103 protein-coding genes, 7 tRNA genes and 2 pseudogenes (2 of these 112 only partly in view) are annotated in these 112,123 nt (G+C 71.7%); 31 read left to right on the top strand and 81 right to left on the bottom strand.

Annotated elements, in window-relative coordinates; all coding sequences use genetic code 11:
- The 4 genes from ACIQ6Y_RS28895 to ACIQ6Y_RS28880 form a co-directional block, all read right to left on the bottom strand.
- On the bottom strand, positions 1-168 hold the start of the coding sequence (locus tag ACIQ6Y_RS28895) for a replication-associated recombination protein A (RefSeq protein ID WP_404043115.1). Its footprint begins 1,188 nt before the window's first position; the window shows 168 of its 1,356 coding nt (coding positions 1-168); it begins with the start codon at positions 166-168; its stop codon lies off the left edge, out of view.
- Positions 169-229: 61 nt separating this feature from the next.
- Positions 230-886 carry a vitamin K epoxide reductase family protein gene (locus ACIQ6Y_RS28890; RefSeq protein WP_404043113.1) on the bottom strand — a complete coding sequence of 219 codons (657 nt, stop codon included), beginning with the start codon at positions 884-886 and terminating at the stop codon, positions 230-232.
- A 197-nt stretch (positions 887-1,083) separates the two neighbouring features.
- Positions 1,084-2,346, bottom strand: coding sequence for a histidine--tRNA ligase (gene hisS / locus ACIQ6Y_RS28885; RefSeq protein ID WP_404043111.1), 1,263 nt, complete (start codon positions 2,344-2,346; stop codon positions 1,084-1,086).
- Between the two features lie 13 nt (positions 2,347-2,359).
- The gene (locus ACIQ6Y_RS28880; protein WP_404043109.1) at positions 2,360-3,070 is read right to left on the bottom strand and encodes an MBL fold metallo-hydrolase; all 711 of its coding nucleotides are present in this window, start codon (positions 3,068-3,070) and stop codon (positions 2,360-2,362) included.
- 142 nt (positions 3,071-3,212) lie between these two features.
- On the opposite strand from ACIQ6Y_RS28880, the gene ACIQ6Y_RS28875 reads away from it, so the two are divergent.
- A complete protein-coding gene (locus tag ACIQ6Y_RS28875) occupies positions 3,213-4,028 on the top strand; it encodes a peptidylprolyl isomerase (RefSeq protein WP_404043107.1) in 816 nt (271 codons plus the stop codon).
- Between the two features lie 146 nt (positions 4,029-4,174).
- Positions 4,175-5,404: a DUF349 domain-containing protein gene (locus tag ACIQ6Y_RS28870; protein WP_404043105.1), complete on the top strand. Its 1,230-nt coding sequence runs from the start codon at positions 4,175-4,177 to the stop codon at positions 5,402-5,404.
- A gap of 65 nt (positions 5,405-5,469) precedes the next feature.
- On the opposite strand, the gene ACIQ6Y_RS28865 is transcribed toward ACIQ6Y_RS28870, so the two are convergent.
- From ACIQ6Y_RS28865 to pgsA, 15 genes are all read right to left on the bottom strand, one after another.
- A complete protein-coding gene (locus tag ACIQ6Y_RS28865) occupies positions 5,470-8,019 on the bottom strand; it encodes a RelA/SpoT family protein (protein WP_404043103.1) in 2,550 nt (849 codons plus the stop codon).
- A 194-nt stretch (positions 8,020-8,213) separates the two neighbouring features.
- Positions 8,214-8,753 (bottom strand): adenine phosphoribosyltransferase, encoded by a 540-nt coding sequence (locus tag ACIQ6Y_RS28860; protein WP_404043101.1) that lies wholly within the window; start codon positions 8,751-8,753, stop codon positions 8,214-8,216.
- Positions 8,750-9,859 (bottom strand): protein translocase subunit SecF, encoded by a 1,110-nt coding sequence (gene secF, locus ACIQ6Y_RS28855; protein ID WP_404043099.1) that lies wholly within the window; start codon positions 9,857-9,859, stop codon positions 8,750-8,752. The genes ACIQ6Y_RS28860 and secF overlap by 4 nt, the downstream gene beginning before the upstream one ends.
- A gap of 1 nt (position 9,860) precedes the next feature.
- Positions 9,861-11,639 carry a protein translocase subunit SecD gene (secD, locus tag ACIQ6Y_RS28850; RefSeq protein WP_404043097.1) on the bottom strand — a complete coding sequence of 593 codons (1,779 nt, stop codon included), beginning with the start codon at positions 11,637-11,639 and terminating at the stop codon, positions 9,861-9,863.
- Between the two features lie 134 nt (positions 11,640-11,773).
- Complete coding sequence (gene yajC, locus ACIQ6Y_RS28845) at positions 11,774-12,277, bottom strand: preprotein translocase subunit YajC (protein WP_404043095.1); 504 nt, start codon at positions 12,275-12,277, stop codon at positions 11,774-11,776.
- A gap of 207 nt (positions 12,278-12,484) precedes the next feature.
- Positions 12,485-13,558, bottom strand: a complete 1,074-nt coding sequence (gene ruvB / locus ACIQ6Y_RS28840) for a Holliday junction branch migration DNA helicase RuvB (protein WP_404043093.1) — start codon at positions 13,556-13,558, stop codon at positions 12,485-12,487.
- Positions 13,559-13,585: 27 nt separating this feature from the next.
- A complete protein-coding gene (ruvA, locus tag ACIQ6Y_RS28835; protein WP_404043091.1) occupies positions 13,586-14,191 on the bottom strand; it encodes a Holliday junction branch migration protein RuvA in 606 nt (201 codons plus the stop codon).
- Complete coding sequence (gene ruvC / locus ACIQ6Y_RS28830; RefSeq protein WP_404043089.1) at positions 14,188-14,739, bottom strand: crossover junction endodeoxyribonuclease RuvC; 552 nt, start codon at positions 14,737-14,739, stop codon at positions 14,188-14,190. Before ruvC ends, ruvA begins: the two co-directional genes overlap by 4 nt.
- A 209-nt stretch (positions 14,740-14,948) precedes the next feature.
- The gene (locus ACIQ6Y_RS28825; RefSeq protein WP_404043087.1) at positions 14,949-15,701 is read right to left on the bottom strand and encodes a YebC/PmpR family DNA-binding transcriptional regulator; all 753 of its coding nucleotides are present in this window, start codon (positions 15,699-15,701) and stop codon (positions 14,949-14,951) included.
- A gap of 48 nt (positions 15,702-15,749) precedes the next feature.
- Complete coding sequence (pdxT, locus tag ACIQ6Y_RS28820; RefSeq protein ID WP_404043085.1) at positions 15,750-16,355, bottom strand: pyridoxal 5'-phosphate synthase glutaminase subunit PdxT; 606 nt, start codon at positions 16,353-16,355, stop codon at positions 15,750-15,752.
- Positions 16,356-16,374: 19 nt separating this feature from the next.
- Positions 16,375-17,280: a pyridoxal 5'-phosphate synthase lyase subunit PdxS gene (pdxS, locus tag ACIQ6Y_RS28815; protein WP_404043083.1), complete on the bottom strand. Its 906-nt coding sequence runs from the start codon at positions 17,278-17,280 to the stop codon at positions 16,375-16,377.
- A gap of 189 nt (positions 17,281-17,469) precedes the next feature.
- The gene (locus ACIQ6Y_RS28810; RefSeq protein ID WP_404043081.1) at positions 17,470-18,012 is read right to left on the bottom strand and encodes a hypothetical protein; all 543 of its coding nucleotides are present in this window, start codon (positions 18,010-18,012) and stop codon (positions 17,470-17,472) included.
- A 170-nt stretch (positions 18,013-18,182) separates the two neighbouring features.
- Positions 18,183-19,355 (bottom strand): glycosyltransferase family 4 protein, encoded by a 1,173-nt coding sequence (locus ACIQ6Y_RS28805; protein ID WP_404043079.1) that lies wholly within the window; start codon positions 19,353-19,355, stop codon positions 18,183-18,185.
- Positions 19,352-20,263 carry a phosphatidylinositol mannoside acyltransferase gene (locus ACIQ6Y_RS28800; protein ID WP_404043077.1) on the bottom strand — a complete coding sequence of 304 codons (912 nt, stop codon included), beginning with the start codon at positions 20,261-20,263 and terminating at the stop codon, positions 19,352-19,354. Before ACIQ6Y_RS28800 ends, ACIQ6Y_RS28805 begins: the two co-directional genes overlap by 4 nt.
- Entirely contained in the window at positions 20,260-20,988 is a 729-nt protein-coding gene (pgsA, locus tag ACIQ6Y_RS28795; RefSeq protein WP_404043075.1) for a phosphatidylinositol phosphate synthase, read from the bottom strand. Before pgsA ends, ACIQ6Y_RS28800 begins: the two co-directional genes overlap by 4 nt.
- A gap of 279 nt (positions 20,989-21,267) precedes the next feature.
- Between pgsA and ACIQ6Y_RS28790 the strand changes: the two genes are divergently transcribed.
- Both ACIQ6Y_RS28790 and ACIQ6Y_RS28785 read left to right on the top strand, forming a co-directional pair.
- Positions 21,268-23,466, top strand: coding sequence for an elongation factor G-like protein EF-G2 (locus ACIQ6Y_RS28790; RefSeq protein ID WP_404043073.1), 2,199 nt, complete (start codon positions 21,268-21,270; stop codon positions 23,464-23,466).
- Between the two features lie 185 nt (positions 23,467-23,651).
- Positions 23,652-25,313, top strand: coding sequence for a hypothetical protein (locus tag ACIQ6Y_RS28785; RefSeq protein WP_404043072.1), 1,662 nt, complete (start codon positions 23,652-23,654; stop codon positions 25,311-25,313).
- A 22-nt stretch (positions 25,314-25,335) separates the two neighbouring features.
- Here the strand turns inward: ACIQ6Y_RS28785 and ACIQ6Y_RS28780 are convergent, their stop codons facing one another.
- Positions 25,336-25,893 (bottom strand): HIT family protein, encoded by a 558-nt coding sequence (locus tag ACIQ6Y_RS28780; protein WP_404043070.1) that lies wholly within the window; start codon positions 25,891-25,893, stop codon positions 25,336-25,338.
- A gap of 16 nt (positions 25,894-25,909) precedes the next feature.
- Here ACIQ6Y_RS28780 and ACIQ6Y_RS28775 point away from each other — a divergent pair, with 16 nt between their 5' ends.
- Positions 25,910-26,617, top strand: a complete 708-nt coding sequence (locus ACIQ6Y_RS28775) for a potassium channel family protein (protein ID WP_404043068.1) — start codon at positions 25,910-25,912, stop codon at positions 26,615-26,617.
- 25 nt (positions 26,618-26,642) lie between these two features.
- Here ACIQ6Y_RS28775 and thrS read toward each other — a convergent pair whose 3' ends face one another.
- The 3 genes from thrS to ACIQ6Y_RS28760 form a co-directional block, all read right to left on the bottom strand.
- Positions 26,643-28,619, bottom strand: coding sequence for a threonine--tRNA ligase (gene thrS / locus ACIQ6Y_RS28770; RefSeq protein ID WP_404043066.1), 1,977 nt, complete (start codon positions 28,617-28,619; stop codon positions 26,643-26,645).
- A 92-nt stretch (positions 28,620-28,711) separates the two neighbouring features.
- On the bottom strand, positions 28,712-29,878 hold the full coding sequence (locus tag ACIQ6Y_RS28765; RefSeq protein WP_404043064.1) for a hypothetical protein: 1,167 nt from the start codon (positions 29,876-29,878) through the stop codon (positions 28,712-28,714).
- Entirely contained in the window at positions 29,875-30,441 is a 567-nt protein-coding gene (locus tag ACIQ6Y_RS28760) for a DUF4365 domain-containing protein (RefSeq protein ID WP_404043062.1), read from the bottom strand. Before ACIQ6Y_RS28760 ends, ACIQ6Y_RS28765 begins: the two co-directional genes overlap by 4 nt.
- 168 nt (positions 30,442-30,609) lie before the next feature.
- On the opposite strand from ACIQ6Y_RS28760, the gene ACIQ6Y_RS28755 reads away from it, so the two are divergent.
- The gene (locus ACIQ6Y_RS28755; protein ID WP_404043060.1) at positions 30,610-31,335 is read left to right on the top strand and encodes a 3'-5' exonuclease; all 726 of its coding nucleotides are present in this window, start codon (positions 30,610-30,612) and stop codon (positions 31,333-31,335) included.
- Between the two features lie 39 nt (positions 31,336-31,374).
- On the opposite strand, the gene ACIQ6Y_RS28750 is transcribed toward ACIQ6Y_RS28755, so the two are convergent.
- Positions 31,375-31,446: transfer RNA gene (locus ACIQ6Y_RS28750), tRNA-Val, on the bottom strand.
- A 39-nt stretch (positions 31,447-31,485) separates the two neighbouring features.
- Positions 31,486-31,932 carry an SRPBCC family protein gene (locus tag ACIQ6Y_RS28745; protein ID WP_404043058.1) on the bottom strand — a complete coding sequence of 149 codons (447 nt, stop codon included), beginning with the start codon at positions 31,930-31,932 and terminating at the stop codon, positions 31,486-31,488.
- A gap of 84 nt (positions 31,933-32,016) precedes the next feature.
- Between ACIQ6Y_RS28745 and ACIQ6Y_RS28740 the strand changes: the two genes are divergently transcribed.
- Entirely contained in the window at positions 32,017-34,410 is a 2,394-nt protein-coding gene (locus ACIQ6Y_RS28740) for an SCO7613 C-terminal domain-containing membrane protein (protein ID WP_404043056.1), read from the top strand.
- A gap of 75 nt (positions 34,411-34,485) precedes the next feature.
- On the opposite strand, the gene ACIQ6Y_RS28735 is transcribed toward ACIQ6Y_RS28740, so the two are convergent.
- From ACIQ6Y_RS28735 to ACIQ6Y_RS28705, 7 genes are all read right to left on the bottom strand, one after another.
- Entirely contained in the window at positions 34,486-37,224 is a 2,739-nt protein-coding gene (locus tag ACIQ6Y_RS28735) for a Tat pathway signal sequence domain protein (RefSeq protein ID WP_404043054.1), read from the bottom strand.
- 95 nt (positions 37,225-37,319) lie between these two features.
- Positions 37,320-37,913 (bottom strand): hypothetical protein, encoded by a 594-nt coding sequence (locus tag ACIQ6Y_RS28730; protein ID WP_404043052.1) that lies wholly within the window; start codon positions 37,911-37,913, stop codon positions 37,320-37,322.
- A gap of 10 nt (positions 37,914-37,923) precedes the next feature.
- Positions 37,924-38,799, bottom strand: coding sequence for a carbohydrate ABC transporter permease (locus ACIQ6Y_RS28725; RefSeq protein WP_404043051.1), 876 nt, complete (start codon positions 38,797-38,799; stop codon positions 37,924-37,926).
- Positions 38,796-39,752: a carbohydrate ABC transporter permease gene (locus tag ACIQ6Y_RS28720; RefSeq protein WP_404043049.1), complete on the bottom strand. Its 957-nt coding sequence runs from the start codon at positions 39,750-39,752 to the stop codon at positions 38,796-38,798. Before ACIQ6Y_RS28720 ends, ACIQ6Y_RS28725 begins: the two co-directional genes overlap by 4 nt.
- Before the next feature lie 14 nt (positions 39,753-39,766).
- Positions 39,767-41,053 carry an ABC transporter substrate-binding protein gene (locus ACIQ6Y_RS28715; protein WP_404043047.1) on the bottom strand — a complete coding sequence of 429 codons (1,287 nt, stop codon included), beginning with the start codon at positions 41,051-41,053 and terminating at the stop codon, positions 39,767-39,769.
- A gap of 1,962 nt (positions 41,054-43,015) precedes the next feature.
- Positions 43,016-43,087 (bottom strand) — tRNA-Val (locus ACIQ6Y_RS28710).
- Between the two features lie 76 nt (positions 43,088-43,163).
- Positions 43,164-43,634 (bottom strand): TIGR02611 family protein, encoded by a 471-nt coding sequence (locus ACIQ6Y_RS28705; protein ID WP_404043045.1) that lies wholly within the window; start codon positions 43,632-43,634, stop codon positions 43,164-43,166.
- Positions 43,635-43,824: 190 nt separating this feature from the next.
- On the opposite strand from ACIQ6Y_RS28705, the gene ACIQ6Y_RS28700 reads away from it, so the two are divergent.
- Both ACIQ6Y_RS28700 and ACIQ6Y_RS28695 read left to right on the top strand, forming a co-directional pair.
- Positions 43,825-44,238 carry an SsgA family sporulation/cell division regulator gene (locus ACIQ6Y_RS28700; protein ID WP_004002642.1) on the top strand — a complete coding sequence of 138 codons (414 nt, stop codon included), beginning with the start codon at positions 43,825-43,827 and terminating at the stop codon, positions 44,236-44,238.
- 321 nt (positions 44,239-44,559) lie between these two features.
- Positions 44,560-45,117, top strand: coding sequence for a CGNR zinc finger domain-containing protein (locus tag ACIQ6Y_RS28695; RefSeq protein WP_404043043.1), 558 nt, complete (start codon positions 44,560-44,562; stop codon positions 45,115-45,117).
- A 73-nt stretch (positions 45,118-45,190) separates the two neighbouring features.
- Here the strand turns inward: ACIQ6Y_RS28695 and ACIQ6Y_RS28690 are convergent, their stop codons facing one another.
- Positions 45,191-45,343 (bottom strand): hypothetical protein, encoded by a 153-nt coding sequence (locus tag ACIQ6Y_RS28690; protein ID WP_356689695.1) that lies wholly within the window; start codon positions 45,341-45,343, stop codon positions 45,191-45,193.
- 235 nt (positions 45,344-45,578) lie between these two features.
- Positions 45,579-46,019, bottom strand: a complete 441-nt coding sequence (locus ACIQ6Y_RS28685) for a hypothetical protein (protein ID WP_404043041.1) — start codon at positions 46,017-46,019, stop codon at positions 45,579-45,581.
- 345 nt (positions 46,020-46,364) lie between these two features.
- On the opposite strand from ACIQ6Y_RS28685, the gene ACIQ6Y_RS28680 reads away from it, so the two are divergent.
- A complete protein-coding gene (locus tag ACIQ6Y_RS28680; RefSeq protein WP_404043039.1) occupies positions 46,365-46,895 on the top strand; it encodes a DsbA family protein in 531 nt (176 codons plus the stop codon).
- Between the two features lie 108 nt (positions 46,896-47,003).
- Here the strand turns inward: ACIQ6Y_RS28680 and ACIQ6Y_RS28675 are convergent, their stop codons facing one another.
- The 3 genes from ACIQ6Y_RS28675 to ACIQ6Y_RS28665 are packed head-to-tail and all read right to left on the bottom strand — an operon-like array spanning position 47,004 to position 49,748.
- Complete coding sequence (locus ACIQ6Y_RS28675; RefSeq protein ID WP_404043037.1) at positions 47,004-47,828, bottom strand: GNAT family N-acetyltransferase; 825 nt, start codon at positions 47,826-47,828, stop codon at positions 47,004-47,006.
- Between the two features lie 54 nt (positions 47,829-47,882).
- Positions 47,883-48,704 (bottom strand): aminotransferase class IV, encoded by an 822-nt coding sequence (locus ACIQ6Y_RS28670; RefSeq protein WP_404043035.1) that lies wholly within the window; start codon positions 48,702-48,704, stop codon positions 47,883-47,885.
- 3 nt (positions 48,705-48,707) lie between these two features.
- Positions 48,708-49,748, bottom strand: coding sequence for a chorismate-binding protein (locus ACIQ6Y_RS28665; RefSeq protein WP_404043033.1), 1,041 nt, complete (start codon positions 49,746-49,748; stop codon positions 48,708-48,710).
- Positions 49,749-49,926: 178 nt separating this feature from the next.
- Here ACIQ6Y_RS28665 and ACIQ6Y_RS28660 point away from each other — a divergent pair.
- The 5 genes from ACIQ6Y_RS28660 to ACIQ6Y_RS28640 all read left to right on the top strand — a co-directional run bounded on the left by ACIQ6Y_RS28660 (position 49,927) and on the right by ACIQ6Y_RS28640 (position 50,408).
- Positions 49,927-49,999 (top strand) — tRNA-Gly (locus ACIQ6Y_RS28660).
- 38 nt (positions 50,000-50,037) lie between these two features.
- A tRNA-Cys gene (locus ACIQ6Y_RS28655) sits at positions 50,038-50,111 on the top strand.
- 1 nt (position 50,112) lies between these two features.
- Positions 50,113-50,184 (top strand) — tRNA-Val (locus ACIQ6Y_RS28650).
- 45 nt (positions 50,185-50,229) lie between these two features.
- Positions 50,230-50,301: transfer RNA gene (locus ACIQ6Y_RS28645), tRNA-Val, on the top strand.
- 35 nt (positions 50,302-50,336) lie between these two features.
- Positions 50,337-50,408 (top strand) — tRNA-Val (locus ACIQ6Y_RS28640).
- 53 nt (positions 50,409-50,461) lie between these two features.
- Here the strand turns inward: ACIQ6Y_RS28640 and ACIQ6Y_RS28635 are convergent.
- From ACIQ6Y_RS28635 to ACIQ6Y_RS28625, 3 genes are all read right to left on the bottom strand, one after another.
- The gene (locus tag ACIQ6Y_RS28635; protein WP_404043031.1) at positions 50,462-50,758 is read right to left on the bottom strand and encodes a zf-TFIIB domain-containing protein; all 297 of its coding nucleotides are present in this window, start codon (positions 50,756-50,758) and stop codon (positions 50,462-50,464) included.
- 98 nt (positions 50,759-50,856) lie between these two features.
- A complete protein-coding gene (locus tag ACIQ6Y_RS28630) occupies positions 50,857-51,795 on the bottom strand; it encodes a phosphotransferase family protein (protein WP_404043029.1) in 939 nt (312 codons plus the stop codon).
- Positions 51,796-52,153: 358 nt separating this feature from the next.
- A complete protein-coding gene (locus ACIQ6Y_RS28625; RefSeq protein WP_404043027.1) occupies positions 52,154-52,360 on the bottom strand; it encodes a hypothetical protein in 207 nt (68 codons plus the stop codon).
- Positions 52,361-52,944: 584 nt separating this feature from the next.
- Here ACIQ6Y_RS28625 and ACIQ6Y_RS28620 point away from each other — a divergent pair.
- Positions 52,945-54,375 carry a protein kinase gene (locus tag ACIQ6Y_RS28620; protein ID WP_404043382.1) on the top strand — a complete coding sequence of 477 codons (1,431 nt, stop codon included), beginning with the start codon at positions 52,945-52,947 and terminating at the stop codon, positions 54,373-54,375.
- 3 nt (positions 54,376-54,378) lie between these two features.
- Here ACIQ6Y_RS28620 and ACIQ6Y_RS28615 read toward each other — a convergent pair whose 3' ends face one another.
- The 9 genes from ACIQ6Y_RS28615 to ACIQ6Y_RS28575 all read right to left on the bottom strand — a co-directional run bounded on the left by ACIQ6Y_RS28615 (position 54,379) and on the right by ACIQ6Y_RS28575 (position 67,015).
- Positions 54,379-55,197: a TrmH family RNA methyltransferase gene (locus tag ACIQ6Y_RS28615; RefSeq protein WP_404043025.1), complete on the bottom strand. Its 819-nt coding sequence runs from the start codon at positions 55,195-55,197 to the stop codon at positions 54,379-54,381.
- A 54-nt stretch (positions 55,198-55,251) separates the two neighbouring features.
- A complete protein-coding gene (gene cobA, locus ACIQ6Y_RS28610; RefSeq protein ID WP_404043023.1) occupies positions 55,252-56,484 on the bottom strand; it encodes a uroporphyrinogen-III C-methyltransferase in 1,233 nt (410 codons plus the stop codon).
- Positions 56,485-56,633: 149 nt separating this feature from the next.
- Complete coding sequence (gene cobT / locus ACIQ6Y_RS28605; RefSeq protein WP_404043021.1) at positions 56,634-60,866, bottom strand: nicotinate-nucleotide--dimethylbenzimidazole phosphoribosyltransferase; 4,233 nt, start codon at positions 60,864-60,866, stop codon at positions 56,634-56,636.
- A gap of 346 nt (positions 60,867-61,212) precedes the next feature.
- Positions 61,213-62,430: a precorrin-6y C5,15-methyltransferase (decarboxylating) subunit CbiE gene (cbiE, locus tag ACIQ6Y_RS28600; protein WP_404043019.1), complete on the bottom strand. Its 1,218-nt coding sequence runs from the start codon at positions 62,428-62,430 to the stop codon at positions 61,213-61,215.
- A gap of 114 nt (positions 62,431-62,544) precedes the next feature.
- Complete coding sequence (locus tag ACIQ6Y_RS28595) at positions 62,545-63,183, bottom strand: GNAT family N-acetyltransferase (protein WP_404043017.1); 639 nt, start codon at positions 63,181-63,183, stop codon at positions 62,545-62,547.
- Between the two features lie 171 nt (positions 63,184-63,354).
- A complete protein-coding gene (locus ACIQ6Y_RS28590) occupies positions 63,355-64,182 on the bottom strand; it encodes a MetQ/NlpA family ABC transporter substrate-binding protein (RefSeq protein ID WP_404043015.1) in 828 nt (275 codons plus the stop codon).
- Between the two features lie 85 nt (positions 64,183-64,267).
- Positions 64,268-65,005, bottom strand: coding sequence for a methionine ABC transporter permease (locus tag ACIQ6Y_RS28585; RefSeq protein WP_404043013.1), 738 nt, complete (start codon positions 65,003-65,005; stop codon positions 64,268-64,270).
- Entirely contained in the window at positions 65,002-66,036 is a 1,035-nt protein-coding gene (locus ACIQ6Y_RS28580; protein WP_404043011.1) for a methionine ABC transporter ATP-binding protein, read from the bottom strand. Before ACIQ6Y_RS28580 ends, ACIQ6Y_RS28585 begins: the two co-directional genes overlap by 4 nt.
- A 331-nt stretch (positions 66,037-66,367) precedes the next feature.
- Positions 66,368-67,015 carry an HAD family hydrolase gene (locus ACIQ6Y_RS28575; RefSeq protein WP_404043009.1) on the bottom strand — a complete coding sequence of 216 codons (648 nt, stop codon included), beginning with the start codon at positions 67,013-67,015 and terminating at the stop codon, positions 66,368-66,370.
- 54 nt (positions 67,016-67,069) lie between these two features.
- Between ACIQ6Y_RS28575 and ACIQ6Y_RS28570 the strand changes: the two genes are divergently transcribed.
- Positions 67,070-67,429, top strand: a complete 360-nt coding sequence (locus tag ACIQ6Y_RS28570) for a hypothetical protein (RefSeq protein WP_404043007.1) — start codon at positions 67,070-67,072, stop codon at positions 67,427-67,429.
- A 1-nt stretch (position 67,430) separates the two neighbouring features.
- Complete coding sequence (locus tag ACIQ6Y_RS28565; protein WP_404043380.1) at positions 67,431-67,850, top strand: hypothetical protein; 420 nt, start codon at positions 67,431-67,433, stop codon at positions 67,848-67,850.
- A gap of 67 nt (positions 67,851-67,917) precedes the next feature.
- Here the strand turns inward: ACIQ6Y_RS28565 and ACIQ6Y_RS28560 are convergent, their stop codons facing one another.
- From ACIQ6Y_RS28560 to ACIQ6Y_RS28550, 3 genes are all read right to left on the bottom strand, one after another.
- Complete coding sequence (locus ACIQ6Y_RS28560; protein ID WP_404043005.1) at positions 67,918-68,415, bottom strand: GNAT family N-acetyltransferase; 498 nt, start codon at positions 68,413-68,415, stop codon at positions 67,918-67,920.
- Positions 68,416-68,459: 44 nt separating this feature from the next.
- A complete protein-coding gene (locus ACIQ6Y_RS28555) occupies positions 68,460-68,966 on the bottom strand; it encodes a sigma-70 family RNA polymerase sigma factor (RefSeq protein ID WP_404043003.1) in 507 nt (168 codons plus the stop codon).
- A gap of 74 nt (positions 68,967-69,040) precedes the next feature.
- Positions 69,041-70,198 carry a glycerophosphodiester phosphodiesterase gene (locus ACIQ6Y_RS28550; protein ID WP_404043001.1) on the bottom strand — a complete coding sequence of 386 codons (1,158 nt, stop codon included), beginning with the start codon at positions 70,196-70,198 and terminating at the stop codon, positions 69,041-69,043.
- 353 nt (positions 70,199-70,551) lie between these two features.
- Between ACIQ6Y_RS28550 and ACIQ6Y_RS28545 the strand changes: the two genes are divergently transcribed.
- Complete coding sequence (locus tag ACIQ6Y_RS28545; protein WP_404042999.1) at positions 70,552-71,223, top strand: lysophospholipid acyltransferase family protein; 672 nt, start codon at positions 70,552-70,554, stop codon at positions 71,221-71,223.
- 96 nt (positions 71,224-71,319) lie between these two features.
- Here ACIQ6Y_RS28545 and ACIQ6Y_RS28540 read toward each other — a convergent pair whose 3' ends face one another.
- From ACIQ6Y_RS28540 to argH, 5 genes are all read right to left on the bottom strand, one after another.
- The gene (locus tag ACIQ6Y_RS28540) at positions 71,320-72,843 is read right to left on the bottom strand and encodes an MFS transporter (protein WP_404042997.1); all 1,524 of its coding nucleotides are present in this window, start codon (positions 72,841-72,843) and stop codon (positions 71,320-71,322) included.
- The gene (locus tag ACIQ6Y_RS28535) at positions 72,840-73,391 is read right to left on the bottom strand and encodes a TetR/AcrR family transcriptional regulator (protein ID WP_404042995.1); all 552 of its coding nucleotides are present in this window, start codon (positions 73,389-73,391) and stop codon (positions 72,840-72,842) included. Before ACIQ6Y_RS28535 ends, ACIQ6Y_RS28540 begins: the two co-directional genes overlap by 4 nt.
- Positions 73,392-73,471: 80 nt before the next feature.
- Positions 73,472-74,443, bottom strand: a complete 972-nt coding sequence (locus ACIQ6Y_RS28530; RefSeq protein WP_404042993.1) for an aldo/keto reductase — start codon at positions 74,441-74,443, stop codon at positions 73,472-73,474.
- Between the two features lie 77 nt (positions 74,444-74,520).
- Complete coding sequence (locus ACIQ6Y_RS28525) at positions 74,521-75,351, bottom strand: alpha/beta fold hydrolase (RefSeq protein WP_404042991.1); 831 nt, start codon at positions 75,349-75,351, stop codon at positions 74,521-74,523.
- 245 nt (positions 75,352-75,596) lie between these two features.
- Positions 75,597-77,027: an argininosuccinate lyase gene (argH, locus tag ACIQ6Y_RS28520; RefSeq protein ID WP_404042989.1), complete on the bottom strand. Its 1,431-nt coding sequence runs from the start codon at positions 77,025-77,027 to the stop codon at positions 75,597-75,599.
- A 106-nt stretch (positions 77,028-77,133) separates the two neighbouring features.
- Here argH and ACIQ6Y_RS28515 point away from each other — a divergent pair, with 106 nt between their 5' ends.
- From ACIQ6Y_RS28515 to ACIQ6Y_RS28500, 4 genes are all read left to right on the top strand, one after another.
- Positions 77,134-77,718 (top strand): pyridoxamine 5'-phosphate oxidase family protein, encoded by a 585-nt coding sequence (locus tag ACIQ6Y_RS28515; RefSeq protein ID WP_404042987.1) that lies wholly within the window; start codon positions 77,134-77,136, stop codon positions 77,716-77,718.
- 149 nt (positions 77,719-77,867) lie between these two features.
- Positions 77,868-79,250 carry a ferric reductase-like transmembrane domain-containing protein gene (locus tag ACIQ6Y_RS28510; protein WP_404042985.1) on the top strand — a complete coding sequence of 461 codons (1,383 nt, stop codon included), beginning with the start codon at positions 77,868-77,870 and terminating at the stop codon, positions 79,248-79,250.
- 20 nt (positions 79,251-79,270) lie between these two features.
- Positions 79,271-79,699 (top strand): FMN-binding protein, encoded by a 429-nt coding sequence (locus tag ACIQ6Y_RS28505; RefSeq protein WP_404042983.1) that lies wholly within the window; start codon positions 79,271-79,273, stop codon positions 79,697-79,699.
- 28 nt (positions 79,700-79,727) lie between these two features.
- Positions 79,728-80,432 carry an FAD:protein FMN transferase gene (locus tag ACIQ6Y_RS28500; protein WP_404043378.1) on the top strand — a complete coding sequence of 235 codons (705 nt, stop codon included), beginning with the start codon at positions 79,728-79,730 and terminating at the stop codon, positions 80,430-80,432.
- 74 nt (positions 80,433-80,506) lie between these two features.
- Here the strand turns inward: ACIQ6Y_RS28500 and ACIQ6Y_RS28495 are convergent, their stop codons facing one another.
- The 5 genes from ACIQ6Y_RS28495 to argC are packed head-to-tail and all read right to left on the bottom strand — an operon-like array spanning position 80,507 to position 85,343.
- Positions 80,507-81,046 carry an arginine repressor gene (locus ACIQ6Y_RS28495; RefSeq protein ID WP_399648552.1) on the bottom strand — a complete coding sequence of 180 codons (540 nt, stop codon included), beginning with the start codon at positions 81,044-81,046 and terminating at the stop codon, positions 80,507-80,509.
- Positions 81,047-81,053: 7 nt separating this feature from the next.
- Complete coding sequence (locus ACIQ6Y_RS28490) at positions 81,054-82,250, bottom strand: acetylornithine transaminase (protein ID WP_404042981.1); 1,197 nt, start codon at positions 82,248-82,250, stop codon at positions 81,054-81,056.
- Positions 82,247-83,170, bottom strand: a complete 924-nt coding sequence (gene argB / locus ACIQ6Y_RS28485) for an acetylglutamate kinase (protein WP_404042979.1) — start codon at positions 83,168-83,170, stop codon at positions 82,247-82,249. Before argB ends, ACIQ6Y_RS28490 begins: the two co-directional genes overlap by 4 nt.
- Positions 83,167-84,318 (bottom strand): bifunctional glutamate N-acetyltransferase/amino-acid acetyltransferase ArgJ, encoded by a 1,152-nt coding sequence (gene argJ, locus ACIQ6Y_RS28480; protein WP_404042977.1) that lies wholly within the window; start codon positions 84,316-84,318, stop codon positions 83,167-83,169. Before argJ ends, argB begins: the two co-directional genes overlap by 4 nt.
- Positions 84,315-85,343 (bottom strand): N-acetyl-gamma-glutamyl-phosphate reductase, encoded by a 1,029-nt coding sequence (gene argC, locus ACIQ6Y_RS28475; protein WP_404042976.1) that lies wholly within the window; start codon positions 85,341-85,343, stop codon positions 84,315-84,317. The genes argJ and argC overlap by 4 nt, the downstream gene beginning before the upstream one ends.
- Positions 85,344-85,457: 114 nt before the next feature.
- Here argC and ACIQ6Y_RS28470 point away from each other — a divergent pair, with 114 nt between their 5' ends.
- Together ACIQ6Y_RS28470 and ACIQ6Y_RS28465 are read left to right on the top strand one after the other, a co-directional pair.
- Positions 85,458-85,940, top strand: a complete 483-nt coding sequence (locus ACIQ6Y_RS28470) for a hypothetical protein (protein WP_404042974.1) — start codon at positions 85,458-85,460, stop codon at positions 85,938-85,940.
- Between the two features lie 33 nt (positions 85,941-85,973).
- Positions 85,974-87,167 carry a hypothetical protein gene (locus tag ACIQ6Y_RS28465; RefSeq protein WP_404042972.1) on the top strand — a complete coding sequence of 398 codons (1,194 nt, stop codon included), beginning with the start codon at positions 85,974-85,976 and terminating at the stop codon, positions 87,165-87,167.
- A 45-nt stretch (positions 87,168-87,212) separates the two neighbouring features.
- Here ACIQ6Y_RS28465 and ACIQ6Y_RS28460 read toward each other — a convergent pair whose 3' ends face one another.
- A complete protein-coding gene (locus ACIQ6Y_RS28460; protein WP_404042970.1) occupies positions 87,213-89,708 on the bottom strand; it encodes an alpha-L-arabinofuranosidase C-terminal domain-containing protein in 2,496 nt (831 codons plus the stop codon).
- A 148-nt stretch (positions 89,709-89,856) separates the two neighbouring features.
- On the opposite strand from ACIQ6Y_RS28460, the gene ACIQ6Y_RS28455 reads away from it, so the two are divergent.
- Positions 89,857-90,303, top strand: a complete 447-nt coding sequence (locus ACIQ6Y_RS28455; protein WP_404042968.1) for a DUF6314 family protein — start codon at positions 89,857-89,859, stop codon at positions 90,301-90,303.
- Between the two features lie 53 nt (positions 90,304-90,356).
- On the opposite strand, the gene ACIQ6Y_RS28450 is transcribed toward ACIQ6Y_RS28455, so the two are convergent.
- The 3 genes from ACIQ6Y_RS28450 to ACIQ6Y_RS28440 form a co-directional block, all read right to left on the bottom strand.
- Entirely contained in the window at positions 90,357-90,938 is a 582-nt protein-coding gene (locus tag ACIQ6Y_RS28450) for a histidine phosphatase family protein (protein ID WP_404042966.1), read from the bottom strand.
- Positions 90,939-91,011: 73 nt separating this feature from the next.
- Complete coding sequence (locus ACIQ6Y_RS28445; RefSeq protein ID WP_404042964.1) at positions 91,012-91,452, bottom strand: GNAT family N-acetyltransferase; 441 nt, start codon at positions 91,450-91,452, stop codon at positions 91,012-91,014.
- Positions 91,453-91,495: 43 nt separating this feature from the next.
- On the bottom strand, positions 91,496-92,935 hold the full coding sequence (locus ACIQ6Y_RS28440; RefSeq protein WP_404042962.1) for a PLP-dependent aminotransferase family protein: 1,440 nt from the start codon (positions 92,933-92,935) through the stop codon (positions 91,496-91,498).
- Here ACIQ6Y_RS28440 and ACIQ6Y_RS28435 point away from each other — a divergent pair.
- Positions 92,934-93,854 (top strand): DMT family transporter, encoded by a 921-nt coding sequence (locus tag ACIQ6Y_RS28435; RefSeq protein ID WP_404042960.1) that lies wholly within the window; start codon positions 92,934-92,936, stop codon positions 93,852-93,854. The two genes, ACIQ6Y_RS28440 and ACIQ6Y_RS28435, sit on opposite strands and share 2 nt — an antisense overlap.
- 19 nt (positions 93,855-93,873) lie before the next feature.
- Positions 93,874-94,065: pseudogene (locus ACIQ6Y_RS28430) on the top strand (DUF1918 domain-containing protein); the annotation flags it as partial.
- Positions 94,066-94,221: 156 nt separating this feature from the next.
- Here ACIQ6Y_RS28430 and ACIQ6Y_RS28425 read toward each other — a convergent pair.
- Positions 94,222-95,451, bottom strand: coding sequence for a glycoside hydrolase family 10 protein (locus ACIQ6Y_RS28425; RefSeq protein ID WP_404043376.1), 1,230 nt, complete (start codon positions 95,449-95,451; stop codon positions 94,222-94,224).
- A 179-nt stretch (positions 95,452-95,630) separates the two neighbouring features.
- Here ACIQ6Y_RS28425 and ACIQ6Y_RS28420 point away from each other — a divergent pair, with 179 nt between their 5' ends.
- A complete protein-coding gene (locus ACIQ6Y_RS28420; RefSeq protein ID WP_404042958.1) occupies positions 95,631-96,491 on the top strand; it encodes a 3-hydroxybutyryl-CoA dehydrogenase in 861 nt (286 codons plus the stop codon).
- Positions 96,492-96,674: 183 nt separating this feature from the next.
- Positions 96,675-96,932, top strand: coding sequence for a hypothetical protein (locus ACIQ6Y_RS28415; RefSeq protein WP_404042956.1), 258 nt, complete (start codon positions 96,675-96,677; stop codon positions 96,930-96,932).
- Here the strand turns inward: ACIQ6Y_RS28415 and ACIQ6Y_RS28410 are convergent.
- From ACIQ6Y_RS28410 to infC, 10 genes and pseudogenes are all read right to left on the bottom strand, one after another.
- Positions 96,929-97,474 (bottom strand): NUDIX hydrolase, encoded by a 546-nt coding sequence (locus ACIQ6Y_RS28410; RefSeq protein WP_404042954.1) that lies wholly within the window; start codon positions 97,472-97,474, stop codon positions 96,929-96,931. The two genes, ACIQ6Y_RS28415 and ACIQ6Y_RS28410, sit on opposite strands and share 4 nt — an antisense overlap.
- 118 nt (positions 97,475-97,592) lie before the next feature.
- A complete protein-coding gene (locus ACIQ6Y_RS28405) occupies positions 97,593-98,933 on the bottom strand; it encodes a transcriptional regulator (RefSeq protein WP_404042952.1) in 1,341 nt (446 codons plus the stop codon).
- A 255-nt stretch (positions 98,934-99,188) separates the two neighbouring features.
- Positions 99,189-100,253 (bottom strand): PP2C family protein-serine/threonine phosphatase, encoded by a 1,065-nt coding sequence (locus ACIQ6Y_RS28400; RefSeq protein ID WP_404042950.1) that lies wholly within the window; start codon positions 100,251-100,253, stop codon positions 99,189-99,191.
- Positions 100,254-100,463: 210 nt separating this feature from the next.
- A complete protein-coding gene (gene pheT, locus ACIQ6Y_RS28395) occupies positions 100,464-102,977 on the bottom strand; it encodes a phenylalanine--tRNA ligase subunit beta (RefSeq protein WP_404042948.1) in 2,514 nt (837 codons plus the stop codon).
- Positions 102,977-104,098: a phenylalanine--tRNA ligase subunit alpha gene (pheS, locus tag ACIQ6Y_RS28390; protein WP_404042946.1), complete on the bottom strand. Its 1,122-nt coding sequence runs from the start codon at positions 104,096-104,098 to the stop codon at positions 102,977-102,979. Before pheS ends, pheT begins: the two co-directional genes overlap by 1 nt.
- A 138-nt stretch (positions 104,099-104,236) precedes the next feature.
- Positions 104,237-105,385, bottom strand: a complete 1,149-nt coding sequence (locus ACIQ6Y_RS28385; RefSeq protein WP_404042944.1) for an ATP-binding protein — start codon at positions 105,383-105,385, stop codon at positions 104,237-104,239.
- Positions 105,386-105,481: 96 nt separating this feature from the next.
- Entirely contained in the window at positions 105,482-106,330 is an 849-nt protein-coding gene (locus tag ACIQ6Y_RS28380; protein ID WP_404042942.1) for a TrmH family RNA methyltransferase, read from the bottom strand.
- 93 nt (positions 106,331-106,423) lie between these two features.
- Positions 106,424-106,807 (bottom strand): 50S ribosomal protein L20, encoded by a 384-nt coding sequence (gene rplT / locus ACIQ6Y_RS28375; protein ID WP_004002577.1) that lies wholly within the window; start codon positions 106,805-106,807, stop codon positions 106,424-106,426.
- Between the two features lie 97 nt (positions 106,808-106,904).
- Positions 106,905-107,099: a 50S ribosomal protein L35 gene (rpmI, locus tag ACIQ6Y_RS28370; protein WP_003977225.1), complete on the bottom strand. Its 195-nt coding sequence runs from the start codon at positions 107,097-107,099 to the stop codon at positions 106,905-106,907.
- 111 nt (positions 107,100-107,210) lie between these two features.
- A pseudogene (infC, locus tag ACIQ6Y_RS28365) lies at positions 107,211-107,913 on the bottom strand (translation initiation factor IF-3).
- Between the two features lie 336 nt (positions 107,914-108,249).
- Between infC and ACIQ6Y_RS28360 the strand changes: the two are divergent.
- Positions 108,250-108,606: a DUF1844 domain-containing protein gene (locus ACIQ6Y_RS28360; protein ID WP_404042940.1), complete on the top strand. Its 357-nt coding sequence runs from the start codon at positions 108,250-108,252 to the stop codon at positions 108,604-108,606.
- Position 108,607: 1 nt separating this feature from the next.
- On the opposite strand, the gene ACIQ6Y_RS28355 is transcribed toward ACIQ6Y_RS28360, so the two are convergent.
- The 4 genes in view from ACIQ6Y_RS28355 to ACIQ6Y_RS28340 are tightly spaced (at most 52 nt apart) and all read right to left on the bottom strand, a layout consistent with a single transcriptional unit that may run on beyond the window.
- On the bottom strand, positions 108,608-109,336 hold the full coding sequence (locus ACIQ6Y_RS28355; protein WP_404042938.1) for an SseB family protein: 729 nt from the start codon (positions 109,334-109,336) through the stop codon (positions 108,608-108,610).
- Positions 109,333-109,737, bottom strand: a complete 405-nt coding sequence (locus ACIQ6Y_RS28350; RefSeq protein ID WP_404042936.1) for a hypothetical protein — start codon at positions 109,735-109,737, stop codon at positions 109,333-109,335. The genes ACIQ6Y_RS28355 and ACIQ6Y_RS28350 overlap by 4 nt, the downstream gene beginning before the upstream one ends.
- A gap of 52 nt (positions 109,738-109,789) precedes the next feature.
- Positions 109,790-110,959, bottom strand: coding sequence for a type VII secretion-associated serine protease mycosin (gene mycP / locus ACIQ6Y_RS28345; RefSeq protein WP_404042934.1), 1,170 nt, complete (start codon positions 110,957-110,959; stop codon positions 109,790-109,792).
- Positions 110,956-112,123, bottom strand: the 3' portion of a protein-coding gene (locus ACIQ6Y_RS28340; protein ID WP_404042932.1) for a hypothetical protein. Its footprint extends 212 nt past the window's final position; the window shows 1,168 of its 1,380 coding nt (coding positions 213-1,380); the start codon falls outside the window, past its right edge; the stop codon is at positions 110,956-110,958. The genes mycP and ACIQ6Y_RS28340 overlap by 4 nt, the downstream gene beginning before the upstream one ends.

Here is a 112,123-nt window from a genome sequence, read left to right as displayed (position 1 = left end):
GGCGCCCTCGCCGACGAGTCTGCGCAAGGGAGAGCCCGGCTTGAGCAGGTGCTGCTGGCCCACGACCTCGTCGAGGGTGCGCGGGCGCATGCGGACCGCCAGGGGACTGCTCGTCGGGTCCTTCTCCTGGCGCTCTTCGGCTGCGGCGGTGAACAGATCGGGCTCCACGTCAGAAACCCTAAATCACCCCACTGACAATCCCCTCAGAGCTGTCAGCTCGGGGGGACGGTCAGCTCGTCCAGAAGTCCCACCAGCGGGTCAGGATCAGCATGCCGATGATCCCGATGTGCAGCACGGGCATGACCCAGGTGAACTCGCCGAAGAAGCTTTTGAGCCAGCGCGGGGCGGGCAGGTGGTCGTTGCGGACGTTGAACGAGGTCACGTACCAGAACATGACGATCGTGGCGACCCAGGCCAGGCAGCACCACAGGCACAGCGCGTTGATCCGGTACAGCGACTGGAACATCAGCCAGGCGCAGAAGCTCACGCCGAACAGCGTCCCGGCGTTGAAGACGAGCCAGTACCAGCGCGGGAAGCGGGCCCGCGCGAGCAGGCTCACGCCGACGCAGATCACGATGCCGTACGCGACGAGGCCGAGCATCGGGTTGGGGAAGCCGAAGACGGACGCCTGGTCGCTCTCCATCACGCTGCCGCAGGAGACGACCGGGTTGAGGCTGCAGCCGGGCGTGAAGGTCTTGCCCTCGACCTTCGCCTCCAGCAGCTTGAACTTGTCGATCGTGATGACCCAGGCGGCCAGCAGTCCGGCCGCGCCCGTGATCACGAGCAGCAGCGCGAAGGCCCGGCTGCCGCCGACCGCGCGTGGCACCGCGGCGTCCGGCCGGGGCTCGGGCTCGGTGGAGACGTCCTGCACTGTCGTCTTGCTCATCACGCCGATTCCGTCACTTGAGACTTGGAACATCTTCGGGCAGGGGCCATTGTGCCGCACCCGCGCGTAAGCGCACCGTTCGCTCACCACAAGGATGTACGTCGGTTCAGCCGGGAGCGTTCGGTCTCGGACAGGTGTCCCCACGGCATGCGAAAGGGCGTCCGGAAACCCGGACGCCCCTCCACACGCGTGTGCGCTCAGCCGAGCCGCGCCTCCAGCTCGGCCACGATCTCGTTCACACCGACCGCCGACTGCTCGCCGGACTCCATGTCCTTGAGCTGGACGACGCCCTCGGCGAGGTCGCGCTCGCCGGCGACCAGGGCGTAGCGGGCGCCGGAGCGGTTGGCCGCCTTCATCGCCGCCTTCAGGCCCTTGCCGCCGTAACTGAAGTCCGCCGCGACACCGACCTTGCGCAGCTCGGTGACCTTCGCGAACAGCACGCGGCGGGCCTCCTCGCCGAGGGGCACGGCGAAGACGCTGGTGGACGCCGGGAGGGCGAGCTCGACGCCCTCGGCCTCCAGGGCGAGGACCGTGCGGTCGACGCCGAGGGCCCAGCCGACGGACGGCAGGGCGGGGCCGCCGATCATCTCGGACAGGCCGTCGTAGCGGCCGCCGCCGCCCACCGCGGACTGGGAGCCCAGACCGTCGTGGACGAACTCGAACGTCGTACGCGTGTAGTAGTCCAGGCCGCGGACCAGCTTGGGGTCGTCCTCGAAGGCGACACCGGCGGCCGTGATCAGCTCGCGGACCTCCTCGTGGTACGCCTTGCAGGAGTCGCACAGGTAGTCGCGCAGCAGCGGGGCGTCGCCGAGCTGCTTCTGGACCGACTCGCGCTTGTCGTCCAGGACGCGCAGCGGGTTGATCTCCGCGCGGCGTAGGGTGTCCTCGTCGAGGTCCAGGCCGCGCAGGAAGTCCTGGAGGGCGGCCCGGTAGACGGGGCGGCACTCCTTGTCGCCGAGGCTGTTGAGCAGGATGCGGAAGTTCCGCAGGCCGAGGGAGCGGTAGGCCTGGTCGGCCAGGATGATCAGCTCGGCGTCCAGGGCCGGGTCCTCGGCACCGATCGCCTCGGCGCCGACCTGCGAGAAGTGCCTGTAGCGGCCCTTCTGCGGGCGCTCGTAGCGGTAGTACGAGCCGGAGTACCAGAGCTTGACCGGGAGGTTGCCCGCCTTGTGCAGGTTGGCCTCCAGGGCGGCGCGCAGCACGGACGCGGTGCCCTCGGGACGCAGGGCGAGCCGGTCGCCGCCCTTGGTCTCGAAGGCGTACATCTCCTTGGTGACGATGTCGGTGGACTCGCCGACCCCGCGCGCGAACAGCTCGACGTTCTCGAAGCCGGGCGTCTCGATGTAGCCGTAGCCGGAGTTGCGCAGCGGGGCGGCGATGGCCTCGCGGACGGCCAGGAACTTGGCGCTGTCCGGCGGGATGAGGTCGTAGGTGCCCTTGGGGGCCTTGAAGGTGCTCACGGAAAGTCTCTCGTCACATTCCTCGTCGGGGAGCGTCGACGTCAGCTCCCAGGCCGGTGGCCACCTTCCGCAGATACGGGTTGGTGGCGCGCTCCTGGCCGATGGTCGTCTGGGGACCGTGGCCCGACAGCACCACGGTCGAGTCCTCGAGCGGCAGGCACACACGGGCCAGCGAGTCGAGCATCTCGGCCATGTCACCGCCGGGCAGGTCGGTGCGTCCGATGGAGCCGGCGAACAGCAGGTCGCCCGAGAACAGGATCGGCGGGATGTCCGCCGCCTCGGGCAGGCCGAAGGTCACCGACCCCTTGGTATGGCCGGGCGCATGGGCGACCGTCAGTTCCAGTCCGGCCAGCTCCAGCTTCGCGCCGTCGGTGAGCTCCTTGACGTCGTCCGGCTCCCCCACGGTCAGCTCGCCGAGCAGCGGCATGCCGATGGACCGGCCGAGCGCCTTCTCGGGGTCGCTCATCATGTACCGGTCCTCGGGGTGGATCCAGGCCGGTACGTCGTGCGCTCCGCAGACCGGGACGACCGAGGCCACATGGTCGATGTGGCCATGGGTGAGGACGACGGCGACGGGCTTGAGCCGATGCTTCTTCAGTGCTTCCTCGACTCCGGGGGCCGCCTGATGGCCCGGGTCGATGATCACGCACTCCTCACCGGCGGCGGGGGCGACGAGATAACAGTTCGTCCCCCAGGCCCCGGCGGGGAACCCGGCAATGAGCACGATCGTCCTTCGTTGTGTCGGTTCGGGGTGGCTTGCGCATGGGCTACGCCTGAGGTCAGAGCCTACCGGCGCTGCCGATTCCTCAGCGAACCCATATACGGTACGGGGCACACACCAGACGGACGTACGAGGAGACAACCCGGTGGTCACCCAGGAACAGCGGCGGCGTCAGCTCGCCCGGGAGAAGTTCTTGCGGCAGCAGCAGCGGCGCACCGAGGCGCGACAGAAGGCGAAGGTGCGCAACTCGGTGATCGCGTCGGTGCTCGGCGTGGTCCTGGTGGGCAGCCTCGCGCTGTACACGACCGGGGTCATGAAGGACGACAAGGACGACAAGGCGAACGCGACCGCCACCACGGACCCGACGCCCAGCGCGGCGAAGGACCCCTGCGACAAGCCCGCCGCGGGCAAGGTCGGGACGCAGACGTGGAAGAAGGAGCCGGCGGTCACGATCGACAAGTCGGCCAAGTACACGATGAAGCTGGCCACGACCTGCGGTGACATCGACATCGCGCTGAACGCGTCGGCGGCCCCGCACACGGTGAACTCGTTCCACTACCTGGCCGGCAAGGGCTACTTCGACCACACCAAGTGCCACCGCCTCACCACGAACAACATCTACGTGCTGCAGTGCGGCGACCCGACGGGCAGCGGTAGCGGCGGGCCGGGCTACACCCTCCCGGACGAGAATCTGAAGGACAAGAGCCTCAAGGGCGGCGTGTACCCGGCGGGCACGGTCGCGATGGCGAACACCGGTCAGCCGCACACCGGCGGCAGCCAGTTCTTCCTCGTCTACCAGGACAGTCAGCTGCCCCCCAGCTACACACCGTTCGGTACCGTTTCCGCATCGGGCATGACGGTCCTGAAGAAGATCGCCGAGGCCGGCGAGAACACCGGCGCCGGTGACGGCGCGCCGAACGCGACCGTTGTGATCGACAAGGCGACGGTCGCGAAATCCTGACCCCATCCCGACCGCCATCTGCGGAATTTCGGTCGCGCGGGATGCGGACAGGCAACCCGCCGGTCGCCTATGTTGGCCGTGACGAAACTGTGGACGATGCCCGGGGGAGCTGAGGCCCCCCGCAGGCATCATGTGGAGGAGGCGCTGTGAGCAGCGACCCGTGGGGCCGCGTCGACGAGACGGGGACCGTGTACGTGCGTACGGCCGACGGCGAGCAGGTCGTCGGTTCCTGGCAGGCAGGCTCCCCCGAGGAGGCGCTGGCCTACTTCGAGCGCAAGTACGAGGGCCTGGTTGTCGAGATCGGCCTCCTCGAGAAGCGAGTGAAGACCACCGACCTGTCGGCGAAGGACGCCCAGACCGCGATCGGCCATCTGCGCGAGCAGGTGGACGCGCACCACGCGGTCGGCGATCTGGACGCGCTGCGGGCCCGGCTGGACAAGCTCGCGGGGCTGGTCGAGACGCGCCGCGAGGAGCGCAAGGCACAGCGGGCCAAGCAGACCGACGAGGCCCGTCACGCCAAGGAGTCGCTGGTCGTCGAGGCCGAGGAGCTGGCACAGTCGGACCAGTGGCGGGCGGCCGGTGAGCGGCTGCGCGCGCTGGTGGACACCTGGAAGGGGCTGCCCCGGCTCGACCGCAAGTCGGACGACGAGCTGTGGCACCGCTTCTCGCACGCGCGTTCGGCGTTCTCCAAGCGTCGCAAGGCCCACTTCGCGCAGCTGGACGCGCAGCGCGAGGAGGCCCGCAGGACCAAGGAGCGGCTGGTCGCGGAGGCCGAGGCGCTGTCCGGCTCGACGGACTGGGGTCCCACGGCCGCGCGCTACCGCGAGCTGATGACCGAGTGGAAGGCCGCCGGGCGCGCCCAGCGCGAGCACGAGGACGACCTGTGGAACCGCTTCCGCGGCGCCCAGGACGTGTTCTTCGCGGCCCGTGGCTCGGTGTTCGCCGAGCGGGACGCCGAGCAGGCGGAGAACCTCAAGCTCAAGGAGGAGCTGGCCGAGGAGGCCGAGAAGATCCTCCCGGTCACCGACCTGAAGGCCGCGCGGGCCGCGTTCCGCTCGGTCAACGAGCGCTGGGAGGCGATCGGTCATGTGCCGCGCGACGCCCGGCCGAAGGTCGAGGGCCGCATGCACGCCGTGGAGCGCGCCATCCAGGAGGCCGAGGAGGCCGAGTGGCGCCGCACCAACCCGGAGGCACGCGCGCGTGCCGAGGGGCTGACCGGTCAGCTGCAGGCCGCGGTGGACAAGCTCAAGGGCCAGATCGAGCAGGCGCGCGCGCAGGGCAACAACGCCCGTGCCGACAAGCTCGAGAAGGAGCTGGAGGGCCGCCAGGCGCTGCTGGACCAGGCCCTGAAGGGTCTGCAGGAGTTCGGCGGCTGACGCCGCACCGCGCATGAGGAAGGGGCTCCCCTCGGGGAGCCCCTTCTTCGTGTCCGTACGGCCGTTTACGACCGGCTGCGGGCCGACGTCACGCGGTAGACGTCGTAGACGCCCTCGACGCCGCGTACGGCCTTCAGGACGTGGCCCAGGTGCTTGGGGTCGCCCATCTCGAAGGTGAAGCGGGACGTGGCCACGCGGTCGCGGGAGGTCTGGACGGCCGCGGAGAGGATGTTGACGTGCTGGTCGGACAGGACGCGGGTGACGTCGGAGAGGAGCCGGGAGCGGTCCAGGGCCTCGACCTGGATGGCGACCAGGAAGACCGAGGACTGGGTGGGCGCCCACTCGACGTCGAGGATGCGCTCGGGCTCGCGGGACAGTGACTCCACGTTGACGCAGTCGCTGCGGTGAACCGATACGCCACTACCACGGGTGACGAAGCCGATGATCGGGTCGCCTGGGACGGGCGTACAGCAGCGGGCCAGTTTCACCCACACGTCGTCGACGCCCTTGACGACGACGCCCGGGTCGGCGCTGGAGCGGCGCTTGCGGCTGCGTCCGCGCGCGGGCGGCACGCTCTCGTCGATCTCCTCGGTGGCCGCCTCCTCGCCGCCGAAGGCCTGGACGAGCTTCTGCACGACGCTCTGCGCGGAGACATGGCCCTCGCCGATCGCCGCGTACAGGGCGGAGATGTCGGGGTAGCGCATCTCGTGCGCGAGGGTGACGAGCGAGTCGCCGGTGAGGATGCGCTGAATCGGCAGGTTCTGCTTGCGCATGGCGCGGACGATGGCGTCCTTGCCCTGCTCGATGGCCTCGTCGCGGCGCTCCTTGGAGAACCAGGCGCGGATCTTGTTGCGGGCCCGGGGCGACTTGACGAAGCTCAGCCAGTCGCGGGAGGGGCCGGCGCCCGCCGCCTTGGAGGTGAAGACCTCCACCAGGTCGCCGTTGTCCAGGGTGGACTCCAGCGGCACCAGGCGGCCGTTGACACGGGCTCCTATGGTGCGGTGGCCGACCTCGGTGTGGACGGCGTAGGCGAAGTCGACCGGGGTGGCGCCCGCGGGCAGCGCTATGACGTCGCCCTTGGGCGTGAAGACGAAGACCTCGTTGCGGGAGAGGTCGAAGCGCAGCGACTCGAGGAACTCGCCCGGGTCCTCGGTCTCCTTCTGCCAGTCCAGCAGCTGGCGCAGCCACGCCATGTCGTTGACGGCGTCCTTGTCCTTGCCCGACGTGCGGGGCACGTCCGTGCGGACCTTGGAGGCACCGGCGACGGCGTCCTGCTTGTACTTCCAGTGCGCGGCGATGCCGTACTCGGCGCGGCGGTGCATGTCGAACGTACGGATCTGCAGCTCGACCGGCTTGCCGTTGGGGCCGATGACCGTCGTGTGCAGCGACTGGTACATGTTGAACTTCGGCATCGCGATGTAGTCCTTGAACCGGCCGGGGACCGGGTTCCAGCGCGCGTGCACGGTGCCGAGGGCCGCGTAGCAGTCGCGGACGGTGTCCACGAGGACGCGGATGCCGACCAGGTCGTAGATCTCCGCGAAGTCACGGCCGCGGACGATCATCTTCTGGTAGACGCTGTAGTAGTGCTTCGGGCGGCCGGTGACGGTGGCCTTGATACGGGCCGCGCGCAGGTCCTGCTGGACCTCGTCGGTCACTATGGCCAGGTACTCGTCACGCTTCGGTGCCCTTTCGGCCACCAGCCGGACGATCTCGTCGTACATCTTGGGGTAGAGGATCGCGAAGGCGAGGTCCTCCAGCTCCCACTTGATGGTGTTCATGCCCAGGCGGTGGGCGAGCGGCGCGTAGATCTCGAGGGTCTCGCGCGCCTTCTTCTCCTGCTTCTCGCGCTTGAGATAACGCATGGTGCGCATGTTGTGCAGGCGGTCGGCGAGCTTGATGACCAGCACGCGCGGGTCCTTGGCCATCGCCACGACCATCTTGCGTACGGTCTCGGCCTGGGCGGCCTCGCCGAACTTGACCTTGTCCAGCTTGGTGACGCCGTCGACGAGCAGGGCGACGACGTCGCCGAAGTCGCGGCGCAGGTCCTCCAGGCCGTACTCGGTGTCCTCGACGGTGTCGTGCAGCAGGCCCGCCATGAGGGTGGCCGGGTCCATGCCGAGCTCGGCGAGGATGGTGGTCACCGCGAGGGGGTGGGTGATGTACGGGTCGCCGCTCTTGCGCTTCTGGCCGCGGTGCCAGCGCTCGGCGACCTGGTAGGCCTTCTCGATCTGGCGCAGGGTCGCGGTCTCGATCTTGGGGTCGTTGCTGCGCACTATCCGCAGCAGCGGTTCCAGGACCGGGTTGTACGGGTTGGCGCGCTGCACGCCGAGGCGGGCGAGCCGGGCGCGGACGCGGTTGGAGGAGCCGGAGCGGGCGGACGGCTGGGGCGCTGCCGGACGGATCGGGGGCGTCGGAGCAGGCGAGGGAGCGCTGCGCGCGGGAGAAGCGGGAGCCGGCTTGGGGCGGGCGGCCTCGGCGGGCCGGTCGACGGGCTCGGACTGGGCGTGCTCGGCCGTCCCGCGGGTGTCGTTCTTCGCGTCGGGCGCGGGCGTGGCCGGCTGCTCCGAGGCGGGCTCGGGCTTGGCGGCGGTCAGGTGCTGGGCCTCGTCTGGCAAGAGGGCTCCTCGTGCGCGTTCCGGGTCCCCCGGTCAGGCTCCGGAGAACCCATGGTAGCGAGCCTGGGCTCCAGGATCGCCTTCAGGCCGAAGTGCGGACTGTTCACGCACCAACACCGAAGGCGGGCTCCGGATTCCTCCGGGCCCGCCTCAGGGTGCCGCGACCTGCATTTTCGGGCCCTCGCCCGGCGCGGTCAGACGGTGAGCAGCGCCTCCAGCGGCGCTCCGTCCAGGGCCGCCGTCAGGCGGGTACGGCCGTCGAGGAAGCTGAGCTCCATCAGTACGGCGACCCCCGCGACCTGGGCACCTGCGCGCCGGATCAGCTGCAGCGAGGCCTCGGCGGTGCCCCCGGTGGCGAGGACGTCGTCGACGACCAGAACCCGGTCGTCGGCCGTGAGGTCCTCGGCGTGCACCTCGATCTCGGCCGAGCCGTACTCCAGGTCGTAACGCTGGCTGAGGGTCGCTCCGGGGAGCTTGCCCGCCTTGCGTACGGGAATGAAGCCGAGGCCCGCGCGGACGGCGACCGGGGCGCCGAGGATGAAGCCGCGGGCCTCCAGACCGACGACCTTGGTGGCGCCGGTGCGCACGGCGATCTCCGCGAACGCGTCGGTCAGCGCGGTGAACGCGGCCGGGTCCGCTAGCAGCGGGGTGATGTCCTTGAACATCACGCCCGGCTCGGGGTAGTCGGCGACCTCGCGGATGCGGCTGAGCAGCAGCTGCCTGAGCTCGGTCATCGGCGCTTCCCGGACGGACGGCCACGGCCTCGGCTGCGGGCGGCGGACGTCTCGCGCGGGCCGACGACCGCCGGAGCGGCGTCCTCGGGACCGTCGTACGCCTCACCGGCGACGCCGGCCGACGGCTCGGCCTGGTCGCCGCCCTGGGCGCGCTTGGCGAGGACGCGCTTCTTCAGCGCCTTCAGCTGCGGCTCGCGCTCCTTGAGGTCGGCGACGAGCGGCGTGGCGATGAAGATCGAGGAGTACGCACCGGCCGCGAGGCCGACGAACAGCGACAGCGAGATGTCGTTGAGCGTGCCCGCGCCGAGGAAGCCGCCGCCGATGAACAGCAGGCCCGCCACCGGCAGCAGTGCGACGACCGTGGTGTTGATCGAGCGCACCAGGGTGCCGTTGATGGAGCGGTTGGCGATCTCGCTGTAGGTGAAGCGGGTCTGCTTGGTGATGTCCTTCGTCTGCTCCTTGAGGCTGTCGAAGACGACGACCGTGTCGTAGAGCGAGTAACCGAGGATCGTCAGCAGACCGATCACCGTGCCGGGCGTGACCTCGAAGCCCACCAGGGCGTAGATGCCGACCGTGATGGTGATGTCGTGGATCAGCGCGACGAGCGCGGCGATGGCCATGCGCCACTCGAACGCGATCGCCAGATAGATCACGACGAGGACCATGAAGATCGCCAGACCCTGCCAGGCCTTGTTGGCGATCTGGTCGCCCCAGCTCGGACCGACCAGGTCGGCGGCGATCCGCTCCGGGTCGACCTTGAAGTCCTTGGCCAGCTCGGTCTTGATCTGGTCGGACTGCTGGGTGTCCATGCCGGCGATCTGGATGCGCAGCGTGCCGTTGCCGAGCTTCTGCACGACCGCGTCGTGGCCGGAGGCGTCCGCCGCGTACTCCTCGGCCTGGGAGACCGAGACGCTGGTCTTCGGGGTGGTGAAGACGGCGCCGCCCTGGAAGTCGATGCCCATGTTCAGGCCGCGCACCGCCAGGCCCAGGATGGCCGTGATGGTGATCAGGACCGAGATGCCGTACCAGAGCTTGCGGTGGCCGATGAAGTCGTAGCTGACCTCACCGCGGTGCAGTCTGGCTCCGAGGTTGCCGAGCTTCGACATCTCAGGCCTCCTTCGGGTCGACGGGGCCCGCGACAGGGCCGGCGGGACGGCGGGTGCGGCGCAGCGGCGGCTTGGCGCCCAGGCCCTTCGGGTCGAGGCCGGACCACTTGTGGCCGCCTCCGAAGAACTTCGTGCGGGCGAGGATCGTCATCAGCGGCTTGGTGAAGAAGAAGACGACGACCACGTCCAGCAGGGTGGTCAGACCCAGCGTGAACGCGAAGCCCTGGACCTTGCCGACCGTGACGATGAACAGCACCGCGGCGGCCAGGAACGACACGAAGTCGGAGACCAGGATGGTGCGCCGGGCGCGCGGCCAGGCCCGCTCCACGGCGGGGCGCAGCGAGCGGCCCTCGCGGATCTCGTCCCGGATGCGTTCGAAGTACACGATGAAGGAGTCGGCTGTGATGCCGATCGCGACGATGGCACCGCAGACGGCCGGCAGGTTCAGCGCGAAGCCGATGGCCGGGCCGAGCAGCGACATGATCACGTAGGTGAGCGCGGCGGACACCAGCAGCGAGGCGCACGCGACGAGCGACAGGCCGCGGTAGTACACGACGAGGTAGAGCACGACCAGGGCGAGGCCGATGGCGCCGGCCAGCAGACCCGCGTGCAGCTGCTCGCTGCCGAGCGCGGCCGTGACGGTGGTGACGCTGGACTCCTTGAAGGTCAGCGGGAGCGCACCGTAGGACAGCATGTTGGACAGGCTCTGCGCCTCGGTCTGGGTGAAGTTGCCGGAGATCTCCGCGTTGCCGCCGCTGATGGCCGTACGGACGTACGGGTGCGAGATGACCGCGTCGTCCAGGACGATGGCGAACTCGTTCTGCGGGGAGGCCTTGGTGGCCAGGTCACCGGTGATCTTGGCGAACTTCTTGCCGCCGCTGCCGCTGAAGTCCATCGTGACCTTCCAGCCGGCACCGCTCTGGGTGTCGAGGACGGCCTGGGCCTTGTCAACATCGGTGCCGTCGACGGCGACCGGGCCGAGCACGAACTTCGTCCACGCGTCGCCGTCCTGACCGCAGGCGACGGTCGTGTCCTCCGGCTTGGCCGCCTTGCCGGCCTGGGCGCGCTGCTTGGGGTCGGCGCAGTTCAGAGCGGCGAACTGGGCCTGGAGGTCGCTGTCGGCGGCACCGGTGTCCGCGGACGGCGTGGCGCTCGGAGTGGCGGAGCCGGAGGGCGAGGCGCTTGCCGAGGGGGTGGGGTCCGCCTTCAGCGCTTCGGTGACCGCGCGGCCCTGCGTGGTGGCACTGGCCGACGGGGTGGCCTCGTCGCCGCTGCTCGCGGAGGTGGAGGCGCTCGGCGAGGGGCTGCCGGTCGGGGAGGCGCTGCCGCTGGGGCTGCCGGTCGGGCTGGTGCTGGGGACGGCGGCGCCACCGGAGGGCGCGCTCTGCAGCACGGGGCGGAAGTACAGCTTGGCGGTGGTGCCTACCTGATCCCGGGCCTGCTGGGAGTTCGTGCCCTTGGGGATGTTGACGATGATGTTGTCGGCGCCCTGGGTCTGGACCTCCGCCTCGGACACACCAAGACCGTTGACACGGCTGTTCATGATCTCGACAGCGGTGTCCATGTTGGTCTTGTTGATCGCGTTGGGCTGGCCAGGCTCATTGACCGCCGTCAGCGTGATGCTCGTACCGCCGGCCAGGTCGATACCGAGACGCGGGGTCGTGTGGCCGGCCGCGAACATACCGCCGGTGAGCGCCACGATGGCGATCAGGATCAGGGCCAGCGAGCGCCCCGGCTTGCTCTGGGCGCTCGCGGTCCGGCCCTTTTTAGGTGCTGCCACCTTCTCGTACTCCCTCTCGGGCCGCCTCGCGCCGGGTCGGCGGGCGGGCGGCCATGACATGGTGTGGGATCCCCTGACGAGAGACACGTGTCCCGGCGCGTGCGGAGGAGGCCCCCGTGCGCACCGGGCCGGTACTACTTCGTGTCGGAGTCGCCGTCGGTCTTCTTCGGCTCTTCCGCCTTCGCCTCGGCGGCGTCCTTCGCCTCGGCGGCGTCCTCGGAGGACTCCTCGCCCGCGTCCTTCTTGCCGAGGTCGACGGACGTCTCGTCGGAGGCGGCGGCAGAGCCGGCGGACTCGTCGGACTCGGTGAGGGAGGAGGCGTCGTCCGGGACGACGCCGGACTTCAGGTCGTGCTCGATGCCGTGGACGATGCGGTTGTACTCGTCGTCGGAGAGCACGGCGCCGATGGCGTTCTTGGCGAACAGGAGCTCTACGCCCGGACCGGCGTCGAGGAGGACGGTGTCCTCACTGACCTCCTTGACCGTCGCGTACATGCCCCCGATCGTGCGGACGCCGGAACCGGGCTGCATCTGGTTCCGCATGTCGGCCGCCTGCTGCTGCTTCTTCTTCGCCGACCGCGTCATCAGGATCATGGCCCCGATGAGCACGATGAACGGGAGGAGGGTCACGAGACTCACGGGTCGAACTTCCTTCACACGACCGCGGTGGTGTGCGGCCTATTCGATGGGGGTATGCATGCCGTCCGGCACGGGCGGCATCGGCGGAGTCTAAGCGAGTCCGCGCGCAGGGAACAACGCTCAGCATGGCACCTGGGTTCCTGACGTCGCCAATCCCGCGCCGAACCCGGGCTCATCCCGCGGCGAACCCCCGTCGTTCCCGTGCCGTCACGTCCCGAACAGGTCCTGTTGTCCGTTTCCGGAGCCTGCCGCGCGGGGCGGCGTGAGGCCGAGATGCGCCCATGCGGCCGGGGTCGCGACCCTGCCGCGGGGGGTGCGCGCCAGCAGTCCCTCCCGTACGAGGAAGGGTTCGGCGACCTCCTCGACGGTCTCCCGCTCCTCCCCCACCGCGACGGCGAGGGTGGACAGGCCGACCGGGCCGCCGCCGAACAGCTTCAGCAGGGCCTCCAGCACGGCGCGGTCGAGCCGGTCGAGGCCCCGCGCGTCGACCTCGTACACCTTCAGGGCCGCCGCGGCGATGTCGCGCGTGATGACGCCGTCGGCCTTGACCTGGGCGTAGTCGCGCACGCGGCGCAGCAGGCGGTTGGCGATGCGCGGGGTGCCGCGGGAGCGGCCGGCGATCTCGGCGGCGCCGTCGGTGTCGATCTCGACGTCGAGGAGGCTGGCCGAGCGGTGGACGACGCGCTGCAGCTCGGCCGGTTCGTAGAACTCCATGTGCGCGGTGAAGCCGAAGCGGTCGCGCAGCGGGGGCGGCAGCAGGCCCGCGCGGGTGGTGGCGCCGACCAGGGTGAAGGGCGGCAGTTCGAGCGGGATGGCGGTGGCGCCGGGGCCCTTGCCGACGATGACGTCGACGCGGAAGTCCTCCATCGCCATGTACAGCATCTCCTCGGCGGGCCGGGACATGCGGTGGATCTCGTCGAGGAAGAGGACCTCGCCCTCCTGGAGGGAGGACAGGATCGCCGCGAGATCACCGGCGTGCTGGATGGCGGGGCCCGAGGTGATGCGGATCGGGGCGCCCATCTCGGCCGCGATGATCATCGACAGGGTGGTCTTGCCGAGGCCGGGGGCGCCGGACAGCAGGACGTGGTCGGCGGTGGCACCTCGCGCGCGGGCGGCGCGCAGGACGAGGTCGAGCTGCTCGCGGACCTTCTCCTGACCGATGAACTCGCCCAGGTCCTTGGGGCGCAGGGCGGCCTCGACGGCCTGGTCCTCGCGGTCGGCGGACGCGCCGACGAGCCGCTCGTCGGTGGCGGCGGTGTCGGTCGGTTCGTCCCAGTTCATGTGTGTGCCTTACGACGGATCGTGGGGTCAGCGGGCGCGGTTCAGGGTCTGCAGGGCGGCCTTGAGCAACTGGCCCACCTGGGGCGTGCCTTCGGCGGCCTCGGCCTGCGGGGCGACGGCGGTGACGGCCTCGTCGGCCTCGCGGGTGGCGTAGCCGAGGCCGATGAGCGCGGCGTGCAGCTGGTCGCGCCAGCCCTGGGTGACCGGGGCACCGACCGCGGGGGCGCCGACGGGGGCGCCGAGGCGGTCCTTCAGTTCGAGGAGCAGCTTCTGGGCGCCCTTCTTGCCGATGCCGGGCACGGCGGTGAGCGCCTTCTCGTCGCCGGTGGCGACGGCCCGGCGCAGGGCGTCCGGGCTGTGCACGGCGAGCATCGCCTGGGCGAGTCTCGGGCCGACACCGCTCGCGGTCTGCAGCAGCTCGAAGACCTGGCGCTCGTCGTCGTCGGCGAAGCCGTACAGCGTGAGGGAGTCCTCGCGGACGACCAGGGAGGTGTGCAGCTTGGCGGGCTTGCCGAGGCGCAGGGTGGACAGCGTGTTCGGCGTGCACTGGACGGCCATGCCGACACCGCCGACCTCCACGACCGCGGCGTCCGGGGCGAGTGCGGCGACCGTGCCGCTGACGAAGGCGATCATGCGGGGCGGCCCTTCAGAGTTCTGGTCGGTGCTTTCGCTGCCTGCAGGGCGACGGCCTGCTGCAGCCGGTTCTGGGCGGGGGCCCGCCAGATGTGGCAGATGGCGAGCGCGAGGGCGTCGGCGGCGTCGGCCGGCTTCGGCGGGGCGTCCAGCCGGAGCAGCCGGGTGACCATGGCGCCGACCTGCGCCTTGTCGGCGCGGCCGCTGCCGGTGACGGCGGCCTTGACCTCGCTGGGGGTGTGCAGGGCGACGGGGATGCCGCGGTGGGCGGCGCACAGCATGGCGACGGCGCTGGCCTGGGCGGTACCCATCACGGTACGGACGTTGTGCTGGCTGAAGACGCGCTCCACGGCCACGAACTCGGGCCGGTGCTCGTCCAGCCAGGCCTCGATGCCCTGCTCGACGGCGACGAGGCGGTGGCCGAGGTCGGCGTCCGCCGGGGTGCGGACGACACCGACGCCGAGCATCGTCAGCGGGCGCCCGGCGACACCTTCGACGACCCCGACCCCGCACCGGGTCAGTCCGGGGTCCACCCCGAGTACGCGCACCTGCGCCCCCTCCGCTCTTTTGCGGCCAAGCCGCCGCCGCTCTCGCGGACCTGGCTGAGCACCGTCGTGGTTCCTCAATTGATGGTTGCGGTCCGTGGACGGAGATCCTTTTGACTCCCGCCAGGCTATCCGCTGCCACTGACAACGGCGGCGGGCCGGGGGACATGTGTCCCACCGGCCCGTCGTGATCCGCGAAGCTCGCGGCAGCGTTACGCGTCGACCTTCGCCATGACCTCGTCGCTGACGTCGAAGTTGGCGAAGACGTTCTGCACGTCGTCGCTGTCCTCGAGCGCGTCGATCAGCTTGAAGATCTTCTTGGCGCCCTCTTCGTCCAGCTCGACCTGGACGGACGGCACGAAGCTGGAGTCGGCGGAGTCGTAGTCGATCCCGGCCTCCTGGAGGGCGGTGCGGACCGCGACCAGGTCGGTGGCCTCGCTGATGACCTCGAAGTTCTCGCCGAGGTCGTTGACCTCTTCGGCACCGGCGTCCAGGACCGCGCCCAGGACGTCGTCCTCGGTCAGCTCGCCCTTGGGGACGATGATGACGCCCTTGCGGCTGAACATGTACGACACCGAGCCGGGGTCGGCCATGTTGCCGCCGTTGCGGGTCATGGCGACGCGCACGTCGGAGGCGGCGCGGTTGCGGTTGTCGGTGAGGCACTCGATGAGCACCGCGACGCCGTTGGGGCCGTAGCCCTCGTACATGATCGTCTCGTAGTCGGCGCCGCCGGCCTCGAGACCACCGCCGCGCTTGATCGCGGAGTCGATGTTCTTGTTGGGAACCGACTGCTTCTTGGCCTTCTGAACGGCGTCGTAGAGCGTCGGGTTGCCCTCGAGGTCCACGCCGCCCATGCGCGCCGCGACCTCGATGTTCTTGATCAGCTTCGCGAAGAGCTTGCCGCGCTTGGCGTCGATGACGGCCTTCTTGTGCTTCGTCGTGGCCCATTTAGAGTGGCCGGACATCTGCCTGTCTCCTTCGCGTAACCCATCTCTGTAACGACGCCAGAGATCCTACAAGGACTCCGCCGCCCGGTCTGCGCGCACCATGTCGACGAAGAGCGCGTGCATGCGGTGGTCGCCGGTCAGTTCCGGGTGGAACGACGTGGCCAGCGCGTTGCCCTGACGGACCGCGACGATGTGGCCGTCGTGCTCGGCGAGCACCTCGGCCCGGGCACCGACGGACTCCACCCACGGGGCGCGGATGAAGACGCCTTCCACAGGATCGCCCGGGACGCCCTTGACGTCGACCGAGGCCTCGAAGGACTCGTTCTGCCGTCCGAAGGCGTTGCGGCGCACGATCATGTCGATGCCGCCGATGGTCTCCTGGCCCGAGCGCGGGTCGAGGATCTTGTCGGCGAGCATGATCAGGCCGGCGCAGGTGCCGTAGACGGGCATGCCCGCCTGTACGCGCGCGCGGAGGGGTTCCATCAGGCCGAAGAGGACGGCCAGCTTGGAGATGGTGGTGGACTCGCCGCCGGGGATGACGAGGGCGTCCACCTCGGCGAGCTCTTCGGGGCGCCTGACCGGCCTGGCCACGGCGTCTGCCGCGGCCAGGGCGATGAGGTGCTCCCGTACGTCGCCCTGGAGGGCCAGGACGCCTATGACAGGAGTGTTCATGAGGTCAGTACCTGAGTGATTACCAGCCGCGGTTGGCGTAGCGCTCGGACTCGGGGAGGGTGTCGCAGTTGATGCCGACCATGGCCTCGCCGAGGTTGCGGGACGCGTCGGCGATGATCTTCGGGTCGTCGTAGAAGGTGGTGGCCTTCACGATGGCGGCGGCGCGCTTGGCCGGGTCGCCGGACTTGAAGATGCCGGAGCCGACGAAGACGCCCTCGGCGCCGAGCTGGCGCATCAGCGCGGCGTCGGCCGGGGTGGCCACGCCACCGGCGGAGAACAGCACGACCGGGAGCTTGCCGAGCTCGGAGACTTCCTTGACGAGCTCGTACGGGGCGCGCAGCTCCTTGGCGGCGGCGTACAGCTCGTTGTTGTCGAAGCCGCGCAGCTTGGCGATCTCGTTCTTGATCTGGCGCAGGTGGCGGACGGCCTCGACGACGTTGCCGGTGCCGGCCTCGCCCTTGGAGCGGATCATGGCCGCGCCCTCGGCGATGCGGCGCAGGGCCTCACCGAGGTTGGTGGCGCCACAGACGAAGGGGGTGGTGAAGGCCCACTTGTCGGAGTGGTTGACCTCGTCGGCCGGGGTGAGGACCTCGGACTCGTCGATGTAGTCGACGCCGAGGGACTGCAGGACCTGGGCCTCGACGAAGTGGCCGATGCGGGACTTGGCCATCACCGGGATGGAGACCGCGTCGATGATGCCCTCGATCATGTCCGGGTCGGACATACGGGCCACGCCGCCGTCCTTGCGGATGTCGGCCGGGACGCGCTCCAGGGCCATGACGGCGACGGCGCCCGCGTCCTCGGCGATCTTCGCCTGCTCCGGCGTGACGACGTCCATGATGACGCCGCCCTTGAGCTGCTCGGCCATGCCGCGCTTCACGCGGGCGGTGCCGGTGGCGGGAGCCTGGTTCTCGATGATGGACACGGGTTGACCTCACAGAAGTGTGAAAAGAGGGTTTCTGCATCACCGAGGAAACGTGAACGGGCCAGGCCACAGCAAGGGCCAATGGAAAGCCGGTGGATCGTTTTTGCGCCACCCGGCCGTCGACGGACCCCGCCACTTTCGGCCAGCCACCGAGAAACCCCTGGTCAGACCGCCCAGGAGGGCGGGCGGTCAGGTGGCCCGGTCCGCCAGTGCCGCCGGGGGCTCGTCGTCCATCTCGAACGCCATCGGGAACGGGGCGTGGCCGGCCAGCCGGAACCAGCGGACCTTACGGTGCTCACGCAGGCGACGGGCCGCGCCGACGGCGTCGTTGTGGAAGCGGCGGGCCATCGGCACGCGCCGTACGGCCTCGGTGAGCTCACGGGCGGCCTCCTCTCCCCCGGGCGCCTCCCGCACCGCCTCGACCTGCGCCGCCTCCGCGAACACGGCCCGCAGCGCCTGGGTCAGCTCGCTCTCGGCGACCTCCCGTTGCTCCTCCTCGGCCTGCCGGGCGGCGTGCGCCGCCTCGTACAGGACGATCGACGCGGCCGGGTCGAGCACCCCCGACGTGGCCACCTCCTGCGTCACGGAGGCCCTGCGCAGCAACTGCGCGTCCAGCGCGGCACGAGCGGCGTCGATCCGGGCGTGCAGCCGGTCCAGCCGGCCCGCCGTCCAGCTCAGGTACAGGCCGACGGCCACGAGGGCGACGAGGATCCAGATGAGGGTTGCGGTCACGGCCGCACAGCCTACGCGTCACTGATCGTCGGCCGACCCCGGCACCGACTCCGTCTTCCCCGCCGTCTCGCCGCTGCGCGGCCTTCTCGCACCCAGGCACCGCCCGTGACAGCCGACGAAGAGGCTGGGCTCTTCTACGGTTGCTCGCCGTCGGCGGCTTTCCCGGTCCCTCAGTCCCTCGCCAACCCCAGACGGGCCCGCAGTCCCGTCCCGGGCTCGCGGTCGTCCGCTGCGGCGACCGCCGCCGCGCCCGCGGTGACCGTCTCGTAGACGGAGAGGATGTCCGCGCCGACGGTCGACCAGTCGAAGCGGCGGACGTGGGTGCTGCCGCGTTCGCGGAGCTCGGCGCGGCGGTCGGGGTCGCCGAGGAGGCGGATGGCGGCGGCGGCGAGGGCGTCGGCGTCCTCGTTGGTGAACAGCTCGCCCGCCGCGCCCTGGTCGAGGACCTGGGCGAAGGCGTCGAGGTCGGAAGCCAGGACCGGGGCGCCCGCGGACATCGCCTCGACGAGGATGATGCCGAAGCTCTCGCCGCCGGTGTTGGGCGCGAGGTAGACGTCGACGCTGCGCAGCAGCCGCGCCTTGTCGGCGTCGCTGATCATGCCGAGGAACTCCACGCGCGAGCGCAGCTCCCGCGGCAGGTCGGCGACCGCCGCCTCCTCGTCACCGCGGCCGGCCACCAGCAGCCGCGCCTTGGGGTACGCGGCGAAGATCTTCGGCAGGGCCCGCATCACCACGGGCAGTCCCTTGCGGGGCTCGTCGATGCGGCCGATGAAGCCGATGGTCTCGCCCTGCCACTCCGGGTTGGGGTCGGCCTTGGCGAAGAAGTCGACGTCGACGCCGTTGGGGATCACCACCGCGTCCCCGCCGAGGTGCTCGACCAGGGTGCGGCGGGCGTACTCGCTCACCGCGATGCGGGCGCTGATCTTCTCCAGCGCCGCCTGCAGGATCGAGTACGCGGCGATCATCGCCTTGGAGCGCGGGTTGGACGTGTGGAACGTGGCCACCATGGGCCCCTGCGCGGCCCAGCAGGTCAGCAGACCCAGGGACGGCGAGGTCGGCTCGTGGATGTGGACCACGTCGAACGCCCCGTCGTGCAGCCAGCGGCGCACCCGCGCGGCCGACAGGAAACCGAAGTTCAGGCGGGCCACCGAGCCGTTGTACGGCACCGGGACCGCGCGGCCGGCGGAGACGACGTACGGCGGCAGCGGCGTGTCCTCGTCGGCCGGGGCGAGGACGGACACCTCGTGGCCGAGGCGGATGAAGTACTCGGCGAGATCGCGGATGTGGAACTGGACGCCGCCCGGCACGTCCCAGGAGTACGGGCAGACGATGCCGATCCTCACGCGGTCCGCCCCTTCGCGGGGTCGAGGTCGGTGAGCCAGAGCCGTTGCAGCATGTGCCAGTCCTCCGGGTGCTCCGAGATGCCCGTGGCGAACGCGTCGGCCAGGGCCTGTGTCATGACAGACGTCTTCTCGGCGCGCGTACCTGACTCGGGCACCTCGATCGGCGGATGGACCCGGCCCCGCATGACGGGCGAGTCGTCGTACCAGAGCGTCACCGGCAGCAGCAGGGCGCCGGTCTGCTGGGCGAGCAGCGCGGGCCCTGCGGGCATCCGGGCCGTCTCGCCGAAGAACTCCACCTCCACCCCGGAGGCCGACAGGTCCCGGTCGGCCACCAGACAGACGAGGCCGCCGTCGCGCAGCCTGCGGGCCAGCGTGCCGAAGGCGGAGCCGCCGCTGTGCGGCAGGACCTCCATGCCGAGGCCCTCGCGGTAGGCGACGAAACGGTCGTACAGCGTCTCGGGCTTGAGGCGCTCGGCGACCGTGGTGAACGGCGTCTCCAGCTTGGTGGTGACCCAGGCGCCGGCCAGGTCCCAGTTCCCCAGGTGCGGCAGCGCGAGGACGACGCCCTTGCCGGAGGCGAGGCCGTCGGTCAGGTGGTGCAGGTCCTTGGGGTCGAAGCCGTTCGTGACCCGCTCGGCACTCCATGCCGGCAGCCGGAAGGACTCCATCCAGTAGCGCAGGTAGGAGCGCATGCCCGCGCGGGACAGTTCGGCCAGCCGCTCGGGGCTTGCGTCGGGCACCACGCGCGCGTAGTTGCTCTCCAGGCGCTGCACGCCCTTGCCGCGCTTTTTCCAGGCGAGGTCCGCGATGGTGCGGCCCAGGCGCACGGCGACCGGCTCGGGGAGCTTCTTGACCGTGCTCCAGCCGGCCCCGTACAGCGCGTCCGTCAGACGCTCCTGAAGCCTCACTTCGCCGCCTCACTGCTCTGCGAGTGGCCCGGGGAGCTGTCCTGCGGGCCGCCCTGGCCGCCTTGCGGAGCCTGCGCGGCGTCTGCGGCGTCTGCGGCTTCCGCCTCCGCGGACTCCCGGCGCACCGTGACCACCCGCTGGATCAGCGTGACCATGCTGCCCACGGCCACCACCCACAGCGCGATCGGCAGCAGGACGTCGATGCCCGGCACGCCGAACGTGTGCAGGCCCGCGAGTCCCGCCGCAACCAGCGAGATCACCAGCCGCTCGGCCCGCTCGACCAGGCCGTTGACCGCCACCGGCAGACCGATCGACTCGCCGCGCGCCTTGGTGTACGACACCACTTGGCCGCTGGCCAGGCAGAAGATCGACACCGCGCACAGCACGTTGTCGTCACCGGTGCCCGCGTACCAGAGGGCGAAACCGCCGAAGACCGCGCTGTCCGCGACCCGGTCCAGCGTGGAGTCCAGGAACGCGCCCCAGCGGCTGGAGCGGCCCAGCTGGCGGGCCATGTTGCCGTCGACGAGGTCGGAGAACACGAACAGTGTGATGACGATCGTGCCCCAGAAGAACTCGCCCCGGGGGAAGAAGGCCAGCGCGCCCGCGACCACACCGGCGGTGCCGATCAGCGTGACCGTGTCGGGGCTGACGCCCCTGCGGATCAGAAACGCGGCGAACGGCGTGAGGACACGCGTGAAGAATGCACGCGCGTACTTGTTCAGCATGGCCTTCCCGAGGGTCGGTGTCGCCGTGGCCCCTGCTGGCCACCGGCTGGCCCATCGTAGCCACGCGCGCGTGTCGGCGACCGCCGGGCACCCGCAGCCGCCCGCGCGATCCGGCGAACGGCCCGCGACCGACGGCAGGAGGCCGGTTCCCGTCGTTCGTATGGACGCACCGTGACGGGGGTGCAAAGCTCGAAGAACCGCGGGCGTCACCGGAGCCGCCCACCGCGGTTCCACATGCCCGCGCCCACAGTGACCTCACCGTGCACGGGAGGCAAGGCCATGGGCGACAAGGCGAACGCACACCCCGGGGCCGCCGGCAGGGCAGTGGCGGCCGACCAACCCGCGTCCGTACGGAATGTGGTGCTGGTCGGCCACTCCGGAGCGGGCAAGACGACATTGGTGGAGGCCCTCGCACTGACCGCGGGGGCGGTGAACCGGGCGGGCCGCGTGGAGGACGGCGGCACCGTCTCGGACTACGACGACATCGAGCACCGCCAGCAGCGCTCGGTGCAGCTCTCCCTGATGCCGGTCGAATGGGACGGCATCAAGATCAACATCCTGGACACCCCCGGATACGCCGACTTCGTCGGAGAACTGCGGGCCGGTCTGCGCGCGGCGGACGCGGCCCTCTTCGTCGTCTCGGCGTCGGACGGCGTGGACGGCTCCACCCGCATGGTGTGGGAGGAGTGCGCGGCCGTCGGCATGCCACGGGCCATCGTCGTCACGCACCTGGAGGCCGCGCGGGCCGACTTCGAGGAGATGACCCGGATCTGCGCCGAAGCCTTCGGCGGGGACGACCCGGACGCCGTGCTGCCGCTGTACCTGCCGCTGCACGGCCCGCAGGCACCGGACGGGCACGCGCCCGTGACCGGCCTGATCGGACTGCTGTCGCAGACGCTGTTCGACTACTCCACCGGCAAGCGGGAGGAGTCCCAGCCCGGCGAGGACGAGCTGCCGCTGATCGAGGAGGCCCGCAACCGGCTGATCGAGGGCATCATCGCCGAGAGCGAGGACGAGACCCTCATGGACCGGTACGTCGGCGGCGAGCCGATCGACGTCAAGACGCTCATCCAGGACCTGGAGCGGGCCGTCGCACGCGGCACCTTCCACCCCGTCCTGGCCGCGGCCCCCGCCGCCGAGGGCGCCCGCCAGGGCCTCGGCACCATCGAACTCCTGGAGCTGATCACCCGCGGCTTCCCGACCCCGCTGGAGCGGGAGGCACCCGCCGTCACCACGCCCGACGGCAAACCCCGCGACCTCGCCGTCTGCGACCCCTCCGGGCCGCTGGTCGCCGAGGTCGTCAAGACCGCCTCCGACCCGTACGTCGGCCGTGTCTCGCTGGTCCGCGTATTCTCCGGCACCCTGCGCCCCGACGAGACGGTCCATGTCTCCGGGCACGGCCTCGCCGACCGCGGCCACGAGGACCACGACGTCGACGAGCGCATCGGCGCCCTGTCCACGCCGTTCGGCAAACAGCAGCGCCCCGTCACCCACGCCGTCGCCGGGGACCTGGTCTGCGTGGCGAAACTGAACCGCGCGGAGACCGGCGACACCCTCTCCGCCAAGGACGACCCGCTGCTGATGGAGCCCTGGCGGATGCCCGACCCGCTGCTGCCGCTCGCCATCCAGGCCCACAGCAAGGCCGACGAGGACAAGCTCTCCCAGGGCCTGTCACGGCTCGCCGCCGAGGACCCCACCATGCGCCTGGAGCAGAACCAGCACACCCACCAGGTCGTCCTGTGGTGCCTGGGCGAGGCGCACGCCGACGTCGCGCTGGAACGGCTGCGCAGCCGCTACGGCGTCCAGGTCGACGTCGTCCCCCACAAGGTGTCCCTGCGGGAGACCTTCGCGGCGAGGTCGGCCGGGCGCGGACGGCATGTGAAGCAGTCCGGCGGACACGGCCAGTACGCCATCTGCGAGATCGAGGTGGAGCCCCTGCCCGGCGGCTCCGGCATCGAGTTCGTCGACAAGGTCGTCGGCGGAGCGGTGCCCCGGCAGTTCATCCCCTCCGTCGAGAAGGGCGTACGCGCCCAGGCCGCCAAGGGCGTCGCCGCCGGGCATCCGCTCGTCGACGTACGCATCACCCTGCTCGACGGCAAGGCGCACTCGGTGGACTCCTCCGACGCCGCCTTCCAGACAGCGGGCGCGCTCGCGCTCAGGGAAGCCGCGGCCGACGCGAAGATCCATCTGCTGGAGCCGGTCGCCGAGGTCAGCGTGCTCGTCGGCGACGAGTACGTGGGCGCCGTGATGAGCGACCTGTCCGGCCGGCGCGGCCGGGTCCTCGGCACCGAGCAGACCAGCGGCGGCCGCACCCTCATCAAGGCCGAGGTGCCGGAGATCGAGATCGGCCGGTACGCGGTCGACCTGCGCTCCCTCTCCCACGGCACCGCCCGCTTCGACCGCTCCTACGCCCGGCACGAACCCATGCCGCAGCAGGTCGCCGAGCGGCTTCGCCAACAGGAGGCGAAAGCCTCCTAGTTGAGGCGGTCCGGCGCCAAATGGCGCTACGCGGACCGCTCTCCCCCGGGTCGGCGGACGGCTTTCGGTCGTCCGCCGACGCGATGTCGGTGGCTGCGGATACGCTGATGACCTGATCAACAGGTGTGCGGGGCAGGGAAGTCGGGAAGGCCGCAGAGGCGAACCACAGCGGCGAGGGGGCGGGAATGACCGTTGACAGCGGTTACGCGGACATCTTCGGACCACAGGTGCCGCGCACAGGCGACGAGGGCCAGACGGCGACCTTCGCGCTGGCCTCCGCGGCCTACCGGGACAGCCCGATGGAGGACATAAAGAAAGCCGACAACGACTGGCACCAGACAACCGTCAACGACGGCCGCTCCTGGGCGGCGATCTTCCGGCCCAACCTGGGCGAGGCGTTCTCCCGCGCGGTCGTCGACCGCATGCTGGGCAGCGGCCGCAAGCCGCTCATCCAGTCCTTCGGCACCGAACCCCAGGTGATCGTCGAGCACTGCCTGGCCGCCAACCGCATCCGCCGCGAGCGCGACAACAAACTCACCGCGATCAGCGTGGTGTGCGGACTGCTCTTCCTGCCCGGCTTCCTGGTGTGGCTGCTCGTCTTCCAACTGCGCGCCACCATCGACCGGCGCGACGACAAGCGCGCCTCCGCGCTCGCCACCACCCTGCTCGTCGCCGTCGGCGCCCTCGCCGTGGTCTTCCTGCTCCGGATGCCGTTCGCCGGGTTCTGGGGCTGGTACGCGCGCGCGGCCGTCCTGCTGCCCGTGATCGGCTGGTTCGGCGCCCGCCGGATCTGCGAGTCGACCGCGCGGGACCTGCGCGAGCGCTGGTCGAGCCTGCTGTCGGGCAGCAGCGTCGGCGCCAAGGTCCCCGAGGCCGTCCCCAGCAGCCCCGGCGAGACCGCCGCCGAACAGCTCCGCCAGTCCCTGGCCCGCCTCAGCGCCGAGCAGCAGTCCAACTCCGTCTTCTACGCCGGGCCCAAGGGCATCCTCGGCATGGGCACCCGCTGGGGCGCCTGGCAGCTCGCCGAGGAACTGGTGCCCGCCGACGCCGACCGGGAGATCCACCCCTTCCGCAGCTGGGACGTGGTCCGCGCGATCCACGACCAGCTGCGCATGCTGGAACGCGGCCCGCTGAACACGGGAGGCTTCCCCACCCCGTCGATACGGCACTGGGTCGTCACCCCCGTCGGGGAGAACGCCAAGGCCGTCTCCCGGCCCGAGGGCACCGACGTGGAGGCCTACCAGGTCAAGCCGCACGCCATCCAGGAGATCTGCAACCGCCAGCAGTTCGGCGCCGGCGACCGCCACTACCTGGGCGTGCAGTGGACCCTGTGGGACGGCCAGTTGATCATCACCATGCTGATCACCGTCACCGTGCTGCACGCCACCCTGCGCATCGAGGTCACCGGCCACGCCCTGGGCCCGGTCAACCCGCTGTTCATGGCCAAGCCGGAGGCCCCGACCAAGCAGGTCACCAAGCAGTTCAAGCCGTGGGAGAGCCGCACGGTCAAGCTGCCGCTGGTCACCACCAACGAGGTCGTACGGCTCGCCGTCCGCGCCCCGCTGACCTGGTACCCGCCGCTGCTGAACTGGCTCGGCGGCTCCATAGCCCTGCCCGAGCCCTTCGGCCTGCGGCACGCCTGGGCCGACCAGCCCTGGCGCCACCGCTTCATGGCCGACGACGCCCTGCGCGCGGCGACCCCGGTGCTGCGGGTCGTGCACTCGGCCGCGATCAGGGTGCTGGAGGAGAACGGCGTGGACACCGACAAGTTCGGCGCCCGCTCGGCCTTCCTCAGCGGCAACGTCCAGGACCCGACGCCCAGGAAGGCCGACCTCTACGACGCGTGAGGCCTCGACGGCGCGCAGGGGCTCACACCGGCCAGGCGTCCGCCAGCATCTTCCGGGTGTCGGCCAGCAACTGCGGCAGCACCTTGGTGTGACCGACGACCGGCATGAAGTTGGTGTCGCCGCCCCAGCGCGGGACGATGTGCTGGTGCAGGTGGGCGGCGATACCGGCGCCCGCCACCGTGCCCTGGTTCATGCCGATGTTGAAGCCGTGCGCGCCGGACGCGGTGCGCAGGGCCGTCATCGCCTGCTTCGTCAGCTCGGCCAGCTCGGCCGTCTCCGCCTCGGTGAGATCGGTGTAGTCGGCGACATGACGGTAGGGCACGGTCATCAGATGGCCGCCGTTGTACGGGTACAGGTTCAGCACCGCGTACACCTGCGCACCCCGCTTGACGATCAGCCCGTCCTCGTCCGACTTGGCCGGGATCGAGCAGAAGGGACAGCCGTCGTCGGCCCCGGGGCCGGTCGGCTTGTTCTCACCCTGGATGTACGCCATCCGATGGGGCGTCCACAGGCGCTGGAACGCGTCCTGCGTCCCCACTCCGATCTGCTGTTCCGGCTCACTCGTCATGCAGTGCAGCATATGGCTTCGCCCGTTCGTGGCGTGTCGCCGGGGCGAGGGAGGGCCCGCCCCGAGCCAAGCTGAGCCGGTGGACACCGACAGCCGGGACAACCGCCGGGCCCGCTGGGAGCAGCGCACCGAGACACCGCTCGCCGCGGCCTCCTTCGCCTTCTTCATCGCCTACGCGGCCCACGTCCTGGCCCCCGGCGGTGACCTGCCCCTCGCCGTGATGTGCGCCGCGTGGGCGCTGTTCGCCCTGGACTACGGGGTGCGCTGGCGGCTCAGCGGCCAGGGCGCCGGCTTCGTACGGCGGAACTGGCTGGACACCGTCGTGGTGCTTCTGCCGCTGCTGCGCCCGCTGCGGATCGTCCGGCTGTACGAGGCGGTCCTGCGGCGGCGCGAACGGCCCCGGCTGCCGCTGCACGCGCGCGTGATCACGTACGCCGGGATCTCCACCGCGCTGCTCGGCTTCGGCGGGGCCCTCGCCGTCTACCAGCAGGAACGCGGGGCGCCCGGAGCGAGCATGCGCACCTTCGGGGACGCCGTCTGGTGGACCTGCTCGACACTCGCCACCGTCGGCTACGGCGACATCGCCCCGGTCACGCCGCTCGGCCGGCTGATCGCCACCGGCCTGATGGCCTGCGGCCTGGCCCTGCTGGGCGCGGTGACGGGCTCGTTCTCGTCCTGGCTGATCCAGGTGTTCTCACGCGAGGACGACGAGAACGGCGAAAGGCCCCCGGGGTGAACCCCGGGGGCCTTCGGCGACAGGGTCAGACCTGCGTCCGCTCCTCGACGACCTTGAGGATCTTCTCGATCGCCTCGTCGAAGGGGATGCCGTTCTCCTGCGAGCCGTCGCGGTAGCGGAAGGACACCGAGCCGGCCGACATGTCCTCGTCGCCCGCGATGACCATGAAGGGCACCTTCTGCTTCTGGGCGTTGCGGATCTTCTTCTGCATGCGGTCCGAGGAAGAGTCCACCTCGACCCGCAGGCCCTTCTTCTTCGCGGCCGCGGCGAACTTCTCCAGGTACTCCACGTGCGCGTCACCGATCGGGATGCCGACCGCCTGCACAGGGGCGAGCCACGCCGGGAAGGCGCCCGCGTAGTGCTCCAGGAGCACCGCGAAGAAGCGCTCGATGGAGCCGAACAGCGCGCGGTGGATCATGACGGGGCGCTGCTTGGCGCCGTCCGCGCCGGTGTACTCCAGGTCGAAGCGCTCGGGCAGGTTGAAGTCGAGCTGGATCGTCGACATCTGCCAGGTGCGGCCGATGGCGTCCTTGGCCTGGACGGAGATCTTCGGGCCGTAGAACGCGGCGCCGCCCGGGTCCGGGACCAGGGGCAGGCCCTGCTTCTCGGCGACCTGGCGCAGCGTCTCGGTGGCCTCTTCCCAGGCCTCGTCCGTCCCGACGTACTTCTCCGGGTCCTTGGTGGACAGCTCCAGGTAGAAGTCGGTCAGGCCGTAGTCGCGCAGCAGGCCGAGGACGAAGGTGAGCGTCTTGTCGAGCTCCTCCGACATCTGCTCGCGGGTGCAGTAGATGTGGGCGTCGTCCTGCGTGAAGCCGCGCGCACGGGTCAGGCCGTGCACGACACCCGACTTCTCGTACCGGTACACGGTCCCGAACTCGAAGAGGCGCAGCGGCAGTTCACGGTACGAGCGGCCACGCGCGTCGAAGATCAGGTTGTGCATCGGGCAGTTCATGGGCTTGAGGTAGTAGTCCACGCCCTCGTCGAGCTGCATGGGCGGGTACATGCCGTCGGCGTACCAGTCCAGGTGCCCGGACGTCTCGAAGAGCTTCCCCTTCGTGGCGTGCGGGGTGTAGACGAACTCGTAGCCCTCTTCCTCGTGGCGGCGCCGCGAGTAGTCCTCCATGACCCGTCGGATGATGCCGCCCTTGGGGTGGAAGACGGCGAGGCCGGAGCCGATCTGCTCCGGGATGGAGAACAGGTCGAGCTCGTTGCCCAGCTTGCGGTGGTCGCGCTTCTCGGCCTCGGCGAGGAAGTCGAGGTGGGCCTTCAGCTCGTCCTTGGAGGGCCAGGCGGTGCCGTAGATGCGCTGGAGCATGGGGTTCTTCTCGCTGCCGCGCCAGTAGGCGGCCGCGTTGCGCATCAGCTTGAACGCCGGGATGAGGCGGGTGGAGGGCAGGTGCGGACCTCGGCAGAGGTCCTTCCAGCACAGCTCGCCGGTCTTGGGGTCCAGGTTGTCGTAGATCGTCAGCTCGCCGGCGCCGACCTCGACGTCCGCGCCGTCGTCGCTGGAGGCGGCGCCCTTGAGGCCGATCAGCTCCAGCTTGTACGGCTCGTTCGCCAGCTCCTCGCGGGCGGCCTCGTCGGTGACCACGCGGCGGGCGAACTTCTGCCCGCGCTTCTGGATCTCCTGCATCTTCTTCTCGATGGCCTTGAGGTCATCGGGATGGAACGGCTTCTCGACGTCGAAGTCGTAGTAGAAGCCGTCCTTGACGGGCGGGCCGATGCCCAGCTTGGCCTCGGGGAACAGCTCCTGCACGGCCTGGGCCATCACATGCGCGGTGGAGTGGCGCAGGATGTTCAGGCCGTCCTCGGAGGAGATCTCGACGCCCTCGACGGTCTCCCCGTCCTTGAGGACGTAGGCGAGGTCCTTCAGCTCGCCGCCCACGCGCGCGGCGACGATCGAGCGCTCGCCGGCGAAGAGGTCGGCGGCCGTAGTGCCCGTCGTCACCACGCGCTCTTCCCGCTCGGAATCGCGTTGGATGATCACACGGACGTCTGACACCGGTCTCTCCTGACTGAAGGTGGGGTGCGGCGCGATACCGGAGCGCACGCATTGACTGCGATCGTACCGACCCGGCGCCCCTGACCGCGAAATCATTCCCCGCCGCAGGCCTCCTCCAGGAAGTCCAGGTTCTCCTGCATGGACTTCAGCAGCCGGTCCCGCTCCTCCTCGTCGACCTGCACGGGCACGACCCCCGAGGCGCCGGTCAGCCGTCGGAAGCCGCCCCTGCTCTCCAGGCGTCCCTGCAGTCGAACCGGGAGCCCGACGAGGTGGGCGTGCCCGGCGATGCGGTAGTCCTCCTCGTCGAGGACGACCCGGACGTGCGGGATCTCGGCGCCCGCGAGCACCCGCAGCCGCACACTGCCCTCGCCGCGCGGCTGCGAGCGGCGCATGCGGACGACGGCGCCGGTGATCCGCACGGACACGGAGGGCTCGGCGCGCAGATAACGCGCGCCGGCCTCGCGCAGCGCGGGCAGGTCGCCGGGCGAGAACTCGACGCCTTCGCCGGCGCAGCCGTCGGGGACGCCGGCGGCGGGCGCCCAGGCGACGGCGATCCGGGCGCCCTCGCTGCCGCGGACCAGGGCGATCAGCGCCTCGGTGAGTTCGCGGCTGACCCCGGCCTCGATCGCGCCGTCGAAGGCGTCCATGCCGCCGGTGGCGCGCTGGTAGTCGACGGCTTCGCGGGCGGCGTACAGCGCCTGGTGGAGGCGTACGGCGAGGGGCCGGCCGCCGGTGACGGGCACGAACGCGGTGAGCCGGTCCCCGCCCCCGGCGCCGACGAGGACGCTGTCCAGCAGCGCGGCGGCGGGGCGCCGGTGCCGGGCGCCGTGGTAGCCGGCCCGGGCGCGGGTGGCGAGGGCTGCGGCGAGCAGCATCTGGCGGGCGGCGGCGCGCAGTTGTTCCTCCACCGCCCAGGAGGCCGGCCCGCCGGGGGTGTCCCGCCACCAGCGGATCTCGTCGCTGGGCACGCTCAGCCCGAGGAGCACCTCGCGGGCGGAGGGCGTGGCGCTGCGGGCGAGGGCGTCGAGGGCCTCGCCGAGCAGGTCGTCGCTGTCGGGGAAGGCGCGGCTCTCCGGCACGAGGAGGCTGGTGCCGGCGCCGGCCGGGCCGGGCGGGGTCCAGCGGCCGTAGCGTCCGGCGGCTCCGCCGCGGCGCTGCCAGCCGTGCCGGTGCAGCAGGGCGGCGAGGACGGCGGGGTCGACGGCCCCGGGCTCGGCGGGACGGTGCCACTGCGCGTCCTCGAACGGGCGGTGGGTCATGGTCTGCCTCCCGTCCCGACGCGCGTCATGATCTCGCACAGCGCCCGGTCGTCGAAGATCCGCGCGGTGGGGACGCGCACGGTGGTGCGGTGCCGGCCGGTGATCGGGTGGCCGGCGAGGTTGACCCAGTAGCAGCAGTGTCGGAGGTCGAGCCGGTCGTGGCTGGCGCGCAGCCAGTCGTCCTGGGACCGGGGCACGAGCATCACCACCAGGATCTTGTGCACGGAGACCGGGGTCCGGGCGAGCTTGCGCAGATGGTCGTTGTCGAGGGTGAAGGAGAAGGAGCGGCCCGCCGGGTTCGGCGCGATCTGGTACGTCGCCTTGAGCTGGACCTTGATGGTGACCTCGTCGTCGACCGTGTGCCCGGGGGCGCTGTGGCTGACGTGCCAGTCGATGCCGTTGTCGGGGAACGGCTGGGACAGCGAGCAGCCGGCGGCCGCCGCGACGGCGTGCAGATAGCCCACCTGCAGTGTCTCCATGCAGGCGGTGGTGGCGAGTGTGCCGCGAGCCGGTCCCGTGCGCTCGGGCAGCAGCCCGCCCCGCTCGGGCTGCGCTATCGCCATGACCGACAGCCTTCCAGGCAAGGTGATTTCCCCGTGCGGGCCGCTGAACTGCAAAGACCCGTACTCCTGTTGTCTCCTTCCGGCGTAGTGCGCAAACAGCCCGGGTATCACCAAACGGGCAGAAGACGGTGCGTCAGCTGCCCTGGGTGACCGAGGAGTTGTGACGCGATGAAGATCTGGTACGAGGGGCCGCTGGCGGCATTCGACACGGAGACTACGGGTGTGGACGTCGAGACCGACCGGATCGTGTCGGCCGCCCTCGTCGTCCAGGACGCGCCGGGCACCCGGCCGCGCGTGACCCGCTGGCTGGTGAACCCGGGTGTGCCGGTGCCCGAGGAGGCGACGGCGGTCCACGGACTGACGGAGGATCATCTCCAGCGCAACGGCCGCTGGCCGGCGCCGGTGATGCACGAGATAGCCGCCGGCCTGCGCGAACAGGCCGGGGTGGGACGGCCGCTGGTGGTGATGAACGCGCCATTCGACCTGACCCTGCTGGACCGGGAGCTGCGCCGGCACCGCGCCTCGTCGCTGGGCCGCTGGTTCGAGTCGACGCCGCTGCTGGTGCTGGACCCGCGGGTGCTGGACAAGCATCTGGACCGCTACCGCAAGGGCCGGCGCACGCTGACCGACCTGTGCGCGCACTACGGCGTCCCGCTGGACGACGCGCACGACGCGGCCGCGGACGCGGTGGCCGCGCTGGAGGTCGTACGGGCGGTGGGGCGCAGGTTCGCCTCGCGGCTGGAGCGGCTGTCCCCCGCCGAACTGCACACGCTGCAGGCGGTGTGGCATGCGGCACAGGCACGTGGGCTGCAGACGTGGTTCGCGCGCAACGGCAGCGAGGAGGAGGTCGACCCGGCGTGGCCGCTGCGTCCGGAGCTGCCGGCCGCGGCATGAAGAAGGCCGGTCCGCGCTGGGCGGACCGGCCTTTCCCGGTGGGCGATACTGGGTTCGAACCAGTGACCTCTTCGGTGTGAACGAAGCGCTCTCCCACTGAGCTAATCGCCCGGGAACGCACTGAACAATACAGGTCCCCGCGGGGTTCGTTCAAACCGTTCGCAGGTACGCGAGGAGTCCGCGGTGCCCGGCGCGCATCATCAGCCGGTGATTGGCGCGGAAGACGGCCCGTCCCGGCAGGGCGAGCCGTCTGAGCAGCGGCTTGTTGACGTCGACGACCTGCTCGTAGCGGGCGAGGCTGCCGCTGCCGTGCGCGCGGACGGTCCAGCGGGCCCAGCCGTCGATGTCGCCGCTCATGGCGATCTCCAGCACTCCGGCGGCTGGGTCGCGGCGCACCTCACGGGCCGTGAAGGTCATGTCGTACGGCAGGACGGAGCGGATGCGGATCACGCCGGTGGTGTCGTCGAGGCGTGTGACCTCGCGGACCTGGGGCCACCAGCGCGGATAGTCCTCGGGGCGTTCGAGGACGGCGTAGACGGCGACCGGGGGCGCGGGCACGGCCCACAGGCTGCGAAAGCGGTAGTGGTGCCACTCCATGGTTCCAGTCTGCCCGGTTCTGAGTACGTCCTCTGAGTACGCGTGCTCATGCCGTACGCGGTGACGCGGGACACACTCCGAGGCATGACGCACATTCCGCCCCCGGCCGAGGAGTTGCGGCTCCTCGACGCCGAGCTGTTCCGGCTGGACGCCCGCCGGTCCCAGCTGCTGGCCCGCCGTGCCTGGCTGGTGTCCCAGCTGAGCCCGGTGCGGCCGATGCCCGCTTCCCCGCAGCCCCGCCAGGAGACGTCCGCGCCGAGTGTGCAGAACATCCTGCTGGTCCTCGGCGGGGTGCTGCTGACCATCGCGGCGACGGCGTTCACCGTGGTGAGCTGGGGTCATCTGGGCATCGCCGGGCGTGCGCTGGTGCTCGCCGTGGTGACCGCGGCCTCGCTCGCGGCGCCGCTGCCGCTGCTGCGGCGCGGTCTGCGGTCGACGGCGGAGTCGGTGGCGGGCCTCGGGCTGGCGCTGACGGTGCTGGACGCGTACGCGCTGCACCGGGTGGCGCTCGCGGACACGGACGGCGTCGGCTACGCGGCCGTCGCGTCGGCGGTCCTGGCGGTGCTCTGGGCGGCGTACGGATTCGGTGTCGCCCGCTGGTCGGACCCGGCCCTGCGGCTGCCGGTGCCCGCGGCCCTCGCGGTGGGCCAACTGCCGCTGCTGCTGTGGGCGGTGGCCGCGGACGCGGACCCGTATGTGATCACCGCGGCCCTGCTGGTGACGGCGGCCTGTGACACGGTCCTGGCGCTGCGCACGGCCGCGGGGACCGTGCGCGTAATGGCGCTGACGGGCGCGTTCGGCATGGGCGGCTGGGGTGTCCTGGCGGCCGGCTGGCTGGCGGCCACGGCCTCCACCCCGGCCATGGCCGCCCGTGCGGCCGCCCTGCTGGTGTTCGCCGCGGCGATCGCGCTGGGCGCGGCCTGGCGGTCCCCGAGGCAGGGCCTCGCGCTCGGTACGGCGGTGACGGCGGGCCTGCTGCTGGTGGCGGCGCTGGGCGCGGTGCCGCGCGTGGTGCTCCCGGCGCTGTGGACGGTCCCGGTCCATCTGGCCCTCGGCGTCGCGCTGTTGGCGGTCGTACGGGTCTCCCGGACGCCCGTGCCGGTGCGGCAGGGGGCAGTCTGGGCGTCGGGGGCCGTGCAGGCGCTGGCCGTGGTGTGGACGATGCCGGTGGTGGCGGTGACCCTGCTGGGTCCGGTGGGCCGGCTCGCCCGCGTGTGGTCGGGGGCGCCCGCGGACGCCCGGGCGGCAGTGACGGCCGATGCGCCGTGGCCCCCGGAGACGGCCCTGGTGCCACTGGTGCTGGGCGCGGTCGCCGCGGTGCTGGCACTGGCGGTGCGGGAGCCCGGCCTCGGTGCGCGGCTCTTCCGGCAGGCCGGCTTCGGGGAAGGTCTGCCGGACGGGGACGCCGTATGGCGCCCGCGGGTTCTGGACACCGCCCTGGGGCTGGTGTGGGCGGCGCTGCTCGTGCTGCCGGCGACGCTGGAGCTGCCGTACCTCGCGGGGCTGGCGCTGCCGGGCGCGCTGACGATCGCGCTGCTGCTGCGGGGCCGTCTCGTCCCGACCGTCCTGGCTCTGGTCACCTCGGCGGTCCTGGCGCTGCTGTCGCTGGCCACGGAGGCGGCCACGCTGACCGTGCTCGCGACGCTGACCGTCCTGTGCGCGGCTCTGGCCCGCCGGACCCTGCCGGCCGTGGCCGCGACGGTGTACGCGACCGCGCTGACCTGCGCGACGGGGGCGTCTCTGGGGTGGGAGCCGCGGTACATCGCCCTGCTGGTGCTGGCCGTCCCGGCCGCGGCGGCCCTGTACGCGCCGCGCGCCGAGGGTGCGACCCGGCTCGCGGTGGAGGTGGCGGGTGCGGTGTCCGGTCTGGTGGCGGTGGGCCTCGCGGTGACCCACCCGCCGATGCTGTCGCTGGTCCTGGCCCTGCTCGGAGTGATCGCCGCGGGCACGGCCGTACGTCCCGACCGGCGTTACGCCGGCTATGCGGCGGCGGGCCTGTTCGTGCTGGCCTCCTGGGTGCGGCTCGCGGCCTGGGAGGTCACCGACCCGGAGGCCTACACGCTGCCGGTCACGGTCGCCACCCTGCTCGTCGGCCGTCTCCGCCGGCGCCGTGACCCGCAGGTCTCGTCCTGGACGGCGTACGGCCCCGGCCTGGCCGTCACCCTGGTGCCCAGCCTGGTGGCGGCCTGGGCCGACCCGCACTGGCAGCGCCCCCTGCTGCTGGGCCTGGCCGCCCTCGCGGTGACGCTGCTGGGCGCGGGCAACAACCTCCAGGCACCCCTGGTCCTGGGCGGCTCGGTCCTCACCCTGGACGCCCTGCACGAACTGGCCCCCTACCTCGTCCAGGTCGCCGACGCCCTCCCCCGCTGGGTCCCGCCGGCCCTGGCAGGCCTGCTGCTGCTCGCGCTGGGGGCGACGTACGAACAGCGGCTGAGGGACGTACGCAGGATGCGGGACATGTTGCAGGGCATGCGCTGAGGTGGTCGGGGGCGCGGGGAACTGCGCGACCAGCCACACACGGGCGCGCAGTCCCCCACCGGCCGAAGCGACCGACTACGACGGCATCTTGTGCCCGAGAAGCGCGAGATTCTCGATGGCGGCGAGACCGTACAGCGCGGTGTCATTGCTCGACACCCACGCGGCCTCGCTGCCCGCCACCAGGGCGAGAGGCCCGGTGATCGGCTCGGTCTTCCAGGGCGAGGACTCCTTGTAGCCGTCGGAGTTGTAGAACTTGCTCCACGCGCGCGTGGCGAGCTTCTCGTCCCCGGTCTGCACAGCGGCGTATGCATCCAGGCGCGAGTGGCCCTGGAACAGGATCAGCGACCCGAAGTTGGAACCGTACCGCGCGGCCTGTTCCGTCTTGCTGGCGTTGAAGTAGCGGCAGTAGTCGAGGTACGCCTCCTTGAACTTCGGCATGTCGACGAGGTCGATGAGCTCGGCGCACAGTTCGTTGAGGCCGAACACGGCCGACAGGTGCGAGACGCCGACGACCGGCTGCTCGGCGACGGCGAACCGGCCCGTGTCGAGGTCGTAGAGGCCGGTGCCCTGCACGAAGCCGTTCGGCTGGGCGGCGATGGTCTCCATGGTGGACAGCACCCGCGCCTTGGCCTTCTCCCACTTCGGCCCCTTGCGCTCCCACTCGGTGAGCCACGCCGAGACCAGGCCGCTCCAGTCGGTGCCGAAGCCGATGGACAGCGCGTGCCGGTCGGGCGTGTAGGGCTCGGTGCGGATCTTGCGGATGGGGTCGAGGACGAGGAAGGTCTCGTCGGAGTCGACGTTGGCGTGCATGAGGTCGCCGACGCGCTCGTCCGCGGTGAGGAAGTAGTAGTAGCGGCGGTACGTGGTGTTGGCGATGCGCTGCTGCTTGGCGCTGTCGGCGTAGTGCTGGACGCCGTGCCGGGTGCCGAGGCCGGCCCATTTGCCGAGGTGGTAGACGTCGACCTCGCCGGTGTGGCGGGTCATGGCCTCGGCGAAGCGGAAGATGTCCGCGCGGCCGGAGCGCAGGTAGGCGAACCAGAGCCACAGGTCCGGCGAGAGCTCGGAGTTGTCCCAGGCGTAGCCGCCCACGTCGTAACGCCACTGGTGCCGGGCGTTGTCGTAGGTGTGCATGATGTCGCCGTAGTCCCAGAAGCCGTACCAACGGCGCTGCTCCACCTGGTCCTTGTAGTAGGTGAAGAGGAAGTCGAGGTGGTCCTCGATCTTGGCCTTGGCGGGGGTGGAGCGGTCGGGCTCGGAGTACAGGCCGGGGCCGAAGACGCCGGCCTTGATGAGCTGCTTGGGCGGGGCGGCGAGCTGGGGCAGGACCCGCACGGCCTCGACCTGCTGGGCGAGTTGGTCGGCCGTGGGCGTGGACGCGTTGGCCCAGAAGAGGAGTTCGGAGGTACGGGCGATGCCGTAGGGGGTGCCGAAGCCGGGCTCGTAGTCCTCGTAGGTGATGTTGAGGCCCTCGATCTGCTCGGGGTAGGTGTCCTGGCCCATGCCGTCGTGGTAGAAGCGCAGGTCCATCGGCTGGGCCTCGGGCGACCAGAGCCAGACGGTGACCTGGGCCTCGTCGGTGTGGGCGCCGCGGATGTCGAGCTGGGCGGGGAACTTCTCCCAGAAGTCGCGCAGCCCGAAGGAGAGGCCGCCGCTCGCGCCGCCGACGTAGGCGAAGCCCGAGGCGCGCCGGCCGCCGCCCGCGCCGATCCAGCCGTGGCCCTTCTTGGTGCGCTTGCGCACCGAGAAGCCGTCGGCGGAGAGCTGGGAGAGGGTGTAGTCGCCCCACTCGGGGATGTACTGCAGGCGGGTGGTGACGCGCTGGTCCCAGGTGGAGGGGTCGGGCAGCTTCCTGCCCTCGAACTGGGCGGCCTGGACGGCTGCTCCGGGGTCGCGGCGCAGGCCGGTGATGCCCTTGACGGCCTCGCGCAGCAGACCGGTGCCCTCGCCGCCGATGCGGATGTGGCGGTCGTAGGACTGGTCGCGCATCGGCACGGTGAAGCGGACGCCGATGCCGCGGATGAAGTCGCCGCTTGCCTTGCCGGGTTCCTGGGTGCCGTCGTAGGTGATGGTGTGCACCATGCGGAAGGACTCGGCGCCGGCGTAGAAGTAGAGCCGGACGGAGAAGGGCAGCCAACCGCGGTCGCCCTTGCGGTGCTTGCCGTCGATGCGGACGACCGCGCGGACGGGGCCGTCCTGTTCGACCTTGACCTCGTCGATGGCGCTGTCGAAGCGCTCGTACTTGACCGTGCCCTGGTCGCCGTCCTCGATCTCGGGCTGGCGCAGCAGGACGAGGCGGCCGTCCTTGGCTATCTCGGTGGAGCCGCGGGTGACGGACTTGACCAGGACCGAGCCGGACTTGCCGATCCTGGTGGTGACGACGCCGGTGGAGACGGTGATCGTGCCGCCGTTCTCGTCGACGGTGACCTGGTGCGCGGGGGCGGCGGGGGTTCCTGCGGCGAGGGTGAGCTTGCCGTCGCCGGAGCCGACCGCGTGGGCGGTCCACTTCAGGGAGCCGTCCGGCCAGTAGGCGATCGGCCAGGACTGCACGGGGACCGCTTTGCCGGCCTCGTCCGTGAGCGCGAAGGTCTGGTCGGCCTGGAAGGCGCCCTTGGGCCAGGGCACGCCGACCGTGGAGCCGGGTGCGGCGCCGAGGCCCCCGTCCTCCAGCCAGTTCAGGACGACCGGGTCGGCGTCGGCGGCCGCGGCGACGGGGGCCGCCTGGGCCTCCTGCCTGCCGAGGGCCCAGCTGAACTGGGCGGCGGCTCCGGCGACGGCGGCCGCCTTCAGGATGGACCTGCGGGGGATGGGGGACATGGCTTTCCTTTCCGTGCGGGTTCAAGGCTTGCCAAGGGCATGACAGAGGCAGGCGCGGCGCACGTGGCGCCGCCCTTGCTGTGGGCGGTGGTGCTTCAGCGGTGCCGGTACCGCTCCTCCACGGCGACGGCGGCCGCCGCGACGGCACCCAGGACGGGCACCGCCAGCGGGGCGATCAGCCAGCCGGAGCAGACGACGACCACCAGTCCTGCGACGATCAGGAAGGACCCGGCGGGATCGAGGACGGTGCGCCGGACCGCGGCGGCGAGCAGCGCCCGCCAGGCCGCGCCGGGTGTCCAGGTCGCCGCCGCGCGCATCCCGGCGACGGCGGCGGCGAGAAGCGCGAGCAGGCCGACCGCTCCGACCAGCGGTCCACCGGGAAGCCCGGCCCGCGCGGCCTGTACGTCCATCCATACGGCGGCCAGGGCGGCCCAGCCGGCGAGGCCCACGAGCCATGCCCCGCGCAGGGCCGCCCGGAAGTCGGCGGCGAACTCCTTGAGGCCACCGGCCTCATGGGCGATGCGGCGGCGCAGATGGCGGGCGCCCGCGGCGAACGCGGCCGGGTAGGTGACCACGCCGAGCGAGGCGACCGCGATCCACACACCGGTGAGCAGACACTCGGCGAAGACCCCGAACCGCTCGTTGAACACGGACTCCTTGCGGGCCTTCACCCGCATCTGCTGCGCCATGAGGCCGGCCTCAGCCCTTCAGTCCGGAGGTCGCCATACCGTCGATGAGGTACCGCTGGAAGGCCGCGAAGAAGGCGATGACCGGCACGAGCGCCACGAGCGACATCGCGATCATGCTGCCGTAGTTGGAGATGCCCTCCTGGTCGCGGAACATCATCAGGCCGAGCGAGACGGTGTACTTCTCAGGGGTGTTGAGGTAGATCAACGGCCCCATGAAGTCGTTCCAGGCGTTGATGAAGGTGAAGATGGCGCTGGTGATGATGGCGGGACGGCTCAGCGGCAGCACGATGGACCAGTAGGTCCGCAGATGCCCGCAGCCGTCGAGCTTGGCGGCCTCGTCCAGCTCACGCGGCAGCCCGCGCATGAACTGCACCATCAGGAAGACGAAGAACGCCTCCGTGGCCAGGAACTTGCCCGCGACGAGCGGCACCAGGGTGTCGGTGAGCTCCAGGTTCCTGAAGAGCACGTACTGCGGGATGAGCAGCACGTGGTACGGCAGCAGCAGCGTGCCGATCATCATCGTGAAGAGCAGGTTCCGCCCCGCGAACCGGATCTTGGCGAAGGCGTACGCGGTCAGCGAGCTGGACAGCACGACTCCGACGACGGCGAGGCACGCGTACATCAGCGAGTTCCCGAAGAAGGTGCTGATGGAGATGCCGGAGATACCGTCGGCCAGTCCGGAGAAGTTCTCCCAGACCGGCTCGGTGGGCAGCAGGTCGAGGCTGGCGATGATGTCCTTGCTCGGCTTGAACGAGGCACCGACCACCCAGATCACGGGGTACAGGACGACCGCGAGGACGGCGAGCGCGCCCACGTGCCAGGCGATCGATCCGGTGCGCCGCCGCTCGGCGGCGCCGCGCACGGCAGGTGTGGTGGCAGTGGTCACTTGGCGGCCTCCTCGTAGTGCACCCACTTCTTCTGCGACCAGAACAGGACCGCCGTGACGAGCGCCACCGCGACCACCAGCGTCCAGGCCATGGCGGAGGCGAAGCCCATCTGGGCCTCCTTGAAGCCCTTCTGGTAGAGGTAACAGGTGTAGACGAGCGTGGCGTCGGCCGGCCCGCACCGGGTGTCGGAGACGACGTACGCGGACCCGAACACCTGGAACGCGTGGATGGACTCCAGCAGCACGTTGAAGAACAGCACCGGGGAAATCATCGGCAGCGTGATGTTCCAGAACCGTCGCAGGGGCCCGGCCCCGTCCACCTCGGCGGCCTCGTACAGCTCCTGCGGGACCTGCTTCAGGCCGGCCAGGAAGATGACCATCGGGGCACCGAACTGCCAGATGCTCAGGGCCACCAGGGCGTAGAGGACGTAGTCGGGGTTGCCGATCCAGCCGCCGACGTCGAACCCGAAGACCTTCTGCGTACGGTCCACGACCGCGTCGTCCGAGAACAGCGCCCGCCATACGAAGCCCACGGAGACGCTGGCGCCGATCAGCGAGGGCATGTAGAACGCGGCCCGGTACAGGCCCTGGCCGCGCCGCTTCTGCGCGAGCAGCAGCGCCACGCCGAGCGCGAGCAGCAGCTTCAGCGGCGTGGCCACGACGACGTACTTCAGGGTGACCTCGACCGACTTCTGCCAGCGCGGGTCCTGGAACATCGTCGTGAAGTTGTCCAGCCCCACCCACTTCGGTGGCGTGAACAGGTTGTAGCTGGTGAACGCGTAGTACAGCGACGCGATCATCGGCCCCGCCGTGAGCAGCAGGAATCCCGCGATCCACGGCGACATGAAGAGATAGCCGGCGAGGTTCTCGCGGCGCCGCCCGCGCCGCCCCGCGGCGGGAGCGGCGGGCCGCTTCCCGGCCGGGCGCGCGGGCGCTTCCTTGACGAGCGTCATGGTGGTACGTCCCCTCAGCCCGCGAACGCGGCCTTGGCCTCGCTGAACAGCGCCTTGGCGGCGTCGGACGGCTTGGTCTTGCCCTGGGCGACCTCGCCGCCGAGACGCAGGAACGCCGACTCGATGACATCCGCTCCGGACGGGTGCGGGGTGATCTTCCCGAGCACGCCGGCCGCGGCGACCTCCTCCTCGTACGCCTTGACGCCCTTGTTGTTGTCGTCGGTGGGCGTGAACGCCTCGTACTGCTCGGTCGTGGCGAGGATGCCGCGGTCGTAGCCCATGATCTTGCCGACCTCGGGGTCGTGGACCATGAAGTCGATGAACTGGGCGACCTCCTTGGGGTGCTCGGTCCCGGAGAAGGCGCTGAGCATCAGCGAGCCGAGGTACTGGCCGGTGTCCTTGCCGTTGCTGGTGGGGATCGGCGCGAGACCGTAGTCCGACTCGCCCTCACCCTCGTAACGGATGGAGAAGTTGTCCCACGTGAACTCCGAGGCGGCGAGCCCGGCCGAGAGACCGGACTTGGGCGCGACCTGCTCGATCTTCTTGGGGTCGGCGACGAGCCCGGAGCGTACGCGCTTGTAGCCGTCCTCCCACCACTGCGTCAGATCGTCCTCGGTGAAACCGAGTTCGGTGTCGGTGAAGAAGGCCTTGCCGTTCTGACGGAGATACAGGTCGTAGAGGTACATGATGGTGAAGTAGCCGGTGTCACCGGCGATCTTCAGCTTGTCCTGGATCGTCTGCAGCGCGTCGAAGTACTCGTTCCAGGTCCAGCCGAACTTCGGCTCCACGCCTGCCTTCTGGAAAGCCTTGCGGTCGATGACGAGCGCCATGGTGTTGGCGCCGACGGGAATGCCGATCTGCTTGCCGTCGACCTGACCGTTCGCCAGAACACCGTTGCGGAAGTTCTCCAGGTTCAGATTCCCCTCGTCCGCCTGGGACTTGAGGTCCATGAGAACACCGCGCTTGTCGTACTTCCGCAGGAAGCCGACCGCATTCTGGAAAACGTCCGGCGGATTTCCACCGGAGGCCTGGGTCTGGAACTTCTCCCAGAACGCCGCGTAATCGGTGAATTCAGGCTTGATCTTGATCTTCGGGTACTTCTTCTCGAAGAGGGCGATGGTCTTCTTGATGGCGATGGTGCGCGGCTCGCCGCCCCACCACGCGTAACGGAGTGTCACCGTCCCATCGGCGGAGGCCCCTCCGCCGCCACCGCAACCGGTGGTCGCGGCCAGCCCCAGCGTCGCCGCGGAAGCCCCGGCCACCTTCAGGATCGTGCGCCTCTCAATGTTGCCCGTGCCCACAGCGAACCCCTCCCCGCAGCGTCGTTGCCGCATCATGAATCGTTTCAAGTAAGCGCTTGCCGGGACAAGTTACGGAGGGGCTCGGGGTGCGTCAATGATTCGGACAGGAATTTCTTCCTGATCGGCTCGTCGGTCGAGGGGCTCGGTGGGGTGAGGTGGTCGCGGCGAGCGTCCGTTGTTGCAGGTGAGCGGGGTGGGTTCGGGGAGTCGAACGGGGGTGGGCCTGTCGTACGGGGGTTGGTTGCGGCTGGATTTCGTCCCGGGGTGTGGACGGGGTGGGGGTGGGGTTGGGGATGTCTTGGGGGTGCGGGCGTGACGGGAAGGGCTCCTGGATGGGGTGTGGGTCTGGGGCGCCCCTCGGTTCGAGCGCGGGGGTGAGTGTGAGGTCAGGGGCGTCGACGGAGGCGTGGAAGGCGGGGCGGGGGTGCGGGATGGTTCGGGGGTGCGGTGCGCTGGTGGAGGGCGCGGGGCATGAGGCGTCCGCCTGGCCGCCTGAGCTCACGGCGGTCCCGGGGGAAGGCCTACGTGGTCGCGGGCGGGCCGGCTGGAGGGTGTGGGCTCGCCTCCAGGGGGCGGCGGGGCGGACGCACCTGCGGGCGGGCCGGCTGGAGGATGTGGGCGCGCCCCGGGGGCTGCTGGGGGGTGCGCACCCTCAGGGCGGCGAGTGCGAGGTCAGGGGGCCGTTCGGGGATACGGGTCGCCTCGGCGAGGAGGTGCGAGGTCACGCCTCGGGGGGCGGGGTTCGCCATGGCGCCGAGGCGTGCACTCCGAGGTTGCGGCGCCTCTTAGGAACGGCGCTAGGCGGTGGTGCCACGGAGGCAGACGGCCAGGTCACGGCGCCTGGGAAGGGCGTGAGCGGCTCTGCGGAAGGGCGTGGGGGCTGGGTGGGCCTGGTGAGGGCGTGAGCCACTCTGGAGATCGGCGCGGAGGCATGGCCTTGAAGGCGCTCGGGACACGGCACCTTCGGTGGGAAGGCGCGCAGCACAGCGGCCGATGGGGGCGCATCGGTCGGGCCGCGGAGGAATGTTCTGCTCAGCGCCCAGAGGGGGCTGAGGCGGCCGCCGACGCCTCAGCCGAGGGCGAGGAGCCCGGGCGCCCTCTGGAGCGGCTAGCGGGGCGTGAGCGCCCCGCTGGGGCAGCGGTACGAGGCCATGGTCTTGGGTGCGCATGGCGCCTCGGCGGGAAGGCCCAAACCACAGAGCCCTTTGGGCAGCGCGCGGCTCGTGACGCCCTGGAATTGAAAACACCCAGGTCACAGCGTCCCGGAGCAGGCAGGCGCAGCCACCAGCGCTCGCCCCGGAGCGAGAGCCCAGTCCCAGGCGCAGCGAACGGGCGCGAGCCTCTGAGACGCAGGTGCCAGGCCGGAACCTAGGCGCGCGCGGGAAGCCTCGACGGAAGAGCACGAGGCCCCAGTTCCCTGGGGGAAGCAACCCGGCCAGGCCTCGGCCGGAACGCCACAGGTCACAGTTCCTCGAAGTCAGGTGCGCCAAGCCACGGCACCCCCCTCCGCCGGAAGCACGCTCGACCAGGGCACCTCAGCCGAGGGCCGAGGTCAGAGCAACCTCCCCGAAGGCTTCAACTGCGACACGGCACCCCCGTGGGAACACACCACGTCACGGGTCCCGGAGGGACGCGCTACCTCATGGCGCCTGTCGGAAGCGCCGGGGGCGCCCCGATGGAAGTACCCCCGCTCGCCGGAAGTACCCCCGCTCGCCCAGGCCCCTCGGCCGACAACACACCCAGCCACAGGCGCCGCCTCAGCTCAAAGCACCTGTCCCGGCGAAAGTGCCCTCGCCAGGGCACCCCGACCCGAAAGACCGAGATCAGACCAGCGCCCCCGAAGCCGCACCACCTCACGGCACTCCACAGGAACGCCCGAAGCGGACCCGGGCACCTCGATCCGTACGGGCCGGCATACGCCGACGGCCCGTCTGCTCTGTGCAGACGGGCCGTCGGTCCGGGTGGGCGATACTGGGTTCGAACCAGTGACCTCTTCGGTGTGAACGAAGCGCTCTCCCACTGAGCTAATCGCCCGGGCGCAGGAAGAACATTACCCCATGTCAGGGGGTGCCTGTGACCACCCCTGGCCGGCCCTGCGCCCGCTCCCGGCTCACTGGTCCTTGATCTTCCACGGCATCACGAGGCCGAACTTCCAGAGATAGAACCCGGCCAGGGCTCCGATGATCACCAGGCCGATGCTCGTCAGGATGATGTTGCGCTTGCGGACCTTGGGGTCGAGGGCCCGCTGCGCGGCCTCGGTCACCTTCCGCTTGGTCCAGCGCAGCACCAGCTGGGCCCACACGAACTCGGTCGCCCAGATCGCCATGCCGCCGAAGATCACGACCCAGCCGGGACCGGGCAACGGCAGCATGATGATGCCGGCCGCCACCACCGCAAGGCCGACCACGAAGACGCCCACCTGCCAGCTCAGATGCAGGGCCCGGCTGGCCTTGATGAACTCCGGAGCCCTGGAGCCGAGCGCGCGCTCGAGCTTGCTCCCGTCCGCTTTCGTATCGTCCACCGTCACACCGTCCGCCGCCATGGCCACTGCCTCGCCCGGCCCGTCACTCCCCGTATTCATGGCACCAAACCTACCGGACCGATTCCGGTCACCGTAATGGCCGTACTCTCCGAAGCCCCCCTCGGCCGGAAGAGTTACGTAAAGACATGCAAAACACTCAGAGGGGTTTACAACGGCACCGTAGGTGGCATGTCGATTTCGCCGACGTGCGAATCCCCGAGCGCACACTGAGCGAAAGGCCCTGGCGCTTATGAACACCACGGTCAGCTGCGAGCTGCACCTGCGCCTCGTTGTGTCGAGCGAGTCCTCCCTGCCTGTCCCCGCAGGCCTGCGGTACGACACGGCCGACCCCTACGCCGTGCACGCCACCTTCCACACCGGAGCCGAGGAGACCGTCGAGTGGGTCTTCGCCCGCGACCTCCTCGCCGAGGGCCTGCACCGGCCCACGGGAACCGGCGACGTCCGTGTCTGGCCGTCGCGCAGTCACGGTCAGGGCGTCGTGTGCATCGCCCTGAGCTCCCCGGAGGGGGAGGCACTGCTCGAGGCCCCGGCGCGGGCCCTGGAGTCGTTCCTGAAGCGGACGGACGCCGCCGTTCCGCCCGGCACCGAGCACCGGCACTTCGACCTCGATCAGGAGCTCTCGCACATCCTGGCCGAGAGCTAGGCGAGCTCCTCACAGACCGCCCGGCGCCGTCCACTCGGGGAGACGGCTCGGGCTACGACAACCGCATACGGCACACACCGGCGTCGTCGCCGCGGTCCAGCACCGCGGGGTCGGCGCCGGTTGCTTGCGGTGACCGTGCGTGACGGGGGCCGCGGCGATGCGTCCCCTGCGCCGGGAACGTCACGGAGGCCGCGCGCGTTGTACGGGCACCGCGAGCGGTTGCGCGCGGAGGCGAGGCCCTCTCGGTGCGGCCCGGAGCCACTACCATCGGCCAGCATCGGCGGGCGCCCGCCCGACCCCCCAGGCCAGGGAGAGCGAAACGTGCTGATCACCCACGACACCCGGTGCGCCCTCGACACTGTGGTGGATCTGGTGAACACCGCACCCGAGGACGAGACCCCCGAGGGGCTCCCCGACGTGGCGGCGCTCGAGAAGTTCGTGCGCAGCCACAAGGTCAGCGACATCGGAGCGCTCTCGGAGTTCGACCTCGCCGCGGTGCGCAAGATCCGCGGGCGGTTCGCCGCGATCTTCGCGGCCTCCGACCCCCGCGCCGCCGCCGGCGCGATCAACGAGCTGGTCGCCGCCGCGGGCACCACCCCCCGCCTCACGGACCACGACGGCTACGACTGGCACGTGCACTACTTCGCCCCCGGTGCCTCCCTCTCCGACCACCTCGCGGCCGACTGCGGCATGGCGCTCGCCTTCTTCGTGGTCGCCGGTGAGCAGGAGCGGCTGCGGCGCTGCGAGGCCCCCGACTGCCGGCGCGCCTTCGTCGACCTCTCCCGCAATCGCTCCCGGCGTTACTGCGACAGCCGCACCTGCGGCAACCGGCTGCACGTCGCCGCCTACCGGGCCCGCCGCAAGGAGGCCGCCGGCTGAGCCCTGCCGACAGGTCGCCGGTCGAATGCCGTCGTCGTCCCCGGCGGGTGACGCCGGGGACCACGGGTACGGCTCACAGCAACAGCAGGTCGTGCAGCGCGGCCATGAGCAGCAGACTCCCGATCACCGCAAGGAAGATCATCAGCGGTGGCTGGGAAAGGGCGAAGAGGCATCCGCGCGGCTCGTCCTTCGGCGGCGCGGCATCGCTCTGTGTCGTGTCCAGCATCTCGCGGGCGATGATGGCGCAATCGGCACCCTTGACGCGCTCAACACGCCCGAATTGCGCGGTAGTTCGCCGGATTCCGTGAAGTGTGGGCGTGCGCGGGGTCGGCCGAAGCCCGGCGTGTCGCACATACGGTCGGCTGGTTCGATTCAGTCGACGGCGTCGACTGAATCGAACCAGCCGAGCCGAGGGTCGCCTCGGTAGGACCCGGGTGACCGCGTCACGCCGCGGCCGGGGTTCATATGCCGTGCTTCTTGAGGATCGCCTCGATGTCGCTGAAGTCCTCGGAGCCGCCTCGGGTGGTGGTCTGGGGGCGGGGCGCGGTGCGTGCGGTCGGGCCGAGGGAAGGGGCCGAGGCCTGCGGGGCGACGGCCTCACGCTGGGCGGCGGCCGCTGCCGCGCGGCGCTCCTTGCGCGTGCCGCCCCGGCGCTTCTCGACCGCGCGTGTCACGGCGAACAGCGCCCAGGCCACGCCCAGCACGCCGAAGCCGGCCCAGGCCGTCGGGCTGAAGGCGGTGTCGACGACCCAGTCGACCACGCCGGTCATCGCCAGGCCGAGCGGCACGAGGGCGTAGGCCGCAATGCGGGCTGCCGCCAGGAAGCGGCGGCGGTACGCGGTGACCGCGGCGATGCCGAGGCCGGCCGCGGCGACGGCTGAACACACGGTCTCGGCAATCATCCGGTCCTCCAGGCGACACTCGGTCGGGCAAGCGGTTCGTCCCCTCCATCGTGCACCTCCCGCCCCCGGCCCGGCCATCTTCCGGCCGGACATCAGGGACATCTCCGGGTCGGCTCCTCCGCGAGTCGGGGTCGGCGTCCGGGACGCCCCCAGCTCTCCGTCCGGGACGCGCCTCTCGTCCCTCCGGTCGCCCCCGCACGCGTCGCACGCGTCGCCCGCGTCGTCCGCGCCGTCCGCGCCGCCCCCCTCCCCTGCGGATCGCGCCCTTCCCCCACTCGACGCCCCACCGCCTACCCCCCCCCGGCCCGATTGGGTCCGCTCCCTCGCGGCTGGGAGAATGGCCCCATGAGCGACACCTCCTCCGCGGCCACGCGTCCCACGACCCTTGTTCTCGACTTCTGGTGCGATCTGCAGTGCCCGGACTGCCGTACCGCGCTGGACGACCTCCGCGCCCTTCGCGCCCGTTACGGCGACCGTCTCGAGGTGCGGCTGCGGCACTTCCCGCTGGAGAAGAACAAGCACGCCTTCGCCACCGCGCAGGCCGCCGAGGAGGCCACCGAGCAGGGGCAGGGCTGGCCGTACGTCGAGGCGGTGCTGGGCCGCGTCGAGGAACTGGGCCGCAAGGGCGAGGCCTTCCTCGTCGAGGTGGCGCGCGAACTCGGCCTGGACGCCGGGGAATTCGACACCGCGCTGATCGACGGCCGGCACATCCTGATCGTCGACGCCGACCAGGCGGAGGGCAAGGCGATCGGTGTCACCGGCACGCCGACCTACGTCATCGGCGGGGAGCGCCTCGACGGCGGCAAGAGCCAGGAGGGCCTGCGCGAGCGCATCGAGGAGATCGCGGACCGCCTCCTGGCCGAGCAGCAGGGCTGAGCGACAGCCGAGCGACACCCAAGCGAACGGCCACCCTCCGGAACCGCCCGCCAAGCCCCTGGACAGGCCCTCACCCCCGACAGCCGGCCCAACCCCGACGGACCGCCCTCACAGCAGCGGCTTGTACATCGCGTACCCCACCGTCCGGTACCCGAGGGACTCGTACAGCCGCTCCGCCGGGGTGTTGCCGGCGAACACGTTGAGGCCGACGACCCGCTTGCCCGCGGCCGCCGCCTGGGACTCGGCGAGGAGCATCAGGGAGCGGCCGTGGCCACGGCCCCGGAAGCGGGCGTCGGTCTCGACGTCGTAGACGTAGGCACGGTCGGTGTCGAGGGCCAGCCAGAGCGTGCCGACGGGGGTGCCCTCGTGTTCCAGGACGCTCAGCAGCACGCCAGGGGTGTCGGTACCGTGCGGAAGGGCGTTGGCGTGGTCGCGGCGGGCCTTGGCCCAGGCCTCTTCCTCGGGGACCCCGCGGGAGATCCACTCGCGGGCGTAGTGGGCCATGCCCTGTTCGTTCCAGGGCCCGAACTCGGCCTCGGTCATCGGCCGGGCCCGGCTGCCCTCGGGCAGGGTCGGCGGGGTGCTGCCGAGGTGTTTCTCCATGCCGCGGTTGCGGTGGACGTATCCGAGGGCCGTGACGAGCCGGAGCAGGTCCTGGGCCTCGGCGGGCACGGAGACTTCGATGCGGACGCAGCCCCAGCCGCGGGCCACCTCCTCCGCGGCGAGCGCCGCCACGGTGCCCCGGCCGCGCCCGCGGTCGGGTTCCGCGATGCGCAGGTCGCGGATCTGCGCGACGGCGGGCCCGAACACGGGGTGGGTGGTCAGGTGTATCGCGCCGACGGGACGGCTGTTCACGCACACGTTGAAGTGGCGTGACAGAGCCCCGTCGGCGGCGCGCTGAAGCGGCTCGGTCGGCCGCAGGGTCGTGGTCATCACGGGTGTTCTACCCGCCGACGCGCCCTGCGGCAGCTGGATTTCACACCAGCTCTACGGGTCGAGGTCGTCGCCCGCGCGCTCGTCGAAGATCCGCATGGCCTTGGCCGTCACCGGGCCGGGCCTGCCGGGCAGTTCGCGGTCGTCGACGCGGTGCACGGCCTGGATGTCGCGGAGGGTGGAGGTGAGGAACACCTCGTCGGCCCGCTCCAGGACGTCCAGCGGCAGGTCGGTCTCCTTGGCGCCGGTCCACTCCACGGCCAGTTCACGGGTGATGCCGGCGAGGCAGCCGGAGGCGAGCGGCGGGGTGTGGATCTCGCCGTCCAGGACGACGAACACGTTGGAGCCGGTGCCCTCGCAGAGCTGTCCGACGGTGTTGGCGAACAGCGCCTCGGAGGCGCCGTGCTCGTGGGCGCGGGCGAGGGCGACGACGTTCTCGGCGTACGAGGTGGTCTTCAGGCCGGTGAGCGCGCCGCGTTCGTTGCGGGTCCAGGGCACGGTGATCGCGGCGGTGGTGTCGGGGCGGCGGGTGGTCTCGCCGAGGGCCACGACCAGGGTGGGGCCGTGCTCGCCGCGGTCGGAGCCGAGCGGGCCGTGGCCGCCGGTGTAGGTGACGCGGAGCCGGCCGAGCGGCATCGGGTTGGCCTCGATGACGGCGGCGCAGGCGCGGCGCACCTCGTCGAGGTCGGGGTCGGGCAGGCCGAGGCCGCGGGCGGAGCGGGTGAGCCGGGCGAGGTGCCGGGTCAGGGCGAAGGTACGGCCCTCGGTCACCTTCATCGTCTCGAAGATGCCGTCGCCGACGGTCAGCCCGTGGTCGAAGACGGATACGCGGGCGGACTCGATGTCCTGCAGCCCGCCGTCCAGCCAGATCTTCACTTCCTAGAGCCCCTCTCCACTCACCTCGTACGTGCCCGACGCTATCGCGAGCAGCCGGGACGCCTTCAGTTCGGTCTCCCGCCACTCCCCCTCGGGGTCGGAGCCCCAGGTGATGCCGGCGCCGGTTCCGAAGCGCAGCATTCCGGCGGGCCGGTCGATCCAGAAGGTGCGGATGCCGACGGCCAGCTCGGCCGTGCCGCGGTCGGCGTCGACCCAGCCGATGCCGCCGCAGTAGGGGCCGCGGGGGGCGGTCTCCAGGGCGTCGATGATCCGCAGGGCGCTCGACTTGGGGGCGCCGGTGACGGAGCCGGGCGGGAAGGCTGCGGCCAGCAGCTCCGGCCAGCCGGCGTCGTCGCGCAGCTCGCCGCGCACGGTGGAGACGAGGTGGACCAGACCCGGGTGCTTCTCGACGACGCACAGGTCCGGGACGGTCACGCTGCCGGTGGCGCACACGCGCCCGATGTCGTTGCGGACCAGGTCCACGATCATGACGTTCTCGGCGTAGTCCTTCTCCAGGAGGTCCGCCTCAGTGCGTCCGGTGCCCTTGATCGGCCCGGACTCCACGGTCCGTCCCGCCCGGCGCAGGAACAGCTCCGGGGAGGCCGTGGCCGTCTCCACGCCGTGCTCCGGCAGCCGGATCGTTCCTGCGTACGGTGCCGGGTTGCCGCGGGCGAGCAGGGCGGTCAGCGCGTCCACGTCCGCGTCGGGGGCGACGGGCGCGGACAGCACGCGGCAGAGGTTGGCCTGGTAGACCTCGCCGCGCGCGATGTGCTCACGGACGCGGCGTACGCCCGCCGTGTACCCGGCCCGGTCGAGGGACGACGTCCAGTCGTCGGCCGCCGGTCCCCGCCAGGCGCCCGGCACGGGCGCGGGCACCGGCTCCTCGCGTACGTCGGCGAAGCGGGCGCAGGTCAGCCGGCCCTCGAAGTCCGCGACGACGGCCCAGAAGCCGGCGGAGTCGAGTGCCTCGGGGTCGTCGGTGACGTCGAGGAGGCCGGTGGCGACGCGGTCGCCGAAACGGGCCAGAGGAGCGAGGTCGAGCACGGTGTCGAGTCTAGGGCGGGTGTCCTGTGGGTGACCCCGGCGTGACCTGCGGGCCGGTCCGCGGGGGCTGGTGGCCGGGTGCACCGCAGCACGCTGCGCAAACGCGTTTTTGTACTGGCCGGGGAATCCGCTAGAGTTCAACACGTCGCCGGGACGCGGAAGCGCACCGAAACGACAAGCGGACGTAGCTCAGTTGGTAGAGCGCAACCTTGCCAAGGTTGAGGTCGCGAGTTCGAGCCTCGTCGTCCGCTCGAAGGAAGAAGGGGGTTTCCCGATCCCCTACACTCCTGGTGGAGTGGCCGAGAGGCGAGGCAACGGCCTGCAAAGCCGTCTACACGGGTTCAAATCCCGTCTCCACCTCCAAGGACGATTAGCTCAGCGGGAGAGCGCTTCCCTGACACGGAAGAGGTCACTGGTTCAATCCCAGTATCGTCCACTGGGTCTTCTCGAAGGCCTTATGATCTTCTCGAAAGATCACCCCGCGCGATTAGCTCAGCGGGAGAGCGCTTCCCTGACACGGAAGAGGTCACTGGTTCAATCCCAGTATCGCGCACGCAGTGCCCCTGACCTGCGGGTCCAGGGTCCCGAGGACGATTAGCTCAGCGGGAGAGCGCTTCCCTGACACGGAAGAGGTCACTGGTTCAATCCCAGTATCGTCCACACACCGAAGCCCCCCGGTCCTGCGACCGGGGGGCTTCTTCGTGGTCCGCGGTTCAGCTGGAGAAGAGCATGCGGCCGAAGCTCTTGTTGCGGTGGTGGCCGCCGTAGTGGCCGCCGCCGTGCTGGGCGCCCCAGGCGGGGGCCGGCGGGGCGGGGTAGGCCTGCGGAGCGGGGGCCGGGGCGACGGGCGGCGCGGGCGGGGCGGGCTGGGTCCACTGGGCCTCCAGGCGGGTCAGCGCCTCGAGCTCGCCGTAGTCGAGGAAGATCCCGCGGCAGTTGGAGCACTGCTCGATCTGGACACCGTTGCGGTTGTAGGTGTGCATCGCCGCGTGGCACTTCGGACACTGCATGGTCGGCTCAACTCCTCGCCGGTCGGTCCTGCTTGATGAAGATCCAGGACTTCGTCTATCTCCAGCACAGACTCCGCCGTCGCGTCGCCGGTTGCACGCTACTTCGCGAAACTCGTCGTCAACTGCGGTGATACGGAACACATGCGCGCACAGGCGTCGATCAGCGCCTGCTCCACCTCGTCCAGGTCGCGGTCCGCCGCGACGGCCTTGGTGATGGCCAGGGCCGCTGTCTGCACGGTCAGGGCGCGCGCCGGGACGTCCAGCGCGGGCCAGGGGTCGCCGTCCGCGGGTACTGCCGGGCCGCCGGCCTCGCGGTAGGCGGTGAGGAAGCGGGTCCACTCCTCGGGGGGCAGCAGTCCGCAGGCGTACCAGGCGGCGGGGCGGGCCAGGTCCCAGGCGGGAACGCCCGTGCCGAGGTCGTCGACGTCGATGAGCCGCCAGGGGCCGTCGGGGGCGGGGTGGCGCACCAGCTGGCCGAGGTGGAGGTCGCCGTGGCACAGGGTCGTGGTGTCGGGCATGGGGCCCTCGTCGCGGGCCCAGGCGGGGAGGGTGTCCCAGGCGCGCAGGACAGGGCCGGCGGCCGGGTGCTCCGGGGCGCCCTCGCAAAGGCGGGTCACGGCCCGTGCCGCCTTGGCCGGGCCCCGCATCGGCGGCAGCCCGGCCGGGGCGGGAGAGCGGTGCAGCGTGGCGAGCAGGGCCGCGGCCGCCTCCCAGGGCGCGGCGTCCGGGTCGTCGGGGTCCACGGGGTCGCCGTAGGGCCAGAAGGTCACCAGTCGGCCGTGCAGCGGGGCCGGCGTCGGGGAGAGCGGCGGCAGGAGCGGACCGGGCAGCGCGGCGGCCACGGCGACGCGAGGGGCGAGGTCGGCGGCGGTGGTGTCCGGGGCGTGGGCCTTCGCGACGGTGCCGGCATGGCGTACGACGGTGGCGTCGGGGCGGTCGGCGAGCGTGACGCTCGCCCCGCAGGCGCAGCTCTCGGCGCGGGGGTGGGCCGCGCCGCGGGCCTTCGCGGCCAGCTCGGACAACAGGTCTGCGGTCACATCTCCCCCGGGGTCGCTTCGGCCGCGAGCGTACGCGAGGGCGCTGCGGGAGGGCACTACGGCGGCGTGACCCCACGGTCATCAGGTCGTCGTCGGCGAACATCCCCAGAGAGCGCGCGGCCAGGTCGGCGGCCCGGAGGTTCGGCTCCTTCGCGGCCGTCTCGCCGACCTTCGTGGCGACGACCCGGAAGTGGTCGGCGCCGTCGAGGGACACGGGAGGGCATTGCGGGAGGGAAAAGCAATGCCGGCGCAGCTCCCCAGCTGCGCCGGCATTTTGCCGTCCGCCGCACCCCCGTCCCCACGGGGTTATGGGTGGATGTCCCCGCCCGGACCGCTCTTCCGGGCCTGGGGTCGCCGCTCAGCGCCCCAGCATCACGCCCACGGACGACGCCTGTGTGGCCACCGTCTCCCAGCCGTCGAAGACGAGCAGGAGCAGGGCCGCCAGAGGAAGGGCCATGGCCGTGGCCACCAGCGGATGGCGGCGCCCGGTACGGCGCGGGTGGAAGGCGGCGTACGCCCTGCGTCCCTGACTGCGGAGCGCTGTCCGCGGTGCCGTGAAGGCCATGGTCCCTCTCCTGACCGATCTCAGTTGTCGTTGGCAAGCGGCGGGCGTCCGACCTCGGGGGACGAGTGCTGCGCCCGCCGCTTGACCTCAAATCTAGGCGTGTGGCGGGCGGCGGGCGTCATGCCCTCGTACCGATTGCCGGGCCTCCCGGAGGATGAGCTCCTCACCGGCGTGTACTCCCCTGGGTGGAGACGCGCTCCCGGGTCTCGGGGTCTTCCCGGAGGGGACGCCCCGTCTGTCCGGATTGCCGGGACCTCCCAGCCCCGGGGGTGACGTGCCTCACTTCCGTAACCGGCGCCTGACTGGTGCTCTTCCTTTACGTCCGCACCGAGTACGTACAGGGTCGGCCGTCGCCGGCCGGGCCCCTCGCCGCCGGCTCCGCCCGCCTCGGTCCAATCCCCCTTCACCGGCGGGCCGTTGGGATCGGGGACGGCGGCCGGGCGCCCGGTGCCCGTGGTCCCTGACCGTCGCTCAAGTCTCCCGGCCGGTACCGGCAATCCGTCGAATCGAGAGGGCGCGGCCTCTGCGCGCACACGGCCGCGGAAACGTAAGCTGTGCCACGTCAGACGGACCGGGCAGCGGGGATGAACATGGCGATGATGCGCCTGAGGCGCGAGGACCCGCGCGTCGTCGGCTCGTTCAAGCTGCACCGGCGGCTCGGCGCGGGCGGTATGGGGGTCGTCTATCTGGGCTCCGACCGCAAGGGGCAGCGGGTCGCGCTGAAGGTGATCCGGCCCGATCTGGCGGAGGACCAGGAGTTCCGGTCGCGGTTCGCGCGCGAGGTCTCCGCCGCGCGGCGCATCCGGGGCGGGTGCACGGCCCGGCTGGTCGCGGCCGATCTGGAGGCCGACCGGCCGTGGTTCGCCACGCAGTACGTGCCCGGTCCCTCCCTGCACGACAAGGTCGCCGAGGAGGGCTCGCTGTGCGCGGCGGACGTCGCCGCGGTCGGGGCCGCCCTGTCCGAGGGGCTCGTCGCCGTCCATGAGGCCGGTGTGGTGCACCGGGACCTCAAGCCGTCCAACATCCTGCTGTCCCCCAAGGGGCCGCGGATCATCGACTTCGGCATCGCCTGGGCGACCGGGGCCTCCACCCTCACCCACGTCGGCACGGCCGTCGGCTCTCCCGGCTTCCTCGCGCCCGAGCAGGTGCGCGGTGCCGCGGTCACACCCGCCACCGACGTCTTCTCGCTGGGCGCCACGCTCGCCTACGCCTGCACCGGCGACTCCCCCTTCGGACACGGCAGTTCGGAGGTGATGCTGTACCGCGTGGTGCACGAGGAGCCCCAGCTGCACGGCGTCCCCGACGCGCTGGCGCCGCTCGTGCGGGCCTGCCTCGCCAAGGACCCCGAGGAGCGGCCCAGCACCCTCGACCTGTCGCTGCGGCTGAAGGAGATCGCGGCCCGCGAGGCGCAGGTCCTGCTCGACGGGCGGCCGCCCGCGCCGCGCACGCCCGAGCCGGACCGGCCCACCGGGCGGCTCGCGGACACCTACCCCGAGCAGCAGCGCGCCCAGCAGCGCCGCCCGCGGCCGCAGGGGCCCACGCCCGAGCCCCGGCCCGCCCGGGGTTCCGCCCCTGCGCGGGGGGCGACTCCGTCCCGGGGCGGCAGTGCCTCGCGCGGCGGTACGGCCCCTCGCTCCGGCCAGACCCGGCCCACGCCGGTCCCCCGCAACACCCCCGCCACCCGCGGCTCGACGCGCGGCGGCACCGGCAGCCGGCCCGCGCCGCGCGGTGGCCGTCCGGCGCCCCGGACCACGGGCACCAAGCTGCGCCCGGCCAACCCGCGCCTGCTGCGCCAGCGGCTGTTCGTGTTCGTCGTGGTCACGCTGCTGGTGGCCCTCGGTATCGCCGTGGTGCAGGGCTGCCAGGGCTCGGCGAGCGGGCTCGGCACCCCCGGCGGAGGCGGGGGGCGCGAGCGTCAGGGGCAGGCGGTGCAGCCGTCGTACACGCCGCTGGTCGAGAGCGCGATGATGTCGCAGCGGTACGAGTCGACGCTGGAGATGTCGCAGCCGGAGTAGCCGCTACGCCCCCGGGCGGCCCGTCGCCACCGCGTAGAAGGCGACCGCGGCCGCGGCGCCCACGTTGAGCGAGTCGACGCCGTGGGCCATGGGGATGCGGACCCATTCGTCCGCGGCGACCAGGGCCTGGCGGGACAGGCCGTCGCCCTCGGCACCCAGCATCAGGGCGACCCGGTCCATCTTGTGGGGCGCGGCCTCGTCGAGGCTCTTGGCCTTCTCGTCGGGCGTGAGGGCGAGCAGGTTGAAGCCCGCCTCACGGACCGAGTCCAGGCCCTTGGGCCAGGTGTCGAGACGGGCGTACGGCACGGAGAAGACGGCGCCCATGGAGACCTTGACGCTGCGGCGGTACAGCGGGTCGGCGCAGTCCGGGGACAGCAGGACCGCGTCCATGCCGAGGGCGGCCGCGGAGCGGAAGATGGCGCCGATGTTGGTGTGGTCGTTGACCGACTCCATCACGACCACGCGGCGTGCGGTGCGCAGGAGTTCGGTCGCGTCCGGGAGCGGCTTGCGCTGCATGGAGGCGAGGGCGCCGCGGTGGACGTGGTAGCCGGTGACGCGCTCGGCGAGCTCCGGGCTGACCGCGTACACGGGAGCCGGGAGCTCGTCGATGACGTCGCGCATGACGTCGACCCACTTCGCCGACAGCAGCATCGAGCGCATCTCGTACCCGGCGTCCTTGGCCCGGCGGATGACCTTCTCACCCTCGGCGATGAAGAGGCCCTCGGCGGGCTCGCGCCTGCGGCGCAGCTCGACGTCGGTCAGGCCCGTGTAGTCGCGCAGGCGCGGGTCGTCGGGGTCCTCAACGGTGATGAGATCGGCCACAGGGTGATACTGCCTTGTCGTACGTGCGGTGCCAACGGGTTGGGTTACCTCGGGTTACGCCGAGGTCGCCGGGCCGACCTTGACGACCTCGCCGATGACGATCACCGCCGGGGGCTTCACGTCCTCGGCGCGGACGGTCTCGGCGACCGTGGCGAGGGTGGCGTCGACCCGGCGCTGGGCGGCCGTCGTGCCCTCCTGGACCAGGGCGACCGGGGTGTCGGGCGACTTGCCGTGGGCGACCAGGGTCTCGGCGATCTTGCCGATCTTGTCGACGCCCATGAGGATCACGAGCGTACCCGTGAGCCCCGCGAGCGACGGCCAGTCGACCAGCGAGCGCTCGTCGTCGGGGGCCACGTGGCCGCTGACGACGGTGAACTCGTGGGCCACGCCCCGGTGGGTGACCGGGATGCCGGCCGCGCCCGGGACGGAGATCGAGCTGGAGATGCCCGGGACGACCGTGCAGGGGATGCCGGCCTCGGCGAGGGCGTGCAGCTCCTCCATGCCCCGGCCGAACACGTAGGGGTCGCCGCCCTTCAGCCGTACGACGGACTTGCCCTGCTTGGCGTGCTCGATGAGGGCGTTGTTGATGGCCTCCTGGGCCATGAAGCGGCCGTACGGGATCTTCGCGGCGTCGATGACCTCGACGTGCGGCGGGAGTTCGGCGAGCAGGTCGCGCGGGCCGAGGCGGTCGGCGATGACGACGTCGGCCTCGGCGAGCAGACGGCGGCCGCGCACGGTGATCAGGTCCGGGTCGCCGGGGCCGCCGCCGACCAGGGACACACCCGGGGTGCGGGTGCGGTGGTGCGGGGCGACCAGGGTGCCGTCGCGCAGGCCCTCGACGACCGCGTCGCGGATGGCGGCGGTGTGGCGCGGGTCGCGGGACCTGGTGTCGGTGGTGAGGATCGCGACGGTGACGCCCTCGCTGGTGCCGGTCGCCGGGGTCCAGGCCGTGGCCGCGTCGGCGTCGTCGGAGCGCACGCACCACACGCGGTGCCGCTCGGCCTCGGCGGAGGCCCGGGCGTTGGCGTCCGTGTCGCTGGTGGCGATCAGGGCGTACCAGGCGTCGGCCAGGTCGCCGTCCTCGTACGGCCGCCGCTGCCAGGTGATCTCGCCGGCGTCCGCCATGGCCTCGACCGAGGGGGTGGCCTGCGGGGACACGAGGTGGATGTCCGCGCCGGCCGCGATGAGGGCGGGGAGGCGGCGCTGGGCGACCTGGCCGCCGCCGAGGACGACGACCTTGCGGCCGGTGAGGCGGAGGCCTACCGGGTAGGCGGGGTTTTCGGCCATGAGGGGCGGCTCCTCGACGGGGCGTGCGGTGGGCGCTACGGCTTCGGAGCGGCCCTGACGTGCGGATTTTAAGCTGTGGGCGAGGCACACGGCAGGGGCGGTCCGCTGACTGAACAGCGGGCCGCCCCCGCCGGTGACGCCGGTGATGCCTACTTCTCGGTGACGCCCGCCGAGTCGAACGTCGCCACCTCGTGCATCGCGCGGGCCGTGCTCTGGACCAGCGGGAGGGCGAGGAGGGCACCGGTGCCCTCGCCGAGGCGGAGGTCGAGGTCGACCAGGGGGCGCAGGCCGAGCTTGTTGAGGGCGGCGACATGGCCGGGCTCGGCGCTGCGGTGTCCGGCGATGCAGGCGGCCAGCACCTCGGGGGCGATGGCGCGGGCCACCAGCGCGGCGGCACCGGCGCTGACGCCGTCCAGGATCACCGGCGTACGCAGCGACGCGCCGCCCAGCAGGAGGCCGACGATCGCGGCGTGCTCGAAGCCGCCGATCGCCGCGAGGACGCCGATCGGGTCGGCCGGGTCGGGCTGGTGCACCTCGATGGCCCGGCGGACGACCTCGGTCTTGCGGGCGAGGGTCTCGTCGTTGATGCCGGTGCCGCGGCCCGTCACCTCGGCCGGGTCGGTGCCCGTGAACACCGAGATCAGGGCGGCGGACGCGGTGGTGTTCGCGATGCCCATCTCGCCCGTCAGCAGGGCCTTGTTGCCGGCCGCCACCAGGTCGCGGGCCGTCTCGATGCCGACCTCGATGGCCTGCTTGGCCTCCTCGCGGGTCATCGCGGGGCCCGTGGTCATGTCGGACGTACCGGCGCGGATCTTGCGGGGCAGCAGACCCGGGGTGGCGGGCAGGTCGCCGGCCACCCCGACGTCGATGACGCAGACCTCGGCGCCGACCTGGTTGGCGAAGGCGTTGCAGACCGCTCCGCCGCCCAGGAAGTTGGCCACCATCTGGGCGGTGACCTCCTGCGGCCACGGGGTGACGCCCTGGGCGTGCACACCGTGGTCACCGGCGAAGATCGCGACGGCCGCGGGCTCCGGGATCGGCGGCGGGCACTGCCGGGACAGGCCGCTGAGCTGCGCGGAGATGATCTCCAGCATGCCGAGCGCGCCGGCCGGCTTGGTCATGCGCTTCTGCCGCTCCCAGGCCTCGCCGAGCGCCTTGGCGTCCAGCGGGCGGATCTGCGCGACGGTCTCGGCCAGCAGGTCGTGCGGCTCCTCACCGGGCAGGGCGCGACGGCCGTACGTCTCCTCGTGCACGACCCACGACAGCGGGCGGCGCTTGGACCAGCCGGCCTGCATCAGCTCGGGCTCGTCCGGGAACTCGTCGACGTACCCGACGCACAGGTAGGCGATGACCTCCAGGTGCTCGGGCAGACCGAGGGCGCGGACCATCTCGCGCTCGTCGAAGAAGCTGACCCAGCCGACGCCGAGGCCCTCGGCGCGGGCGGCGAGCCACAGGTTCTCCACCGCGAGGGCGGCGGAGTACGGCGCCATCTGCGGCTGGGTGTGCCGGCCGAGGGTGTGGCGGCCGCCGCGGGTCGGGTCGGCGGTGACGACGATGTTCACCGGGGTGTCGAGGATCGCCTCGATCTTCAGTTCCTTGAACTGCTTCGCCCGGCCCTTCGGCAGCGACTTGGCGTACGCCTCCCGCTGGCGCATCGCCAGTTCGTGCATGGCCCGGCGGGTGTCCGCGGACCGGATGACCACGAAGTCCCACGGCTGGGAGTGCCCCACGGACGGCGCGTGGTGGGCCGCCTCCAGGACGCGCAGCAGCACCTCGTGCGGGATGGGGTCGCTGCGGAAGCCGTTGCGGATGTCCCGGCGCTCGCGCATGACCTTCAGTACGGCCGCGCGCTCGGCGTCGTCGTAGGCGGGCGCGGCCGGGCCCGTGGACTGTCGTGCTTCTGCCACCGCGGACGTGCCCTCTGTTTCCTGGACCTGCTGGTCGTGCCGGTCTTCCTGTTCGGCGACCCGGGTCTCCAGGTCGTCCGCCTGCTGTACGAGTTCCACGTCGCCGTCCGTCTCCGGCGCCGCCTCCCGCTGTGCCGGTACGGCGATGGGGTGCGGTGGGGTCGGAGCGAGGTGCGGGGCCGTCGGTACGGGGGCGCCCTCCACCGGCACGAACTCGCCCAGCGGGGGCGCCCCGACCGCGCCCGCGGGCAGGGTGCCTTCGTCTCCGACGGGGTGTGCGGGGTGGACGGGCTGCGCCACGGCCGGGGCCGGGTGCGGGTCCGGGTCCGGGGTCGGTTGGGCGATCGACTGCGGGCCGGCGAGGGCCTCCGGCTGGGGGGCCGGGTGTACGTCCCCTTGGTGTACGTCCGCCGGCTGGGCCGTGTGCGGCTCGGCGGGGTGGGGGCCGTCCGGGATCTGGGCCGCGGGGTCCGGGATGTGGGCTGCGGCCTGGGCGGGGACGGGGATGGGCTCGGCTGCGGGGGTGGGCTCGGCCGCAGAGGTGGGCTCGGCCGCGAGCGCAGGCTCGGCTGCGGGGATGGCCTCGGCTACCGGGGGGACCTCGGCTGCGGGCGCGGGCGCGGACTCGGCCTCGGGCGCGGGCTCCGCCACCGGCTGCGGCGCCGGGGTGAGGTGCTCGGGCTGCGGGGGCTCGGCCGCGGCGGGCTGCTCCGGCTGGGGGGTCTGCTCCGGCTGGGCGGGCTGGTCCGGCTGCAGGGTCTGCTCCGGCTGGGCGTCCGGGGTCGGCTGTTCGGCCGTGGGGGCCGGGGCGGTCGAGGCCGGGGGCTCGCCCGGGATCGGCTGGGCGTCCGGGATGGAGTGGGCGTCCGGGATGGGGTTGCCGTCCGCGACCGGCTGGGCGACCGGGACCGGCTGGACGTCCGCGACCGGCTGGGCCTCCGGGACCGGCTGGGCCTCCGGCTGCTGCGCCTGCGGGGCCTGCTCGGGGGCGACCTCGGCCGCGGGCTGCGCGTCCGGGGCCGGTTCCTGGACGGGAGCGTTGGCAGGCTCCTGGGTCGGCTCGGCGAAGTCGGCGGGGGCCGGAGCCTCTGCCGGCTGGGGCGTCACCTGGTCAGGGGCCACGGCCACGACGTCCACGACCTGCGGCTGAGCCGCCTCGGCAAGGGCGGCGTCCACGACCTGCGGCGCCTCCTCGGCGGGGGCGAAGACAGCGGCGTCGGTGGCCTGCGGCTCCACGGGTGCGGCGGCGGGTGCGTCCGCGACCGGCGCGCCCGGCTGCTCAGGGAGCACGGCAACAGCCTCCACGACCTGCGGCTGAGGGGCAGGTGCCACGGCAACGGCCTCCGCGGCCTGCGGATCGACCGGCTCGGCGGCAGAAGCGTCCGCAACAGGCGCCACCGGCTGCTCAGGGGCCATGACGACAGGCTCCGCGGCCTGCGGCTGTGCGGGCTCGACGGCGACGGGAGCCGCGACGGCTGCAACCGCCTCCGCGGCCTCCACTGCCTGCGGCTCGACCGCCTCGGCGGCACCCTGCGCGGGCCCCTGCGCGGGCACGACCTGGACGTCCTCCTGGACCACTTCCTGCACGTCTTCCTGACCGGGCCCCGCGGGAGCCGAGTCCGCAGCGGCGGCAACCGGCTCGGCAACGACCGGCGGCACCTCCTGCACGGGCTCGCCCACAACGCCCTCTCCCGCCTCGGCGGCGCCCTGCGCAGCCGCCTCGGGCTCAGAGGCGACCGGCACCGCAGCCGGCTCCTGCGAACCCTCGGGCCCGACCGGCTCCGACACAGCCACGGCCTCACCCGCGGGCGTCGTAGCGGCCACCGCCTGGGTCGTGAGGCGGGCCATCGTGGCCTGGGCCGCGTCCACCGGCTCGGCGGCGGGATGCGGAACCGGGCCAACCGTTTCCGCAGCCGGGGCCGCCGCAGGCACGGGGGCCGGGGCGGGAGCGGCCGCAGGGGCACCCCACGGCACCGCCCCCTGGGGCATGGCGCCCTGCGGGGCGGCCTGCTGGGTCGGCATCTCGCGGGCGCGCGGCACGTCGAGGTACTCGGGGCCGGAGGTCGGCGGGCCTGGCTGGCGGACGGGCGCGCCTGCCGGGCCGCGGTCGGCCAGGGAGCGGACCGGGCTGGCGGAGGCGTCGGGGATCGGCGGGCCGAGGTGCAGCGGACGGCGCGCCGCGGACGCGGCCGGGTTCGGCAGACGGACGCCGGTCAGGTCGACGGAGCCGCTGTCACGGCCGCCCGTCTCGTGCGGGTCCGGCTCGTGCACGGCCTCGACGACCGGCTCGGGCGCGGGTGGCGCCACTTCGTTGCCCCAGGCGCTCTGGGCGCCCGGCAGCAGGAGGTCTTCGTCCTCGGCGGGGGTCTCGGAGAGGTAGGTGGTGTACGCCGCGTGCTCGGGAACGCCCGGCTGTTCCACCATGCCTGCGTTCTCCGGCAGCCCCTCGCCCGGGACCTGGCCGGTGTCGGTCATGCGTACCCCTCGCCCATCGGTTAGTGCCTCTACGTCCAGCTCACCCGGAACGGCGCACCGACCGCCCCGCAATGAAGAACGAGCGTCCGTGTCCAGCGGCACGAACGACCCGCCCGGAAAAGGCGACAAAGCCATTCGGTGGCATTGTCTCCGGCGTTCCGCCGTCGCGACACCTTGATCCGCAACGGTCCGCTGTGGACTGCGCCACGTTGCGCGTCCTCCGGTTCTGCCGTACCACACTCACCCCAAAACGGGTGTGCTTTCCGGACATTGACCGACGAAGCGCCGGGCGACCGAGTGCGGTACAACGATCGGCCAGCCTACCGCGCGCAGTACGACAACAGGATCACGGGGAGCGATCCGGCAGGACCCCGCTGAGCAGGAACGCAACGCTCCGCTCCTTCTCCGTCCAGGCGCGGGTGTCCAGTTCCACGGACTGCAGCAGGGCGCACTCCACGTCGTACCCGTGTTCGGTCAGATCGCGGCCCAGGAGTTCGGCCTCGTCGCGGGTGGCGGCGTGGGCGACGATGCGCCGCGGGCGGCGGTCGGCGACCGCGGAGACCACGGCCGCTCCCCCGCCGCCGACCCGGACGACGTCCGGTTCCGGCAGGTCCTCCAGGACGTGCGGGGCCGTGCCCCGCACGATCTGCATCTGCACCCCGAAGCGGCGTGCGGCGGCGTCGGTGCGCGCGCAGGCCTCCATGGAACGGTCGACGGCGAGGACGGCGGCACCGGCGCGGGCGGCCTCGGTGGCGAACGCGCCAGCACCGCACCCGATGTCCCACACCAGGTCGCCGGTACGGGGTCCCAGCCGGGCGAGTTGAGCGGCGCGCAGCATGTCGGTCTCGCCCTCGCCCAGCTCACCGCCGTAGGCCTCGGCGGGCTGGATCCAGCCGCGGGGGCCGGTGCCCGGGTCGCGGCCGGCGATCCAGCCGTCCTCGGCGGCGGGGCCCGTGCGGGCGGGGCCGCCGATGACGATGACGACGTTGGGGTCGCGCCAGGTGTGGTCGGCGGCCTTGTCGGAGGTGACGACGCTGACCTGTTCGCGGTCGGTGCCCAGTTCCTCGCAGATGACGAAGGTGCGGTGGACGCCCTCCAGGAGGAGTCCGAGTTCGGCGGGTCCGGCACCGGGTGAGGTGAGGACCGCGACCTTGGTATGGGCCCGGCATACATTCACCGCGCGTCGCAGGGTACGGCTGTGTGCGACGACCACCTGGGCGTCGTCCCAGGGCATGCCGGCGCGGGCGAACGCGGCGGCGACCGAGGACACGGCGGGCACGACCTCGACCTCCAGGCCGAACTCGGGCGCGCGCAGCGTGCGTACGACGCCGAAGAAGCCGGGGTCGCCGTCGGCGAGCACGACCGCGGTGCCGCGGTGGGCGGCGATACGGCGGGCGACGAGGGCGACGCTGCCGAGCCGGATACGCTCGGCGGCGGGGGGTACCTCGGGCAGCGCCAGATGGTGGGCGGCACCGGCCACGAGGGTGGCGGCGCCCAGTGCGGCGCGTGCCGCCGCGGTCAGCGGCGAGCCGTCCCAGCCGATCACCGTGACCCGGTCGGCCATCGTCGTCAGTCTCCAGGGATCGTCGCAGCTCGTCGGGGGTCGGCCCGCTCCGGGGCGGGCTTGGTGAGCGTACCTGGTCGTGCTGTGGGAACGGCTGCGGCGTCCCGGCGCCGATCAGTTCCAGTCGGCGTACGACGTGAAACCGGCGGTGTCGGCGAGCTGCTCGGCGCTGCCCTCGATGTCCTCGGGGAGCAGGCTCCAGACGATGAAGTCGGTCCGGAAGTCCGTCCAGGTGCCGTCGTCGTCGCGGACGTGCGCTATGCAGGCGTTGCGCAGGACGCCCTCGCTGATGCAGCCGATCTTCTGGGCGACCTGCTGGGAGGCGGTGTTGTCGGCGGCGGTGCGCAGCTCGATGCGCTCGAACTTCTGGTCACCGAAGAGCCATTGGGCGGTGGCGAGCGCGGCCTCGGAGGCGTAGCCCTCGCCGCGGGCCCAGGGGGCGATGATGTACGACAGCTCGGTGGAGCGGACGTGCCAGTTGGTCTTGCCGAGCTGCACGATCCCGACGAGGCGCTGGGTGAGGAACTCGGTGACGGCGAGGTCGAGTCCGTGTCCCCCTTCCCGTTCGGTGGGGGCGTACTCGGTGATCCAGCTGCGGGCGCCCTCTTCGGTGAAGGGCTGCGGGACGTCGGTCCAGGCCGCGACCTGTTCGTCGTTCATCATCGCGGCCAGGGCGGGGACGTCGTCCTCGTCGAGGGGACGCAGCACCAACCGCTCCGTGCTGATGGAGATGTTGGGGAAGGTGCTCGTCATGCGCCGCTCCGTAGCCGTGGAAAGCCGTCGAAAAGCTGAGGTCGTGCTGAACTGCCCAGCATGCAGCATGAAAGCACTGAACCGCACCCGGGGACCCCTCGGTTCGCGCATGCGTTCGCGCAGAGGGGACACCGGGTGCGGTGAACGCCCGCTGACAGGGCGTCAGTGGGTTCAGAAGGAGGCGATGACCGAGCCGGCGTACTCGTCCTCGATGAACTTCTTGACCGCGGGCGAGGTCAGCAGCTCGGCGAGCTTCTTGACGCGCGGGTCGTCCTCGTTGCCCTTCTTGACGGCGAGGAAGTTGCCGTAGGGGTTGTTCTCGGCGGACTCCAGGACGAGGGCGTCCTTCGCGGGCTTGAGGTCGGCCTCGATGGCGTAGTTGCCGTTGACGACGGCGGCGTCGACGTCCTTCAGGGAGCGGGGGGTCTGGGCGGCCTCCAGCTCCTTGAACTTGAAGTTCTTGGGGTTCTTGGTGATGTCCGCGGGGGTCGCCTCGTTGCCCACGCCGTCCTTGAGGGTGATCAGGCCGTTGTCGGCGAGCAGCTTCAGGGCGCGCGCCTCGTTCACGGTGTCGTTGGGGACGGCGATGGTGGCACCGCTCTTGAGGGCGTCGGCGCTCTTGGCCTTCTCGGAGTAGAGGCCGAGCGGCTCCAGGTGGACCGTGACGACGGGCACGACGTGGGTGCCGTTCTTCTTGTTGAAGTCGTCGAGGTACGGCTGGTTCTGGAAGTAGTTGGCGCCGACGGAGCCGTCCTCGGTGGCCGTGTTCGGCGTGACGTAGTCCGTGAACTCCCTGACCTCCAGGTCGAGGCCCGCCTTCTTCGCCAGGTTGTCCTTGACGAAGTTGAGGATCTCGGCGTGCGGGACCGGGCTCGCGGCGACGATCAGCGGGCCGTCGGTGGAGGAGGAGTCGCTGTCGGAGGAGCCGCAGGCGGTCAGCCCGAAGGTGAGGGCTCCGGCGGCGAGGACGGCAGTGGTGATCTTGGCGGTGTTACGCACGAAAAGTGCCTTTCCTATGGGGTGGTGCGACCCCGTCATGGGTGAACGGGGAGTCTGTGGGAGCGAACGCGCTGAAGAGGCGCGCTCAGGCGGCCTTGCCGACGCCGGCCGCGTCCGGCTCCTTCGCCTTGAGCAGGCGGAGCTTCGGGCCCGGCCCGGAGCGGGCGCCACGGCGGTGCAGGGAGCGGGCGGCGTAGTCGCCGGCGAACTGGATGACCGAGATGACGACCGCGAGGATCGCCACGGTGATCCACATCAGGCCGGTCTCGAAGCGCTGGTAGCCGTAGCGGACGGCGAGGTCGCCGAGGCCGCCGCCGCCGACCGTGCCGGCCATGGCGGAGTAGCCGATCAGGGCGATGATGGTGGTCGTCGTGCTGGCGATCAGCGAGGGCAGCGACTCGGGGACGAGGACCTTGCGGACGATCGTCCAGGTGTTGCCGCCCATGGACTGCACGGCCTCCACGAGCCCGCCGTCCACTTCACGGACAGCCGTCTCGACGAGCCGCGCGAAGAACGGGATGCCGCCGATGGCGAGCGGGACGATCGCGGCCTCGCTGCCGATGGTGGTGCCGGTGATCCAGCGGGTGAAGTTCATCAGCGCGACCATCAGGATGATGAACGGCATCGAGCGGCCGACGTTCACGATCTGCCCGATGACCTTGTTCACCACGGTGTTCTGCAGCAGGCCGCCCTTGTCCGTGAGGACCAGCAGGATGCCCAGCGGCAGTCCGCCGACGACCGCGATCAGGGTGGACCAGCCGACCATGACCAGCGTCTCGGTACACGCCTGCTCCAGCAGGGGCTGCATCTCCGACCAGGTCACTGGGCACCGTCCTTCACCAGCAGGGGCGTCTCGCCCAGTACGTCGATCTGCAGGCCCTGTTCGCGCAGGAAGCCGATGGGCACCACGTTGTCCTCGTAGCGGCCGGGCAGTTCGATGCGCATGCGGCCGACCTGGAGGCCGCCGACGGTGTCGATGGCCGCGCCGAGGATGGAGATGTCGATGTTGTAGGTGCGGGCCAGCTGGGAGATGACCGGCTGGGTCGCGCTCTCGCCGTGGAAGGTGACGTCGACGACCGTGCGGTCGGCGCCGGAGGCCTCGCCGCCGACGGGGAACAGCGCGGAGGCGAGCTGGGAGCCGGGGGTGCCGAGCAGTTCGCTGACCGTGCCGGACTCCACGATGCGCCCACGCTCCATCAGGGCGGCCGAGTCGCAGATCTGCTTCACCACGTCCATCTCGTGCGTGATGAGCAGGACGGTCAGACCGAGCTGGCGGTTGAGGTCGCGCAGCAGCTGGAGGATGGAGCGGGTGGTCTCCGGGTCGAGCGCGCTGGTGGCCTCGTCGGACAGCAGCACCTTGGGGTCGCCGGCCAGGGCGCGGGCGATGCCGACGCGCTGCTTCTGGCCGCCGGAGAGCTGGGCCGGGTAGGCGTTCGCCTTGTCGGCGAGGCCGACGAGGTCGAGCAGTTCGAGCGCCTTGCGGGAGCGGTCCTTGCCCGACTTCCCGAGGATCTCCAGCGGCAGCTCGACGTTGTCCTGCACGGTCCGCGAGGACAGCAGGTTGAAGTGCTGGAAGACCATGCCGATACGGCTGCGCGCCCGCCGCAGCTCCTTGCCGGCGCGCGGGCCCCGGCCCGCGAGGGCGGTGAGGTCCTGGCCGGCGACGCTGACCGTGCCGGAGGTGGGGCGCTCCAGGAGGTTGACGCAGCGGATGAGGGAGGACTTGCCGGCGCCGGACTGGCCGATGACGCCGTACACCTCGCCTTCGCGGACGTGAAGATCGACGCCGTCGAGCGCGGTGACCTCGCGGCCGCGGGAGCGGTAGACCTTGGTGAGGCCCGTGGTGGTGATCACGTGGGTTTCCGTCACTGTCGAGTACGCGGGCGTGGATGTGCCCTGGTACGGAAGGGGGATGTGCGCGGGGCAAGCTGGTCACGTACGGCGCTGGGCGTACGGACATGCCACTGCGGGGCTCGCTTCGGGGCGCGAGGCTCAGGAGATGGTGCGGGGGCCCTCTAGAAGGCGCACATTCGACACATACAACGAGCACCGGGCGTCATGGTCGCCTCGGTCGCAAGGATGCGGCAGCTCGTCGTGGTCATGCGATCAGTAAAGCAGACGGACGCTCCTGACCGGGCACGGCTGTCCGGATAGTGGACAGCCGTGGACACATGCGTTGCCGTTCTCAGTCGCGTACGGCAATCTCCACGCCCGCGTCGGTGACCAGTACCGACAGGGCCGACAGGTCCCCGACCACGAGGTCGGCGTCGAGCTGTTCGGCGCGGTGGGTTGTGGCCAACGCCACGGTCCGCATTCCGGCCGCGCGGCCCGCGGTGAGCCCGGCGGGGGCGTCCTCGAAGACGACACAGTCGGCCGGGTCGACGCCGAGCTGCCGGGCGGCGAGCAGATAGGGCTCGGGGTCGGGCTTGCCGCGGGTGACCTCGTCGGCGGTGATCAGCGTCTTGGGCAGGATGCCGACGGCGTCCAGGCGGGCCTCGGCCAGCCGGCGGGTGGCGGAGGTGACGACCGCCCAGCGGTCGGCCGGCAGGGCGTCCAGGAAGGCGCGCGTGCCGGGCAGCAGTTCGACACCGCCGGGTACGTCGTCCACCTCCAGCTGCTCGATCCGCGCGACGGCCCGCGGCACGACATCGGCCGGGAGCAGGTCGGCGGCGATCGCGACGGCGGTACGGCCGTGCAGCGCGACCCGGGCGAACTCCTCGGGCGGGATGCCGTACTCGCCCACCCAGCGGGCCCAGCAGCGGTCCACCGAGGCGAGGGAGGACACCAGGGTGCCGTCGTTGTCGAAGAGCAGGGCGCGTGCGTGGATCGTCATGCCCCGACCCTACGCCGATGTGGTCTAGACCCTTCGACGTAATAGGGTCACGGCATGCTTGATGCCCTGACGCTGGTGACCGGAGTCGCCGCGCTGCTGCTCGCCGCCTGGTGCGGCTGGGCCGCCTACCGTGATCAGCCGACGAAGGACTGGCACTTCATCGGGATGGCCGTGGTGTCGGTGCTGGCGCTGGTCCAGCTGGTGATCGGGATCGTGCAGCTGGCGCGGGGCGAGAAGCCGGAGCAGGGCACGACGATCTTCGTGGCGTATCTGCTGGGCGCGTTCGCGTGTGTGCCGGTGACGGGGTTCATGTCGCTGGCCGAGCGCACGCGCTGGGGTTCGGTCACGGTCGCCGCGGGCGGCGTCGTCCTCGCGGTGCTGGAAGTACGGCTCTACGACATCTGGGGTGGCTGAGGTGACGGCGGTGGAGGAGAAGCCCGCGCGGCTGATCAGCGGGCCCGGGATGCTGCTGGTGTGGCTGTACGGGGTGATGGTGGTCGGCGCGGTGTCGCGGTCGGCCGTGCAGATCTCGACGGACTTCGACAAGGCGCCGCTCGCGTACTCGCTGTCGGCTCTGGCCGGGCTGGTCTACGGGTTCATCACGTACTCGCTGGTGCGGGGTGGGGAGACCGCGCGCCGGGCGGCGTTCGTGTGCTGCGGGGCGGAGCTGCTCGGGGTGCTGACGGTCGGCACGTGGACTCTGGCCGATCCGTCAGCGTTCCCCGACGCGACGGTGTGGTCGGACTACGGGATGGGGTATCTGTTCATCCCGGTTCTGCTGCCGCTTTCTGCCATGTACTGGTTGCGCAAGGCGCGGTCCCGACAGGGTGGCTGAGCTGCTTTCGCGGCTTCCCGTTGTGTGTGGCCGGTCGCGCAGTTCCCCGCGCCCCCGAGAAAGGGCCCTACGCGGTAGCCGCGTATGAAGTTGCCGCCTTCTCCAGGACGACCATCGGGACTCCGTCCTGGCCCTGTTCCGTTCCTACGGCCACGTAGCCCACGCGGCGGTACAGGCGCAGGCCGTTCTCGCTGCGGTGGCCGGCGCTGAGGCGGAAGGTCGTGGCGCCGTGCTGCTCGGCGAGGGCCGTCTCCGCCGCGCGCAGCAGTCGTGCGCCGATGCCGTGGCCCTGGAGGCGGGGGTGCACGCAGAGCTTGCCGATGGCGGCGGCGCCGTCCTCGGTGACGCGGCCGCGCACCGAGCCGACGACCTCCTCGCCGAGCCGCGCGACGAAGACGCGGTCGGCGGCGACCTCCTGGCGAACCGACTCCAGGCTCTGCACGAGCGGGTCGATGCGGTAGTTGCCGTACAGCGCGGCTTCGCTCTGGAAGCACAGGTACTGCAGCCTGAAGATCTGCTCGACGTCCTGGTCGGTCGCCTCGGAGATGATCACGCTCATGCCCATGTGTGCACGCCTCCCGCTCACCTGTCGCCTGTCGTCCCCCACTCCTATCCCCGCACTCTGCGGGCCGCAACCTCCGGTGTGAGCAAACGACGCAGACATCCCAGACATCTGGAGCGTTCCGGGCCGAGACTGCCCTGTGAGATACCCAACTCCCCCGCGATCTCCCGGTAGGTCAGGTCCCTCGGGGAGAACAGGGCGGACAGCAGCCGCGGGCAGCGTCCGGGCAGCCGGGCCACCGCGTCCCGCAGGACCCGCAGACGGGCGGCGGTGAGCACCTGCTGCTCGGGGTCCCGGGCGGCCTCGTCGGCGGGCTCGCTCTCGTACGGCCGCTCGAAGACGGTCGTACGACGGCTGCGGCGGGCCTCGGCCCGGACGGCGGCGCGCAGCCAGCGCTCGGGGTCGTGCGGGGGGCCGTCGGCGTCGAGGCGCTCCAGCAGACGCAGCCACACCGCCTGTTCGAGGTCGCCGGGCTCGGTGCCGGTGGCATGTGCCTCGGCCGAGGCTTCGGCGACGAGCAGGGGGCGCAGGGCGGTGACCATGTCGGGCGTCATATGCGGCACGACGCGGCCGCCCGGGGCAGGGGTTGCCGGGCGGCCGGTGGTTCACCTCAAACGGTTCAGCGGGCTCAGCCGTTGACGAAGGCCTCGCGGGCCAGGAGGCCGGTGTCCGGCTGGTCGGTGAAGACGCCGTCGATGCCGGTGGCGAAGTACACCTGGTAGGCGCCGAAGACGTCGCCGTACGCGTCCGCGTCGGTGCCCTTGCGGAAGTCCGCCGGCAGGAAGGGGTTCTCGTTGCGCAGCGTCCAGGGGTGCAGGATCAGGCCGACCCTGTGGGCGTCGGCGACCAGCGTGGTCGGCGTGGTGAGGCGGCCGCTCGCATCCTTCGGGACGATCAGGTCCAGGGTGGGGCCGATGCCCTGGGCGTAGGAGGCGATCTCGCGCAGCCCGGCCGGCTTGACCAGGTCGGCGACCGTGCGCGGGTCGCCGGTCTCGACGAAGTCCCAGGGGCGGGTGGTGGGGCCGGACAGCAGGACGACGAGGTTGTTGTCGACGAGCTTGTTCAGCCGCTGGATGCTGGTCGGCTCGAAGGACTGCACGATCACCGGCGAGGTACGGCGGTCCTTGCCGTGCCGGTGCAGCAGCTTGGCGACCCGCTCCTCCAGGCCGAGGCCCAGCTTCCGGAAGTAGGTGGGGTGCTTGAGCTCGGGGTAGATCCACACCTGCTTGCCCCGCTTGCGGGTCTGCTCGTCCTGCCAGCGCAGCACCTCTTCGAAGGTGGGGATCTCCCAGCGGCCGTCGTAGAGGGTGTTGTGCGGGCGGTTGGCCGGGATGCGCTCGGTCGCCCGCAGGGTCTTCAGCTCGGCGAGCGTGAAGTCCTCGGTGAACCAGCCGGTGACGGAGGCACCGTCCAGCACCTTGGTGGTCCTGCGGCCGGCGAACTCGGGGCGGCTCGCGACGTCCGTGGTCCCGCCGATCTCCGGCTCGTGCCGGCAGACGAGGTGGCCGTCCTTGGTGGGCACCAGGTCGCCGGCCTCGACGATGTCCGCGCCCATGTCGAGGGCGAGCTGGTAGGAGCCCAGGGTGTGCTCGGGGCGGTAGCCGCTGGCGCCGCGGTGGCCGATGATCGTGGGCTTGGGCAGGCCCTTCACCCCGCCCGAGTGCCCCGCCGCCCCGGCGGCTCCCGCCGTGCCGGACAGGGTCAGGACACCGGCGCCCAGCACCGCCGCGCCGAGGAGTGCCCGCCGTCCGGTGCCCTGCGGCTCGTTCGACTCCTGCGTTGCCATGCGCGGCCTCCTCGCCGTCGGTGCTCGTGGTGTGCGGGCCGATCGTAGGGGCGCGGACATGACCTGAGGGAGACATCGGCTCGAACACGCGGATGACGCTGAATGGCGTACGAGGGGACGTAGATGACGGGCCGTCGGTTTGGCCGGGTACCCCTCCGGGACACCCGGAGGACAGATGCTCGCGCGATGTCCGTCACATCATCGCCAACGTGTGACGGGTGCCCCGCGCCGGGCCGCCGCAGGTGAACGCCGGTCAATTCCGTGTAAGACCTCGGTGAACCCGATGTGCGCAACACCCGTGGCCGCGAGTATCGTCCTCACCTGCACAGACACATACAGAACCGGAGGACCCGTTGTCCCGCTTCGCGCTCATCAAGGGTGTGCTCGGTCCGGTCATGCGCCTGATGTTCCGCCCCCGGGTGGAAGGCGTGGAGAACATTCCGGGCGACGGTCCGGTCATCCTCGCCGGCAACCACGTGACCTTCATCGACTCGATGATCCTCCCGCTGGTCTGCGACCGTCAGGTGTTCTTCATCGGCAAGGACGAGTACGTCACCGGCAAGGGCCTCAAGGGCCGGCTGATGGCGTGGTTCTTCACCGGCGTCGGCATGATCCCGGTCGACCGGGACGGCGGCAAGGGCGGCGTCGCCGCGCTGATGACCGGGCGGCGGATTCTGGAGGAGGGCCGCGTCTTCGGGATCTACCCCGAGGGCACGCGGTCGCCCGACGGGCGGCTGTACCGGGGCCGTACCGGCATCGCGCGGCTGACCCTGATGACCGGGGCGCCGGTCGTGCCCTTCGCGATGATCGGCACGGACAAGATCCAGCCGGGTGGTGCGGGCATGCCGCGGCCGTCCCGGGTGACCGTGCGGTTCGGGGAGCCGCTGGAGTTCTCCCGGTACGAGGGGATGGACCGGGACCGGTATGTGCTGCGGGCCGTGACCGACTCCGTGATGGCGGAGGTCATGCGGCTGTCGGGGCAGGAGTATGTGGACATGTACGCCACGAAGGCCAAGGCTGCCTGAGGATTCGCCTTGCCGCCGTAGGGGTGCTGCCCGTACGGCGGCTGCGGGTTCGTCGTGGTTTCTCGCGCAGTTCCCCGCGCCCCTGGGTAGCTCCCCTTACATCCCTGTTTCCAGTTTCTGGTTCTTCAGCATGAACCACGCCGCCAGTGACGCGGCCAGCAGTACGGCTGCTCCGGCGCCTGCCGCCATCGCCAGGCCGTCCACGAAGGATTCCCGGGCCGCGTTCAGCAGGGTCTCCGCTGTGGAGGCCGGCAGGCCTGCCGCGACCTCGGTCGCGCTGCCGAGGGACTCGTGGGCCTCGGCCGGGGTGCCCGGCGGGGCGGGGAAGCCGCGGTAGACGCCGGTGACGATCGAGCCGAGCAGGGCGATGCCGAGGGCCGCGCCCAGTTCGTAGGCCGTCTCGGAGACCGCGGAGGCGGCGCCCGCCTGTTCCTTGGGGACGGAGCCGAGGATGACGTCCGCGGTCACCGTGAAGGAGAAGCCCGCGCCGACGCCGACGACCAGCAGGGCGACGCCCAGGACCGGGTAGCCGGTGGACTGGTCGAGGAAGGCCAGGGACGCCAGGGCCAGGCCGACGGCCGCCAGGCCGCCGGAGACCACCGTACGGACCGAGAGGCGGCGGGCCACCCGGCCCGCGACCAGGCCGGTCGCCACCGCGCCCACGGCGGCCGGGAGTTCCGCCAGGCCCGCCTCGAACGGGCGTCGGCCCTGGACGAGTTGCAGGTACTGGGACAGGAAGAACACCAGGCCGGACAGGCCGAGGATGGTCAGCAGGTCGGCCAGGACCGCGCCGCTGAAGCCGCGGTGGGCGAACAGGCGCATGTCCAGCAGCGGGGCCGGCAGGGTGAGCTGACGGCGGACGAAGGCGTACAGCGCGGCCAGGCCCAGCAGGCCCACGGCGAGGGGTTCCCAGGCCAGGCCGTGCGAGGCGGCCTCCTTCACGGCGTAGACGACGCCGATCATGCCGACCAGGGACAGCAGCACGCTGGTCAGGTCCCAGGGGCCGGGCTCGGGGTTGCGCGACTCGGGCAGCAGCTTGATGCCGACGAGGACGAGGACCGCCATCACCGGCAGGTTGATCAGGAAGACCGAGCCCCACCAGAAGTGCTCGAGCAGGAAACCGCCCGCGATCGGGCCGACCGCGGTGCCGGCGGAGGCGGTGGCGCCCCAGATGCCGACGGCGAGGCTGCGCTCGCGCGGGTCGTGGAAGAGGTTGCGGATCAGGGCGAGGGTGGCCGGCATCAGCGTGGCACCGGCGACACCGAGCAGGGCGCGGGCCGCGATCATCATCTCGGGGCTCGTGGCGTAGGCGTTGAGCACGGAGACCGCGCCGAACGCGGTCGCGCCGACGAGCAGGATGCGCTTGCGGCCGATGCGGTCGCCGAGGCTGCCCATGGAGACGAGCAGACCGGCGATGACGAAGGAGTAGACGTCGCCGATCCAGAGGAGCTGGTTGCCAGTGGGGCGCAGATCCTCACTGATGTAGGGGGTTGCGAGACCGAGGACCGTCGCGTCGACGGCCACCAGCAGCACGGCCAGCACGAGGACGGACAGCGCGAGCCAGCGGCCCGGGCGCTTCACCGCCTCGGTCGCCGTCGCCGGCTGCAGGGCGCTGGTCATGGTTCCTCTCTCCGTAGTGCTCCGCCGAGCAGCAGCTCGACGATCATGAACTGGAAGTCGTTGCGGGCGACCTTGCCGTCCATCACCGCCCACGCCCCGGCCGCGATCAGGCCGTAGAGCGCCTCGGTGAGCCAGGTGGGGCTGAGGTCGATGCGGAACTCTCCGCTGTCCTGGCCGCGCCGGAACAGGGCCGCGATCCGGGTGTCGAGCCGGGCCCAGCCCGCGTTCTGGCCCTCGCCCTCGAACAGCTGGTTCTCGCTGTAGAGGAACGACAGCAGCCCGGTCGCGTGCTCGACCTCGCGCACGAGGCGCCGTACGGCGTCGCTCGCGCTGCCCTCGTCCAGCCGGGCCGCGTCCAGCGCGGCCTCGCACTCGGCGATGCCGAGCGACTCCAGGGCCCGTACGAGGGCGTCGCGCCCGGCGAACTGACGGTGCAGGGTCGCCCGGCTGATCCCGGCGGCCTTGGCGACCTCGTCCATGGTCGCGGTGGACTTGCGGGTCAGCAGGGCCGCGGCACTGCGCAGGACGTGGTCACGATCGACAGCCATGAGACAACCATAGCCCATGTGAGACATCTCTGTCTCATCACGGGCATGCGTGTCTCAAGGGGCAGGGACCTCGGGGTGGCTCAGTGCCAGGGCAGCGCGCCGCGCTTCTCCCAGTACGCGCGCGGCTCCTCGGCCAGGGCGGCGAGGCGCGCGAGCTGGTCCTCGTCGAGGTCCACGACCGGGGCGTGCAGGTTGGAGGCGAGCTGAAGGACAGTCGCGGCGCCGGAGAGGACCACACCGGCCCAGGGCTGACGGAGCACACAGGCGAGGGCCACCGCGTCACAGCCGAGGGAGGTCTGGGCGGCCACCGCCTTCAAGGCGTCGGGCGCGTGGGTTTCCGCGAGGCGGCCGTTCGCCATGCCCTCCTTGACGATCACCGTGAGCCCGGCGTCATGGGCCTCGGCGAGGGCGGGGGCGGCCGAGGGCTCCAGGAGGTTGTAGGTCGACTGGACCGTACGGAAGAGGGGCTCGCCGTCCACCGTCACGGCGAGCGCCGCGCGGATGGCGTCGGCCTGGGCGGGACCGCTGGTGGAGAAGCCGACCGTCACCCCCTGGGCCGCCGCCTCCGCGAGCTCGGCGTGCAGGGCCTTGTCGGTGAGGGCGGGGCTGTCGGGGGTGACCGAGTGGATCTGGTAGAGGTCGAGGCGCTCGCCGAGCAGGGCGTCGGTCTCGGCGCGCTGACGCCGGTACGTGGCGAGGCTGTGGTCCTTGACCTCGTGCTGCTCGGCGTCGGTGGACCAGTCGGCGGTGTAGGTGTAGCCCCACTTGCTGCCGACGACCACGTCGTCGGCCTCCGGGTGGGCCTTCAGCCAGTCGGCGAGGAACTCCTCCGAACGGCCGTAGGAGCGGGCGGCGTCGAAGTAGCGGACGCCCTGCGCATAGGCCGCGTCGAGGAGGTCGTGCGTGCGCTGTTCGAGCGCTTCGACCGTACGGTCCTCAGGAAGGTCGTCGTCCCGGCCGAGGTTGATGTAGCCGGGGCGGCCGACGGCGGCGAGGCCCAGTCCGATGTGCGCGGTCGGGGTGGTCGCGGCGGCCAGGCGGCTGAACGGCATGAGAGCTCCCTGCACGATCGGCTGAGGCGGATCCGGCACCAATCTAACCGGCCGCGCCCCAACCGGCTCGGGGCGGCTCAGCCCGTGCTCGCGCAGCGCGGCACGAAGGCCGGGTCGGCCGGGCCGCGCCGGTCGAGGGCGTTCAGCACCCACTGCTCCACCAGCGGGGACTTGGGCGCCTGGTCGTGCTCGGTGAGGTCGAGCGGACAGCGGTCCTGCAGCAGCACATCGGTCACGTACGAGGCCGGGCCGTCGAGGAAGGCGCTGGTGTGGGGCAGCACGACCTCGTCGTACCTGGTGGCGATCGCCGTGTAGTCGGGGCCGACCGGCGCCTCGGGGTCCGCGTTGAGCTTCTGCAGGAACTCCGACCCCGCGGTCTGGTCGACGCAGGAGGGGCACAGGGTGGCTCCGGCCACCAGGGCGAGCGGGTTGGTGGTGCCGTGGTTGGAGGGCACGATGCCGACGAGGTCGTCGACCTTGGTCGCGCCGCCGAGGAACTTGACGTAGTAGCGGGGCATCATCCCGCCCTGGCTGTGCCCGACGATGTCGACCTTCTTGGCGCCGGTCGCGCCGAGCACGGCGTTCACGAAGTCGCGCAGCTCGGCCGCCGAGTCGGGGATCGGGGCCGTCTCCAGGTCGCCGTACTCGAAGGAGAAGACGCAGTGGCCGGCGGCCGCGAGCTCGGGCGACAGGGTCAGCCAGTTCTCGTACGAGGTCTTGAAGGTGCCGTTGACCAGGACCACGGGGTGCGGATGGGCCGAGTCCGGCTTGCAGGCCCAGTTGTTGGCGCCGGGCGGCGGCGTGTCCGCGGCACCCGCGGGGGCGGCGGTGAGGCCCAGCGCGGAGAGGGCGGCGACGGTGAGGGCGGCCAGGAGGCGGGTGGTGCGTCTCGTGCGGATTGCTCGCATGACGTCCCTTTCATGCTCGGCTGCTTGCCCGGCTTCATGATCGGCTCAGGCGACCGGCGTTCGGCAATGCCGACCGGGTAACCGGAATAGTTACCTCCGAGTAGGGGACCGTCAAGGTTTCGGCCAGTGGCCGATTCCCATCCGTTATCGAGTGGCCCGGGCCATGCAAAGCGGGGCGATACGGGGCAGGACGACACAAAAGGGCCCGGACATGTCGTCCGGGCCCTTCGGTGGTGCTGTCGGGGTCAGGCCTGCTTGGCCGTGGCCCACTCGTGCTGTGCCGCCACGTCGGCCTTCACCTCGGCCAGCTGCACGGCGACCGCGCTCGGGGCCGTGCCGCCCCGGCCGTCGCGGGAGGCCAGGGCGCCGGGAACGTTGAGGACCGTGCGGACCTCGGGGGTGAGGTGCTCGGAGATCTTGGCGAACTGTTCGTCGGTGAGTTCGTCCAGCTCCTTGCCCTCGGCCTCGGCGACCTTCACGCACTCGCCGGCGACCTCGTGGGCGACCCGGAACGGGACGCCCTGCTTGACCAGCCACTCGGCGATGTCGGTGGCGAGGGAGAACCCGGCCGGGGCCAGCTCCTCCATGCGCTCGCGGTGGACGGTGAGGGTGGCCATCATGCCGGTGAAGGCCGGGAGCAGGACCTCCAGCTGGTCGATGGAGTCGAAGACCGGCTCCTTGTCCTCCTGAAGGTCGCGGTTGTACGCGAGCGGGAGGGCCTTCAGGGTCGCCATCAGGCCGGTGAGGTTGCCGATCAGACGGCCCGACTTGCCGCGGGCCAGCTCGGCGATGTCCGGGTTCTTCTTCTGCGGCATGATCGAGGAGCCGGTGGAGAAGGCGTCGTGCAGGGTCACGAAGGAGAACTCCTTCGTGTTCCAGATGATGATCTCCTCGGCGATCCGGGAGATGTTCACCCCGATCATCGCCGTGATGAAGGCGAACTCGGCGACGAAGTCACGGGAGGCCGTGCCGTCGATGGAGTTGGCGGCGGAGCCGTGCTCGAAGCCGAGGTCCTTCGCCACCGCCTCCGGGTCCAGGCCGAGGCTGCTGCCGGCCAGGGCGCCCGAGCCGTACGGCGACACGGCCGTGCGCTCGTCCCACTGACGCAGCCGCTCCGCGTCCCGGGACAGCGACTGGACGTGCGCCAGGACGTGATGGGCGAACAGCACCGGCTGGGCGTGCTGGAGGTGGGTGCGGCCGGGCATCGCCACGTCCGGGTGCGCCTCGGCGAGGCCGATCAGGGCGTCCTGGAGGTCGGCGATCAGCCCGGCGACGATGCGGGCATGGTCGCGCAGGTACATCCGGAACAGCGTGGCGACCTGGTCGTTGCGGGAGCGGCCCGCGCGCAGCTTGCCGCCGAGGTCCGGGCCGAGCCGCTCCAGCAGGCCGCGCTCCAGGGCGGTGTGGACGTCCTCGTCGGCGATGGTGCCCACGAAGTCGCCCGAGGCGACGTCCGCCTCCAGCTGGTCGAGGCCCGCGATCATCCGGGTCAGTTCGTCCTCGGTGAGGAGTCCGGCCTTGTGCAGCACGCGCGCGTGGGCGCGGGAACCGGCGATGTCGTAGGGGGCGAGCCGCCAGTCGAAGTGGACCGACGCGGACAGTTTCGCCAGGGCCTCGGCGGGGCCGTCCGCGAACCGGCCGCCCCAGAGCCGTACGTCACCGCTGTTGCTGCTCACTGCGCTGCTCCTCGGAAGACACCGTTGTTATGCATGAGTATGCAGAGCCCTGCATGATTCGTCAATCTCGCTCGTGGAAGATCCTTAGCGTGGATAATCTTTAGCCATGGGAAAGACTTACGAGCACATAGACGGCAGGCTTCGTACGTTCATCGAGGAACAGCCGGTCTTCTTCACCGCCACCGCCCCGCTGGCGGGCGACGGCACCATCAACCTCTCCCCCAAGGGTCTCAAGGGCTCCTTCGCGGTGCTGGACGAACACACCGTCGCGTACCTGGACTTCGCCGGGTCCAACGCGGAGACGGTCGCGCATCTGCGGGAGAACGGGCGGATCACCCTGATGTGGTGCGCCTTCCAGGGGCCGCCGAACATCGTGCGCGTGCACGGGCGGGGGGAGCCGGTGTTCCGTGACGACCCGCGGTTCACCGAGCTCCTCGCCCGCTTCCCCGACATCGACCCCTCGCTTCACGGGCTGCGGGCGATCGTCGTGGTGACGGCCGAGCTCGTGCGGGACACCTGCGGTTACGCCGTGCCCTTCATGTCGTACGACGAGGACCGTGACCTGCACGCCAGGCGGTTCGCGCGCGAGGACGACGCATCGCTGGGGGCGTACTTCGAGAAGAAGGAGCACATCGCCTCCAGCATGGACGGGCTGCCGGGACTGCCCCTGCCTTTGCCGCCCATGCCGTAGGCGCACCTGTCGTCCTGCGGCTGCGGGTTGTTCGTGGCTGGTCGCGCAGTTCCCCGCGCCCCTGGGGGGCACTGTCCTCAGGGCGTTGAACAGGTTCCGTCCCTTGTCCGTACCTCTGGGCCCAGGAAGACAGCAGTCCCGGAGGCATCGTGACCACCACGCTCGCAGGCGGTCGGGCCGCTCGTCGGCAGACCATGCGTCGGATACGACCGCGCCGCTCACCGGCCGTGCCGTTGCTGCTGGCGCTGTGGGCCGGTGCGGCCGGGGTGCTGTGGTTGTGGTGGGACAACACCCCGGCCGTCGCCGATCGGGCGGGGTGGGTCCTGGGCGCCGGGCGGATCACCGGGCTCGTGGCCGGGTATCTCATGGCGCTCGTCGTGCTGCAGATGGCACGCGTGCCCGCGCTGGAGCGGCGGGTGGGGTCGGACCGGGTCGCGCGCTGGCACGCCATGTCCGGCCGGTACACGCTGAGCCTGGTCCTCGCCCATGTCGTGCTGACCATGTGGGGGTACGCCCTCCAGGCCGGCAAGGGCCTCGGGGACGTCGTCCAGCAGACGGTCGACTCCGTCACCGGGCTGCCGGACATGGGCAAGGCGGCCGTCGGCACAGGTCTGCTGCTGGTCATCGGCCTGATCTCGGCCGGCCCGGTCCGCCGCCGGCTGCCGTACGACCTCTGGTACCACGTGCATCTGCTGACGTACGCGGCGGTGTTCCTGACGTTCTGGCACCAGATCGCCACCGGCAACGACTTCGCGGTGCAGCCGCTCGCGAAGACCGCGTGGACCGCGCTGTACGCAGCCGTCACCGGGCTGCTTCTGTGGTACCGCGTGCTGACGCCGGTGCGGCTCAATCTGCGGCACCGCATGCGGGTGGAGGCGGTGATCGAGGAGACGCCGGGGATCGTGTCGGTGCTGATCGGCGGGCACAAGCTGCACCGGATGGGCGCCGAGGCGGGGCAGTTCTTCCGGTGGCGGTTCCTGGCGCCGGGCATGCGGTTCAGCTCGCATCCGTACTCGCTGTCGGCGGCGCCCCGGCCGGGCATGCTGCGCATCACCGTCAAGGCGATCGGCGACCACAGCTCCCGGCTGCGCGACCTCGAACCCGGCACCCGCGTGTGGGCCGAGGGGCCGTACGGCGCGCTGACCGCGCAGCGGCGCAGCCGGGGCAAGGTGCTGCTGGTCGCGGGCGGGGTCGGGATCACGCCGATGCGGGCGCTGTTCGAGACGCTGCCCGGCGCGGCCGGTGACATCACCCTGCTCTACCGGGCCAACAGCACGCAGGAGCTGGCCCTGTGGGACGAGCTGGCGGCCATCGCCGACGAGCGGGGCGCCCGGCTGATGTACGCGGTCAACAGCCCGGACGGCGAACGCCCGGACATCTCCCCCGAGTCGCTGCAGCGCAAGATCCCGGAGATCGAGCGCCATGACGTGTTCCTGTGCGGGCCGCCCGGTTTCGCGCAGTCGGTGTACGAGGCGCTGCGCGGCGCGGGTGTGCCGGCCCGGCGCATCCACCACGAGTCCTTCGAGATGTGAGCCGTGGAGTTGCTGACCTCATGAAGAAGAGCCATCCCGTACGGCGTGCCCTGCTCGCCACCGTCGCCACCGTGTCCGGCGTCGTGCTGCTGCTGTCCCTGAAGCCGGCCTCCGACCCGGCCGCCGCGGCGCCCCCTCCCCCGCCGGCGTCCGCCGCCGGGCGACCCGCCCCGGGCGCCGGCACGGTCACCGGTGCGGTCGCCGCGACCCAGTACGGCCCCGTCCAGGTCCGGATCACCCTCGCCGGCGGCAGGATCACCCGGGCCGAGGCCGTCCAGGCGCCGAGCGGCGGCCGCAGCAGCGAGATCACCGGCAACGCCGTGCCCCGTCTGAACCAGGCCGCCCTCACCGCGCAGAGCGCGCGGATCGACGCCGTGTCCGGGGCCACGTACACCAGCGAGGGCTATCGGCGGTCCCTGCAGTCGGCGCTGGACCAGGCCGGTGGCTGACCCCGGGGTGCGGCGCACCGAGGAGGTCATGGGGACGGTGTTCTCCTTCGACGTCCGCGACGGCGACCCCGAGGCGCTCGACATGGCGGTCGCCGAACTGCACCGGCTGGACGCTCTGTTCAGCACCTACCGCGAGGACAGCCAGCTCTCCCGGCTGGCCCGGTCGGAGCTGGGCCTCGCCGACTGCGACCCGGTGGTGGCCGAGGTGCTGGAGCTGGCGGCCGAGGCGGAGCGGCTCAGCGACGGCTGGTTCAGCCCCCGTTACGCGGGCCGCCTCGACCCCACCGGCATCGTCAAGGGCTGGGCCACCGAACGCGTGGCGCGCCTGCTGCGGGACGCCGGCGCGACCGGGGTCGGCGTCAACGGCGGCGGAGACGTCCAGCTCCTGGGGTCCCCGGGCGGCGAACAGCCCTGGCAGGTCGGCGTGGCCGACCCCCTGCGGCCGGGCGAGCTCGCAGCGGTGATCTCGTCGGCGGAGGCGACCGAACTGGCGGTGGCCACCTCCGGCACGGCCGAGCGCGGCGCACACATCATGGATCCGCGCACCGGAAGCCCGGCGACCACAGACCTCCTGGCAGTGACCGTGGTGGGCCCGTCCCTGACCTGGGCCGACTGCTGGGCGACAGCGGCCTTCGCCATGGGCTCGAAACGGGCTCGGAGGTGGCTGGAGTCCCTACCGGACGTGGAAGCGATCCTGATGACAGACGCCCCTAGGGCCGTGGGGCTGTGTTGAATCTGCGGCTACCGCCGCGTGGGCGCGAGAACCCCGCACAACCCGCACCCGGCAACGGCGACCAAGAACCCCGTTCAGTGCCCGTTCTGAGCCAACCGCAGCAAATGATCGGCCAGCGCCTGCCCACCCGTAGGGTTCCGGCTGATCAGCAGCAACGTGTCGTCACCCGCGATGGTCCCCAGAATGTCGTGCAGCTCGGCCTGATCGATGGCCGAGGCGAGAAACTGCGCAGCCCCCGGAGGGGTACGCAGGACCACGAGATTCGCCGAGGCCTCCGCGGAGATCAGCAGCTCCTGCGAGAGCCGCCGCATCCGCTCCTCCTTGGCGGACTCCCCGAGCGGAGCGCGAGGCGTGCGGAACCCCCCTTCGCTGGGCACGGCGTAGATCAGCTCACCGTCGGTGTTGCGGATCTTCACCGCGTTCAGCTCGTCGAGGTCCCGGGACAGCGTCGCCTGTGTGACGGTCAGCCCGTCGTCCGCGAGCAGCTTCGCCAGCTGGCTCTGCGACCGCACCGGCTGCCGGTTGAGGATGTCCACGATCCGGCGGTGACGTGCGGTGCGGGTCTGCGGCACGGCCGGCCCGGAGGTCTGGTCGTGATCCTGCGCCTGGCTCATCGTCGTCTCATTCTCCGGCTCGTCCGTCCCCGTCGACTGCGTCAAGGATGCCGGGCAGCGCCTGAAGAAGCGCTTCCACTTCCTCCCGGCCGATGTTCAGCGGCGGCATGAGCCGTACGACATCGGGGGCAGGCGCGTTCAGCAGGAAACCGGCGTCCTGAGCCGCCTGCTGCACCTTTGTCGAGAGCGGCTCGGTGAGCACGATACCCAGGAGCAGGCCGGCGCCCCGGACATGGGAGACCAGCGGGTGACCGAGGGACTCGATTCCCTCGCGCAGCGCCTCGCCCTGCTGCTTGACGTTCTCCAGCAGGCCTTCGTTCTCGATGGTGTCCAGCACGGCCAGGCCCGCCGCGCAGGCGACCGGGTTGCCGCCGAAGGTGGTGCCGTGGTGGCCGGGCTGGAGCAGCTCCGCGGCCCGGCCGAAGGCGACGGTCGCGCCGAGGGGCAGTCCGCCGCCGAGCTGCTTGGCGAGGGTGACGATGTCGGGCAGGACGCCCTCGTGGGCCTGGTACTCGAACCAGTTGCCGGTCCGGCCGATGCCGGTCTGCACCTCGTCGAGGACGAGCAGCGCGCCGGTGGCGGCGGTGATGGCGCGGGCGGCCTTGAGGTAGCCGGGCGGCGGGACGACGACGCCGAGCTCGCCCTGGATCGGCTCGATGATCACCATCGCGGTGTCCTCGGTGACGGCGGCGGCCAGCGCCTGGGCGTCGCCGAAGGGCACATGGGTGACGTCGCCGGGCAGCGGCAGGAACGGCTGCTGCTTGGCGGGCTGTCCGGTGAGGGCGAGGGCGCCCATGGTCCGGCCGTGGAAGCCGCCCTGGGTGGCGACCATGTGGGTCCGCCCGGTGAGCCGGCCGATCTTGAAGGCGGCCTCGTTGGCCTCGGCGCCGGAGTTGCAGAAGAAGACCTTGCCCTCGCGGCCGAAGTGCCGGATCAGCCGCTCGGCGAGCGTCACGGTCGGCTCGGCCATGAAGAAGTTGGAAATGTGGCCGAGGGAGCCGATCTGCCTGCTGACAGCCTCGACGATCGCCGGGTGGGCGTGGCCGAGCGCGTTGGTGGCGATGCCGCCGACGAAGTCGAGGTACGGCCGGCCGTCGGCGTCCCAGACCGTGGTGCCCTCACCGCGGACGAGGGGCAGCCGCGGGGTGCCGTAGTTGTTCATGAGCGCGCCCTGCCACCGCGCGGTCATCTCCTGGTTGCTCATGACTCCCCCTCTTTTTTCGGGCCCTCGGTGTTCTGGTCGGGCACGACCATGGTGCCGATGCCCTCGTCGGTGAAGATCTCCAGCAGGATGGAGTGCTGGACCCGGCCGTCGATGACACGGGCGGTCGTCACGCCGTTGCGGACGGCGTGCAGACAGCCCTCCATCTTCGGGACCATGCCGGAGGACAGCTCCGGCAGCAGTTTCTCCAGCTGGGAGGCGGTGAGGCGGCTGATCACCTCGTCGCTGTTCGGCCAGTCCTCGTAGAGGCCCTCGACGTCGGTGAGGACCATGAGGGTCTCGGCGCCCAGTGCCGCAGCGAGAGCCGCAGCCGCCGTATCAGCATTGACGTTGTAGACATGTCCGTCGTCCTGGCTTCGTGCGATCGACGAGACGACCGGGATACGGCCGTCCGCGAGCAGGGCCTCGATGGCGCCCGTGTCGATGGCGGTGATCTCGCCGACGCGGCCGATGTCGACGCTCTCGCCGTCGATCTCGGGCTGGTGCTTGGTGGCGGTGATGGTGTGCGCGTCCTCGCCGGTCAGGCCGACGGCGAGCGGCCCGTGCTGGTTGAGCAGGCCGACCAGTTCGCGCTGCACCTGGCCGGCGAGCACCATGCGTACGACGTCCATGGCGTCCTCGGTGGTGACGCGCAGGCCCGCCTTGAACTCGCTGACGATGCCGTGCTTGTCGAGGGCGGCGCTGATCTGGGGACCGCCGCCGTGCACGACGACCGGCCTGAGGCCGGCGTGGTGCAGGAAGACGACGTCCTGGGCGAAGGCGGCCTTCAGATCCTCGTCGATCATGGCGTTGCCGCCGAACTTGATGACGACGGTCTTGCCGTTGTGGCGGACCAGCCAGGGCAGCGCTTCGATGAGGATCTGGGCCTTGGGGAGGGCGGTGTGCTTCCGCGTGGTGCTCATGAGGAGTAGGCGCTGTTCTCGTGGACGTAGTCGGCGGTGAGGTCGTTGGTCCAGATGGTGGCGGTCTCGGACCCGGCCGCGAGGTCGGCGACGATGTGCACCTCGCGGTAGCGCATGTCGACCTTGTCGCGGTCCTCGCCGACCGAGCCGTTCTTGCAGACCCATACGCCGTTGATGGCGACATTGAGCCGGTCCGGCTCGAAGGCGGCTGAGGTGGTGCCGATCGCGGAGAGGACGCGGCCCCAGTTGGGGTCCTCGCCGTGGATGGCGCACTTGAGGAGGTTGTTGCGGGCGATGGACCGGCCGACCTCGACGGCGTCGGCCTCGGTCGCGGCGTTGATCACCTCGACCTTGATGTCCTTGCTGGCGCCCTCGGCGTCGCGGATCAGCTGCTGGCCGAGGTCGTCGCAGACGGTCCGTACGGCCTCGGCGAACTCGGCGTACTCGGGGGTGACGCCGGAGGCGCCGGAGGCGAGCAGCAGGACGGTGTCGTTGGTGGACATGCAGCCGTCGGAGTCGACCCGGTCGAAGGTGGTGCGGGTCGCGGCGCGCAGGGCCTGGTCGAGGGCGGCGCTGTCCAGGTCTACGTCCGTGGTGATCACCACCAGCATGGTGGCGAGGCCCGGGGCGAGCATGCCGGCGCCCTTGGCCATGCCTCCGACGGTCCAGCCGTCCTTGGTGACGACGGACGTCTTGTGGACGGTGTCGGTGGTCTTGATGGCGATGGCCGCCTTCTCGCCGCCGTGCTCGGAGAGCTGGGCGGCGGCGGTCTCGACGCCGGGGAGCAGCTTGTCCATGGGCAGCAGAACGCCGATCAGGCCGGTGGAGCAGACCGCGACCTCACCCGCGCCGATGTTCAGCACCTCCGCCGCCTTCTCGGCGGTGGCGTGGGTGTCCTGGAAGCCCTTGGGGCCGGTGCAGGCGTTGGCGCCGCCGGAGTTGAGGACGACGGCGGTCAGCTCGCCGGTCCTGAGGACCTGCTCGGACCACAGGACGGGGGCGGCCTTGACGCGGTTGGAGGTGAAGACGCCCGCGGCGGCACGGCGCGGACCGTTGTTGACCACGAGGGCCAGGTCCGGGTTGCCGTTCTCCTTGATCCCGGCGGCGATGCCCGCTGCCGTGAATCCCTTCGCTGCCGTCACGCTCACGGCGCAACTCCGATCGTCGTCAGTCCCGTGGTCTCGGCGAGACCGAGGGCGATGTTCATGCTCTGGACGGCACCGCCTGCGGTGCCCTTGGTGAGGTTGTCGATGGCGCTGATCGCGATGATCCGGTGCGCGGCGGCGTCGTACGCGACCTGGACCTGAACGGCGTTGGAACCGTAGACGGACGCCGTGGCGGGCCACTGGCCCTCGGGGAGCAGGTGGACGAACGGCTCGTCGGCGAAGGCCTTGGTGTAGGCGGCGCGGACGGAGTCGGCGGTGACGCCGGGCCTGGCCTTGGCGGTGCAGGTGGCGAGGATGCCGCGGGGCATGGGGGCGAGGGTGGGCGTGAAGGAGACGGAGATGCGCTCGTCCGCCACGCCGCTGAGGTTCTGGATCATCTCGGGGGTGTGCCGGTGGCCGCCGCCGACGCCGTAGGGGGTCATGGAGCCCATGACCTCGCTGCCCAGCAGATGCGGCTTGGGTGCCTTGCCGGCGCCGGAGGTGCCGGACGCGGCGACGACGACGGCCTCGGGCTCGGCGAGGTCGGCGGCATAGGCCGGGAACAGGGCGAGGGAGACCGCGGTGGGGTAGCAACCGGGCACCGCGACGCGCTTGGACCCCTCCAGCGCGGCGCGGGCACCCGGAAGTTCGGGAAGGCCGTAGGGCCAGGTGCCGGCGTGCGGGGACCCGTAGAACGTCTCCCAGTCCGCGGCGTCCTTCAGCCGGAAGTCGGCGCCCATGTCGACGACCAGTACGTCCGGGCCGAGCTGCTCGGCCACCGCGGCGGACTGCCCGTGCGGCAGGGCGAGGAACACGACATCGTGCCCGGCGAGCACCTCGGCGGTCGTCTCCTGGAGCACCCGGTCGGCCAGCGGCAGCAGATGCGGCTGCAGCGCGCCCAGCCGCTGCCCGGCGTTGGAGTTCCCGGTCAGCGCGCCGATCTCCACCTCGGGGTGCCCCAGGAGCAGGCGCAGCACCTCGCCGCCCGCGTACCCGCTCGCTCCGGCCACTGCCGCTCGTACCGTCATGGAACCCTCCTCCTGGATGGCATGACTATACGTTTCGCTGCACGTTTATGCAATCGCTTCACGGAGGAGTGCCCAGGCGCGCTCACCGGGTCGCCCACGCCCTGGCCTGACCGCATGGCGAACGACTTCGGGGCCGCGGGCGACGAGCTGGACCTCTCCAACAGTGCCACCCAGGTCTTCGTGGAGGTGCTGACGCTCGCCGTGTCGGCGCTGGCCGGACGGGAGTGGGAGTACCGGTTCGCCGCCCTGCTGGCGCTCCAGGACCAGAACGTGATGGGCCGGGGCGCGGTCGGCTTCGACCTCGCGGAACTCGACTGGGGGGACTCGGCCGAGGAGCGCGGCGCGGCGAAGGACTTCGTGCTGCGGGTCGTCGGCCTGGCCGCGCGGCGCCACCGGTGGGACGACCTCGGCTACGCCCCTCCGTACGCCGAGGCGTGTCTGCGTCGGTTCCACGAGATCGTCGAGCGCTTCGACCCGGCCGGCGCGCGCCCGGCGGGCGACGTGCTGCCGGTGGAGGGGTGCGGCGCCTGCTGCGTACGGCACCGGGTGCTGAGCGCGCTGCCGTTCTGGGACGGGTGCGTGTTCTGTCACCGGTGACAGAATCGGGGTCCGCCGAAGATCATCCGGAGGATGCGCGTGTGCCCGAGCCTGACCGACTACACCGAGATCTACGCCGCCCAGCCGCCGGAACCCGTGGCTGTGGACTGGGAGGTCGTCGAGGAGTGGCTCGGGGTGCGGTTGCCCGGTGACTACCGGCGGCTGGCCGGGGAGTGCGGCCCTGTGGAGGTGGGCGGGTTCCTCAATGTGCATGTGCCCTGCGGGGACGGGGACGCGTACGACTGGAGCAGGTGGCTGCGGCGGGTGCTGCGGGACGCGCGGGGCGAGGCCGGGTGTCCGGTGCTGTACCCGGAGCCCGGTGGGCTGCTGCCGTGGGGCGACAGCGAGGACGGCGATCTGTTCTTCTGGGACACCTCCCGGTCGGAGGACCCCGACGCATGGCCCGTCGTCGTGCTGCATCGGGGGGCCATACCCGGCAGCGGGCTGCTGCCCTGGCATCGGTACGAGGTGGGGCTCGGCGCGTATCTGCGGTACACCGTGCGGGAGGGGTGGGAGACGCCCACGCCGCCCGGGCCGGTGATCGGGCCGCTGTACGGGAGCCGGGCCCGGCCCGACTTCCTGGCGGACTCTCCCGTGCCGTGGGTCCCACCGGTGCCGGTGCCCCCGCGGCTCGGCGAGGAGGAGCGGCGGCTCGCCCTGGAGACCGGCACCGGGCTCGACGCGCTTCGGCTGCTCGCGCCCCCACCCGTCGAGCCGTATCTCGGGGGCGGCGACTGGGACGGGCTGTTCGCGGAACTGGGCACGCGGCTGCCCACCGAGTACATGGCGATGATGGACCTGTACGGCGCCGGGATCTGGAGCGAGTGGCTGCGCTTCCACACCCCGCTGCGGACCGGTGAGCGGCGGTTCGTCACGCACGTCGAGGAGACGCTGGAGGGCTACCGGAGCCTGCGGGAGAGCCACCCGGACGACTTTCCGCTGCCGGCGTGGCCCGAGCCGGGCGGTTTCCTGCCGTTCGCCAACTCCATCGACGCCGACTATCTGGGCTGGCTCACCAAAGGGCCGGACCCCGACGCCTGGCCCCTGGTCCTCTGGCCCCGGCATGCCCAGCAGGGACCGCCGCTGGAGGGCGGGCTGCTGGACACGCTGCTCGCCTGGCAGCGCGGGGCGCTCGTCACGCCGGGGCTGGTCCGGCTGGACGAGGAGGACGACGACCCGCTGGAGTTCGCCGGGTTCCGGTCCTGGGACGACCGGGCCTACTGGTGACAGGGCGGGCCACCGCCGAAACGATGGCCCGCGCCGTGTCGCTCGTCAGCCCTGCCTGATCCGCAGGAACGTGACCGAGTGCGCCGGGAAGGTGTACGAGAACTTCTCGGCGACGCCCGAGAAGGTGGACGTCACCGGGGTGACCGGCGTGTCCGACTCGGTGTTCACATCACCGGGGTCGGCGGCCAGGGTGGTCACCCGGGCCCGCGAGGAGACGTCGTCGCGGCCGAGGTCGATCGCCGTACGGGCCGCCGTCGGCTGGGCGTTGACGACCTTGACGATCAGGTCGCCGGTGCGCTCGTCCTCGGTGACGACCTGGCGGAACGGCTCGGCCTGCTTGTTGTCGGTGAAGCTGTCCCAGAGCGTGCCGTCGAGGTAGAGGCTCACCTGGCGGCCGCGGACCTTGACCTGAAGGTCGTAGGTGCGGCCGGTCTCGATGGAGCCGGCCTTGGAGAGCAGGGTCGACTTGCCGCCGTTCACGGCCTGCTCGACGGCGGACTGGGTGTTGTTCCAGCCGCCGAGGTTCCACCAGTAGTAGTTGCCGGTGTCCTTGACGCCGAAGGCGACGAGGAAGCCCTCCTTGCCGGACTTCTTGGTGGCCTTCACCTTCAGGTCGTAGTCGTGCCAGGCCGGGTCACCGGCGGTGACCAGGGTGTTCTCGGCGGCCTCGTCGGTCTGGACGTAGGCCCCGTCCTGGATGCTCCAGCTGCCGGCGCCGCTGTGGGTCCACTTCGAGGCGTCACCGGAGAAGTCGTCGCTCAGCAGGGTGGTGCCGTCGGCGGCCGTGACCTTCACGTCGTCGTACGCCGCGCTCGTCGCCCACGTCGACAGGCCGACCGCGCCGGTGATCGGGGCGCTGACGTCCGGGGTGCCGGTCGCGGTGGAGGGCACGACCCGGTCGCCGACGTTGGTCATGAACAGCTTCTGGACCTCGTAGTTGGCGGAGTTCCAGGAGGCGTGGTTGTTGAACCAGATCAGGTCCGGGCGCCACTGCACATAGTCCTCGTTGGCGAGCAGCGGAGCGTAGGAGGCGAGCTTGACGACGTCGGCGTTGCGCTCCAGGCCGGTCATGAACGCGGCTTCGGAGAGGGCGTTCTCGAACGCGTTGCCCTGGGAGGCGTACTCGCCGAGGAAGACCTTGGGGCCGTTCCTGTCGTAGCTGTCGTAGCGGTCGTTGTTCTGCAGGAACCACTGGGGGCTGTTGTAGTAGTGCTCGTCGACCATGCCGACGCCCGCCTCGCGGTTGAGCTTCCAGGCGGTGTCGAAGATGGCGCCGGTGTCGTCGGGGCCGGAGTTGGAGATGACGGTGATCTCCGGGTGCCGCGCCTCGATGGCGGTGCGGAACTGCTGGAAGCGGGCGAAAAACTCCTGGGGGAGGTTCTCCTCGTTGCCGACCTCGATGTGGGTGAGGTGGAACGGCTTGGGGTGGCCCATCTCGGCGCGCTTGCGGCCCCAGGTCGAGGTGGCCGGGCCGTTGGCGAACTCGATCAGGTCCAGGGTGTCCTGGATGTGCCGCTTGAGCAGGGCGTCGTCGGTCACGGCCCGGTTCTGGCCGCAGCCGGTCACCAGCGCGGGCACGACGGGCAGCGGCATCGCGCCGATGTCCTCGGAGAGGCGGAAGTACTCGTAGTAGCCGAGGCCGTAGGACTGGTTGTAGCCCCAGAAGTTGGCGTTGGTGGCGCGCTGCTCGACGGGGCCGATGGTGTCCTTCCACTGGTAGCTGCGCTTGCGCTGCCAGCCGGAGGCCTCGCTGTAGTCCTGCATCGAGCCGGTGTTGACCAGGCAGCCGCCCGGGAAGCGGACGAAGCCCGGGTGCAGGGCCTCGATCTTCTCGGCGAGGTCCTTGCGCAGGCCGTTCGCCTGGCCTTTGTACGTGTCGCGCGGGAAGAGCGAGACCATGTCGAGGGCGGCGGCGCCGGAGGAGGTCACGGCGAGGCGGCCGCGGGAGCTGGTGCGGGTCGCGGTGAAGGTGGCGGTGTACTTCCGCCAGCCGCCCGACACCGCCACCTGGCGGGCTGTCGCGAGGGTGCCGGCCGCGTCCCGCAGGGCGACCGTGAGGGTGCTGCCGGCCTCGGCGCGGGCCCACACCGAGAAGTCGTAGCGCTTGCCCTGCTCGATACGGACGCCGGTGTTGTAGCCGGAGTTCGTGACGGTCGAACCGGCGCTCAGGGAGAGGTAGTTGCGGTTGCGGTCGTTCAGGCGGCCGGTGTCGTTCAGGACCTGGGCCGTGCCGTCCACCGCCCAGGAGGTCAGGGGCGTGTAGGAGCCGTTGTCGGCGGTGGAGTACTCGAAGGACCGGTTCTGTACGAGTTCGGCGTACAGACCGCCGTCGGCGGCGCGGTTGATGTCCTCGAAGAAGACGCCGTACATCGTGTCGTCGATCGCCGCGCCCCGGGCGCCGGGGTCGAGGGTGATCGCGTAGTCCGTGACCGCCTCGGCGTGGGCGGGGGCGGGGACGACGACGGCCGTGGCCGCCAGGACGGCACCGGCGGTGAGGCCGACTCTCCGGCGGACCCGGCGTGTGCGGGTGGTGCGTGACATGGATACTCCGCGGCTCTGCCCCTGCTCGGGGCGCATCATGGTTCGAAATATCGGACGTTGGTCAGCACTTCGAACGGCAAGATAGGGAGGGGGCGTTGACGCGTCAATGGGTCGCGCAGCGACGGCTGGGAAAGGACTGCGGGACGAGATGGGCGAGTTCTGGCCAGTGCCCGAGGCGCTGAGTTATCTGGCGGGCGGGTGGCGGGTCGAACGGGTCGTCCGAGATCTGGGGGACGGCTCGGAGGGCGCCTTCCGTGGGGCCACCGCTTTCACGCCACTTTCCGGCGGCGGCCTGCTGCACCGGGAGACCGGCGATTTCACCTGGCACGGGGTCACCCGGCCCGCCGAGCGGACGCTGCGCTTTGTGCCGGGGCCACAGGCCGGCACGGCGGACGTCCGCTTCGCCGACGGGCGGCCCTTCCACTCGCTCGACCTGAGGACCGGCCGGCACATCGCCGACCACCCCTGCTCCGCGGACCTCTACCGCGGGGAGTTCACCGTCGCCGACGCCGACCACTGGCGCACGGTATGGCGGGTGGGCGGACCGGCGAAGGACCTGCTGCTGGTCACGGACTACACGCGCGAAACCGCCTAGGGCCTGTCGTCCGGATCAGGCCCGCGACGCCGGCATGATCCGGAAGACAGGTCCTAGGCCGCGGCGGCCATGTCGAGGCGCAGGTTCCAGCGGCCCCGCTGACCGGCCAGAGTGGTGGCCGACAAGGGGCGCACGTCGAGGTTCCAGTACGTCGAGGGCGGGGCCTTCAGGGCGTACACCAGGGCGGCCCGGATCACCGAGGGCTCGGCCACCGCGACGATACGGCAGCCGTCCTCCACGGGCCGGGTGTCCAGCCAGCCGCCGACCCGGGAGATGAACGCCAGCAGCGACTCGCCGCCGTGCGGAGTGGCGCGCGGGTCGGCGAGCCAGGCGTCCACCGCGCCCGGCTCACGGGCCATCGCCTCGCCCAGCGTCAGCCCGTTCCAGCGGCCCATGTCGCAGTCGCGCAGGGCGAGCTGCACCAGCGGCGCGTAGCCGAGGGCGTCACCGGTCGCGCGACTGCGCGGGGTGGGCGAGCAGTAGCGCAGGTCGGCCGCCGCGAGCGGCAGCAGGCCGCCGGCGACGTGCTGGACCTCGTCCCAGCCCGCCTGGTCCAGCGGCCGGTCGTCCTGGAAGCGCTCGGCGAGCACCGCGGAGCTGCGCGCGGCGGCGACGAAGGTGACCCGAAGTGCCATGCGGGGATGGTGGGCCTGAAGAGTGCGCTGGTCAAGAGCCGTTACTGAGGGGTTACGCAGAGTGGGCCGGGTCTCACTGGCCGAAAAGGAGCGCCATCCACTGGTCCGGGTTCTCCAGCGGGGCGAACCCGGCCTTCTCGTACACCCCGTGGGCGTCGTGCGTGGCGAGGAGCATGCGCCGCAGCCCGTACGGCCGCAGCTCCTCGCGCACCGCCACGGCGAGCGCCGTACCGACCCCCTTGCCGCGCACCGACCGGTCCACATAGACGTCGCACAGCCAGGCGAAGGTCGCCCGGTCGGTGATGACCCGGGCGTACGCCACCTGCTCCCCCGACACCGTGTCGTACACCCCGAAGTTGAGCGACCCCTCGATCGCCCGGTCCTGCTTCTCGCGGGTCCGGCCCGTCGCCCAGTACGCGTCGGTGGACAGCCAGCGGTGCACCCGCTCGGCGTCGATGCGGTCGGGGTCGGTGGAGAGCTCGTAGCCGTCGGGGAGGGCGGTGGTGTCTGTCATGCGGGGATGCTCGCAGCCCGGCGCGGGGCCGGTCGACCAGGTTTCACGAGCCGCGCAGCTCCTCGCAGGCCGCCCCCAGGCGTCGTACGCCCTCGGCGATCTCGGTCGTACCGGCCGCCGCGGCGAAGCTGAGGCGGAGGTGGCCGGCGGGCGACTCGGCGCAGAAGTAGGGGCGGCCGGGGGTGAGGGAGACACCGGCGCGGGCGCCGGCGGAGGGCAGGAGGGTCTCGTCGAGGTCGTCGGGGAGGCGGACCCAGAGCTGGTAGCCGCCGGAGGGGACGTGCGGCAGGTCGAGTTCGGGCAGGTGCAGCCTGAGGGCGGAGACCATCGCGTCGCGGCGGGCGCGCAACTGGGTGCCGAGGGCGCGCAGATGGCGGGGCCAGGCCGGGGAGCCGACCAGTTCCAGGGCGGCCTCCTGCAGGGGGCGGGGGACGAAGAAGGTGTCGACGACCTGGATCGCCCGCAGCCGCTCCAGGACGGGCCCGCGGGCGACGAGCGCGCTCACCCGGAAGCTCGGTGAGGTCGCCTTGGTCAGCGAGCCGACGTGGACGACGACGCCGTCGGGGTCGTCGGCGACCAGCGGGCGCGGCAGCGCACCGGCGTCCTCGTGGGCGAGGCGTCGTACGAAGTCGTCCTCGACGACGAAGGCGCCGGCCGCGCGGGCGATCCGCAGCACCTCACCGCGCCGCTCGGGGGCGAGCACGGCGCCGGTGGGGTTCTGGAACAGCGGCTGGCAGACGAACACCCGGGCGCCGGTGGCCTTGAAGGCGTCGGCCAGCAGCTCCGGGCGCACCCCGTCGGCGTCCACCGGGACCGGCACCGGGCGCAGGCCCGCGGCCCGTGCGATGGCCAGCATGCCCGGGTAGGTGGGCGACTCGACGAGGACGGGCGCGCCGGGTGGGGCCAGTGCCCGGAAGGCGGTGGTGAGCGCCGACTGGCCGCCCGCGGTGACCAGCACATCGGCGGCGCTGACGGTGTCGCCGAGACCGCGCGCGAACCACTCCCGCAGCTCCGGCAGCCCCTCCAGCGGCGGCCGGCCCCACGCGCCGGGACGCCGGCCGGCCCGGGACAGGGCGGCGGCCATCGCCTTCTCGGGCTGGAGGGAGGGGTGCAGATAGCCGCCGCTGAACTCGATCACCCCGGCCGCCGGGGCGGCGAGCGACACGGTCACCCCGGAGGCGTCCACCGTGCGCGGCACCAGGTCGGCGGCGCCGTCGGCGCTGAGCGCGACCTCCTGCCAGGAGGTGTCCCCGGTCGCGGCGGGCGTCTCGCGGGGCCGCGCCCGGAAGGCCCCGGCACCGGGGCGCGTGACCACCAGCCCCTCGGCGGCCAGCTGGGCCAGCGCCCGCGACACGGTCACCGGGCTCACCCGGAACCGCTCGACGAGGGCCCGGCTCGACGGCAGCTTCTCACCCGGAGAGTAGCGGTTGAGCTCGCTCCGCAGGGTGTTCGCCAGTTCACCGACACTGCTACGCTCATGCATGAGAGCACAGAGTAGCGCTATCGCCCCGAGTCGGATAGCAGTCGACGCCCCGCAGCAGCGGTCATCCTCCTTCGGCGTCGTCCAGGCCGCACTGGGCGTCACCGCCTTCTCGCTGACCTTCCCCGCGACGGCCTGGGGCCTGGAGGGCTTCGGCCCCTGGTCGCTGGTGGCCGTGCGCAGCGTGCTCGCCGCGCTGATCGCGGGCGGCTGTCTGCTGGCGCTGCGGGTGCCGCTGCCCGCGCGGGCGCACTGGCCGGGGCTCGCGGTGGTCGGCGCCGGAGTCGTCGTCGGGTTCCCGCTGCTCACCACCCTCGCGCTGCAGACGTCCACCACCGCGCACGCGGCCGTCGTCGTCGGACTGCTCCCGCTGACCACCGCCGCCCTGTCCGCGCTGCGCATGGGCAACCGTCCCTCGCGGACCTTCTGGACGGCGGCGCTGGCCGGCGCGGCTGCGGTCGTGGCGTTCACCGTGCAGCAGAGCGGCGGCGCCCTCACCGGCGCCGACCTCTATCTCTTCGCCGCGCTGCTGGTGTGCGCGGCCGGCTACACCGAGGGCGGCCGCCTGGCCCGGGTGATGCCCGGCTGGCAGGTCATCGGCTGGGCCCTGGTGCTGTGCGCGCCGCTCGGCGTGATCGGGTCGGCGGTCGCGCTGTCGTACGAGCCCGTGCACCTGACCGGGCACAGCCTGGCCGGGCTGCTGTGGGTGGCGGCGGGCTCGCAGTTCCTGGGTCTGGTCGTCTGGTACCGGGGCATGGCGCTCATCGGCATTCCCAAGGCCAGCCAGTTGCAGTTGGCCCAGCCGCTGCTCACACTGGTGTGGTCGGTGCTGCTGCTGGGCGAGCACCTGACAGTGGCCGCCCCGCTGACGGCCGCGGCGGTGCTGGTGTGCATCGCCGTGACCCAACGGGCGCGCGGCTGACACACCTTGAGGAGGCCCGATGCGTGCAACCGTGGGCGACCAGCTTGTCCAGCACGGCAGGGTGGTCGGACAGCACGACAAGGTCGGCGAGATCGTCGAAGTGATGGGGCAGGAGGGCACCCCGCCGTACCGTGTCCGCTTCGAGGACGGCCATGAGGGCGTCTGCTCCCCGGGGCCGGACACCGAGATCCGGCACAAGAAGTCGATGACCGGCCAGGAAATGACCGGACAGCCGATGTCCGGGCAGCCGATGCCCGAGCGGCCGGTCACCGGCCGGCCCATGACCGGGCAGCAGATGCCGTCCGAGCAGCCGATGCCCGGCCGGTCGATGCCGCCGGGACGGCAGATGCCCTGACAGTGAAGTGAGTCAGCGCGGGGGCAGCGCCGGCGCGCCGTAGTGGTCGGCGACCACCCGCGCCATCGCCCCGTCGGGGTCGGTGGCCACCCCGGTCGCCGCGAAGAAGACGTGCCCGCGCACCTCCGCATGGCCCCCGGCCAGCGTGAGGTGCCGGGACAGCTCCGCCGGGTTCTGCCAGGCCGCCGGCTCCCCCGGGAGGCCCGCCTTGTACAGGGCCTCCCCCACGTAGAGCTGTGTGCCGGTGCCCCGGGCGACCTCGGCCCACCAGGGCACCAGCTTGGCGTAGTCGGCGGTCTCGTGGCCGATGTGCCAGTACAGCTGCGGGCAGATGTAGTCGATCCAGTTCTGCCGCACCCATTTACGGGAGTCCGCGTACAGCTCGTCGTAGGACTGGAACGCGTCCGTGTCCGAGCCGAGCGGGTCGGTGCTCGCGTTGCGCCACACCCCGAACGGGCTGACGCCGAACCGGGTGCCGGGCCGGACCTGCTCGATCCGGGTCCCCATGTCGCGCACCAGCCGGTCGATGTTGTCGCGCCGCCAGGCGGCCCGGTCACTGAAGGAGCCGCCGTAGGAGTCGTAGGCCTCGTCGTCGTCGAAGGTCTGGCCGGGGACGGGATACGGGTAGAAGTAGTCGTCGAAGTGCACCCCGTCCACCGGATACTTGCGTACGGCGTCCAGCATCGCGTCGTGCACGAAGTCCCGGACCTCGGGCAGGCCCGGGTTGTAGTACAGCCGGCCTCCGTAGGCGACGACCCAGTCGCGGTGGCGGCGGGCCGGGTGGGAGGAGACGAGCTGCGTGAGGTCGGAGTGGTTGGCCACCCGCAGCGGGTTGAACCACGCGTGCAGCTCCAGCCCGCGCGCGTGCGCCTCCTGTACGGCCGTGCCGAGCGGGTCCCAGCCGGGGTGGCGGCCCTGCACCCCGGTCAGATACTGCGACCAGGGCTCGTACGGCGAGGGCCACAGCGCGTCGGCCGTGGGCCGCACCTGGAACATCACCGTGTTGAGCCGCCGCTCGACGGCCCGGTCGAGGTGGGCGAGCAGCTCGGCGCGCTGCCGGGCCGCGGACAGCCCGGGGACCGAGGGCCAGTCCCGGTTGGCGACGGTCGCCAGCCACATGCCGCGCATCTCCCTGACGGCCCGCGGCCATCCCGGCCGAGGGCCCTTCACTCCCTGTGCGACCGCCTCGCCGCCCGTCACGAGGGTCGCCAGAGTCGCCACCGCGAACGCCCGCCGTGACATCCGTCCCACGAAACACATCCCATACGCTCCGGATCCGCACGGTCACGGATCGTCTCCGCGCCCAGGATGCCCGACCCCGGCGATCGATCATCGATACTTGGAGGTAACGTGCACGAACGGAGCAGGGGCGGAACCCCGCCGGCCTGCCACAGCCGTACACAAGCAGCGAAAGGGACGATGTGACAGACATCGAGCGCGTCGGAGTGGTGGGCTGCGGTCAGATGGGCGCGGGCATCGCCGAGGTGTGCGCCCGTGCCGGACTCGACGTCAAGGTCGCCGAGACCACCGGCGAGGCCCTGGAGATCGGCCGCACCCGGCTGTTCAACTCCCTGGCGAAGGCGGCCGAGCGCGGCAAGATCTCGGACGAGGAGCGCGACGCCACGCTGGCGCGGCTGAGCTTCACCACCGACCTGGGCGAGTTCGCCGACCGCGATCTGGTGATCGAGGCCGTCGTGGAGAACGAGCAGGTCAAGACCGAGATCTTCCAGGTCCTCGACCAGGTGGTGACCCGCCCGGACGCGATCCTGGCCTCCAACACCTCCTCCATCCCCCTGGTGAAGCTGGCCGTGGCGACCTCGCGCCCCGACCATGTGATCGGCATCCACTTCTTCAACCCGGCCCCGGTGCAGAAGCTCGTCGAGCTGATCCCGGCCCTGACCACCTCCGAGGGCACGCTCAGCCGCGCCCAGGTGTTCGCCGAGAAGGCGCTGGGCAAGCACGCGATCCGCGCCCAGGACCGCTCGGGCTTCGTGGTCAACGCGCTGCTGGTGCCGTACCTGCTCTCCGCGATCCGGATGTTCGAGTCGGGCATCGCCAGCCGCGAGGACATCGACAACGGCATGGAGTTCGGCTGCGCCCACCCGATGGGCCCGCTGAAGCTCTCCGACCTCATCGGTCTGGACACGATCGCCTCGATCGCCGACTCGATGTATACGGAATACAAGGAGCCGCTGTACGCCGCTCCCCCGCTGCTCCAGCGCATGGTCGACGCGGGCCGCCTCGGCCGTAAGACCGGCTCGGGGTTCTACACCTACAGCTGAGCACACACAGTCACCGCCGCGGGCCCGGCACTCTTCCGAGTGCCGGGCCCGCGGCATTCACACACCGTGTGCGCGGCGGGCACGCATATGCCCTTCGCACACTCTCCCCACGCGCCCACCAGGCGAGTTGACTCATGACGCGCATGCAAGGGATGTGAATCCACTACGGAAAGGAGCGGACCCGTGACCGCCGATCCCGAGCATCCCGTGATCCAAGGGGAACTCGCAGAGTTACGACGCCGCCTCGATGTGGCGTACGCCAGGGTCGAGGGCGGACTGACTCTGCTCACCCATCGCACCGAGGAGACCGCCAAGGAGGTGGACGAGCTGGAGACCCGGCTCACCTCCCTGGAGCACACCCGCTGGCCCCTGCCCTCGATCGCGGCCGTCACGGCCGTGGGCGCGCTCGTCGTGACGGTCTGGCAGGCGCTGGGGCGTTAGCCGTGCGTGTCCTGGCCGAGCCTGAGGTGATGCAGTAACAGCAGTGCGGCCGCCATGTTGGCGGCCGGGACCTCGCCACGGGCGACCATGTCGGGGACGAGCTTGAGGGGGACCCACTCCCTGCGGTCCGACTCGAAGTCGTCCACGGGATGACCGATGTACTCGCCTTCGTCGGCCCAGTAGATGTGGTGCCGGGCGTCGGTGAGCCCGTTGGACGGCTCCACGCTCATCAGGTGGCGCAGGGGTCCCGGCCGCCAGCCTGTCTCCTCCTCCAGTTCCCTGGCGGCCGCCCGGACGATGTCCTCGCCGTCCTCGACGACGCCGGCCGCGAGTTCCCACCCCCAGCTGTCGGTGATGAAGCGGTGGCGCCACAGGAGGAGGACCTCATTGGCCTCGTTGACCACCGTGGCCACGGCGACGGGCCGCAGCCGTATCAGGAAGTGGTCGAGATGCCGGCCGTCCGGCAGCTCGACATCCGCCAGGTTGACGCTGAACCAGCGGTTTGAGTACACAGTTTGTTCGTTCTGTTTCGTCCACTGCACGGTTCTGCCACCTTCCGCCGAGTAAGTGGCAATATCGCAGCAGGAGCGGTCCGGCAGCAGGCACAGGGACGAGCGTTGGCAGCGCGGCGGGCGCACAGAGGCGGGCCGGAGCAGGGGGTCACAGCGGTACGCGCAGTGCCCCGTCGATGAGTTCGGCGGCCTCCGCCGTGCCCGAACAGCCGCTGCCCACCAGGTGCTCGCGCACCGCGCGGAGTCTGTCGCGCAGCCGCTGCGACTCCATGCCCCGCGCCTGCTCGGCCATCTGCACCGCGGTGGCCACGGCCTTGTCGGCGTTGCCCTGACGCAGCTCGATCGTGGAGAGCATCGCCAGCCGGTGCACCCGGCCCCGGTCGTGCGCCGGGTTGTCCACCGCGGCCGCCGCGTGCTCGGCCGCCGCCTGGAGCTCGCCCAGACTGAGCAGCGCCTCCGCCACCTGGACGTTGACCAGACCGGGCTGGACATAGCCGGTCTCGTCGGGCTCGATCCCGCGCCGGATGCGTTCGGCGGCCGCCTCGGCCCGCCGGATGCAGGACAGCGCGCTGGTGCCGTCGCCGAGGTGCGCGTACGCCTTCGCCTGCATCGCGTACAGGTCGGAGGCGAGCGCGGGCGTGATGTGCTTGCCCGCGGCCCGCAGCGCGGCCTCCGCGAAGGCGACCGCCTGACGGTGCTCACGCATGAACAGCGACTGGTTCACCAGCAGCGCGATCACATACGCGCCCAGGCCCCGGTCCCCGCTGGCCTTGGCGAGCCTGAGCGCCTGGTGGAAGTAGCGCTGGGCGAGGCCGTGCGCGTCCGAGTCGTACGCGCAGATCCCGGCGATCGCCACCAACCCGCCCGTCGCCCGGTGCAGTTGGCGGCCCGTCGCGTCGGTGTAGCTGCCGCGCAGCAGCGGGGCCGCCTCGGCGTTGAGGAAGCCGACGATCCGGCTTCGGGTCGCCACGCCACCGGCCTTGCGGTACATCTGCTCGTAGTGCGTACGGGCCGCCCGCAGCATCTCCAGATCGGCCGAGGTCACCCGGTGCCGGCCGCCGCGCGAGACGTCCACGTCCTCCGGCGGGTTCTCCCACTCCCACACCGGCATCACCGCGGGCGTGCCGGTGACCGCGGGCGCGCCCAGGATGTGCGGCCGCTGCTGCTCGTCGGAGCGCCACAGGGCGGTGGCCCGCTCCACGAACCCGGACAGCGTGCCGGCGTGCGTGACGGTCGGCTCGCCGGGGACGCCGAGGCCGATGTCGTCGAGCGTGACCGGCCGGTGCAGCCGGGCCGCGAGGACCTCGCAGATCAGGTCGGGCACCTGGCCGCGCGGGCGCTGGCCCTTCAGCCAGCGGGCCACGGCGGTGTGTTCGTATCGCAGCGCCAGGCCGCGGGCGCGCCCGGCCTGGTTGACGTGTGCGGCCAGCCCGGCGTGCGAGATCCCGGCCTCGTCCAGGATCGCGTCGAGCAGTGTGTTGGGCTGCATGGGTGCCCCCCGGTGGCTCGGTGCCCGACAGCGTAGTGGGTTCGCCTTCACACGGGGTGTGAACGGAGTACGCGAATCCGCAGCGTGCGCGCGCTGTTGCGGAGAGTTTCCGGCCGGTTGACTGGGATGCCTCGCAAGAGGCCGGCCGGGCCGCCGGCTCCCCCTCGTACAGTGCGGCGGCCCGCTTCGCGCCGTCCGCCCGGCTGCCTGCCCGACACTCCGTGGCTCGGCGGACGGCGACGCCGGCCTGTGGGGCTAGCGGTGGTTCGTCGGCTGCGGGTGTGTGGTCGCTTCTCGCGCAGTTCCCCGCGCCCCTGAGGGCATGCACCGGGCGCCCGTTCGGTCGTTCTGTAGGACCAGTAAAGCAATGTCGTCCGTCGTCCAGTCGCCGCTGTGGCTCAGCAAGGCCTTGAGAACCGTCCGCAGGATGACCTGGGGAGAGCCACCTGCCAGCTCCTCCAGCGCTCCCCTCAGGTCGAAGAAGCGGCCCCTGCTGTCGCGGGCGTCCTCCGCGCCGTCCGTGTAGAGGACCAGGGACTGGCCCGGGAGGAGGGCGTCGCAGGTCAGGGCCGGGAGGTCGGCCGGGAGGGGGAAGGGGCCGAGGGGAGGCAGCGGGTCGGCCCCGGACAGGGGCGTCACCGTGGGGCCGGCCAGGCGGTACGGCCATGGGTGGCCGCAGTTGAGGGCGAGGATCTCGCCGTCGCGGTGGATCTCCAGGAGGAGCAGGGTCACGAACTCCTCGGCGACGGGGCTGTCGGCGGGAGCCACGCCGGACGACGGGTGCTCCCAGCGGGCCCGTTCTCGCAGGTGCCGGGCCATGGCGCGGTCGAGGCGGCGCAGCACGCGGCCGAGGTCGGGTTCGTCGTGCGCGGCCTCGCGGAAGCTGCCGAGGAGAGCCGCGACGGTGCCGAGGGCGGCGAGCCCGTGCCCGCGTACGTCGCCCATCACGACCCGGACGCCGTGCTCGGTGCCGACCACCTCGTACAGATCGCCGCCGACACAGGCGGCGCGGTCGGCGGAGAGCTGGGCGGCGGCGGTGTTCAGCCCGTCGACCCGTGGCGGCAGCGGCCGCAGCAGGACGCTCTGCGCGGCCCGGGCGACCCGCCGCACCTGGCGCAGCTCGTGCAGCAGGGTCCGCCGGACGTGGAGTATCAGCCCGGTGCCGACGGCGAAGAACACGGCGCTGGTGAGAATCCGCGCGCCGAGCCCGCCCTGCTGTTCCATCGGGCAGAGGAGCTTGTAGGTGATCGCCACGGCGCCCCACGCCGTGGGCGGTCCCAGCACAAGGGCCCTGCGCAGCGGCCGCCTGATGCGAATCATGTCGATGGCCCCCCATCCAGGCCCTGACAGCACAGATCGACCGGCCCCGAAAGGCCGGTCCGATTCTGTCGAGTCATGGCCGAGGGGGGCCACTACGCCCGGTTTTGTCACCCGTATGAGTGACTTGGGTGCATGTCCCCAGGGGCGCGGGGAACTGCGCGAGAAGCGACCACGGCCTGCAGCCGGACGACTCGCGCAGCCCCACCGCGCTCAGCCGCGCAGGACGGCCCCGGTCCGCTCACCGGCAAGGGCAACAGCCGCGTCCCTGGCCGCAGACGCCTCGTCCACGGTCAGCGTCCGGTCACCGGCCCGGAACCGCAGCGCGTACGCGAGGGACTTGCGCCCGTCACCGAGCTGCTCGGCGTTCTCGTAGACGTCGAACAGCCGGATGCCCTCCAGCAGTTCACCGGCCCCTTCGCGCAGCGCCGCCTCGACCTCGGCCGCCGGCACCGGCTTGTCCACGACGAGCGCGACATCCTGCGTGGCGACCGGGAAGGTGGAGATGCTCGGCGCTTGCGGCACACCGTCGCCGGAGCGCTCCAGGGCGTCCAGGTCCAGCTCCATCGCGCAGGTGCGCGCGGGCAGACCGAACGCCTTCACGGCGCGGGGGTGCAGCTCACCGGCGTGGCCGATGACGACCTCCGCCCCGTCGACGACGACCGCGAACTCGGCGCAGCGGCCGGGGTGCCACGGCCCGTACGCGCCCTTGCGGACGACGAGCTCGGCACCGGCCTCACGGGCGACGGCGCGCCCGGCCTCGATCGCGTCGGCCCAGTCGGCCGGGCGGCCCTTGCTCCACCAGCCGGCCTGCTCGCGGGCGCCCGCGAGGACGACGGCGACATGGCGCGGCTGCTCGGGCAGCACGGCGTTCAGCGCGGCGAGCTCCTCGTCGGTGGGCCGGCGGTCGACGGGCAGATGGCCGGCGACGCCCTGCTCCTCGCGCGGCTGGAACACCAGCCCCGTCTCGAAGAGAGCCAGGTCGTGCGAGCCACGGCCGTCGTTGCGCCGCAGGGCAGCCAGCAGGCCCGGCAGCAGCGACGTACGGAGGGCGGGCTCCTCGTCGTTGAGCGGGTTGACCAGCTTCACGACGCGGCGGGCCGGGTCGTCGGCCTCAAGGCCCAGCTGGTCGAAGACCTGCTCGCTGACGAACGGGTAGTTCGGCGCCTCGACGTAGCCGGCGCCGGCGAGGGCGCGGCCGACGCGGCGGTGCAGCCGCTGGCGGTGGGTGAGGCCACGGCCGGACGGCGGCTTGGGCAGCGTGGAGGGCAGGTTCTCGTAGCCCTCCAGGCGGATGACCTCCTCGGCGAGGTCGTTGACCTCGAGGAGGTCGGGCCGCCAGGACGGGACGGTGACGATCAGCTCGTCCTGACCGTAGACGTCGCAGCCGATCTCCTGGAGGCGGCGGACGACGGTCTCCCGGCCGTAGTGCACGCCCGCGACCTTGTCGGGGTGGTCGGCCGGGACGCTGATGGTGTGCGGCCCGGACGGCGCGACGACCTCGGTGACGCCCGCGTCGGCGGTGCCGCCGGCGAGGAGGACCAGCAGGTCGACGGTGCGCTGGGCGGCGGCCGCGGCGGCGGCCGGGTCGACGCCCCGCTCGAAGCGGCGGGAGGCCTCGGAGGACAGCTTGTGGCGGCGGGCCGTGCGCGCGATGGCGACCGCGTCGAAGTGTGCGGCCTCGATCACGACGTCGGTGGTCGCGTTCTCGGTGTCGTCGTGGTCGGCGATCTCCGTGTTGGCGCCGCCCATGACGCCCGCGAGGCCGATGGGCCCGCGGTCGTCGGTGATGACGAGGTCCTCGGCGTGCAGCTTGCGCTCGACACCGTCGAGGGTGACGATCTCCTCGCCCTCGGCCGCGCGGCGGACGCCGATGGTGCCCTGGACCAGCCCACGGTCGTAGGCGTGCAGCGGCTGGCCGAGCTCCATCATCACGTAGTTGGTGACGTCGACCGCGAGCGAGATCGGGCGCATGCCGACTTTCTGCAGGCGGCGCTGGAGCCAGAGCGGGGAGCGCGCCTCGGGGCTCAGACCGGAGACGGTCCGGGCGGTGAAGCGGTCGCAGCCGGCCGGGTCGGTGACCTGGACGGGGTAGCCGTACGCGTTCGGCGCCGGTACGTCGAGCAGGGCCGGGTCGCTCAGCGGCAGGCCGTAGGCGATGGCGGTCTCGCGGGCGACGCCGCGGATGGACAGACAGTCGCCGCGGTTGGCGGTGACGGCGATGTCCAGCACCTCGTCGACCAGCTCGAGCAGCTCGACGGCGTCGCGGCCGATCTCGGTCTCCGGCGGCAGGACGATGATGCCCTTGGTGCCGTCGTCGCCCATGTTCAGCTCGTCGCTGGAGCAGATCATGCCGCGGGAGACCCGGCCGTACGTCTTGCGCTCGGCGATCTGGAAGTCGCCGGGCAGCACGGCGCCGGGGAGGGCCACGACGACCTTGTCGCCGACCTGGAAGTTGCGGGCGCCGCAGATGATCTCCTGGGGCTCGCCGGTGCCGTTGGCCTGGCCGACGTCGACGGTGCAGAAGCGGATGGGCTTCTTGAACTCCGTCAGCTCCTCGATCGTCAGCACCTGGCCGACGGCCAGGGGGCCCTTGAGGTCGTGGCCGAGCTGTTCGACCGTCTCGACCTCCAGACCGGCCGAAATGAGCTTGGCCTGGACGTCACGGCCGGTCTCGGTGGCCGGCAGGTCGACGTACTCCCGCAGCCAAGAAAGCGGGACCCGCATCAGATCTCCATCCCGAAGGGCCGGGTGAACCGGATGTCACCCTCGACCATGTCTCGCATGTCTTCGACGTTGTGGCGGAACATCAGCATCCGCTCGATGCCGAACCCGAAGGCGAAGCCGCTGTACTTCTCCGGGTCGACACCGCAGGCGGCCAGCACCCGCGGGTTGACCATGCCGCAGCCGCCGAGCTCGATCCAGCCCTCGGAGGAGCAGGTGCGGCAGGGGCGGTCGGGGTTGCCGACGGACTCGCCGCGGCAGACGTAGCACACCATGTCCATCTCGGCGGACGGCTCGGTGAACGGGAAGAAGTTCGGCCGCAGCCGGGTCTTCATGCCCTCGCCGAACAGCGACTGGACCATGTGGTCCAGGGTGCCCTTGAGGTCCGCCATGGTCAGGCCCTCGTCCACGGCGAGCAGCTCGACCTGGTGGAAGACGGGGGTGTGCGTGGCGTCCAGCTCGTCGGTGCGGTACACCCGGCCGGGGCAGATCACGTACACCGGCAGCTCACGGTCGAGCAGGGAGCGGATCTGCACCGGGGAGGTGTGGGTCCGCAGCACCACGCCCGACTCGGTGCCGCCGTCCGGGCCCTGCACGAAGAAGGTGTCCGCCTCGCCGCGGGCCGGGTGGTCCGGGCCGATGTTGAGGGCGTCGAAGTTGAACCACTCGGCCTCGACCTGGGGGCCCTCGGCGACCTCGTAGCCCATGGCCACGAAGATGTCCTCGATGCGCTCCGAGAGCGTGGTGAGCGGGTGGCGGGCGCCGGCCGGGACGCGGTCGTACGGCAGCGTGACGTCGACGTCCTCCTCGACGAGGACGCGTGCGTCGCGCTCGGCCTCCAGCTCCGCCTGGCGGGCGGCGAGGCCCTTGTTCACCGCGCCGCGGGCCTGACCGACCAGCTTTCCGGCGGCGGCCTTGGCGTGCGGGGGCAGGGCGCCGATCTCGCGGTTGGCGAGGGCCAGCGGGGAGGTGCCGCCGGTGTGGGCGACCTTCGCGTCCTGGAGCGCGTCGAGGGAGTCCGCGGCGGCGAAGGCGGCGAGCGCCTCGTCCCGCATGCGCTCGATCTCTTCCGGTTTCAACGCCTCGACCTCTACAGGGTCGTACGACTTATTCGGTGCCGACATCTCTTCCCGTGCTTCCGATTGGCTGGCGGATGGTCCCCGTGACCGGCCGGTGAGCTGGCTCGTCTGGGCCGTGTGCAGGACACAAAGGTGCCAAAGGCCGAGTCTAACGGGGTGAGGGTGTACGGATGCGCCCGTGGGTCACTGGGCGAGATACGCCGGTGCCGCCACGGGCAACGTAAATCGGAACTCGGCGCCGCCGGCGGGGGCGCGGCCGACCGTGATGGTGCCGCCGTGGGCCTCGACGATGCCCTTGACGATGTAGAGGCCGAGCCCGGTGCCGCCGCGCTTGCTGCCCCGCCAGAAGCGGGTGAAGACGCGGTTCATGGACTCCTCCGGGATGCCGGGGCCTTCGTCGCTCACGGTGACCGACGTGGCTGCGTTCTCGTGGCCTTCCCCCTCGCGGGGGGACGGGGCGGGCCTGACGTCGATCGTGACAGTTCCCTCACCGTGCCGCACGGCATTTTCGAGGAGGTTGCCGAGCACCTGGTCGATCTTGTCGGGGTCGGCCCACAGGTCGGGCAGCGGCTGCTCGACGCGCAGCAGGAACCGGTCGGCGGGCTGTCCGGCGGCGACGTACGCCTGGATGTGCCGGCCGACGGCGGCGCCGATGTCGACGGGCTGCCGGCGCACCTCCAGGCGGCCGGAGTCGATCCGGGAGATGTCGAGGAGCTCGGCGATGAGCCGGGTGACGCGGTCGGCGTCGGCGTCGACGGTCTCCAGCATCAGCCGCTTCTGGTCGTCGGTGAACCGCTCCCACTTGGCCAGCAGGGTGGCGGTGAACCCCTTCACGGAGGTGAGCGGCGAGCGCAGCTCATGGGCGACGGTGGCGATCAGCTCGGCGTGGCTGCGCTCGGTGCGGCGCCGGGCCTCGGTGTCGCGCAGACACACGACGACCCGCCGTACGGGTCCGGTGGGCTCGTCGCGCACATAGCGGGCGGAGACCAGCACCTCGCGGGCGCCGGGCAGCAGCAGGTTGCGCTCCGGCTGCCCGATCCGTATGGCGAGCCCGCCGTAGGGGTCGGTCACCTGCCACCAGCGCCGCCCTTCGAGGTCCTCCAGCGGCAGGGCCTTGTCCAGCCGCTGCCCGAGGGCGTCCGCGGCGCAGACGGCGGTGATGCGCTCGGCGGCGGCGTTGAAGCAGATCACCCGCCCCTGCTCGTCCGCGACGACGAGCCCCTCGGGCAGGTCGTCGGGGTCCACCCCGAGCCCGGCAGGGGCGTCCAGGCGCAGCTCGGGCGGGCGGCTCGCGTCTTCCGCCCCCGCTGCGCTGCCCGTGCCGACGCTCATATCCCCGTGTCCCACCTCTCAGACGGCATGGAGGTGCCTCCCCGCTCGACGAGCGCAGCCGAGAGCTTGGGGAGGGCCCCAGGGCAGGTCACCCTACTAGCCTTCGGTGACGGAGCGGCAGCCTGTGGCGGCGCGCTGTGCACGGGCCGAGGCGTAGAGGCATACGGCTGCGGCGGTCGCGAGGTTCAGCGACTCGGCCCGGCCGTGGATCGGCACGCGCACCACGGCGTCGGCGAGGGCGCGGGTCTCCTCCGGCAGGCCCCAGGCCTCGTTGCCGAACACCCAGGCGGTGGGGCCGCCCATGGTGCCCTTGTCCAGCTCCTCGTCGAGGTCGCGGTCCCCGGCCCCGTCGGCGGCGAGGATGCGTACGCCCGCCTCCTGGAGCCCGGCGACAGCCCGCTCGACCGGGACGCCGACGGCGACCGGCAGATGGAACAGGGAGCCCACGGAGGCCCGTACGGCCTTGGGGTTGTACAGGTCGACGGACGCGTCGGTGAGGACGACCGCCTCCGCTCCGGCGGCGTCGGCGCAGCGCAGCACGGTGCCCGCGTTGCCGGGGTCGCGCACGTGCGCCAGCACGGCGACCAGCTTCGGCCGGGCGCGCAGGATGTCCTCGAAGGGCGTGTCGAGGAAGCGGCAGACGCCGACCAGGCCCTGCGGGGTCACGGTGGTGGAGATGTCGGCGATCACCTCCTCGGAGGCGAGGTGGATCCGGGCGCCCGCGTCACGCGCCTCCCCCACGATGTCCGCGTACCGCTCCGCGGCCTCGAGGGTCGCGAACAGCTCCACGAGGTTGTCCCCGTGCGCCGCCGCCTCCCGCACGGCCTGCGGCCCCTCCGCGAGGAACAGCCGCTCCTTCCCCCGGAAGTTCCGCTTGGCGAGCCGCCGTGCGGCGGACACGCGGGGCGAACGGGGGGAGATCAGCTCGGGGCTGGCAGGGGACATACGGTTCACCTTCACCTCTTTCAACAACAACGGACCCGCGGGCGTTGAGCCCGCGGGTCCGTCCAGTCACGTCGGCTCAAGGCCGGCGCGGCGTCACGCAGCCTTGGGAGCGTTGACGTCGCTCGGCAGCGCCTTCTGGGCCACCTCGACCAGCGCGGCGAACGCGCCCGCGTCGTTGACCGCCAGCTCGGCGAGGATCTTGCGGTCGACCTCGACGTTGGCGGCCTTCAGACCCTGGATGAAGCGGTTGTAGGTGATGCCGTTGGCGCGGGCAGCGGCGTTGATGCGCTGGATCCACAGCTGACGGAAGTCGCCCTTGCGCTTCTTGCGGTCGTTGTAGTTGTAGACCAGCGAGTGGGTGACCTGCTCCTTGGCCTTGCGGTACAGCCGCGAACGCTGACCGCGGTAGCCGGAAGCCTGCTCGAGGATCGCCCGGCGCTTCTTGTGGGCGTTGACTGCCCGCTTGACGCGTGCCACTTGTTAACTCCTTGTAGCGGGGCCGTGGTTGGACTCACACGGCCCGGAAACGATTGGGTCCCGGTCTAGAGGGGGATCAGGCGCTGCGCGCCCGGCCTCACTTGCCGAGAAGCTTCTTGATCTTCGCGGCGTCGCCCGGGGCCATCTCGGCGTTGCCGGTGAGGCGACGCGTCACGCGGGACGACTTGTGCTCGAGCAGGTGGCGCTTGCCGGCGCGCTCGCGGAGCACCTTGCCGGAGCCGGTGATCTTGAAGCGCTTGCTGGCACCGCTGTGCGACTTGTTCTTCGGCATAGCGCCGTTCTCTCCTCGTCGGTGGCGCTCCGGTGCCCGGTCGCGAAAACCGGGCACGGTGGAGCGTCGCTCTTGTATCGGTTACGTCCTGGGGACTGACGTCCCCCGGGGTCACGCCTCGGCGGATGCCTCGGACGGAGCCTCGGCCGGGGCCTCGGCCGGGGCCTCGGCGTTCGCGGCGTCGGGGTCCGCGGCGTTCATCGAACGGCCGGGGTTGGCCTTCGCCTCCGCCTTGCGGGCTTCCTGCGCCTGGCGGGCCTCGGCCATCGCCTCGGTCTTCTTCTTGTGCGGACCGAGAACCATGATCATGTTTCGGCCGTCCTGCTTCGGGTTCGACTCGACGAAACCGAGGTCCTGGACGTCCTCCGCGAGACGCTGCAGCAGTCGGTAGCCCAGCTCGGGCCGGGACTGCTCGCGACCACGGAACATGATCGTGATCTTGACCTTGTCGCCCTGCTTGAGGAACCGGACGACGTGACCCTTCTTGGTGTCATAGTCGTGCGGGTCGATCTTCGGCCGGAGCTTCATCTCCTTGATGACCGTGTGCGCCTGGTTCTTGCGCGCCTCACGGGCCTTCATGGCCGACTCGTACTTGAACTTCCCGTAGTCCATGAGCTTGCACACGGGCGGACGGGCGTTCGCCGCGACCTCGACCAGGTCCAGGTCGTACTCCTGCGCAAGCTCCAGTGCCTTGGCCAGCGGGACGATGCCCACCTGCTCGCCACTGGGACCGACAAGTCGCACCTCGGGAACGCGAATCCGGTCGTTGATGCGGGGCTCGGCGCTGATGGATCCTCCTCGGTTAGCACCACACGGCGGTCTGGCGGACAGCCGCGTATGTCTTCTTTCGTAAGACCTAACCGCGCCGAAGCACAAAAAATGCCCCGGACGATCACAGGCGGGGCTCCAAACACAACCGGAGCACCGCCGCGATGATCGCGGGGCGCGCTTTCGGGCGACTCCATCGTCCGTACGGAACGATGGTGGCCGCCTGACCGGGTGACCCGCCGTCCCGGAGGACGGTCAGGTGGGAGATCGGAGCCTCCACTTGTGGGCTGCACACGTCAGTGTCCAGCCGGTCGTTACACAAGGTTAGCAGCAACCCGGGGGCGGTGCGAACCGGGCTCGGCCGGGGCCTATCGTGAGAGGCATGAGTGAGACCTCCCCAGACACGCCCGCCTACGACGACATGACCCGCGACATCGCGGAGGTGCCGGCCGTCGAGGTGATCGTGACGGTCGCCGTCAACCTGATGAGCGCCGCCGCGGTGAAGCTCGGCCTCACCGAGGAGGGCGACAAGTACAAGGACCTGGACGAGGCCCGCAAGCTGGTCACCGCCCTCGCCGGCCTGCTCGACGCGAGCACGACCGAGATCAGCTCCTTCCACGCCGCCCCGCTGCGCGACGGCCTGAAGTCGCTCCAGCTCGCCTTCCGCGAGGCGTCCCTGGTCCCGGACGAGCCGGGCCAGGGCCCGGGCGAGAAGTACACCGGCCCGGTGTACGGCTAGATCACGCGCGTACGAAGAGGGGCTCGCCGGGTGGCGTGGCCTCGGCCGGCAGCACTGCCAGGTCGAGACCACGCACCAGGCGGGCCCTCAGTGTTTCGTCGGCGGCGAGACGCCGAGCCACCGCGCGGGCGGTGTCGGCGGGGGCCGCGGCCGGGTCGAGGACCAGGGCGAGGGTGCCGTCGGCCTGCCCGGGGCCGAGGTGGGCGCGCAGCACGGCCGGTTCGCCCGCGACGGCGGCGCGTACGGCCTCCACGACCGCCGGATCGGTCAGCGGGTCGGCGCTGGTGCGTCCCTCCGCGAGGGCCAGCAGCAGCGGCCGGGTCAGCTCGAACGGCACCGGCCCCGCCAGGTCCAGCACCACCGTGTCGGCCTTCTCGTGCGCGGCCGCCTGCAGCGCCTGGTGCAGCGGTACGGCGACGGGGCGGGCCTCGGGGTCCCAGCGGGTCAGCGACTCGGTCGAGGTGAAAGCGGGCAGCGCGGTGCGGGAGCCGGCCTTCAGGGTGGGGACGGCCATGTCGCTGGTCTTCTCGCGGCGCAGGCCGTTCTCGTCCTCCTCGACCTCGCCGAGCACGGCGACGACGGGCACGAGGAGCCTGGCGCCCTTGAGGGCCTCCAGCACGGGGGCGACGGCCGTGCGGTCCTCGGCCCAGGTCGCGAGGGCCGCGCTCAGCCGGGGGTCGGCCGAGCCGTCGTCGTCGCGGAAGCCGGGGTCGGGGATGTTCTTGTTCACGTGTCCGACCCTATCGGGGGCAGGAGCCTGCTGAAGCCCGCCTGCCAGGCGTGGAGGGTGAGCGTGGCCCCGCCGAGGTACTCGGCCTTCTCGCGGAGCGCGTCCACGACAGCCGGGTCCGGGCTGCCGTAGACGTCCATGGAGCGCATGCGGACGAGTGCGCCGAACGCCCGGAACCTCGGTCCGCCGACGCGCAGGTGGAGGTCCAGCGACGCCGAGTCGGGGTGGACGGCCAGCACGCTCATGGTGGACTCGGTCTCGTCGACGAAGAGGTGGTAGGCGATCAGCCGCGGCTCGCGCGCCCGGACGAAGCCGGCCAGCTCGCGCATCCCGTCGCGGACCTCGGCGAGCCTGCCGTCGAGGATGTCCGAGCGGTCGAGGTAGAAGAGGGGTTCCGCCATGGCGACGGAAGGTAGCGCCGCCCCTCCCGCGGCGGGCGGAGCGACGCGCGGGTCAGTGGGTTTCCCTGCGGCCCCGCCACAGGACCACGGCCATCACCAGCAGGACTCCGCCCACGCTGCCCGCCAAGGGGCCCGCCCAGTCCGCGGGGCCGTCGTCGGGCTCGGGGTCGTCGGGGCCGTCGCCGAAGTACTTCTCGCCGTACGCCGTCGAGCGCAGGCCCCCCGCCTTCAGGTGGTCGGCGGCCCTGATGGCGGCGGCCGGGTCGATGAAGCCGTAGCCGCGGGAGTCGTCGCGGCCGCTGTCCGGGGCGTTGCGGGCGGTGTCCTCCAGGAGCTTCTTGATCTGGGCCGGGGTGAGGCCGGGGTGGGCCGACCTGACCAGCGCGACGGCTCCGGAGACGAAGGCGGCGGCGGCGCTGGTGCCCCAGCCCTGGTAGTACTTCCGGTCGGGGTCGGCGATGACGACGTCGACGCCGGGGGCGCTGACCGTGGCGTACCAGCGGCGGGTGGAGAAGGACGCGCGCGTGCCGAACTTGTCGACGGCCGTGGCGGCGATGACGCCCGGGTAGGCGGCCGGGTAGGAGATGTGGTCGCCCTTCTCGCCGCCGTTGCCCGCGGAGGCGACGACGACCGCGCCCTTGCCGAGCGCGTACTGGACGGCCTCGTCCTCGGCGGGCTCGGGGTGGGCGGACTTGGAGTCGTCGCCGAGGGAGAGGTTGATGACGTCGGCGCCGTGGTCGGCGGCCCAGCGGATGCCGTCGGCGAGGGCGTTGCCGCGGGTCTTGCGGGCCTTGCCGCGGGCGGGGTCGCCGTCCTCCAGGATCACCCGGACCGGGAGGATCTTGGCGCCGGGGGCGACGCCCAGGACGCCGTCGCCGCCGCCGGGGCCGTGTCCGTGGCCCGCGATGATGCCGGCCATCGCGGTGCCGTGCCGGGCCCAGGCGCGGTCGCCCTTGCCTGCGCCGAAGCCGACCATGTCCTTGGCCTCGAGGATGCTGCCGACGAGGTCGGGGTGGCTCGCGTCGACGCCGGTGTCCAGGACGGCGACGGTGACGCCCTCGCCCTTGGTGGTCTGCCAGACCTCGTCGGTGTGCAGGGCTTCGAGGGCCCACTGCTGGGCGCGTATGGCGTCGGCGTGCGCGACGGTGGGCGGCACGAGGGCGAGCGAGGCGGCGAGGAGGCTGCCGAGGAGCGCGGTCCTGGCGGTCGTACGGCGGGTCATGACGGCTGCTCCGTGGCCGTGGCGGCGTGTCTGCGCAGGGCGCGCTCGATGCGGTCGGCGAGGCCCTGGGCCTCGTGGCCGAGGCCGGCCTGCGCGGGGTCGGCGGTGGCGTCGGCGCGGGTGGCGTCGGCGGCGGGCTGGGGCTCGTCGACCGTGCGGGCGTCGGCCCAGCCGGAGACGGCGTAGACGACGACGGGGGCGTCGGTGAGCACCGAGACGGTCCAGGAGGCGCGCTGTCGCGGGCCGAAGTCCTCGGCGAGGGTGCCCTTCGCCGCGTAGGGGCGGGGCATCAGGTCGGCGCGCTCGGCCAGGCCCTCGCTGTCGAACTGCCGGTCCAGGGAGCGCATGGCCGGCGGGTCGGCCTTGGTGAACAGCAGGCCGACGGTGGTGACGTGGCTGCGGGTGGCGTCGGTGTAGGTGGCGCGCAGCAGGCGTTCGCAGCCGACCGGGGCGAGGGCCTTGCGCAGCAGCGGGTCGAAGGCGTCGGCGCAGCCGGTGTCCGGGGCGACGGCGATCCGGGTCCAGGTGCGGTCGGCTCCGCCGGGGCCTGCGCCGGTGCCCTGCACGGTGGGCGGGAAGAGCTGGTCGACCGGCACGTTGTGCCACAGCTCGCCTGCGGCGGTGAAGGCGCTGCGTTCGCGTTCCTCGGCGGACTCGCCGACGAGCCAACTCCCCGTCACCGCGCCGCCGATGAGTCCGACTCCGAGGACGACACAGGCGGCCGCCGCGGCGGTGCGCGCCCGGCTGCGACGGGCCCGGGCCCGCTCCTCGTACGACTCCGGCATCTCCGGCTGTCCGAAGGACACGACGGGCCGTCCGACGGGGTCGCCCCAGGCGAAGGGCGCGTCGGGGTCGGGGCCGGGGTCGTGGGGGTGTGCGGTGGGGGTCATCGGTGGCGGGAGGTCGGGGGCCTGGCGCGGCTGCGCCGCATCGGCGGCAGCCGGTTCGGCCGGGACGGGGCGCAGACGGGTGGTGGTCTCCTCGGGCGTCTCCCCCGGGCTGCCATGACCCGGCGGAGGCACGTCGGGGAAGCGGGCCGAGGCGGGGGGCGGGGGCGGGGCGACCCGCGTCCGCCCGGCCGATATGCCCCCCAGACTGGGAAACCGCGCCGACCGCGACCCCTCGGCGACGCGTTCCGCGGCAGGCGCCGCCATGGCACCCTCA

The sequence above is a fragment of the Streptomyces sp. NPDC096205 genome, assembly GCF_044763135.1.
Classification (GTDB): domain Bacteria; phylum Actinomycetota; class Actinomycetes; order Streptomycetales; family Streptomycetaceae; genus Streptomyces.
The sequence above is the reverse complement of the archived record's forward strand: the minus strand, read 5'-3'. Positions and strand labels throughout refer to the sequence as shown.

Coding starts and splice junctions, on each gene's coding strand:
- ACIQ6Y_RS28890 (WP_404043113.1), bottom strand. CDS start 886: ATGAGCAAGACGACAGTGCAGGACGTCTCCACCGAGCCCGAGCCCCGG.
- ACIQ6Y_RS28860 (WP_404043101.1), bottom strand. CDS start 8,753: ATGACCGAGCTCAGGCAGCTGCTGCTCAGCCGCATCCGCGAGGTCGCC.
- secF (WP_404043099.1), bottom strand. CDS start 9,859: ATGTCGAAGCTCGGCAACCTCGGAGCCAGACTGCACCGCGGTGAGGTC.
- ruvB (WP_404043093.1), bottom strand. CDS start 13,558: ATGAACTGGGACGAACCGACCGACACCGCCGCCACCGACGAGCGGCTC.
- ruvA (WP_404043091.1), bottom strand. CDS start 14,191: ATGATCGCCTTCGTCAGCGGCACGGTCGCCGCACTCGCCCCGGACGCC.
- ACIQ6Y_RS28825 (WP_404043087.1), bottom strand. CDS start 15,701: ATGTCCGGCCACTCTAAATGGGCCACGACGAAGCACAAGAAGGCCGTC.
- pdxT (WP_404043085.1), bottom strand. CDS start 16,355: ATGAACACTCCTGTCATAGGCGTCCTGGCCCTCCAGGGCGACGTACGG.
- pgsA (WP_404043075.1), bottom strand. CDS start 20,988: ATGCTGAACAAGTACGCGCGTGCATTCTTCACGCGTGTCCTCACGCCG.
- ACIQ6Y_RS28790 (WP_404043073.1), top strand. CDS start 21,268: ATGGGCGACAAGGCGAACGCACACCCCGGGGCCGCCGGCAGGGCAGTG.
- ACIQ6Y_RS28785 (WP_404043072.1), top strand. CDS start 23,652: ATGACCGTTGACAGCGGTTACGCGGACATCTTCGGACCACAGGTGCCG.
- ACIQ6Y_RS28780 (WP_404043070.1), bottom strand. CDS start 25,893: ATGCTGCACTGCATGACGAGTGAGCCGGAACAGCAGATCGGAGTGGGG.
- ACIQ6Y_RS28765 (WP_404043064.1), bottom strand. CDS start 29,878: ATGACCCACCGCCCGTTCGAGGACGCGCAGTGGCACCGTCCCGCCGAG.
- ACIQ6Y_RS28760 (WP_404043062.1), bottom strand. CDS start 30,441: ATGGCGATAGCGCAGCCCGAGCGGGGCGGGCTGCTGCCCGAGCGCACG.
- ACIQ6Y_RS28755 (WP_404043060.1), top strand. CDS start 30,610: ATGAAGATCTGGTACGAGGGGCCGCTGGCGGCATTCGACACGGAGACT.
- ACIQ6Y_RS28745 (WP_404043058.1), bottom strand. CDS start 31,932: ATGGAGTGGCACCACTACCGCTTTCGCAGCCTGTGGGCCGTGCCCGCG.
- ACIQ6Y_RS28740 (WP_404043056.1), top strand. CDS start 32,017: ATGACGCACATTCCGCCCCCGGCCGAGGAGTTGCGGCTCCTCGACGCC.
- ACIQ6Y_RS28735 (WP_404043054.1), bottom strand. CDS start 37,224: ATGTCCCCCATCCCCCGCAGGTCCATCCTGAAGGCGGCCGCCGTCGCC.
- ACIQ6Y_RS28730 (WP_404043052.1), bottom strand. CDS start 37,913: ATGGCGCAGCAGATGCGGGTGAAGGCCCGCAAGGAGTCCGTGTTCAAC.
- ACIQ6Y_RS28720 (WP_404043049.1), bottom strand. CDS start 39,752: ATGACGCTCGTCAAGGAAGCGCCCGCGCGCCCGGCCGGGAAGCGGCCC.
- ACIQ6Y_RS28705 (WP_404043045.1), bottom strand. CDS start 43,634: ATGAATACGGGGAGTGACGGGCCGGGCGAGGCAGTGGCCATGGCGGCG.
- ACIQ6Y_RS28700 (WP_004002642.1), top strand. CDS start 43,825: ATGAACACCACGGTCAGCTGCGAGCTGCACCTGCGCCTCGTTGTGTCG.
- ACIQ6Y_RS28690 (WP_356689695.1), bottom strand. CDS start 45,343: ATGCTGGACACGACACAGAGCGATGCCGCGCCGCCGAAGGACGAGCCG.
- ACIQ6Y_RS28685 (WP_404043041.1), bottom strand. CDS start 46,019: ATGATTGCCGAGACCGTGTGTTCAGCCGTCGCCGCGGCCGGCCTCGGC.
- ACIQ6Y_RS28680 (WP_404043039.1), top strand. CDS start 46,365: ATGAGCGACACCTCCTCCGCGGCCACGCGTCCCACGACCCTTGTTCTC.
- ACIQ6Y_RS28675 (WP_404043037.1), bottom strand. CDS start 47,828: ATGACCACGACCCTGCGGCCGACCGAGCCGCTTCAGCGCGCCGCCGAC.
- ACIQ6Y_RS28635 (WP_404043031.1), bottom strand. CDS start 50,758: ATGCAGTGTCCGAAGTGCCACGCGGCGATGCACACCTACAACCGCAAC.
- ACIQ6Y_RS28625 (WP_404043027.1), bottom strand. CDS start 52,360: ATGGCCTTCACGGCACCGCGGACAGCGCTCCGCAGTCAGGGACGCAGG.
- ACIQ6Y_RS28620 (WP_404043382.1), top strand. CDS start 52,945: ATGAACATGGCGATGATGCGCCTGAGGCGCGAGGACCCGCGCGTCGTC.
- cobA (WP_404043023.1), bottom strand. CDS start 56,484: ATGGCCGAAAACCCCGCCTACCCGGTAGGCCTCCGCCTCACCGGCCGC.
- cobT (WP_404043021.1), bottom strand. CDS start 60,866: ATGACCGACACCGGCCAGGTCCCGGGCGAGGGGCTGCCGGAGAACGCA.
- cbiE (WP_404043019.1), bottom strand. CDS start 62,430: ATGGCCGACCGGGTCACGGTGATCGGCTGGGACGGCTCGCCGCTGACC.
- ACIQ6Y_RS28595 (WP_404043017.1), bottom strand. CDS start 63,183: ATGACGAGCACCTTCCCCAACATCTCCATCAGCACGGAGCGGTTGGTG.
- ACIQ6Y_RS28575 (WP_404043009.1), bottom strand. CDS start 67,015: ATGACGATCCACGCACGCGCCCTGCTCTTCGACAACGACGGCACCCTG.
- ACIQ6Y_RS28570 (WP_404043007.1), top strand. CDS start 67,070: ATGCTTGATGCCCTGACGCTGGTGACCGGAGTCGCCGCGCTGCTGCTC.
- ACIQ6Y_RS28560 (WP_404043005.1), bottom strand. CDS start 68,415: ATGGGCATGAGCGTGATCATCTCCGAGGCGACCGACCAGGACGTCGAG.
- ACIQ6Y_RS28555 (WP_404043003.1), bottom strand. CDS start 68,966: ATGACGCCCGACATGGTCACCGCCCTGCGCCCCCTGCTCGTCGCCGAA.
- ACIQ6Y_RS28550 (WP_404043001.1), bottom strand. CDS start 70,198: ATGGCAACGCAGGAGTCGAACGAGCCGCAGGGCACCGGACGGCGGGCA.
- ACIQ6Y_RS28540 (WP_404042997.1), bottom strand. CDS start 72,843: ATGACCAGCGCCCTGCAGCCGGCGACGGCGACCGAGGCGGTGAAGCGC.
- ACIQ6Y_RS28535 (WP_404042995.1), bottom strand. CDS start 73,391: ATGGCTGTCGATCGTGACCACGTCCTGCGCAGTGCCGCGGCCCTGCTG.
- ACIQ6Y_RS28530 (WP_404042993.1), bottom strand. CDS start 74,443: ATGCCGTTCAGCCGCCTGGCCGCCGCGACCACCCCGACCGCGCACATC.
- ACIQ6Y_RS28525 (WP_404042991.1), bottom strand. CDS start 75,351: ATGCGAGCAATCCGCACGAGACGCACCACCCGCCTCCTGGCCGCCCTC.
- ACIQ6Y_RS28515 (WP_404042987.1), top strand. CDS start 77,134: ATGGGAAAGACTTACGAGCACATAGACGGCAGGCTTCGTACGTTCATC.
- ACIQ6Y_RS28505 (WP_404042983.1), top strand. CDS start 79,271: ATGAAGAAGAGCCATCCCGTACGGCGTGCCCTGCTCGCCACCGTCGCC.
- ACIQ6Y_RS28500 (WP_404043378.1), top strand. CDS start 79,728: ATGGGGACGGTGTTCTCCTTCGACGTCCGCGACGGCGACCCCGAGGCG.
- ACIQ6Y_RS28495 (WP_399648552.1), bottom strand. CDS start 81,046: ATGAGCCAGGCGCAGGATCACGACCAGACCTCCGGGCCGGCCGTGCCG.
- ACIQ6Y_RS28490 (WP_404042981.1), bottom strand. CDS start 82,250: ATGAGCAACCAGGAGATGACCGCGCGGTGGCAGGGCGCGCTCATGAAC.
- argB (WP_404042979.1), bottom strand. CDS start 83,170: ATGAGCACCACGCGGAAGCACACCGCCCTCCCCAAGGCCCAGATCCTC.
- argC (WP_404042976.1), bottom strand. CDS start 85,343: ATGACGGTACGAGCGGCAGTGGCCGGAGCGAGCGGGTACGCGGGCGGC.
- ACIQ6Y_RS28470 (WP_404042974.1), top strand. CDS start 85,458: ATGGCGAACGACTTCGGGGCCGCGGGCGACGAGCTGGACCTCTCCAAC.
- ACIQ6Y_RS28465 (WP_404042972.1), top strand. CDS start 85,974: ATGCGCGTGTGCCCGAGCCTGACCGACTACACCGAGATCTACGCCGCC.
- ACIQ6Y_RS28460 (WP_404042970.1), bottom strand. CDS start 89,708: ATGTCACGCACCACCCGCACACGCCGGGTCCGCCGGAGAGTCGGCCTC.
- ACIQ6Y_RS28455 (WP_404042968.1), top strand. CDS start 89,857: ATGGGCGAGTTCTGGCCAGTGCCCGAGGCGCTGAGTTATCTGGCGGGC.
- ACIQ6Y_RS28450 (WP_404042966.1), bottom strand. CDS start 90,938: ATGGCACTTCGGGTCACCTTCGTCGCCGCCGCGCGCAGCTCCGCGGTG.
- ACIQ6Y_RS28445 (WP_404042964.1), bottom strand. CDS start 91,452: ATGACAGACACCACCGCCCTCCCCGACGGCTACGAGCTCTCCACCGAC.
- ACIQ6Y_RS28435 (WP_404042960.1), top strand. CDS start 92,934: ATGAGAGCACAGAGTAGCGCTATCGCCCCGAGTCGGATAGCAGTCGAC.
- ACIQ6Y_RS28440 (WP_404042962.1), bottom strand. CDS start 92,935: ATGCATGAGCGTAGCAGTGTCGGTGAACTGGCGAACACCCTGCGGAGC.
- ACIQ6Y_RS28425 (WP_404043376.1), bottom strand. CDS start 95,451: ATGTCACGGCGGGCGTTCGCGGTGGCGACTCTGGCGACCCTCGTGACG.
- ACIQ6Y_RS28405 (WP_404042952.1), bottom strand. CDS start 98,933: ATGCAGCCCAACACACTGCTCGACGCGATCCTGGACGAGGCCGGGATC.
- ACIQ6Y_RS28400 (WP_404042950.1), bottom strand. CDS start 100,253: ATGATTCGCATCAGGCGGCCGCTGCGCAGGGCCCTTGTGCTGGGACCG.
- pheT (WP_404042948.1), bottom strand. CDS start 102,977: ATGCGGGTCCCGCTTTCTTGGCTGCGGGAGTACGTCGACCTGCCGGCC.
- pheS (WP_404042946.1), bottom strand. CDS start 104,098: ATGTCGGCACCGAATAAGTCGTACGACCCTGTAGAGGTCGAGGCGTTG.
- ACIQ6Y_RS28385 (WP_404042944.1), bottom strand. CDS start 105,385: ATGAGCGTCGGCACGGGCAGCGCAGCGGGGGCGGAAGACGCGAGCCGC.
- ACIQ6Y_RS28380 (WP_404042942.1), bottom strand. CDS start 106,330: ATGTCCCCTGCCAGCCCCGAGCTGATCTCCCCCCGTTCGCCCCGCGTG.
- rpmI (WP_003977225.1), bottom strand. CDS start 107,099: ATGCCGAAGAACAAGTCGCACAGCGGTGCCAGCAAGCGCTTCAAGATC.
- ACIQ6Y_RS28360 (WP_404042940.1), top strand. CDS start 108,250: ATGAGTGAGACCTCCCCAGACACGCCCGCCTACGACGACATGACCCGC.
- ACIQ6Y_RS28350 (WP_404042936.1), bottom strand. CDS start 109,737: ATGGCGGAACCCCTCTTCTACCTCGACCGCTCGGACATCCTCGACGGC.
- mycP (WP_404042934.1), bottom strand. CDS start 110,959: ATGACCCGCCGTACGACCGCCAGGACCGCGCTCCTCGGCAGCCTCCTC.